79 protein-coding genes and 2 tRNA genes (2 of these 81 cut by a window edge) are annotated in these 115343 nt (G+C 44.1%); 27 read left to right on the top strand and 54 right to left on the bottom strand.

Features of this window, described 5'->3' with window-relative positions:
* From serA to ECHVI_RS13510, 6 genes are all read left to right on the top strand, one after another.
* Window positions 1-1561: the 3' portion of a phosphoglycerate dehydrogenase gene (serA, locus tag ECHVI_RS13545; protein ID WP_015266568.1), read on the top strand. Its footprint begins 332 nt before the window's first position; only the last 1561 of its 1893 coding nucleotides appear in the window; its start codon lies off the left edge, out of view; its stop codon occupies window positions 1559-1561.
* A 1885-nt stretch (window positions 1562-3446) separates the two neighbouring features.
* A complete protein-coding gene (locus tag ECHVI_RS13530) occupies window positions 3447-4373 on the top strand; it encodes a universal stress protein (RefSeq protein ID WP_015266566.1) in 927 nt (308 codons plus the stop codon).
* A gap of 198 nt (window positions 4374-4571) precedes the next feature.
* On the top strand, window positions 4572-5120 hold the full coding sequence (locus tag ECHVI_RS13525) for an RNA polymerase sigma factor (RefSeq protein WP_015266565.1): 549 nt from the start codon (window positions 4572-4574) through the stop codon (window positions 5118-5120).
* Between the two features lie 35 nt (window positions 5121-5155).
* Window positions 5156-5545, top strand: coding sequence for a hypothetical protein (locus ECHVI_RS13520; RefSeq protein WP_015266564.1), 390 nt, complete (start codon window positions 5156-5158; stop codon window positions 5543-5545).
* Window positions 5546-5583: 38 nt separating this feature from the next.
* Window positions 5584-6039: a Spy/CpxP family protein refolding chaperone gene (locus ECHVI_RS13515; protein ID WP_015266563.1), complete on the top strand. Its 456-nt coding sequence runs from the start codon at window positions 5584-5586 to the stop codon at window positions 6037-6039.
* Between the two features lie 678 nt (window positions 6040-6717).
* Window positions 6718-9201: a zinc-dependent metalloprotease gene (locus tag ECHVI_RS13510; protein ID WP_015266562.1), complete on the top strand. Its 2484-nt coding sequence runs from the start codon at window positions 6718-6720 to the stop codon at window positions 9199-9201.
* Between the two features lie 138 nt (window positions 9202-9339).
* On the opposite strand, the gene ECHVI_RS13505 is transcribed toward ECHVI_RS13510, so the two are convergent.
* From ECHVI_RS13505 to ECHVI_RS13460, 10 genes are all read right to left on the bottom strand, one after another.
* On the bottom strand, window positions 9340-11172 hold the full coding sequence (locus ECHVI_RS13505) for a glycoside hydrolase family 2 protein (protein ID WP_015266561.1): 1833 nt from the start codon (window positions 11170-11172) through the stop codon (window positions 9340-9342).
* 42 nt (window positions 11173-11214) lie between these two features.
* Entirely contained in the window at window positions 11215-13344 is a 2130-nt protein-coding gene (locus ECHVI_RS13500) for a beta-L-arabinofuranosidase domain-containing protein (protein WP_041738661.1), read from the bottom strand.
* Window positions 13345-13405: 61 nt separating this feature from the next.
* The gene (locus ECHVI_RS13495; protein WP_245553321.1) at window positions 13406-15142 is read right to left on the bottom strand and encodes a glutaminase domain-containing protein; all 1737 of its coding nucleotides are present in this window, start codon (window positions 15140-15142) and stop codon (window positions 13406-13408) included.
* A 14-nt stretch (window positions 15143-15156) separates the two neighbouring features.
* Entirely contained in the window at window positions 15157-16053 is an 897-nt protein-coding gene (locus ECHVI_RS13490; RefSeq protein WP_015264071.1) for an IS982 family transposase, read from the bottom strand.
* Window positions 16054-16272: 219 nt separating this feature from the next.
* Window positions 16273-17076, bottom strand: a complete 804-nt coding sequence (locus ECHVI_RS13485) for a DUF4964 domain-containing protein (protein WP_041738657.1) — start codon at window positions 17074-17076, stop codon at window positions 16273-16275.
* 189 nt (window positions 17077-17265) lie between these two features.
* Window positions 17266-19353 (bottom strand): CehA/McbA family metallohydrolase domain-containing protein, encoded by a 2088-nt coding sequence (locus tag ECHVI_RS13480; RefSeq protein ID WP_015266559.1) that lies wholly within the window; start codon window positions 19351-19353, stop codon window positions 17266-17268.
* Between the two features lie 28 nt (window positions 19354-19381).
* Window positions 19382-20404 carry a family 43 glycosylhydrolase gene (locus tag ECHVI_RS13475; protein ID WP_245553320.1) on the bottom strand — a complete coding sequence of 341 codons (1023 nt, stop codon included), beginning with the start codon at window positions 20402-20404 and terminating at the stop codon, window positions 19382-19384.
* 268 nt (window positions 20405-20672) lie between these two features.
* Window positions 20673-21377 carry a DUF3823 domain-containing protein gene (locus ECHVI_RS13470; protein ID WP_015266557.1) on the bottom strand — a complete coding sequence of 235 codons (705 nt, stop codon included), beginning with the start codon at window positions 21375-21377 and terminating at the stop codon, window positions 20673-20675.
* 17 nt (window positions 21378-21394) lie between these two features.
* Window positions 21395-23260, bottom strand: a complete 1866-nt coding sequence (locus ECHVI_RS13465) for a RagB/SusD family nutrient uptake outer membrane protein (protein ID WP_015266556.1) — start codon at window positions 23258-23260, stop codon at window positions 21395-21397.
* A gap of 13 nt (window positions 23261-23273) precedes the next feature.
* Complete coding sequence (locus ECHVI_RS13460; RefSeq protein WP_041739846.1) at window positions 23274-26399, bottom strand: SusC/RagA family TonB-linked outer membrane protein; 3126 nt, start codon at window positions 26397-26399, stop codon at window positions 23274-23276.
* A gap of 1039 nt (window positions 26400-27438) precedes the next feature.
* On the opposite strand from ECHVI_RS13460, the gene ECHVI_RS13455 reads away from it, so the two are divergent.
* Complete coding sequence (locus ECHVI_RS13455; protein ID WP_015266553.1) at window positions 27439-31494, top strand: hybrid sensor histidine kinase/response regulator transcription factor; 4056 nt, start codon at window positions 27439-27441, stop codon at window positions 31492-31494.
* A gap of 165 nt (window positions 31495-31659) precedes the next feature.
* Here the strand turns inward: ECHVI_RS13455 and ECHVI_RS13450 are convergent, their stop codons facing one another.
* Together ECHVI_RS13450 and ECHVI_RS23700 are read right to left on the bottom strand one after the other, a co-directional pair.
* Window positions 31660-32823: a glycoside hydrolase family 43 protein gene (locus tag ECHVI_RS13450; protein WP_015266552.1), complete on the bottom strand. Its 1164-nt coding sequence runs from the start codon at window positions 32821-32823 to the stop codon at window positions 31660-31662.
* An 815-nt stretch (window positions 32824-33638) separates the two neighbouring features.
* A tRNA-Asp gene (locus ECHVI_RS23700) sits at window positions 33639-33762 on the bottom strand.
* 583 nt (window positions 33763-34345) lie between these two features.
* Between ECHVI_RS23700 and ECHVI_RS23695 the strand changes: the two genes are divergently transcribed.
* The gene (locus ECHVI_RS23695; protein WP_015266551.1) at window positions 34346-34516 is read left to right on the top strand and encodes a hypothetical protein; all 171 of its coding nucleotides are present in this window, start codon (window positions 34346-34348) and stop codon (window positions 34514-34516) included.
* A 240-nt stretch (window positions 34517-34756) separates the two neighbouring features.
* Here the strand turns inward: ECHVI_RS23695 and ECHVI_RS23690 are convergent.
* The 15 genes from ECHVI_RS23690 to ECHVI_RS13375 all read right to left on the bottom strand — a co-directional run bounded on the left by ECHVI_RS23690 (window position 34757) and on the right by ECHVI_RS13375 (window position 55172).
* A tRNA-Asp gene (locus ECHVI_RS23690) sits at window positions 34757-34880 on the bottom strand.
* Window positions 34881-35124: 244 nt separating this feature from the next.
* A complete protein-coding gene (locus tag ECHVI_RS13440) occupies window positions 35125-36687 on the bottom strand; it encodes an N-acyl-D-amino-acid deacylase family protein (RefSeq protein WP_015266550.1) in 1563 nt (520 codons plus the stop codon).
* Complete coding sequence (locus ECHVI_RS13435; RefSeq protein ID WP_015266549.1) at window positions 36677-38209, bottom strand: glutamate racemase; 1533 nt, start codon at window positions 38207-38209, stop codon at window positions 36677-36679. Before ECHVI_RS13435 ends, ECHVI_RS13440 begins: the two co-directional genes overlap by 11 nt.
* 11 nt (window positions 38210-38220) lie before the next feature.
* Window positions 38221-39510 (bottom strand): serine hydrolase domain-containing protein, encoded by a 1290-nt coding sequence (locus ECHVI_RS13430; protein ID WP_015266548.1) that lies wholly within the window; start codon window positions 39508-39510, stop codon window positions 38221-38223.
* Window positions 39511-39584: 74 nt separating this feature from the next.
* Window positions 39585-40997, bottom strand: a complete 1413-nt coding sequence (locus ECHVI_RS13425; RefSeq protein ID WP_015266547.1) for a RagB/SusD family nutrient uptake outer membrane protein — start codon at window positions 40995-40997, stop codon at window positions 39585-39587.
* A 12-nt stretch (window positions 40998-41009) separates the two neighbouring features.
* Window positions 41010-44354: a SusC/RagA family TonB-linked outer membrane protein gene (locus ECHVI_RS13420; protein WP_015266546.1), complete on the bottom strand. Its 3345-nt coding sequence runs from the start codon at window positions 44352-44354 to the stop codon at window positions 41010-41012.
* Between the two features lie 19 nt (window positions 44355-44373).
* Window positions 44374-45363 carry a FecR family protein gene (locus tag ECHVI_RS13415; RefSeq protein ID WP_015266545.1) on the bottom strand — a complete coding sequence of 330 codons (990 nt, stop codon included), beginning with the start codon at window positions 45361-45363 and terminating at the stop codon, window positions 44374-44376.
* Window positions 45364-45582: 219 nt separating this feature from the next.
* Window positions 45583-46179, bottom strand: a complete 597-nt coding sequence (locus tag ECHVI_RS13410; RefSeq protein WP_015266544.1) for an RNA polymerase sigma factor — start codon at window positions 46177-46179, stop codon at window positions 45583-45585.
* Between the two features lie 365 nt (window positions 46180-46544).
* Complete coding sequence (locus ECHVI_RS13405; protein ID WP_015266543.1) at window positions 46545-47639, bottom strand: acyltransferase family protein; 1095 nt, start codon at window positions 47637-47639, stop codon at window positions 46545-46547.
* 45 nt (window positions 47640-47684) lie between these two features.
* Window positions 47685-48770 (bottom strand): sialidase family protein, encoded by a 1086-nt coding sequence (locus ECHVI_RS13400; protein WP_015266542.1) that lies wholly within the window; start codon window positions 48768-48770, stop codon window positions 47685-47687.
* Between the two features lie 40 nt (window positions 48771-48810).
* Window positions 48811-49977, bottom strand: coding sequence for a cellulase family glycosylhydrolase (locus ECHVI_RS13395; protein ID WP_041738653.1), 1167 nt, complete (start codon window positions 49975-49977; stop codon window positions 48811-48813).
* 159 nt (window positions 49978-50136) lie between these two features.
* The gene (locus tag ECHVI_RS13390) at window positions 50137-51150 is read right to left on the bottom strand and encodes a glycoside hydrolase family 43 protein (protein WP_015266540.1); all 1014 of its coding nucleotides are present in this window, start codon (window positions 51148-51150) and stop codon (window positions 50137-50139) included.
* 225 nt (window positions 51151-51375) lie between these two features.
* Window positions 51376-52956 (bottom strand): family 43 glycosylhydrolase, encoded by a 1581-nt coding sequence (locus ECHVI_RS13385; RefSeq protein ID WP_015266539.1) that lies wholly within the window; start codon window positions 52954-52956, stop codon window positions 51376-51378.
* A 19-nt stretch (window positions 52957-52975) separates the two neighbouring features.
* A complete protein-coding gene (locus ECHVI_RS13380; RefSeq protein WP_015266538.1) occupies window positions 52976-53962 on the bottom strand; it encodes a family 43 glycosylhydrolase in 987 nt (328 codons plus the stop codon).
* Window positions 53963-54098: 136 nt separating this feature from the next.
* Window positions 54099-55172, bottom strand: a complete 1074-nt coding sequence (locus ECHVI_RS13375) for a family 43 glycosylhydrolase (protein ID WP_015266537.1) — start codon at window positions 55170-55172, stop codon at window positions 54099-54101.
* 150 nt (window positions 55173-55322) lie between these two features.
* Here ECHVI_RS13375 and ECHVI_RS23685 point away from each other — a divergent pair, with 150 nt between their 5' ends.
* The 8 genes from ECHVI_RS23685 (at window position 55323) to ECHVI_RS13340 (ending at window position 63389) form a co-directional block, all read left to right on the top strand.
* A complete protein-coding gene (locus ECHVI_RS23685) occupies window positions 55323-55463 on the top strand; it encodes a hypothetical protein (protein WP_157501420.1) in 141 nt (46 codons plus the stop codon).
* 679 nt (window positions 55464-56142) lie between these two features.
* Window positions 56143-57114, top strand: coding sequence for a glycosyltransferase family 2 protein (locus ECHVI_RS13370; RefSeq protein ID WP_015266535.1), 972 nt, complete (start codon window positions 56143-56145; stop codon window positions 57112-57114).
* Between the two features lie 300 nt (window positions 57115-57414).
* A complete protein-coding gene (locus ECHVI_RS13365) occupies window positions 57415-57714 on the top strand; it encodes a GIY-YIG nuclease family protein (protein WP_015266534.1) in 300 nt (99 codons plus the stop codon).
* Between the two features lie 250 nt (window positions 57715-57964).
* Window positions 57965-59791 carry an ABC transporter ATP-binding protein gene (locus tag ECHVI_RS13360; RefSeq protein ID WP_015266533.1) on the top strand — a complete coding sequence of 609 codons (1827 nt, stop codon included), beginning with the start codon at window positions 57965-57967 and terminating at the stop codon, window positions 59789-59791.
* 11 nt (window positions 59792-59802) lie between these two features.
* The gene (locus ECHVI_RS13355) at window positions 59803-60714 is read left to right on the top strand and encodes a glycosyltransferase family 2 protein (protein ID WP_015266532.1); all 912 of its coding nucleotides are present in this window, start codon (window positions 59803-59805) and stop codon (window positions 60712-60714) included.
* Window positions 60715-60725: 11 nt separating this feature from the next.
* Window positions 60726-61682 carry a glycosyltransferase family 2 protein gene (locus tag ECHVI_RS13350; RefSeq protein WP_015266531.1) on the top strand — a complete coding sequence of 319 codons (957 nt, stop codon included), beginning with the start codon at window positions 60726-60728 and terminating at the stop codon, window positions 61680-61682.
* Complete coding sequence (locus ECHVI_RS13345; protein WP_015266530.1) at window positions 61679-62413, top strand: glycosyltransferase family 2 protein; 735 nt, start codon at window positions 61679-61681, stop codon at window positions 62411-62413. Before ECHVI_RS13350 ends, ECHVI_RS13345 begins: the two co-directional genes overlap by 4 nt.
* 25 nt (window positions 62414-62438) lie before the next feature.
* On the top strand, window positions 62439-63389 hold the full coding sequence (locus ECHVI_RS13340) for a glycosyltransferase (protein ID WP_015266529.1): 951 nt from the start codon (window positions 62439-62441) through the stop codon (window positions 63387-63389).
* A gap of 244 nt (window positions 63390-63633) precedes the next feature.
* Here ECHVI_RS13340 and ECHVI_RS13335 read toward each other — a convergent pair whose 3' ends face one another.
* The 3 genes from ECHVI_RS13335 to ECHVI_RS13325 are packed head-to-tail and all read right to left on the bottom strand — an operon-like array spanning window position 63634 to window position 64504.
* Window positions 63634-63930, bottom strand: coding sequence for a hypothetical protein (locus tag ECHVI_RS13335; protein ID WP_157501417.1), 297 nt, complete (start codon window positions 63928-63930; stop codon window positions 63634-63636).
* An 11-nt stretch (window positions 63931-63941) separates the two neighbouring features.
* Window positions 63942-64247, bottom strand: coding sequence for a hypothetical protein (locus ECHVI_RS13330; protein ID WP_015266527.1), 306 nt, complete (start codon window positions 64245-64247; stop codon window positions 63942-63944).
* Between the two features lie 14 nt (window positions 64248-64261).
* The gene (locus tag ECHVI_RS13325) at window positions 64262-64504 is read right to left on the bottom strand and encodes a hypothetical protein (protein ID WP_015266526.1); all 243 of its coding nucleotides are present in this window, start codon (window positions 64502-64504) and stop codon (window positions 64262-64264) included.
* 657 nt (window positions 64505-65161) lie between these two features.
* On the opposite strand from ECHVI_RS13325, the gene ECHVI_RS13320 reads away from it, so the two are divergent.
* The gene (locus ECHVI_RS13320) at window positions 65162-66247 is read left to right on the top strand and encodes a glycosyltransferase (protein ID WP_015266524.1); all 1086 of its coding nucleotides are present in this window, start codon (window positions 65162-65164) and stop codon (window positions 66245-66247) included.
* Window positions 66234-67016, top strand: coding sequence for a WecB/TagA/CpsF family glycosyltransferase (locus tag ECHVI_RS13315; protein ID WP_015266523.1), 783 nt, complete (start codon window positions 66234-66236; stop codon window positions 67014-67016). The genes ECHVI_RS13320 and ECHVI_RS13315 overlap by 14 nt, the downstream gene beginning before the upstream one ends.
* A gap of 516 nt (window positions 67017-67532) precedes the next feature.
* Here ECHVI_RS13315 and ECHVI_RS13310 read toward each other — a convergent pair.
* From ECHVI_RS13310 to ECHVI_RS13270, 9 genes are all read right to left on the bottom strand, one after another.
* Complete coding sequence (locus ECHVI_RS13310) at window positions 67533-68696, bottom strand: glycosyltransferase family 4 protein (RefSeq protein WP_015266522.1); 1164 nt, start codon at window positions 68694-68696, stop codon at window positions 67533-67535.
* A 244-nt stretch (window positions 68697-68940) separates the two neighbouring features.
* Window positions 68941-69621, bottom strand: a complete 681-nt coding sequence (locus tag ECHVI_RS13305; protein ID WP_015266521.1) for a basic secretory protein-like protein — start codon at window positions 69619-69621, stop codon at window positions 68941-68943.
* 137 nt (window positions 69622-69758) lie between these two features.
* Entirely contained in the window at window positions 69759-72224 is a 2466-nt protein-coding gene (locus ECHVI_RS13300; protein WP_015266520.1) for a glutaminase family protein, read from the bottom strand.
* A 161-nt stretch (window positions 72225-72385) separates the two neighbouring features.
* Window positions 72386-73864 (bottom strand): IPT/TIG domain-containing protein, encoded by a 1479-nt coding sequence (locus tag ECHVI_RS13295; RefSeq protein WP_015266519.1) that lies wholly within the window; start codon window positions 73862-73864, stop codon window positions 72386-72388.
* 74 nt (window positions 73865-73938) lie between these two features.
* Complete coding sequence (locus ECHVI_RS13290) at window positions 73939-74922, bottom strand: DUF4973 domain-containing protein (protein WP_015266518.1); 984 nt, start codon at window positions 74920-74922, stop codon at window positions 73939-73941.
* 16 nt (window positions 74923-74938) lie between these two features.
* On the bottom strand, window positions 74939-76996 hold the full coding sequence (locus ECHVI_RS13285) for a RagB/SusD family nutrient uptake outer membrane protein (RefSeq protein WP_015266517.1): 2058 nt from the start codon (window positions 76994-76996) through the stop codon (window positions 74939-74941).
* Between the two features lie 11 nt (window positions 76997-77007).
* Window positions 77008-80436, bottom strand: a complete 3429-nt coding sequence (locus tag ECHVI_RS13280) for a SusC/RagA family TonB-linked outer membrane protein (protein ID WP_217189896.1) — start codon at window positions 80434-80436, stop codon at window positions 77008-77010.
* A gap of 152 nt (window positions 80437-80588) precedes the next feature.
* Window positions 80589-81614, bottom strand: a complete 1026-nt coding sequence (locus ECHVI_RS23005; RefSeq protein WP_015266515.1) for a FecR family protein — start codon at window positions 81612-81614, stop codon at window positions 80589-80591.
* 184 nt (window positions 81615-81798) lie between these two features.
* Window positions 81799-84513: a DUF5695 domain-containing protein gene (locus ECHVI_RS13270; RefSeq protein WP_015266514.1), complete on the bottom strand. Its 2715-nt coding sequence runs from the start codon at window positions 84511-84513 to the stop codon at window positions 81799-81801.
* Window positions 84514-85390: 877 nt separating this feature from the next.
* Between ECHVI_RS13270 and ECHVI_RS13265 the strand changes: the two genes are divergently transcribed.
* Window positions 85391-87478 carry an amino acid carrier protein gene (locus ECHVI_RS13265; protein ID WP_015266512.1) on the top strand — a complete coding sequence of 696 codons (2088 nt, stop codon included), beginning with the start codon at window positions 85391-85393 and terminating at the stop codon, window positions 87476-87478.
* Between the two features lie 91 nt (window positions 87479-87569).
* On the opposite strand, the gene ECHVI_RS13260 is transcribed toward ECHVI_RS13265, so the two are convergent.
* The 14 genes from ECHVI_RS13260 to ECHVI_RS13190 form a co-directional block, all read right to left on the bottom strand.
* On the bottom strand, window positions 87570-89843 hold the full coding sequence (locus ECHVI_RS13260; protein WP_015266511.1) for a glycoside hydrolase family 2 protein: 2274 nt from the start codon (window positions 89841-89843) through the stop codon (window positions 87570-87572).
* Window positions 89844-90062: 219 nt separating this feature from the next.
* Complete coding sequence (locus tag ECHVI_RS13255; RefSeq protein WP_015266510.1) at window positions 90063-92183, bottom strand: beta-L-arabinofuranosidase domain-containing protein; 2121 nt, start codon at window positions 92181-92183, stop codon at window positions 90063-90065.
* A 601-nt stretch (window positions 92184-92784) separates the two neighbouring features.
* A complete protein-coding gene (locus tag ECHVI_RS13250; protein ID WP_015266509.1) occupies window positions 92785-93015 on the bottom strand; it encodes a hypothetical protein in 231 nt (76 codons plus the stop codon).
* A gap of 568 nt (window positions 93016-93583) precedes the next feature.
* On the bottom strand, window positions 93584-94000 hold the full coding sequence (locus ECHVI_RS13240; RefSeq protein WP_015266507.1) for a hypothetical protein: 417 nt from the start codon (window positions 93998-94000) through the stop codon (window positions 93584-93586).
* A complete protein-coding gene (locus tag ECHVI_RS13235) occupies window positions 93993-94244 on the bottom strand; it encodes a hypothetical protein (RefSeq protein WP_015266506.1) in 252 nt (83 codons plus the stop codon). Before ECHVI_RS13235 ends, ECHVI_RS13240 begins: the two co-directional genes overlap by 8 nt.
* Window positions 94245-94322: 78 nt before the next feature.
* Window positions 94323-94703 (bottom strand): hypothetical protein, encoded by a 381-nt coding sequence (locus ECHVI_RS13230; RefSeq protein WP_217189895.1) that lies wholly within the window; start codon window positions 94701-94703, stop codon window positions 94323-94325.
* A gap of 253 nt (window positions 94704-94956) precedes the next feature.
* A complete protein-coding gene (locus ECHVI_RS13225; protein WP_015266504.1) occupies window positions 94957-95355 on the bottom strand; it encodes a VOC family protein in 399 nt (132 codons plus the stop codon).
* A gap of 38 nt (window positions 95356-95393) precedes the next feature.
* Complete coding sequence (locus ECHVI_RS13220; protein WP_015266503.1) at window positions 95394-95789, bottom strand: SRPBCC family protein; 396 nt, start codon at window positions 95787-95789, stop codon at window positions 95394-95396.
* A gap of 10 nt (window positions 95790-95799) precedes the next feature.
* Entirely contained in the window at window positions 95800-96183 is a 384-nt protein-coding gene (locus ECHVI_RS13215) for a VOC family protein (protein WP_015266502.1), read from the bottom strand.
* A gap of 63 nt (window positions 96184-96246) precedes the next feature.
* Window positions 96247-96840: a Crp/Fnr family transcriptional regulator gene (locus ECHVI_RS13210; protein ID WP_015266501.1), complete on the bottom strand. Its 594-nt coding sequence runs from the start codon at window positions 96838-96840 to the stop codon at window positions 96247-96249.
* A 428-nt stretch (window positions 96841-97268) separates the two neighbouring features.
* Complete coding sequence (locus tag ECHVI_RS13205; protein WP_015266500.1) at window positions 97269-98744, bottom strand: sulfatase family protein; 1476 nt, start codon at window positions 98742-98744, stop codon at window positions 97269-97271.
* Between the two features lie 160 nt (window positions 98745-98904).
* Window positions 98905-99336 (bottom strand): DUF3299 domain-containing protein, encoded by a 432-nt coding sequence (locus ECHVI_RS13200; protein ID WP_157501414.1) that lies wholly within the window; start codon window positions 99334-99336, stop codon window positions 98905-98907.
* A complete protein-coding gene (locus tag ECHVI_RS13195; RefSeq protein ID WP_015266498.1) occupies window positions 99329-100615 on the bottom strand; it encodes an ABC transporter permease in 1287 nt (428 codons plus the stop codon). Before ECHVI_RS13195 ends, ECHVI_RS13200 begins: the two co-directional genes overlap by 8 nt.
* Entirely contained in the window at window positions 100612-101235 is a 624-nt protein-coding gene (locus ECHVI_RS13190) for an ABC transporter ATP-binding protein (RefSeq protein WP_041738645.1), read from the bottom strand. Before ECHVI_RS13190 ends, ECHVI_RS13195 begins: the two co-directional genes overlap by 4 nt.
* 124 nt (window positions 101236-101359) lie before the next feature.
* Here ECHVI_RS13190 and ECHVI_RS13185 point away from each other — a divergent pair, with 124 nt between their 5' ends.
* Entirely contained in the window at window positions 101360-101749 is a 390-nt protein-coding gene (locus tag ECHVI_RS13185) for a MerC domain-containing protein (protein WP_015266496.1), read from the top strand.
* 2 nt (window positions 101750-101751) lie between these two features.
* Complete coding sequence (locus ECHVI_RS13180) at window positions 101752-102948, top strand: GTP-binding protein (protein WP_015266495.1); 1197 nt, start codon at window positions 101752-101754, stop codon at window positions 102946-102948.
* Between the two features lie 211 nt (window positions 102949-103159).
* Here ECHVI_RS13180 and ECHVI_RS13175 read toward each other — a convergent pair whose 3' ends face one another.
* Window positions 103160-104689: a pectate lyase family protein gene (locus tag ECHVI_RS13175; RefSeq protein ID WP_015266494.1), complete on the bottom strand. Its 1530-nt coding sequence runs from the start codon at window positions 104687-104689 to the stop codon at window positions 103160-103162.
* Between the two features lie 282 nt (window positions 104690-104971).
* Here ECHVI_RS13175 and ECHVI_RS13170 point away from each other — a divergent pair, with 282 nt between their 5' ends.
* From ECHVI_RS13170 to ECHVI_RS13140, 6 genes are all read left to right on the top strand, one after another.
* Window positions 104972-105370: an acyl-CoA thioesterase gene (locus ECHVI_RS13170; RefSeq protein ID WP_015266493.1), complete on the top strand. Its 399-nt coding sequence runs from the start codon at window positions 104972-104974 to the stop codon at window positions 105368-105370.
* A 321-nt stretch (window positions 105371-105691) separates the two neighbouring features.
* Complete coding sequence (locus ECHVI_RS13165; RefSeq protein ID WP_015266492.1) at window positions 105692-107128, top strand: amidohydrolase family protein; 1437 nt, start codon at window positions 105692-105694, stop codon at window positions 107126-107128.
* 260 nt (window positions 107129-107388) lie between these two features.
* The gene (locus ECHVI_RS13155) at window positions 107389-110517 is read left to right on the top strand and encodes a PAS domain S-box protein (protein ID WP_015266491.1); all 3129 of its coding nucleotides are present in this window, start codon (window positions 107389-107391) and stop codon (window positions 110515-110517) included.
* A 377-nt stretch (window positions 110518-110894) separates the two neighbouring features.
* Entirely contained in the window at window positions 110895-111287 is a 393-nt protein-coding gene (locus tag ECHVI_RS23000) for a DUF7793 family protein (RefSeq protein WP_015266490.1), read from the top strand.
* Window positions 111274-112170: a sensor histidine kinase gene (locus ECHVI_RS13145; protein WP_015266489.1), complete on the top strand. Its 897-nt coding sequence runs from the start codon at window positions 111274-111276 to the stop codon at window positions 112168-112170. The genes ECHVI_RS23000 and ECHVI_RS13145 overlap by 14 nt, the downstream gene beginning before the upstream one ends.
* A gap of 642 nt (window positions 112171-112812) precedes the next feature.
* Window positions 112813-115343 carry the 5' portion of a DUF4982 domain-containing protein gene (locus tag ECHVI_RS13140; RefSeq protein ID WP_015266488.1) on the top strand. The gene runs 421 nt beyond the window's last position, so only the first 2531 of its 2952 coding nucleotides appear in the window; it begins with the start codon at window positions 112813-112815; its stop codon lies off the right edge, out of view.

Raw genomic sequence — 115343 nt, 5'->3', positions numbered from 1 at the left:
GGATTTTATCACCCCGGTGGTGGCTGCTTATGGCCTGAAGGAGGAAAATGTATTTGCCAATGATTTTATCTATGATGAAGCAGGCAATATCATTGACCTTAACAAGGAAAACCTCCTATCCAATAATAACGGCAAGCCCGCCACTATCAAAAGCTTAAAGCTAGAAGGTGACGTCTATGTCATTGGTGATGGTTATACAGATTATGAGATCAAGGCTTCTGGATTGGCCAATAAATTTTACGCATTTACCGAAAATATCAATAGACCTAAGGTTTCATCAAAAGCGGACCATATTGCTCCCAGTCTGGATGAAATTTTGTATGTTAATAAAATGAACAAAAAATTCAGCTATCCAAAAAGCAGAATAAACGTGCTTCTATTGGAAAATGTCCACCCTATCGGTGTGGAAATCATGAAGCAAGAAGGCTACAACGTGGAAGTGGTAAGTTCTGCTATGTCCGAAGAGGAATTGTGTGAGAAGATAAAGAATGTCTCTATTATAGGCATCCGTTCCAAAACACAGATCACCAAAAAGGTCCTTGAAAATGCCAACAGGCTGATGGCTGTCGGCGCCTTCTGCATCGGCACCAACCAAATCGACCTGGAAACCTGTCAGGAAAAGGGCATCGCGGTTTTCAACGCCCCTTTTAGCAATACTCGTTCTGTGGTGGAACTGGCCATATCGGAAATCATCTTCCTGATGCGAAACCTCCATGACAAAACCTTAAAAATGCACCAAGGGATCTGGAACAAGTCTGCTTCTGGAAGCTTTGAAGTGAGGGGCAAAAAGCTAGGTATCATTGGTTATGGAAACATTGGCGCCCAGCTTTCAGTGTTGGCTGAAAACATGGGTATGAATGTTTTCTATTACGACATCGTAGAACGTTTGGCCCTCGGAAATGCCACTAAAATAGACTCACTGGACGAGTTGCTGGAAACCTGTGATATCATCTCGCTCCATGTGGATGGCAGAACAGAAAATAAAAACATCTTGAACAAAGAAAAAATCTTCAAGATGAAAAAAGGTGCCATTCTGGTCAACCTTAGCCGCGGCCATGTAGTGGATGTTCCCGCCCTTAGGGATGCACTGGAAAGTGGCCATTTGGCAGGTGCTGCGGTGGACGTGTTCCCGACAGAACCCAAGAACAATGATGAGCCGTTTGAATCCGAATTGATCGGTTGCCCAAACACCATCCTAACGCCACATATCGGTGGCAGTACCTTGGAGGCCCAAGAAAACATTGCCCAGTTCGTACCAGGTAAAATCATCGAATATATCAATAGTGGGAATACGTTTAACAGCGTAAACTTCCCCAATATCCAGTTGCCATTCCTAAAGGACGCTCACCGCTTGATTCATATCCACCAAAACGCTCCTGGGGTATTGGCAAAAATCAATCAGGTACTCGCCAGCTATAAAATCAACATTGTCGGCCAATACCTGAAAACAAACGAAAAGATCGGATATGTCATTACGGACATTGACAAGCGTTATTCAAATGATGTCATCGATGCACTAAAAGAGATCGAAGGGACTATCCGTTTCAGAATTCTCTATTAAGCATTTCATAAACACAATTAACCACAACAATCCAAAAGGGGGAGTATGATTTTCATCCCCCCTTTTTATTTCTATAAACTGGTCAACTTTATCGTTTATTGTTTGCACGAGGCGGTCCGAAAGCTATTTAGGGAACTGGTGGTCACTATGCTCCTACTATATTTATCTTCGCCAACGTTGTAGCTTGATCCATAATGCCACGAATAACTAAAATTTCCACAAAGGACCACTGGCACCAAGTGCATAATGCACCCTTCACAGAAAAGAAATTATAAGTGCTTTGTTCGTTGAAGCCTTGAAGTGTATCATTGTTTCGATAAATGCAGAAATTTATCGCCCCCAGAAACATGGCATGAACCTGGATCAAGCCGAAAAGTAGGGGGCATTTTACAACATAATGAAAATTGGCAGTTCCTCTAGGGCAAACACTTTTAAACTATTAGTAAAGAGATGTCAGCCTGAACTAAAGAACTTCAAGAGGCTAAAAGTGATTTCCCTGATGGTTTGTCAAATGTGGCAAACGCATTTAATACTAATTTCGTGTAGATGAGCTATCATCCGTGCCGCTGGCACTCCTTCGGGAAGTTGAGGAGCGCTTAAGTTCCTGCGGATGAATCCGCAGGTTACATAATTTACCGTGCCGCGGGCACTTTGCCCCGATTTGTACATTGGAAACCGCAGTAGCCTATGGTGCCGAATGGCGGAATAGGCTGAAGAATGATTAGTTGATTTGGATCCTACAAGCCGTCGCGGCTATCTGCTCATGCATAATGGTTGGCTTGGCTGAGGTTAAACCCTGAATATGCGTTAAGCAACTGAACATCCTGCCTAATCCGCCTTTGGCGGAGGGGCATATAGAAGGTGCAGGTGACAACCTGCAACAAAAATGATTACACACAAAAGGGAAAGTTCCGTAGGAACGGCAAATATAAATGCAAATAGGAACATTTTTTTTAAAGGCGTTTGCCCTGTGGAGGAAGTCCATCGTTTTAACCGTATGAAATTCTATTTCATAAGACCATGTAAAAATTAGTCTCCCAGAAATATTACTTAATCCTGGATCCTTCATGTCCCAATGGCAGAAAAAAAATAAAGCCCGGACCTTGGAGTGTTACAAAACCTCTTTATAGACAAGATTTGAGCTGCCAAAATTTCGCAACCTTCCACTGTTATCCTGCTTCCGAAGAAACGAGGTCCGCCGTTGGCGGATGAGGCCTGGTTTTGAGAATAGGCTTCACTCGGCATTTTTGTTAATTGTGAAGTTTGAACATGTCTGCGGCCCGAGCCTCTGCAAATATACAAATTAGATCAGGGAATGATAAAAATAAACCGGAAATCTGGATTTTGTTCCCCTCTGTGCTGCCCATACCGACTTGGTCCTAACCGAGCAGGCCCTAGCAAATCCCTCCAGGATAAAAACCAACATACCAACGCACCAAGCACAAGGCACAAAGCCTATAAATTATTTTATAATATCAAAAATTTATACACAAAAACAATATTTAACTAAAACAAATAAAGATTTAACCATATATTTGCATGTATTTAACAAGATGAGAGAAGACAAAAACAAATTCAATCCCCATCGAAAGCCATGTGATTTTGTGAAAATGTTTTCATTGGGAACTAATGTCCACAATCCCAAGAGGATGCAATATCTTCTCCAAATTCAGGATCAATTTGGCCGAAGTTCCGAATTGTCAAGAAAATGTAGAAGATTAGTACTTGCAAGGCTAATCCTTGGTAAATTTTGAACATTAACCTTATATTCGGAGATAAGTTGGCAATTAACGGAAAAAGCCAACCATCACATTAAAAATAATTTTTAACTGCTTTTACCGTATAATCATTATATCGTATCGCATCAAATTTAGCTGCTTAGGAAATGTACCAAATTAAAAAACTCATCGTTTGCCTGGACCTATCTGAAATGGATGTCACGTTGGTTAAATTCGCATCGTTCATTGCTCAAATTAACCATACCAAAAAGATCTATTTCACCAATGTCATCCGTAATCTGCAAATGCCCAAAGACATTTTGCAGGAATTTCCCAACTTGGTGGAAAACATGGTGGACGAAAGAAAAGGGCAAATGAAGGCAGTGGTAGAGGAGCACTTTTCCAAGGACCTGGATACTGAACTCTCCTACGTGGTAAAAGAGGGCCAGCTTTCCAAAAAAATACTGAAACTTGCCCATGAAAAATCAGCAGACATGATTTTGGTCGGCCGGAAAACCACTTTGGCAGGTAGTGGAGTCGTTTCACAACGATTGGCTCGAAGGGCCTCTTGTTCCCTCACCATTATCCCGGAAACCATCACCAATCCCAAGGTAAACAAGCTTTTGGTGCCCATCGATTTTTCTGATTATAGCAAAGACGCGTTGGAAGAAGCCATCATGATAGCAGAACGTAATGGGGGGAATGTGGAGATCATTTGCCAAAATGTCTTCTCCGTGCCTTCAGGATATCACCTCACAGGCAAAAGTTATGAAGAGTTTGCGGATGTCATGAAGAAAAATGCGGAGGTTAATTATAAGAAATTCATTCGTAAAATCGACACCAAAGGGCTTGACATAAGACCGGTTTACACCGTCGACAATAACGATGATCCGGTGGAAGACATCATTTTAAAAGCAGAAGAACTCGATGTGGATGGAATCATCATCGGTGCCAAAGGAAGAACGGCGGCCACTGCCCTATTTATTGGCAGCATGGCCGAACGGCTTATCCAGCTGAATGAGAAATACCCCTTGGTCGTTACCAGACCGAAAGGTAAAAATGCTGGAATATTAGACTATATTTTGGAGATCTAATTCTCTTCTACCTTCATTATATCTAAAAGAGCCAAAGGCATGATAGCTTTTTGGCTCTTTTCATTTAAATTAATTCCTCTACGTCTCCATTTCCCAAATACATTTTAAACTACTCATAATCAGCACACTCCTTTCCTTTTCTAATCTAATCGTACCCTAACATTAAACTTATCCCAACCTAACGAGTCTAATTAGGAAATGAATCTATTGGACGACACCTCACTACTAAAGCTAATCAACAACCCCCAAACTAGGGAAAAAGGGTATCGAATGCTTGTAAATCATTATCAAAAACGGATCTATAGTATCATTCGTAAAATGGTTATTATTCATGAAGATGCCGATGACCTTGTCCAAAACACATTTGTCAAAGCCTTCAAAAACATTAATAACTTTAAAAGAGATTCAAGCCTATTTACCTGGCTGTACAGAATTGCTATTAATGAATGTCTCAATTTTCTTGAAAAAAAGAAAAAGCGAAATTTCTTCCGTCTAGAAGACCATGAACATAAAATGGCTGGATACTTAGATAGCACATTACATATTGAGGGGGATGAAATACAGTTATTGCTACAAAAGCTTCTTTTAAAATTACCCAAAAAGCAACGATTAGTATTCAATATGAAGTATTTTGAAAACTTGAGCTATGCGCAAATCAGTGAAATCACAAAAACTTCAGAAGGTGCTCTCAAAGCAAGTTATCATCATGCAGTAAAAAAGATTGAAAATGAAATCAATCCAGACTAAACCTTTTCTCTTATCCCCTGTCAAATGTATATATCATGAAAAATAACATTCCCAAAGGTAATATTTTCCGTGTCCCAGAAGGCTATTTCGAAAGTCTTCCTGATCAGATAATGGCCAAGAAGTTGCAAAATAAACAGCACACGACATGGATCAGCGGAGTGGCCGCAGCAATCACCGTTATATTGACCAGTTTACTTTTTTTTAAACTGTTAATAGAACCTACTGCTGAGCCTGCCCCACCCTCTACTTTAGCCGTTGATGAAGAAATTGAAATGTTGATCGATCGAGGCCACTGGAATGCTGAAGATGTTTTGTCGTTATCTGATGATCCCAATGTTATTTTGGATGAACTTCTATACGAACATTGGCGAAGCTACCCATTAAGTGAAAGTGAACTTGAAGAAGAATTATGGTATTATTATTAATCTTAAAAGTAAATAGGAACCAAAAATCAAGAAAAATCATGAAAAAAATAAGTTTATTCCTTTGTTTGGCACTAATTTCCTTTAGCCTTTTGGCGCAGCGGAAAGAAAATAAGCCTGGGTATGACCGCGAAAAGCTATCGGCAGCTAAAATAGCCTTCATAACTCAGAAACTTGACATTACACCTGATCAGGCGGAACAATTTTGGCCGCTTTATAATGCGTTTGAAGATAAAAGACGGAATCTATTACATCAGCTTCGAGTCATTTCGCATCTGGATCAAGAAAACCTAACGGAAGAGAAAGCGACTCAACTTATCCAAAACAAGATAGATCTTCAGCAGTCTCTATTGGACTTGGAAAAATCATCTTTGAATAAATTCACTGAAGTCCTTCGTCCCAAGCAAGTATATTTACTGCAGGAGGCTGACAGGGATTTCGTAAAACACCTCTATCGTGTGAACCGGAAAAGGAAAACAGAAAGACCAAAGAGGTAAAAGATTCACCTCATAAACCAAACTACAAATTTACTATCAACTAAAAGGCTATTTCTTTATAGTAAGCGCGACATAAGGAGATAGTCTTTTTGATTATATTCATCCATATCGATAGAAGCTTAACAGACAAACCAGAACATTTTATACCATGATGGATTTAGGATAACCCGGATAAAAGGAACCTTTTGAGGCAATAAAGAAAGTGTCCTTGGTAGCTGATAGATGGCATTAGGTAAATGATTGGTTCTACATACGCAAACCCTGCAAGGGGACTATAAAGTAACCATAAATGAACTCCATTTTTAAACATTAGGAATCGTTATAAGAGCTGAAACTAGAAGAAAATAAGGATGTCTGAAGATTGAATCATCCGCCGCAGCGAATGGTGAACCTGTCTGGCCACTAGGCAGAATCGAAAACTGAACCGAAGCGACTAACTTTGATGTAATGTTAAGTTGTAATACTTGTGCATCGTGGTGTAAAGGCTAATCCACTAGGGATAAATTTGATTACCAAGTGGTCAAGACCTAAGAAGGATATCAGGAAGCATCAAAACAGCTGAAAAGCCATTGGTGTATTTCACTTGGTATATTTCCCCATAATTGGTTAAACTTAATATTCCGCCCAAATAACGAATGAGAATCTTACATAATTTCCACTTTTAAGTCCTTACCCCTTATGAAAAAAACCTTACTGATTTTCGCGGTAACGCTGATCCTATTAACGATTTCCAGGCATGACGGATTTTCGCAATCCACCACTTATCCCACCATTGCTGAATTCACCAAAGGAATGGAAGAGAAGCCTGGTTTCTTTCCCCTTCAATGGGATGAAAACACCGGAAAAATATGGCTGGCCATCCCGAAAAACAACGAAGAAATCCTCTATTACCCCTCCCTGGCGTCCGGACTGGGTTCCAATGATATCGGACTGGACAGGGGACGGCTCTCTGGCGCCCACGTGGTTCATTTTCGGAAAGCAGGAAAAAAACTGTTGATGACCGAACGCAATTATGCCTATCGTGCCATTACCGACAATGCTATGGAGCAAAAAGCTGTCGAAGAATCTTTTGCTGAATCTGTTTTATGGGGATTTGAAATATCGGCCCAATCCGACACCCATTACTTGGTGGATGCAACGGATTTTGCTCTGCAAGACGCTGTGGATGCTGCTTCTGCCATTAGAAGGCGGAACCAAGGCAATTATCATGTCGACCCTAAGCGTTCCGCTATCTACCTACCACGAACCAAGAACTTTCCTGAAAACACCGAAATAGAAGCCACCATTACCCTTACCGGCAGTGGAGCAGGAGGTTATTTGCGCAGTGTCACTCCGACTGCAGAGGCGGTGACAGTACGGATGCACCACTCTTTCGTCAAACTTCCCGATGATGGGTATACTCCTCGCCTCTTTGACCCTCGGGCAGGGGTAAATGCTGTCAGCTTTTACGATTTCGCCACCCCCATTAACGAGCCCATTGTCAAAAGATATATCAGAAGGCACCGACTCATCAAAAAAAATCCTGGCCCCGCACCAAGTGAAGTCTTAACCCCGATCGTTTATTATATCGACCCGGGGACCCCTGAGCCTATTCGTTCGGCCCTCATGGAAGGTACGGAATGGTGGGCGGAAGCATTTGAGGCAGCTGGATTTATCAATGCTTTTCAGGTAAAACTCCTCCCCGAGGATGCAGACCCGATGGATGTACGCTATAACCTCGTCCAATGGGTACATCGGTCCACAAGAGGCTGGTCTTATGGGGGCGGCATTACCGATCCAAGGACAGGTGAGATCATCAAGGGAAAAGTAACGCTAGGCTCTCTTCGTGTCCGCCAAGATTTTCTCATTGCACAAGGGCTGATTGCAGATTATTTGGAAACAGGAGAAGTCAATGACGTGGAAATGCTCGACATGGCCTTGGCCAGAATGCGCCAACTCGCTGCGCATGAAGTCGGTCATACTCTTGGCCTACCGCATAATTACATTGCCAGTGCCCATGACAGGGCATCCGTGATGGATTACCCCCATCCCTTAGTGAAAATGAGCGATAACGGCCAAATAGATCTCTCAGATGCCTATGACTCCGGCATTGGCGAATGGGACAAGGCAGCGATCAATATGGCCTATGCGGATTTTCCGGAAGGAAGCGATGAGCAGCAAGAAATCGACAAGTTAGTAACTGCCTACCGTACCAAAGAACTGGACTTTCTTTCGGACCAAGATGCCCGGCCTGCGGGAAGTGCCCATCCTTCCACACACCTGTGGGACAATGGCGCCGATGCCGTCCAAGAACTTAACCGGGTTATGGAAATCAGACAACAAGTCATGAATGATTTTAGTGAAAAGAAAATCAAAATGGGCCAACCCATGGCGATCTTGGAAGAAGTATTTGTGCCGATGTACCTGTTTCACCGCTATCAGGTAGATGCTGCTTCCAAGGTGATTGCCGGGGTAAACTACCAATATACCCTTCGCGGTGACCAAAGCCCTTCACCATCTCCTGTGGATGCTACCGAACAGTTGAACGCGCTGGATGCCCTTTTGGCTACCGTGAGCCCTGAAAACCTCCAAGTACCGGCCAAAGTGCTGGCCCTCATTCCTCCACGGCCTTATGGGTATTATGCTAATGACAGGGAAACATTCCAAGGGAAGACTGGGTTGACTTTTGACCCGCTTACACCTCCCAAAGTGGCCGCAGAGATGACCCTTTCGTTCTTGTTTCATCCCCAGCGGGCAAGCAGGTTGGTGGCCCAGCATGCCATGGATGAATCATTACCGGGACTTTCCGAGGTGATGGCCAAAACCATCACAACCATCAACCGCTTCGATGCCCAAACCGCTTATCAAGAAGAAATTGTCCGCATCGTCCAAAAAACACTTCTAAATCAGCTTATCACGCTCTACCAAAATGGCCAAGCCTCAGCACAGGCAAGGGCCCTGGCCTTTTCTGGCATCAAATCGCTAAATGAAAGCCTTCCTGCCAGTGGCACGCCTGAACAGATGGCGCATCAAACCTATATCGAGAACGTTATCCAGGCATTGGAGCAAGAGCCGATCACCCCGTCGAAGATGCTTCCTACTGCCCCAACACCCGATGGTTCTCCCATTGGCTCGGAGAGCTACCAATGGCTTGCACCGGTTTGTGATTTCACCGTACATTAATGCTCAAACCATTCATTGCTTGCTAAAAAAAAGTGCCCAAGGCTAAATCACCTTGGGCGCTTTTATAATGTCTCGTAACTGCAAGAGAAAGACTTACATAGTATTATTCTTCATAAATCCCATCTCCAGGCCACCAAATTATCTTGCATCGTACAGCTGTTCGTGTACTTTTTTCAAGAACTCCGGAGTCAACTTAATCACCTTTCGGTCATAGGTCATCAATCCGTTGGTCTCCACTTCCACATCGGTAGTTTGGGTGTAAACTGCAGCTGAAAGTCCCCTCGGGATCAATTTAGCAAGTGAACTCATCATCTCGGCATAGCGATTTTCAAGGTCCTCCACAGACTTAAAGCTTTGATAGCCCCAGTTATCTTTTTCTTGCCAGGTATGGCCTTCGACAGGTAATCCCAGTCCACCAAATTCCCCAAGCGTAATGACCATGTCCTTGCCGAAAAATTTAGGATTAGGCATGGCTGGTTCTGGATAATTGTGCAAATCCATTATTTGACCGACAGGGAAGAAATTTCCACCACTGGCTCCATTTACCAAACGGCTAGGATCATAGTCCATGGTCCACTTTACGATCTCTTCGGTTTTAAATTGCCCCCAAGCTTCGTTAAATGGCACCCAAACAATGATGGAGGGAAAATTATGGAAATCATCCATGATCTCTTTCCATTCATTTCTGAAGATTTGTTCCGACTCAGGAGTTCTGTCCCTTTCTGTTCCTACTCCCACGATTCCCGGACGTGGATTCCACTGATTGCCCATGTCTCCACTAGGCATATCCTGCCACACCAACATGCCCAGCCTATCACAGTGGTAATACCATCGAGCAGGCTCCACTTTTACGTGCTTACGGATCATGTTAAAGCCCATCTCCTGTGTTTTGACAATATCAAACAACAAGGCCTCTTCATTAGGAGCCGTATAAAGCCCATCAGGCCACCATCCTTGATCCAGTGGGCCGTATTGGAAAATGAACTTATCATTTACCAACATGCGCTGAACGCCATTTTCATCGAGCTCCATGCTCACTTTTCTCATGGCAGCATAGCTCTCCGTGGCATCCACCACTCGATTACCTTTTACCAAACTCACCTCCAGGTCGTACAAGAAAGGATTTCCTGGCTCCCACAGTTGGGGATTGTCAATGTGCAGTACTGCAGGCTGCCCCGCTTCCACTTTTTCTTCAGCCACCACTTGCCCATCAGCAAAAGCCTTCACCTGAACCATCTGGCCTGATTCCGCATTTTCAATTTCCGTCTCCACGGTAAGGGTTCCGGCATCTACATCCGGTGTATTTTTAGTATTGGCGATATAACTGGTAGGCACATTTTCCGTCCAAACAGTCTGCCAAATCCCGGTTACCGGAGTATACCAAATGCCATGGGGATTCTTAATTTGCTTCCCCCTAGGCTGTGGGCCATCATTTGAGGGATCCCATACCCTTACCACCAGCTCATTGTCCTTTCTGCCTTCCAGTGCATCGGTGATGTCAAAAGAGAACGGGGCATAGCCACCTTTATGGATGCCCACAGACTGGCCATTCACAAACACTTCTGCTTCCCAGTCAACCGCTCCAAAATGAAGCAATACGCGTTCTCTACTGGATTTTTTCGCATCAAACGTGGTTTTGTACCACAATTCCTTTTCTGCTCCTACACGTTCGCCAACTCCGGAAAGGGCCGACTCCACAGCAAACGGCACCAAAATCTCCCCATCAAAGGAAGAAGGTGCTTCCTCCCCTTTTGCCTGGATTTTATACTGCCATAAGCCGTTTAAGTTTTGCCAATTATCCTCCCGGACCAATTGTGGCCGAGGATACTCTTGATGGACATTCGCTGGGTCCACTTCCTCCGCCCAGGAGGTCATGATCTTTCCTTCAGCTGGTTTCCAATTGCCATCTTGCGCCCACACAAATGACTGGGCCAAAAGCAATCCTGCACCAAGCAATAGTGACTTTTTCATGTTTTATAGGTTTTAAATAAGTATGATAGAAAATTAATTTTATTATTTAACATTGGGAAATGCCGTGATACGTAGCCGCGCTGCCCCCATTGGGATGAGCGTAACGTCAGTGACCGGCTGATCGGAACTGGCCGGTAAATCCTTCAATTCTCCCACCAATCCGTATTGGTCTAGTGTCCATTGTGGGATTTGCTTTCCTTTTGCCTTGATCAAAACAGGCACATTATCAGGCGTAAACGGAAAATCATTCTCAGGCCAAGGGCGCTCTTCTACTTCCAGTGAAGCGGCAGGATTATCCTTATCCAATACCAAAGTATAATTCCAATCGGTCGTCGGACGCACCTCCCAAGATGGCCATTTTTTGGTGTCCACCCCTTCTTGCCATTTGGAATCCCAAATGGCCGTTTCATCACTTTCTTTTCGGATATAATCCTCTCCGATCAAAAGTGAATAGGTCAATGGTCCATAACTTACACTAAAACTATTGCTGTTTTTCTCCCACGTCTTCACCTGAAGCTCCATGCCCAAGGTCAAGGTTACCTTATCACCTGATGTCCATTCACGATTCAGTTTAAGATATCCAGCTCCCGTAACATGTTCTTTCAGGGTCTCCCCATTAATACGTACTGTAGCACCAGTGGTCCACGCTGGAATACGCAAATAAAGCGGAAACTTCGTAGGCTTTGCCGTTCCGATCGTAAACTCCAATTGCCCACGAAAAGGGTATTGGGTCTTTTCCTGAATGGTCACTTCCTGCCCATCGCCAACTTTAGCCTTCACAGTACTGGGGCCATAGATCGCTGCAACGACTCCATTATCCGGGGTTGCCATCCAAAGGTTCTCTACTAGATAAGGCCACCCCTGTGCATGATTATGCTGGCAGCAGCGGGAACTGAAGGGGTTCATCATTAAAAAAGGGCCACTATTGGCAATGCCAGGCGCGTGGTTTTCAGCATCCAGCAAAACCATGTTTGGCGAGGTAATGTAGTGTAAGGACTTGAAATCAGGCATCACTGCAGCAGGGTAAGTATTGTAGGCGACCTCCTCGGCATGATCAGCCCAGAATGGATCTCCGGTAATACGCAGTAAATGCTCATTGGAATTCAGCTGCTCCACCATACCGCAAGTTTCGATTCCTTGACGAGGATCCGCATAGCCTGGACGGGCATTTTCATCACTACCAAACATCCCTCCTGGCACTTGGCCAAAATGCTCCCGGATAATATCAAAATTATCATATGTAGCCCTCAAATGCTTTGGTTCATGGCTGAGCAAATAGTATTGGGCAGGTTCCCTGAAAGCCTGTGCGTGATTCACATTGTGCCAATCGATCAGGTCACGGTACCAGTCAGGGACTTCTCCTCCATCACGTACTTCGTAGTAGTTATGAATAGCCTCTAGGTCATGGTCTCTTCCTACCCAATCGGAAGTGTTCCGGTGGATTTTTTCTGCCAACTCAAGTAAAAAGGGCGCTCCAGTCCTATTATACAGCCAAAAAACACTGTGTAGATTATCGCCACCACGAAGCTTTTGCCAATATCCGGTGAGAAAATGCTCATCGGGTACGGTAAGCTGAAACTTAAAATACTGGGTCATCAAATCAATCACACGATCGTCTTGGGAATATTCATAGTAAGACTGGAGACAGTAAAGCATGATCATATTGGCCCAAAAATCTTGGTTTTCACCTTCAAAATGCTTGGGGCCAAAATTACCATCTGCACGCTGACTGTTTATGGTGCCTTCTAACCAAATTTTGGCCTCGTCGATCATCTGCTGGTCCTCCAACAAATACCCAATGTTTGCATATCCCTTTAGCCAATATGGTACTTCTTCCCAGCCCCAATCGCCTTCACCGTCCTTACTAAGCCAAGCGTTGTCCTCTTTTTGTAGCCAAGCACTGATTTCCCCAAGATGCCCCGTCAGACCATTCTTTTGGCGCAGCAGGTATTCCTTCAGAAACCCTTCAGGCTTTACCGAGCCTACAGGCAATTTGATCAAGGCACTGGGCTTTAGCGGGGCCCGATTACTGATATAATGTGTGTTGGTAGCGGTAGTATCCATTCGCTGCACTACCGATACTTCAGTGGCCTGCTCTCCCTTTCCACACGAAAAGAGTAGAGCAAGCAGCACTGCACTGGTAAGTATTTTGGGTTTTAAGTATTGAGTCATTAGTAGTGAGATTTGAGGTGTGAGATGTGAAATGATAAAACCACTCATATCCGACAACCGCTTAGTTTTTCAATAATTGATCCTTTAGCACGGGCATCCAGTATCCTCCGACTACAGATCTGGCCCTAAAGCCCACTGATTCGGCATTGGTCGTTTCATGCCAATCACTTACCGGGATCCTGTTTGGCGTCTTATTGATATAGGTAAACATCGGCTTGATCAGGGTTTTTTCTGCCTCCTCATCGTCGGCCATCGCCGCTGTCCAAATCACCCAATCGGATTTGGTATACATCTTTCGGCTATCCAAAGGCAAACCGTAGGCTTCTTGCTTGGTGAGGTAATAGGCGATTTCTTTTTGGGCCACTTCCTCAGGGAAAATATCGAGCCCCAAGAGCTTGTTCCATACCAAATTGTATTTCTGGCTCCAAGTACCTTTTTTGTCAAAAGTCAAACTATAATGGTCTCCATCTGCTGTTTTATCCATCCACTTTTGAGCAAAATCCTTGGCCAATGCCGTGTACTTCTCAGCCTCCGCTGTCTTCCCTAATGTTTCCGCCATTTGGCCATAAGCAGCTATCGCCAAAATCGCCTTCACCGAAAGGTTTGCATTATGAGCCAAATGACCCGCAAAATCATCGGTACACAGCTGATTGGCAGGGTCAAAGCCTTCTTTGGCCAGGTATTCCACCCAAGTGGTCATGACATCCCAATGCTGCTGGGCATAATCCGCATTTCCTTCCACCTTGGCAATGGCAGCGGTCAGCAGCAGCATGTTCCCAGCTTCCTCTACCGGCATATCTTCCCCATAAGTTTGGCCATTGGCCAGCGGATAGGTTCCCACATCATGGGCTGGAAAAGGCTTGGCCCATTTCCCACTTTCACTGTAATAGAAGATCGGTTCGATCATTCCTTTCAACAAGTCTGGATTGTAAATCAAAAATAAAGGTGCCGATGGATACGTCACATCCACCGTCCCGATAGATCCGTTACTGAAATTCTCCTTGGAAAAGAAAAACAGTTCACCATTCGGCCCTTCGACAGTCTTGTGGGCCGCTACGGCCTGTCGGTACACCAAAGCACACATCTCCGCATATTCCTTTCCTGCGGCTGCATAAGCATCTTGGTAAATCTGCTGGTCAAACTGCTCACTCGCTGCTTTCAGTTTAGCATAATCGGTTTGTGCTGCCTGAAGCATTTCTTCGGTGCTCATACCATATTTTTTCCACCAAGCTTTGAGGTTTTTATTGAAAAACTGCACCGCGTACAAATCATCATAGGCCAAGGTCAAGAAATTTTCTTTTCGTTCCTCCCCTACTTTGCCAAAGTCAAATGCAAAAGCTGAAGTGATCATTTGATCATTTAAGGCCACTGGTTTATGATCGGCATCAGGCCCGCCTAATTGTCCATTTTCAACAAAAGTGGTTATGCTATTGGCGTTTACGTCAATTTTTGAAGTAATATTTTCTTGATCTGCAGCCGTTAAGTAAAGGTAGCCCCAATCAATGCGCACATTATCACCCTTTTTCTCCAGTATGGGCTGGGTGCTGGTCCCTATTTTCATGGTCTGTAAGCCTGAAATGTTTGGACGCTCCCAAGTCACTTGTTGGTTCATGGTGTTTACCGCCAAATTTCCCGCAGCGCTGAAGTAAACTTCCACATCATGTTCCTTACCATCCTCGGCCGCTACCTCAAAAGTAACATAATTGGCAGGTCTGGTCATGACTTCCAGATTATCGGGAAGCATCGGGGCGGTAAAGGTCACATTCAGGGAAACCGCTCCAGCATCAAAAGCATACAAACCTGAGTTCGATTTTAAAACAGGGCTATTTGGTTAGTTTGGACTGTTTGGTATTTGATTGCGGGCTTTTTAGGGAAAAATGAGTAGGCAATGAGTCCTGAAATCATGTTGGTGATGAAATTTCCAAAAGAGCGGTGCCTGGAATGTTCGATCTGACACATGTTTTTCAATTCATCATTTACCGTTTCAATAACAGATCGTTTTCTGAGCATGATTTTGTCCTTCATTTCCATAAGGACATTCTTCATATTATTCCTAATATTGGCAATTAGGTGAAGCCCGTCTGAAAACAACAATTCGGTCAAATCCTTTGAAACATAGCCTTTGTCCGCATATAATTTCCCCTTTAGGTTATTTACGAAACTTTTGTTCCTAAGCGGCTCCCTGTCATCAACATTGGCCTGGGTGACCACAAAGTTTAACAGCTCCCCTTTGTCATTGATGACCAGGTGGAGCTTGAAGCCGAAGAAATATCCCATGGTGGATTTGCCCACCTGGGCAATATCTTTGAAAACCTTGTTCCTTTTTATCCTTTTGTTTTTGCATACCCTGATCGGAGTTGAGTCGATAAACGCAATACCTGTCCCCTCTCCTAAACAACAGGTTTTCAGGAATATAGTCATCGGAAGGGTGGCGGATTGCATCAGTTCAACAAACCTGTTGTAGGAAACGGTCTGGGGGAAAAGGTGTTTTTTATGGACTTTGATAAAATAGAGATAAAAGTGTTTCATGTTTCGGAATCCCCCGGTATGGAACATCACCATAATGGTAATGACTTCGCTCAGGCTCATTCTGGGCCTTCTCTTGGGCCTGTTTCCAAGAATATGTTTTTCAGTGGATTTTTCAAATTGGATGCAGAATTCATCGATAAGATAGAAAATTTCGGTAATTTTGGAGTCAGTTAAGGTCATGTTTTAGTAGTTAATGTATTGAACTTCAACACTTTAATATAACGAAAAAACATGGCTTTTTCTATGTTTCTAATTATAGTTTTTAATTAAATACATAGAAAATATTATCTATATATGTGAATTTTTTTATAAAATAAATTTTAACATTAATTTTTGTGTTATTCTTGCTTGAACGTTTCTTGGCGGACAATTTATGGGGAATTATTAATCGAACTCAGGTTACAAGGTCTCCGTGGCATTGACTTTGGAAAAAGTCTGCTCAGCTTGGCCAATACGCACACTTGGCTGAAGCACTTCTACCAATCCTGCGTCCAAAAATGCCCCACCTGTAGTATTTTGACAGTGGATGGCCAATAGGTTTTCCCCTTCTCTGAGGGCTTTTTTGGCTGCCTCGGTAATCGCTACGGTCTCTGGCCTGCTGACCCATCCTTCTTTTTCATAGGCGAGGACCCCGTTCAGGTACACCTTGATATTATCGTCATGATGAATATTCAGCAACAGGTCATAAAAGTCAGCATTCTCTAGTTCAAAGCTCCTTCTAACCCATATATCTTCCGTGTCCCATTGGTTGGGAGCAGGACTATCATCACCATTGGTAAAAGCTCCTTTGGTGGTTTTCCAATGGCTATCTTCTTCAAAATCAAGTGATTTCCACCCAGAAGATGGCGCTTGAAAGGAATAGCTCCATGACGCTTCCAAGGCTGTAAGGGGAAGCACCGTTTTCGTTTCGGTCAATTCCTCGCCCAAGAAGTAGTAGGGCTCTCCATCCACTCGGATGATTCCTTGCAGATCATTGGCCACCCCCGTCCAGTGCCGGGTGGCATCACCAGAAAGCTCATCTCCCATGCTCCATACACTTAAGTACGGATCAACGGTAATCAGTGGAAAAGCTGGCGGACGGATGGCATGTTCCTCCAGTGATAGGTCATTTGATTGCTCTTGGGCAGCATTTTGACAGCTTATCAAAGTGGCCATTCCTCCCATCATCACAAGCTGAGCCCATTTTTTAACATTAAAAATCATTTTAATATGGTTTAATTTAGTTTGATATTTTTACGCTTACCTCTTCCTGAGAGCTTGCCAGCACCGAGTCAGAGAGCCGGCAAAACCTTTGACGTATAACTCCTCCTAACCTCCCCCCAGTCCCCTATATCAGTCTTTGCTCTTTTATCTTGTATCTTGATACTTACTACTTTCATCTTACTACTTCTCCTATTCTATCCACACTGGCTGTGTAAAGGCGCCGTTAACAGCAGCATCCCATATCTCCAATCGCACCCAAGAGCGCCCCGTCAAATCCAGCTCAAAAGTAAATGCTTCTGTTCCAAAGGCCTGGGTATCCTTCAAATCAATCGTCTCTCTATAGACCTGTTCTCCATCTCCGGAAACAATTTCTGCATATTGGAGGGGAAAAGTCCATTGGGCATTCACCTTAATGCTGGCTTTTCCATCTTTTTCCAATTGCAGCACCTCGCCACTTCCTTTGCCATTGACACTGAAAGTGGGTAAAAGCACTTCTCCTGTGGTCACAAAGAATTTTCCGGATTCCATCGCATCCAGCACCGGTTGCCATCCATCCTCGAACTTGGGTAATTTATCCAATTGGAGGTAATTGACATTCATATTGCCATAGATTTCATAATCCGGTTCCAATTTAAAGAGATCTGCTTCACCGATTACGTATTTTCGTTCGCCCCAATTGGCCATATCGTCCATCAGTTTCAGTACCCTTCTGCCCAAATTAGGATTCGAAAGATCTGCAGGAAGGGATTTCCAGGCCGCACCATTGAAGCGGTCCGAATGGAAGAAGGCTTCATCCTTGTAGGCATCCGGATAGCCTGTAGAGCCTTTGGTACGGGCATGGGCTGTCCAGGCCAAACCCTTTTCCTCTTCCAAAAGCCGCAACATTTCCTCCTTGTTTCCCACACGGTAAACTTTTCCGTATTCGGGATGATCCTCCACAAAAGGTTCTCCGTCCTGTCTCGACATGATCCAATAAACAGGATTCGGAAAAATATTCATCCAGTGACCACCGAAGTGGCAATTAGGTTCTTCCCCTGGAAGCATCAGAAAATCCGCCGTACTCAATCGTTCACATTCAGCAAACATCAAATCCAGCTCCGGCAATCTCCTTGGGCCGGGATCTCGCGGATTTCCGGCCAAATGATATTCTCCCAGATGCATGATATTCACCCCCATAGTGCGCAGAGCTTTTACATGCCCCGGAATATCCGGTACGGGTTTGTGGGTGAGGATATCGTCCATGTGTTCCGTATGAAAGTGGCTGGCCATGGTCCTATAGCCTGGCAGTGGTTTGTACTGATCATTTCTGGTAAATTTCTTTACGTCTTCCATGACCTGTCCATCTTTGGTAGCACTGAGGTAAACAAAGAAATTTAACCGCTGATCGGTCTTTGGGGGAGCATTGAACCATGGGACATGTCTATTATCCCCCATCAGGTCATGCCTGATACCGATCCCAAAACCATCTATTTTATTCCTATAATTTTCACCAGACCATACATATTTCAGGTTATAGGCATTGTCCAATGGGTAAAAAAATTGGTGTGGTGCCGGAAACACCGCCATACTCCCTTGCTCACTTTCGCCAATAATTGTCCTATACTTTACGGCTAGGTTTTCACTTTCATTAATATCCTGATTTGTGGCCTTCGACTGCAAATACCCTTCAGTATCAGACCAAAATATTTCATTCCAAACTTGATCCTGCGCCACCAAGCCAGCATCATAAAGGATCGCCTTGGCATCCTCTTCGGTGTGCATGACTGCGGCGATATTGACCAAGGGACTGCCGTGGTAAAGCGTCACTTCTAACCAGCCAGAAAAATTCCCTGCAGTCAGATCGCTTACTTTAATAACCGATCGCTGTCCATCACTCAATACCTCGACGTGGGATTTTTCCAACTGCACCAGGTGGGTTTCATGAGGTTTATAGGCGGTCCGGTCAAAAAAGATATTCCAACCACTTTCCTTGCTCAAATCACGCTCGCCAACCGTTAGTAAAAACATTGGGTCAATGTTTTTTGCAATCGTGACAGCTTCTCCCGCCTGCTCCAACTGGAATGATTCAAAAAGCGGCTGACCACTTTTGGTGTTAATAGTGAGTTTACCCAGTTGGTTATTTCCAGCAGGCCATGAAACGAGCAAACCATTAGTGGTACTTTCTACCGAAGCTTCCCCTTTCTTGTCAAAATCAGATAGAACAGGTGCTACTTGAGCATTGAGCAAAAAGGGCAATAAAAATAAAAAACCGGAAATCAAGTATTTTAAAAGATACATAGGCTTTATTGGGATCATTAATAATTGCTTAAAACACCGGTCCATCGTTAGCGGTAGTGCTTGGTTCTTGTCTGAAGAGCATCGGCCAACCGTCATTCCAGAGGATGGGATCGATCAGCAGTGTCCTTCTATTGGTACCATTATTCGTTCTGGGTTGGCTTTTTAGCATGCCATGGTAAATCAGCCAGTCAGTTCCTTCTATATCGGTAACGACTTCTGCATTGTGACCTGGGCCTGCAAAACCGCTATCGCCCAGATTTCCCTTGACCACCAATTCTCCATAATGGCCGTCCAGAAGCCTGTTTCCTGCTTTGTCCAGGTAGGGGCCTTCCAGTTTTTCTGATCTTCCCACCCATACCTGATAGCTGCTGTTGGCTCCTTCACAGCATGAGCCGTAGGAACCAAACAGGTAATAATAACCATTTTTCTTATGAATATAAGTGGCTTCCAGGTGATCGCCGGCTACTTGGACTTTCTCTCCTTCGGTAGCCTTTCCATCTTCTGTGAGCTTGATCATGTATAGTCCTCTAAAACTCCCCCAAAACAAGTATTTCTGACCATCCTCTTCATAATAAAAAGGGTCAATGGAGTTGTTTACACCGATACTTTGGGAGTCAAAAATTTTCCCATAGTCCTCAAAAGGCCCTTCGGGATTGTCCGCAATGGCCAAACCAATGCCTGGATTGGCATCGCCCCAAGTAGAAAAAGAATAGTACATAAAATATTGGTTGCCTACTTTGGTGACATCTGGCGCCCAAATGCCTCCTTCTGGCTTCCATGTGGGCTTGGAGGACAGTGCATCCCCTACCAATTCCCAATGGATTAAGTCTTTTGATTTGATCACGGGCACAAGGTGATAGCCTCCTTCATCGCCCCAATTGTCTTCGGTGCCATAGGCATAAAAAGTGTCTCCTGATTTCACCACGGTGGGATCAGCCAAAACGGGCTCCCAAACGGGATTAGTGTATTGGCCTTGTAGGTCTTCATCATCATCCACAGGTTCAGGAACAGGCTCCTGGGCATTGCTCGAACAAGCTGCTATGCTACACATGGCCGCTAGGTAAAAAAGCGTTGATAATAGTGGTTTCATCATATGGATTTTTAAGTCAATTGGTCATTATAATTCCAGCACAAGACATCATTGCGGGCGGTGTGAAGCCATCTCGTATTCATTAAGAAGAGAACGCTCCCTACCTCCTCGCTATGATGGACTGGTAAACGTCATTGCGAACGCAACGACAGTGAAGTGAAGCAATCTTTCCATTTGAAAAAAGGATTGCCATGTCGTAAGCTCCTCGCAATGACGTTATACTTCAAAATTAGAAATCTATCCGCTCAATTGGGGAGAACAACATGTCCTCCACCCCATTGATCCTGAGGCCTACCCGTGCAAAGATGTACCCTTGCGTAGGGGTCATGTCAGGAACTTCTGTGGTCAGTTGAATATCAGCCATATCGGCAATATCTCCTCCCCCTAATCTAGCGGAGCTCACACTGGTACGACCATCCACGAAGGTGGTTTTGCTCAGGTAAAGGACTACTTCGTTTACCCCTCTGGCATTGTCCCCAGTAATAATTTGTTCCAAGCCAAAATTGGCGGTCACCTCATTACTGTTGCCCGAAATATCTACGTTTCGGATCATATAATAAGGAAGCACCTCGATGTCCATGTTCATGCTGCCATTGATGTTCAATGGAATGGTATCGGAGCCGGATGCTTGGTTGGTCAAATTCATAAATGGCCCTTGATCTGCAGGGATGATCAACTTGTAATCTCCCGCAAACAACAGGGAACTGAACGAACCGTCCTGATCAATGGCCACGCCAATGTTTCCGAAAGTCTGCCATCCCTCTTCCCAAAGCTGCAAGTAAACGTCATTATAACTTACGCCAATGGGCTCACCGTTGTATACAATATTCCCATCGAATAGCAGCTTGGGCTCATCGTAGTTATCATATTCACAAGAACTCATGCCCAAAGCCATTAGGCAAAGTCCAGCAAGATATTTTATGTTCTTTTTCATGTGTTCTTCTTTTATCCTTAATGGTTAGGGTTTCTGATAATCTTAGGATTGCCGTTCAGTACATTGTCCCCTATTCGAGAATAATAATTACCCAAACGGAACCTGTGAGCATTAAATACCGGAGTCGGTAAAAACTCTTCAAACATCCATTTTTCATGGTTTGGAGTACCTGGGGCATAAACTTTATAGGGGTTCAGTCCAAATACACGGGTGCTGATCGCTTGCGCATTACCGGGGTTATTGGTAAGCGGCACGGCCTCACCATTCCATATCTGGTGGGCGATTCTCCAACGTTTGTAATCCCAAAGAATATGGTTTTCGAAACAAAGCTCCACCTTTCGCTCATGAATAATCCGGTCAAAGGTAATTTCAGAAGGTGCCAGATCAATTGGCATTCCTGCCCTCCTTCTCACCATGTTCATGTATTCGGCAGCTTTAGCATTATCTCCAAGTTCGAATGCCGCCTCAGCAGCGTTCAGCAAAACTTCAGCATAACGGAAACGAATCCACCAAACCGAACTCCTTGTACCACGTTGCCCTGAACCCACCTGGGTATCCACAAATTTTCTGATATAAAACCCATTTTGTGCTGACCACTCCAGGTTAGGTATTGGACCATCAAAGCCTACTAGCTGAGCACTTTCGCCGTTAGGAAGCTCGCCTCTTCCGCCTAGTTGATCGGAAGTAATCAAGCTTCCGTCCTCAGCTTTCCATCCCGCCCAAATATCTACTTCACTTCCTCTAAATGTAGTCCCTGGAAGGATCACAGTACCGGCTAATCGCGGATCTCTTCCTGCAAAAATATCCTCAGGATTATCGTAATAGATCGGATTTCCATTTTGGTCAGTCGTCGGCAATGGTGCAAAAGTATTGTCCAACAGCTCATAAGACTGTACTAAATTCAATGAAGGGTTTAGCTTCCCACCTAACGTATTCTCCTCCCTAAGTGACCTTGGGATCGTCTCAATGGTAAACCCGTGTGTTCTGGCCTGCACCAAATAATCCTTTGCGAAAATCACCTCGTTATTCGCTGATTTGTTCAGGAAAATATTGGTAAAGTTTTCGGAAGGATCAGGGTCATTATTGTACAGTTCGTAGGTTCCTAATCCCATGAGTTCTTCAGCAGCACTCAGAGCCGTCGTATAGTATCCATCTGCCATGCTGGCCGGAATACCCACCTCTTCACCGGGGAGGGACACATTAGGAGTGGTTTGTCCGTAGTTAGCTATAGAGGCAGCATACAAGGCCGCTCGGGCCTCCAATGCCAAGGCCGCTCCTACTGTTGCCCTGGATACAGTGCCACCATCTGGTAAGTCCCCTTTAATGGCTTCCATCTCCTCAATCACAAAATCATATATCTCATGCTCCTTTGCCCTGGGATATTGCAAATAAGTAGGATCTCCGCTATAATCATACTCCAAGGATTCCAAGATTAACGGCACACCGCCCATTCTTTTGACATGCTCAAAATAAGACATGGCACGGATAAATTTGGCCTCGGCAATAAACCTGTCCCTTACATTCGGGTCAAGCTGATCAGCCGCCTCGGCACTCTCTATGAAGAGGTTAAGGTCACGGATAAATCCGTAGTCCCACATGCCCCAATCACCATAACCATAATCCTGGTTTTGGTGTCTCCAGTAATCACCAGCATTGGAAGCAAATGCTTCATCAAAATTGGTATAATTCCACCAGTTCTCCAGCTGTTGATAATCGGGAATTCTATTATATAGGTCTGCCAAAACAGACAGCACCAAATCCTCACTTTCCCAAACCTGATCATCCAACAGGATATTCTGCGGCTCTCGACTCAGGAATTCCTCATCGTTACATGCGGTAAACAACGCTACGCATGCGCATATACTTAATATGATTTTTTTCATGGTCAGTCTCATTTTAGAAGGTCAAATTAAACCCTAGGTTCATGTTCACGTTTTGCGGATACTGCAAACCGTTTTCATCCCTCACTTCCGGATCGATACCAAACTGGTGGACATTGTCAATAGAGAACAGGTTATAAGTGGTGAAGTACACCCTTGCCCGCTCAATCTTCAGCTTACTCAGCACCTTGGGAGGCAGCGTATAGCCAATGGAAGCCGTCCTCATCCTGATGTATTTCACATTGGTCAGCCACCAAGTAGAATTCCTGTTGTAGTTACTGTGGCCACCTGCATTATACCTTAAGGGAGGATTTTCCCCGGGGATCCACTCACTGTCCAGGTTGTAGGGATCTTCACGGTGCCACCTGTCGTCATACATATAGGCCAGGAGGTTACCGCCATTTTGATAAGGCCACCTCATCTCCCAGTTTTGGTTATAAGAAGCCAAAGAACCTCCAGAAAAATCCATGGTCAAATCAAAGTTCCTATAGTTAAAGTACATGTTTAATCCATAGCTTATGCTAGGCGTACCATCTAAACTGTAACCAATGGGCCTTTCATCATAACCGTCGATTTTGCCATCTTGATTGACATCCTTATAGATCAAATCACCTGGCAGTAACGTTCCGTTTCCTTGGCCATCAATGTTTACAGGATAGGTATCGATTTCTTCTTGGGACTGGAACTGTCCAATGGTTTCATACCCCCAAAAAATACCATACCATCTGTTCTCACCAGAATTTCGGTAATGGTTCCAGCTACTGCTGAAAGCAGGATTATAAGAATTCAAAAACTTGCCACGGGCATATCCAAAAGTACCGCCGATCCTAAAGGTGAGGTCCTGAACCTTTCCGTTATAGTTTATTCCTACGTCCCCGCCAAGGGTAGCATCACTGCTGAGGTTCTCATCGGTCAGGCCATAGCCCAATTCAAGCGGAAGGAAAACGTCGTCTTTGATATCTCTCAAACCATCCCTTTTGCGATGGAAATAATCGATCGTACCGGTAATCTTTCCAGCACCAAAAGAGAAGTCCAAGCCCACGTCAAACATTTTACTCGTGTACCAAGAAAGGTTATCGATCGGTTGTCCCGTATTTCTAGACCCCTGGACATTTTCACCATCCAAAATAACCGTGGACACACCGTAATTATATCCTCTTATGTAATCAAAAGGTCCAATATCAATATCATCATCTCCTAATTCCCCGTAGGACACCCGTAGCTTTAACTCATCCAAATTGGTTTTCGCGGAAATATTATCCATAAACACCTCATCACTTAACCTCCAGCCAGCAGAAACGGACGGGAAAAATCCCCACCTCATATCTGGCGAGAATTTCCAAGAAGCATCATACCTTCCCGAAACTTCCAATAGGTACTTCCCTTTATATTCATAATTGATACGCCCTACATAACCAATCCTGGCTTCCTCATAGTCATAATCGTCGTATTGGTCCATGTCTGCAAATTGCACCAAAGAAAGGTAATTATTAGTAGGTACAGAATGGATGAAGTTTCTATAGTCTCTTCTTTGGATACGCTCATATAAGGCGAGAATACCCACCTTATGATTTTCGGCAAATACCCTATCATAATTCAGTTGGAATTGCGTAACTGTCTCCTCTATTTTCCGCTGGTTTCTGTCTCGATAAGGGTTGTCGTTACCACCTGTCCTGACATATTCATCATCCTCAGGGATATAGTCAAATACATCATAAGTATATTCAAAGGTGTTCACATAGTTATCAGCAAAATAATAGGAATATAGCCCTTTTGCCTTCAACCCTTCTATGGGAAGATCATACTCTGCCGTAAAGTTGGTCTGTAGGTTTTTCCAATAATTGGTAAAGAATCCTGTCCGGTCATAATTTAGCAAGGCCCAGTTGGTTTCGATATTATTGATATTTGCCGGATAATCCGGATTATCATTGGCATATGGCCGCTCAGTAGGGCGGTTTCTGAACAAGGCAAATCTTGGCTGCCAATAATCATCCCCACCCGGTACGCCAGGATTTTCACGGTTTTCCAACCTTCCATTCAACTGTAAGCCGATCGTTAATCGATCAGTTACGTCTGTAGTAATATTGGACTGAAGGTTTGTCCTGTTAAACTCAAATTCATCACTAAACACTGATTTCTGATCAAATCGCGTAATGGCCAAGTAATAATTTGTTTTCTCAGATCCCCCGGATACACTTGCACTGATATTGCTCTGTGGGGCATTACCTTGGATTATAAAGTCCCGCCAGTCAAAAGACCGATAGCCATATTCAGTACCTGCTTGCCATTTGTCAAGCTCCTCACGAGTGATATTGGTACTTCCAAACTGGTTCATGTCTGCATCGGCACGTCCCAGCATCCACTCGTAACCATTTACGCCTTCTGGAAACCGTGACCAGTTCTGAATGCCGTAGTAGCCATTGATGCTGATCTGGGGTGCTTCCCCGCGGCTACCTCTTTTGGTGGTTACCACCACCACGCCGTTGGCAGCACGGGATCCGTAAACCGCCGCAGAAGCATCTTTCAAGATCGTGATACTTTCGATATCCCCAGGAGCCAGGTTATTGAATTGTCCTTCGTCTTTTTGGATACCGTCTATTACGTAAAGTGGATTGCCCAAATTCCGGATACGCAACTGAGCCCCTGCCCCGGGACGACCATCAGGCTGGCGAAAAGAGAGGCCCGGCAGTTTACCTGCCAAAGCGCCACCCACTGTGGCGGTCGGCACTTGTTCGATGTCGCGACTCGTGACATTGGCCACAGATCCGGTAATCGATTCCTTCTTCTGCTGGCCATAGCCGACGACCACCACTTCTTCCAGGTCGCCAAGCTCACTTTCCAAGTGCAAGTCAAAGTCACTCTTGTTTCCTACTTCTGTCTCCAGTGTCTTATAACCGATAAAGCTCACACGTAGAACTGGATTATCGCCGGTAACTTCCAGTCTAAATTCACCGTCAATACCAGTGACGGTTCCATTGGTAGTGCCCTTTTCCAGAATGCTGACCCCGGGTATGGGCTGCCCGGAATCCTTTTCTTTTACGGTGCCTTCCACTACCTGACGCGATTGCGCAGCAGCAGAAAACACCAAACCGCATAGCAGGATAACAATCAAACTGCTATTTCTTAGTAATTTTTCTTTCATGTAATTAATAGATTTTGGGTTAAGGTTAATACTCCATTTTCCAAACAGGTGCATGATTACTGCCTGTTACCACGGTGATACAAGGTGGAATATCCACACATGGCCTTGTACACCAGCACGAGATATAATAGCATTAGCCTTTGGGGAGGGGCCAATACTTATGCATTAGGGTGATTGATTCTTATTACTTGATTTTCGGACTGAACAGCGACCGTTCAGCAAACTCCTAACATGTCAGCTAGTTGGCAAAAAAGCTATTATTGGCTGCGGACAGGTGAAGACCATCCTGTCCGGATATAGGGAAATGCCAAGCATGTCGATTGACTTTTTTAACGTGGCAAATAACCGAACCTCCCTGATTTTGATGATCCATAAAGAAGGGAAAGAGGGGAAATTTAGATAGGGTGAATGTATCATTATTTTGGGATCTTAAAGGTTACAGTTTTTCAGTACCTTTTAGCACTGTCATTGACTAACTATTGTTTAACCAAACACTTAATGGTTTTAGCAACAATTTCAACATTGCTAAGCTACAGAACCTATCACCAAGACTTTATCACAAATCCACCATTAAATGCAACTTTTCCTGCTTTTGCGTGCTTCTCCTATCAATACCCACTTTTCAGGAAGTATTCCTTCAAAAAAAGTGGATAAAATTGCGCTTATCCCGCTTAACGAATCAAATTTGGCAGGAATAAAAAAAATGAACCATCATAAGAATACCTAAACTAAGGCATAACTCCCCCATTGAACTAAAAACACGCCCGAATATCCCTTGTGCACCTAACAATAAGTCTACTCTAATGAGCGATGCCCGGAGAATGGCGATCATTTTCTTATCAGGCTCTTCCATAACTGTTTCGGTAAAGGAAAGGAGCCAAGCATGTCCCAAATAGTCCCTTGAATAAAAAATATCCGTCAGGACTTAAAACAAATCCTTCAAAACATCCCGATAAAAAGCAATTTTTAACTGCGCTTAACTTTTGGTCAATCGCTTTTTAGTACATTTAACACACGAATAAACCCAGAAAACACATTTATGCGCACATTTATCAAAACTGTTCCTTTACTTCTATTCTTCTGTACAGGGTTATTCTTACGCAGTGCTGCCCAAGGACAAGATTACTATTTTGAGCACATCACCATGGATGATGGGCTGTCAGGTAGCACCGTCCTTTCCATTTTACAGGACCGCCAAGGTTTTATGTGGTTTGGCACCAAAAATGGCCTAAACCGATATGACGGTCATAACTTTAAGGTGTTCAACCCTGAAACCAGTAAGAAATCGGGACTGGCAGATAGTTTCATCTATGGATTGCACGAGGACAGCAATGGAATTATATGGGTTGGGACGGCCCATGGAATGTACACCTACAATTCCTCCACCGAAAGCTTCACCCATTTCGATAAAGTCTCCAACTTGGGAAATCAAATTGACGGATCGGTAGGTGAAATCACAGAAGATTTACAAGGAAATATTTACTTTGCTGTCAATAACCGAGGACTCTTCCAATATCAAGTGGCCGAAGATTCCCTTTTCCAATACCAGGCAATCAGCAAAACCAACGTCAATCTTCATGACAACAACACTACTAATGTATTGGTAGATGAAAAAGGAGAATTATGGGTGTCCAATTCGAGGCTTGGTGTCCATAAATTTTTGCCTAAAACCAAAAAGTTCAAGCAATACCTCACGCACTCAGAAGTCATCAAAGCTGCCGTGCTGCAAATGGAAGATCATGGCAACAACCTACTCTTAGGGACCAAGGACTTGGGCGTATGGGTAATGGACAAAAACAACGGCCATGTCAAACCTCTGCTGACCAAAGCCCCCAACGGAAAAAACCTTTTCATACGAGACCTTCAAAAGATTTCAGAAAACGAACTTTGGATAGCTACCGAATCGGGACTATTTATTTATGATCTTGAAAAACACAAATTCAAACATTTCAAAGAAAACCTTAACGACCCCTACTCCATCTCAGACAATGCCATCTATTGCATCAGCCGAGACATTGAAGGGGGAATGTGGATCGGTACCTATTTTGGCGGTGTAAACTTTCTTCCCAACCACCCCACCAAATTCAAAAAGCATTACCCTATTCCAAATTCCAACACAATCAGCGGACAGCGGGTCCGTGAATTTGAGGAAGGGAAAGACGGCACCATCTGGATCGGTACAGAAGATGCAGGATTGAACCAGTACGACCCTGAGAGTGAAACCTACTTGCACTATTTGCCCAATAATTCTTCCAATAGCCTTTCATACCACAATGTTCACGGCCTGGCCAAAAGGGAAAATGAACTTTGGATTGGCACGGTCACCTTTGCCACAGGGCTTAACCGCATGAACCTCAACACTAACAAAATAGAAACCATTCCTTTTCACAGCAATCTAGACACCCCCGATGACAACGAGATCCATAGTATTCTCGTGGATAAAAACAAACAAGTGTGGCTCGGTACAGTGGTAGGCCTATTGAAACTAGACGAGGAAAACAACACCGTAAACTCTATCGATAAGATCGGCAATCGCTTTATCTATGATATGATAGAAGACCATAAAGGAAATTTATGGTTGGGCACCTATTCCAATGGCCTCGTCAAGTACAATCCCAACACACAAGAAATGCGGACATACTTACCTGACCCCAAAAACCCGAATGCTTTACCACACTATTCTGTGATCAACATTTTTCAGGACAGCCAAAAAAGAATATGGATAGCGACAGAAGGAGGGGGATTCTGCATATATAATGAAAAAAGTGATGATTTTACCGTTTTCAATACAGACAATGGTTTTCCTTCGAACATCATCTATAAAATTTTGGAGGATATTTCAGGTCATTTGTGGATCACCTGCAGTCGTGGATTGCTGGAATTTAACCCCCAAACCACCGAATACCGCCTTTTCACCAAGGACAATGGCCTGATGCCATACCCATTCAATTACAAAAGTGGCTTTAGGGCAAAAGACGGCACCTTATACTTCGGGTGCCTGAATGGCTTTATTTCCTTCGATCCCCGGGAATTCGAACCTTACGAATATGATCCGCCGGTAGTCTTTACGGGCATCCAAATTTTCAATACGCCCGTACCGATTGGAGGAGAGAACTCCATTCTAAATGCATCCATTACCAATACCTCAGAAATCACGCTGAAACATGACCAATCATCTTTGAGTTTTGATTTTGCAGCCCTGAGCTATACGGCCTCAGACGCCCTTCCATACGCTTATAAAATGGAGGGCTTCGATAAGACGTGGACTTACCTTCCCCAAAACCAACGCATCAACTACTCCTATCTCCCTCCTGGAGATTATACCCTTAAAATCAAAACGGCCGATATTTTTGGCGAATGGAGCGATCGGGAGGCAATGCTCCATATCACCATTCTCCCTCCATTTTGGAAGACCAATTGGGCCTATACGGCTTATACCCTGCTCTTCGCAATCATGCTGTACGGGATATTGAAATTCTATAAGGATCGTATCCATCGCCGTCAAGCGGCTGCCTTTAAGCGTCTGGAAGATGAAAAACAGCGCGAAATCTACCAATCCAAAATCGAGTTCTTTACCAATATAACCCATGAAATCAGGACCCCACTTACCCTGATCAAGGGGCCCTTGGAGAGCATCCTCAATAAAGAAAATGCTATCAATCCGGAGATCAAGGAAAGCCTTTGGATCATGAACAAAAACACCAACAGGCTGATCGAGCTCAGTAATGAGTTGTTGGATTTCAGAAAAACAGAAAACAAAGGATTCACCTTAAATTTTACCCGAAACGAAATAGGGAAACTGCTGGAAGATATTTTTATTCGCTTTAAGGGCAGTGCAGAACAGCAACAAGTCAATTTTCATTTTACGGGAAGCGATGCGCCCTTCTTTGCCGATGTTGACAGAGAGGCCTTTACCAAGGTCATCAGCAATCTCCTTTCCAATGCCATCAAAAATGCAGAAAGCACTGCACAGTTGGAAATGGCCATCTCTCCTGCTGAAGCCCATTTTAAGGTAATCGTCAGCAATGATGGCCACCTTATAAGCCCAGAAAACCGGGAAAAAATCTTTGAACCCTTTTTCCAAGAGGGCAATGAATTCAATAAGCCCAACACCACCGGCACGGGGTTGGGCCTTCCTTTGGCCAGATCCCTGGCCGAAATGCATGGAGGCAGCCTTCATGTAGATCCCGATTATCCCCAAAACAGAAACACCTTTGTCCTGGACTTACCGATCAAGCAGAAAAACACCATTAAAATCACAGAAATCCCTGCTGAGCAACCTGCCCCGGACCGCCCAACCAAAACCACCAAATCACCGAAGCCTGCTGCCTCAAAAGGAGCGATCCTAGTGGTAGAGGACAACAAGGAATTGCAAAAGTTCCTCTATGATCAACTAAAAGAAGAATATCATGTCTATCGCGCTGAAAATGGGCAGGATGGTATCCAACAGCTCAAGGATAAGCCCATTGATTTGGTCATCACAGACGTAATGATGCCTGTCATGGACGGATTCACCTTCTGTGACACCATTAAATCCGATGTCAACTTTAGCCATATCCCCGTGATCATGCTCACGGCCAAAAACACCCTGCAATCAAAAATTGAAGGCATGGAAATGGGAGCTGATGTCTACCTGGAAAAGCCGTTTAGCATTGACCATCTTGGCTTACAGGTCAAAAACCTACTTCATTATAGGGACCAAGTGCGCCAGGCTTTTGCCAATCAACCCATGGTGAACGTGGAAACCATCGCGCATACCCGTGCAGACGAGGAATTCCTTTCCCAAGCCAATGAAGCGATCCTGGAAAATCTGAGCAATGAACGCTTTGGGGTCAATGAAATGGCAGACATCCTCTGCATGAGCCAATCCAGCCTACTGCGCAAAATCAAAGGTGTCTCTAAAATGACGCCCAATGGATATATCCGCCTGGTACGGCTTAAAAAAGCCGCAGAGATGCTCCAAAGCGGGCAATACACGGTAACGGAGATCAGTGAGAAAGTAGGCTTTAACTCCCCTTCTTACTTTTCCAAATGCTTCCAAAAACAGTTTGGAGAACTGCCCAAGGATTTTACCAAAAGCTCCGAAATACGCTGATTCCAAGTTCTGACACAAAACCTTCTGTGGGGAGCATTGGAAAGCAAACCGCCAATATTGAAAAGCTATCTCGGATGGAGCGACATGATGAACCCTGCTTAGCCACAAAACTACGGTGTGGACCTTTGTCATTCGCGTTAACCTATTCTTGGCCCTCCCGTATGGCTATTTGATAGGCATCGGCTGGGCACTGGTTGTGGGGCCTTGCACTACCAACGTCCCATCGTCCTTGATCTCCATTTTGTCCAAAAAGACCACCCGATCTTGGCCTGATGCTTTGGTGCGGCCATGATAGACACAATACATTTCTCCATTATCCAAGAAAACAATATTGTTGTGTCCCGTCCCCGTGACCTCCCCGCCTTTGTGCGTGTTAAGCTCCAGCACGGGATTATTGCTGGCTTTGGTAAATGGTCCCAATGGATGTTTGCCAGTAGCATAGCCTACTGCATAATTTTGGCCCGCGTAGTAATTGCTGGAATACATGATGTAATAAGTACCTTCATGTTTAAAAATCACCGACCCTTCTGTCCACCGCCGATTGATCTCCTGCTTCGTCACTGATCGGCTCTCCCATTCAGCTTGCGCATCATCCATCTTTAATGGAGGCCTTAGGCATAGCACAGGCTCGCCGATTATCCCAGAAAAATCAGGCTTAAGCTCCACACCATACACCCAACTTTCCTCTATTTCATCATACCAGCCCTTTTCCTTTGCCCATTTAGCTACTTCACTCTCCACTGGATGCTTGTAGCATGCCCGAGAGTAATAAAGGTAATATCGTCCATCCTCCTCATATACATTGGCATCAATAATGGGATATCCCGGATCAAAGATCGGACGATCATGCATTTCGGTAAAAGGACCTGTAGGGCTATCCGATACCGCCACTCCAATCATGAAGTTTTCTTCTTCATTGGTGGGATTTACTTTCCACTGAGCACTGAAAAACATGTAATACTTTCCGTCAATTTTATATACTTCAGGTGCCCAAAAGAACTTTGACGCCCAGGAATCTTCGGTATTCCCGCGGTACACCTGCCCTTCAAATTTCCAATCCACAAGGTTATCTGATGAATATGCGGCGAAACCGTCCTCTGCACCACCACCTGTGCCATACATAAAATAGTTTCCGTCACCATCATTTAGGATATACGGATCTCCAAAAGCTACATCCAATGGATTAGCGTACATGCTGGCCATGTCGGTCTCATCACCTTCCGTTCCTTCCTCATCTGAATGCTCCTTGGGGTTACATGAAAATAAAACCAGAAAGGCGAAACCAAGGATTGAAGGTATTACGTGATAATTAATTGGGGAATATTTCATGGAAAACTTTTTTATAATGATGGTTAAAACTAAGGCTTTTCCTTGTGCCCGACACCAAAAATTTCATCAACAAATAGCACTTATCAGGAAAAAAGGTCCTCAAAGATACGATGCCCATCTGAGGTTATGGTCTGGTAAAGCCCACCAATTATTAATCTTCCTTTGGCAAAGGTTAATTTTGAAGGTTTAGTTAATCACCTGTGCCCTTGCTGGATAAAGCACTATTAATGGAGAAGATAACTTTCTCAATCTATCGAAACAATGATACGCCACCAAAGCTCCATAAGATAAAACCCTTATAAATCTCTTTCGGTGCAGGTTACAGCATGCGCTTGGTGCCTTTGGGGTTTGGTGGCATTTTTAATTATTCATGGCTTACCATTAAGCAAACCGGCAGTCCATCACTTTTACGCTTGGTCTTATATTTCTGGGGGCAGTTTCCTTAAAAGAAGAACTCTTCAACCAAAGATTGGATGAAAGCAAACATGATGATTTCATGGAGCATTTAAAAAATGTCTTTCGTAGATAGGATGGGGCACTGATGGCCTGATCAACAAGCAGCACACCCAAACTTTGGCAGGGAACTCTCTTCATGGTCAAAGGCAAACCTTAAAGTTATTTGAAGTCAAGAAGAAAAGGGATGTTCACAGTTTTGCAATGCTTTAAGTATCCTATCGGTGTCTCTCCGTGTTCATCCGTGGCTGAATAGATTTTCATATCCCAGGAGAAATAACTGTCGATTTTTGACATAAAAAAAAAGCTATGAAAACAATCCCATAGCTTTAGTCAATTAACAATAAACCCAAAATAACCTGCTGTAGGGGAAGGACTCGAACCTCCACGGGGCAGTTAGGCAAAACACGAGCTCCATGTTTGCTTTATCCAAGGCTCCCCACCCCCGAGACAGGGGGGCATGTCTGCCAATTTCATCACCCTACAGTATCTTAAAGACCTTTTGTCTTTTCCTTATGATGTAAAGGTAACAACACCTGTTTTATTTTACAAATAATTCAACAAATTAATTTCAAAATTTTCTATTTCACATCTTTAAACGAGATTTATTGTCTAATTCATAAAAAAGAATCTATCATAAAAGACAGCAATGCTAATCCAGCACGAAACTCGGGAGGAGTACTAAAGTAGAGCTATTAAGTAAACATAATTAATAGCATTGCAGGCGCTTCCAGATAATATTTGTCCCCAAACCAATGCTGGAACCGAAGGCTGAAAGCCTAGGATCATCCTAGCCCAAGGCCAGGATTTGGGGTGTAGACGGCATAATTTCTTCCTTTCAGGCTGAAAGTCTAGCTTAACACTTCGGTTCCTCCCCCGTCTTGATGATGAATGGGATCAAGCCACTTTACCAACGGATGACCGTTGAACAATTTTTTTAGGAAAGAATACTTCACACCGTTAAGTGATGGGTTCCTCTAGGGGCACTGAACGGGTTTTAGCGGAAATTTATGGGAAATAGGGAGGACAATACGGCTAAAACGGAAAACGTTGGATGTGCTAATTTACCATGGGCTTTACCCATGGCTATGGATGTGTCGCCCCTACGGGGCCAGTCATCGGATGTGCTACCTACCAGATTCCTAGTGATCATGGTAGTTTCCTGAACAGGGGATTTGTATTCCCCATGAAGATGAATCCTGGTTCCCAGCAATTTAACTTGACCCAGTGGATGCTGTAACCTGAACTGAAAGGAATGTAAAATTGCTTTGAGCCTTGACGGCATATGATAATTCCGATAAAAAAGATGAACACAGATTTGCAAAGCCTTATGCATCCTATCGGTGTTTAACCGTGTTCATCCGCGACTGGATAGATCTTCATATCCCAACCGAAATAACTGTCGATTTTTGACATAAAAAAAAGCTATGAAAACAATCCCATAGCTTTAGTCAATTAACAATAAACCCAAAATAACCTGCTGTAGGGGAAGGACTCGAACCTCCACGGGGCAGTTAGGCAAAACACGAGCTCCATGTCTGCTTTATCCAAGGCTCCCCACCCCCGAGACAGGGGGGCATGTCTGCCAATTTCATCACCCTACAGTTTCTGAAAGACCTTTTGTCTCTTCCTTATAATGTAAAGGTAATAACACCTTTTTTATTTTACAAATAATTCAACAAATTAATTTAATGTTTTCCATTTTATCACTAAAAACACTCTTCTGTTGATTAATTGGAAAAGCAAAAACATGAGAACCACCCGTAAAAGTGGACCCGATTACACAAATTGCTATCCTTTCATATTATCCTTCACCTTACCTGCCCGCGGTTACATTTTTCCCCACAGTCACTTCCTCAAAGCCTTTCCTGCCAATTTCCCAGTATAGTTTCCTTGATTGATGATCAGCTCCCCATTGACCCACACGTAATCCATCCCTTGTGCTTCCTCATATGGACGCTCAAATGTGGCTATATCTTTCACTTTTTCCGGATCAAATACAATCAAATCCGCATAATACCCTTCCTTAACAAACCCTCTCTCTTTTACACCAAAGGTTTCGGCAGTAAGCCCTGAAGAGCTATGGACCATAAAAGGCAGGTCAATAACTTTTTCAACCTCCACATATTGGTGCATTTTCCGAGGGAAAGTACCAAACTGACGCGGATGACCTGCCCCGCCATCAGACCCTGTCATTACCCAAGGTTGTTGCATAAAACGCTCCAGGTCACTTTCCTTCATGTTAAAAGAAATCACCTTGATTCCACCATCCTGTCGAAGTACCTGCATGGTGGTTTCCGGCAAATCCATTTCCCACTTTTTAGCGATATCTCCCAAGCTCTTTCCGTTCATCGTTTCATCCACTGCATCCGAAAATATCAGTGATTCTGGCCCACCTCTTTTTCGAAGATTTTCTGTAATACCCGCCACCAATGTATCCCTTAACCCGGGGTCATCAAACCGCTCCACCATTTTTTCATAACCACCATCCTCTGCCCATCTGGGTACCAAAGCAGCTTTGAGAGACGTCCTGGATGCCAAATAAGGATATTGGTTTGCGGTGACATGAACACCACGTTTCTTGGCATCCTCAACCAGTTTGATGACTTCAGGGCTTTTATCCCAAACATCAGTCCCAAGGCATTTGATATGTGAAATATGAACCTTAACTCCTGCCTTCTCTCCAATAGCGATGGTTTCCTTGACGGCATTCATCAATCCAATATTATAGGACCCTTCATCCCGCATATGTGTGTCATAAATTCCATCGTGGGCTGAAACGACCTTGGACAAGGCAATCACTTCTTCCATCGTAGCAAAACTTCCAGGAGCATAAAAAAGCCCAGTAGAAATTCCAAATGCTCCCTCTTCCATGGATTTATGCACCAACTTCTCCATTTCCTTCAGAGCTTGCGCATCGGCTTCCTTTGCTTCCATGCCCATGACCACTCTCCTAACAGATCCATGCCCCACCAGCAAAGCCGCATTGGTACCGATACCGTTTCTATCCCATTCATCCAGCTTCCGTTTCACAGGCATGGGACTGCTCCCGTCATTGCCTGCAAATACCGTAGTCACCCCTTGTCTAAGGTAGCGAAGATTGCTTTTTTGTTTGGGATCCGAAAGTTCACGCTCCACATGGGTATGCGGATCGATAAAACCTGGGGCCAAATACAATCCATCGATATCAACGACAGCCTTACCGATCACTTTTCGCTCTCCGGGAACCCCTACATAACTGATTCTTTCACCTGTCACTCCTACGTCCAAGCGTCTTGCTGGCGAATGGCTGCCGTCCAACACCCATCCACCAGTGATCAGTACATCTACTTCCACTGGTGGCGTACATGCCGCCATGAGCATAATGGCCCATAGCAATAGCCAAGGCTGCCCAATTATGTTACTTTTCATGCTCACTAAGTGCTTTATGTTGTGCGCTAAATCCCGGAATCAACTGAAATGTGGCCGGAATGGAACCCGAAAGTCGCTCCACTGTCTCATTAGGAATATTGGAAGGTGCGAAGGGTACCACCTTAACATATTCTTGGATCTCGCCTGCCTTCCTACCGTACTTATAATCATAGGGGAAGCGTCCATTTTGGTCTGTTGTCACTTGGGGATTATCCGTGTTGGGAACGCTGATATAGAATTGGCTTTTGGCCATGTCCCCTGAAGGATTAAAAAGATCATGGGCGTTCAAATAAACATACAGCTCTTCAGCAACCTTTACCGAGGGATCAATAATAGACACATTTTCATCCATCAACTCCCGGTAAATATATCTCCCTTCCTTCCGATAATCATATAGTTCATCCAATACCATCTTAATGTCTGAGGTCAGGTATGGATAATGGGTACACCCCAGCACGATGGCCTTCAGCGGAAGTGCCTCTGGATCTTTCCTGATCTTTTCCATAAGCGAAACCAAATGATAGCGCACATAGTTTTCCGTGTCGTTTAGTTGTAACACCGTACAATCATCAGTATCCTTCGCATCACAAAGCATCTTGGAATGATCAAAATCAAAGTTATAGATATCCAACAAGGTCTTGTCAATCTTAAACTCCTCATGATCCAACGATGGTCCTCGGTAATTTACCCTTGGCTTTTGTGCATCATGATGGATAAAATCTGGCTCCTCATCTACTGCCTCGGCGATGCCGTGTCCACCTTGATTATAAATTCGGATCTTTCCGGTATACCCTTGCTCCTCTTTGATTCTCAAGATAGTATTTTCATAGCCTTTGGAAGCTACCGTACCCACCGTGGCCATGACCCCAATGGCCCCATTTCCCTTTGGACCAAAAACTTGCAGCACACCCCTGGCTCCCGCATCGATCACCCCAATGACGTGCACATTGATCCCGGCCTTTTCGATAAACTCATCAATCAATTCCTTTCCATAGGCCGTAGCCGTATTACAAGCAATAACAAGCGTTTTGATGGGCGATTTATCTTGGCTAGGGCTCAGAGCATTCGCATTCTTGTAATATTTGTTGGACAGTAAAAATTGGGCATCTTTGACAATATGCTCCACCAATAGATCCGTCTTATCTTCACTCGAATAATTTCCATAAGGCATATTGGCCTGATCGGCCAAATAAATAAATGTTTCCTTATCAAAATCGGGAGTTCCATCGGCTCCAGTTGATTTGTCTGTATTATCGTAACCATCATACCGCACGATCGCATCTAAGACCGTAAGTCCACCTGTCCCGGAATCAAAGACACCAATGGGCAGCTGCTTGTCCATTTCAGGATAGTGTTCAAAATCCACATAAAAAAAACTCTTTGGTTGCTCTAAAATGGCGCTTTCAATGGGAAGTTTATCGGAAGCTGTTTCGGAGACCTTTTCCTTGGTGCTGCTTTGATCACAGCTGATCATCCATACGGAAACGGCTATTAAACAACTCCAGATTTTTAGGTTTGACATGTTATTAGTAGTTAATCGTGAATAGTATCTTTTATAGCGGCCAATTCCTCTTCAGTAAAGCTATACTCGGCCAAATCAACCTCCTCCAGCCACTGCTTAGCATCAAATCCGTCCTGGCAAGACCCCATCGTAAACCGCTCTTTTAGGGATGGATAAATAGGCTCCACTGTCCGATCAGTAAGCATGGCATCCACTGCATTTCTAATGGCTTTCATGTAGGGACTGTTGGTATTGTTTAGCAGGATTATAGTACTTTGCACATCCCTAAATCGCTTGATATAGCTCAGGTTTCCAGCCCAGCTTCCGGTATGATAACTCACTGCACCGACTTTATCATCAATATAATTATGCCAGCCAAAACCATAATCGGTTTCCACTCCTTTATAGTTGACCGGTGTAAACATGGCGGCTTTGCTCTCGCTGGAAAGAAAATCATCACGATAAAGCAAGCGATCCCACTGCAACAGGTCCTCCACACTTAATGACAGCCTCCCCGGCCCCAATCGATCACTTAGAAAATAGTAATAAGCCTTACCTGGCAAATGCTCAGGCCGAACATATCGGCACGAATCCTTGGACCACCGGAATGAAGGAGCGTAGTGGGGCATATTATAGATTTCTGAACGTCGATAAAACCCCGCATGCTGGAACGCATAAGGTGTAAACAATTGCTTCTCAAGATAGGCATCCAGCTTGAGCCCAGAGGCACTTTCGACAATTTCTGCCAAAAGCACATAGCCCGTATTGCTGTAATCATAATCCGTACCCGGCAGAAACTTTATTTCAGGCTGATGTTCTATAAAATAGGTAACGATATCCATATTATTGGCCAATTGATCCTCAGGCCAATGCGCTTTAAAATATTCGGTATAATCAGGCATTCCAGAAGTATGACTGAGAAGATGCTTGATGGTGATGCCTTCATAGGGAAACCCTTCAGGAAGATAGGCGCGGATATCATCTGAAATGGATAACTTTCTATCTTGAGCCAGGTCCATGATGGCAGCAGCGGTAAACTGTTTGGAAACAGAGGCCACTTCCATCGCGGTTTGGCTTTCAAAGACACTACTGTCTTCCAGATTGGCCACCCCATAGGCTTTTCTAAAGATCAATGTTCCATGATCCACCACGGCCACAGCACCATTAAACATTCCTTCCGCATATAAATAGCCAAACAAACTGTCCAGCTGGGCGGTTTTGGGATGGCTGGCATGGAGCACTGCATTTTTGGATTGGCATGCGGCGGCAACCATTGGTAAAATTGCCCAAAAATAAAACGGAATAACACGGATTACTCTCATAAATAGAAGGTTAACTTTACTCAATATATAACAAAAAGGGGGAAATTAGCACTTCCCCCTTTGCCACTACCCTATCAATACCCTGGGTTTTGGGGTGCTATATTTGGATTTGCATTCAATTCTGCCAATGGAATCGGAAGGATAAACCGCTCATTAGGGTAAGAAGCCGTCAACACTTCTTCGCCTTGATCAATGTTTACTCCCATTTTATTACGATTAAGGTCAAATAATCGGTGACCTTCAAAAGCCAACTCCTTCCTGCGCTCTGTCAAGATCAGTTCAACCAACGTCTCTCCAGTGGCATTGACCGGAGTAGCCTGAGGATCACGGGTTTGACGGATGGTATTGAGATCTTCCAGTGCCATGGCCTCCTGGTTGGTTTTGGCATATGCCTCAGCCCTGATCAGGTACAGTTCAGCCAATCTCAAGATTTTTACATTATCATCCTGCAATGCTCCTCTGGGAAACTTCATCACAAATAGCGCGTCATCCTCAGCGCCGACCTTCGGCTTTCTGACGATGGCGGTCTTACGCGCATCAGATGCCGTATAGAGCCCAAACAGTTCCTCTGTGGCCAGGGCATCTGCATATCCTTCCGCTGCAAAGAAATGCCCCAAACCATTGGTTCCCGCGTTATCAGCTAAGGTGTTGACGATCTCAAAAATGATTTCCGAATTAAAATCCGGTGCCCAAACGGTGCTATAGTTTTCTGCTGATATCAGTTCATAGTCCCCACTTTCAATGACCTCTGAGGCCATCTCTGCAGCAAGTTCATATTGCGCCGCATATAGATAAACCCTGGCCAATAAGGCTTTGGCAGCATTTATTGAAAATGTACCTTGAGCGCTGTTACTGCCCATCAGACTTATTGCCTGGTTTAAATCAGCAATGATCAAGTCAAAATTCTCTTTTACGGTATTTCTTGCCGGAGAAATGGGATCATCCCCTATACTGGCAATGGCTGGAACACCCAAATGTCCTGCATCCGCCGTAAAATTATAGGGCTGTGCAAAAAACCGGGTAAGGTCAAAATGGGCCAAAGCCCGCAAGGCATATGCCTCCCCCATCAATTGATTTACCGCTACCTGCTGATCTCCAGCGACCTCCAGGGATTCCCCTCCTTGAATGGCACGGGTGGCATTGATCACTACCTCATAGGAGGTATTCCAGAGATCTTCAGCATAGGAATCTTGTTCTCGGACGATAAAATTGTGGTAATCCAAATATCGACCTGTATTTCGAAGGCTTAGATATAGGTTATCGGCCATCAATTCGGGAATAATGTATACTGACCGGCCATAGTATCCATCATCCTGAAGTTTGCTATACACACCATTCAGCGCGGTCTGTAGCGTATTTACATCGGTTACCACCTTATTGGTGGAGACGCTTTGCTCTGGATCAATCTCTAGGAAGTTTTCACTACAAGAGGACATACTCCCGGTCAAGAATGCTCCTGTGATTATATATAAATGTAATTTTTTCATGGTTTCAGTGGTCTAGAATGAGAAGTCAATGCCCAACAAATACTGTCTGGATGTAGGGATTCTCAAGTCAGTCATCCCCGCAATCCCTACTTCTGGATCAGACTCAAGATTTTTGTCTTTCACCCAGGTCCAGATATTATTGCCTCGAAGGTAGACCCTTGCATTGTTGATTTTCAACTTGCTCAGCAGTGAATTAGGAAGGTTATAGGAAAGGGTCACATCCCTCAAACGAATATAGGTACCATCATACAGAAAGCGCGTAGAATGTTGGCTGGAGCTTCCCGACTGGGTATTTCCCCATACCACTTTGGGCACGTCTGTAACGTCCCCAGGCTCTTGCCACCTTCGTTCATAAATCTTCCTACTCATATTGCCGCGATCGTTCAGCTGGGCACTACCATCACTGGCCACATATCGTCCCCAGTAGTCATACACCTTATTGCCATAATTCAGGTAAAACAGAAAGGACAAGCCAAATCCTTTGTAATTAAAGGTGTTGTTCAACCCCGCAAAAAACTTGGGAGAAGCATTGCCTTGCTCATAAGGATCTGCGTTACCATAATCGTTTGTGGTCTCGGTTTCCGAACCGTCGGTATACCAAAGGGCATCGCCATTGGCAGGATCCACCCCTGCATAACCCGGCATGTAAAAAGTATAGAAATCAGCTCCTTCACGTCGGATATATTGTCCATCGACGATATCTTCCCCATCTTTGAGTTTTACCACCTCATTTTTATTGGTGGTCAAGTTAAGATCCGTGGTCCACTGTAACCCGTCCGGTTGCTGGATATTCACAGCACTGAGGCTAAACTCCCATCCCCTGTTCTGCATTTCACCGATATTGGCCATATAACTGGTAATGCCATTGGTTCCGGAAATAGGAACATTCAGCAATAAGTCAGAGGTCATTCTGTTATAATATTCGACCGTACCGCTAAGCCGCTCCAAAACCCTAAAGTCCAGCCCTATATTCAAAGGCTTGTTTTTCTCCCAGGTGAGGTAAGGATTTGATTGCTGGGAATATGCATACCCCGGCATTCCGTTATAATCATTTCCTGTATTGTACAGCCCGCGAGACTCGAAATCGCCAATACCTTGATTACCGTTCACCCCGTAACTTCCTCTCAGTTTCAATTCGTCCACAAAACCTACCTGGAAAAACTCCTCCTTATGGATATTCCATCCCAATCCCAAGGATCCAAAGTTCGCATACCGAACAGATGAGCCAAAGCGCGAGGACCCGTCTCTTCTGCCGGTGATGTTAAAGTAATATCTATCTGAGAAGGAATAATTGGCACTCAAGAAAAAGGACGTAATGGAAGAAGCGGTCTTTTCAGAAGAGGCGTTTCTATACACTGAAGCATTGGCCAGTGTGGTAAGCCCAGGAGCGCCATAATTGCTGGCATATGCATACACCGAATTCGCCGCAATTTTCTGGGCTTCCTGCCCCAAAGTAAATGCTATACTATGGTTATCGTCAATAAGCCATCGGTATTTCAGCAGGTTCGTGACATTCCAATTGATCACGATATTATTATATGCCCTACCACGACCACCATCATTCCGGCCTTCACCGAAATACGGGTTGTCATATTGAAACTCATCAGCGAGGTTAAAGTCCAAGTTTGCTTTGGTCTCAAAGGAAAAGTTGTCCATGATGTCATACTTCAGACCAACATTTCCCAGTGCACTATAGAGCCGTGTTTCACGGATGTTTTCATTCACCAAGCCTACGGGATTATACGTTAGTAGAATGTCTGTATTATAACTTCCATCCTCGTTATAAACGGGCTCCCAAGGCACCTCCCTAAACATGCTTCGAATAGGGTTATTGGCACTACCGGCTTCGCTATTGGTGTGAAGCAACTGGGTATTGGCCGCCAAGCCCAGGTCCAAGGTTAACTTTTCTGTGGCAGCATGTCTAACATTTACCTTTGCATTCAACTTTTCATAATCGATACCGATAATGGGTGCTTCCTGGTCATAATACCCTATGGATGAATAAAAATTGGTCTTTTCATTTCCACCAGAAGCACTGATGTAATATTGCTGATAGGTCCCATCCCGCGTAATGACATCAAACCAATTGGTATTGATGCTTTCATCGATTCGACTGTAAATATAATCTTCAGCCTCCTGAGGAGTATCGCCATTATTTACCCTGGATTCGATCAACAGCTCTGCCAATTCCGGAGTGGCCAATGGCCTGTTTCGGTCGTCCAGCAACACTTGGCTAGTTCCCCGCTGCATGCTTACATCAAACTTGGTCTTGCCCGACTTCCCTTGCTTAGTAGTAATCAAAATCACACCATTCGCTCCTCTTGATCCATAAATCGAGGTAGCTGAGGCATCTTTTAAAACCGTCATGGAAGCAATATCATTGGGATTAAGGCCTGCTATCGTATTTGAACTTGTCGCTATTTGGGAGATATTTCCGGAAACTACAGGAATTCCATCGATCACGTATAATGGATCCGAACTGGCATTAATGGAGCCTACCCCTCTTATTCTGATATTTGGTGCATAACCGGGCTGACCAGAAGATGCAGCTGACTGGACGCCCGCTATATTGCCTTGCAGACTCTCTTGAAAGGATGCACGGGGAGCTCCTTGCACTTTTTCCATTTCTACATCCACCGCAGATCCTGTAAAGGAAGCCTTCGTCTGCTCTCCATACGCTACCACTACGACTTCATCAAGGGACTGTACGTCATTGTCCATGACCACCTCTACTGTGGTTTCTCCAGCCGGAACAACTACCTCTTTCTTTTTGTACCCTACAAAAGAAACCACCAAGGTCACCTGACCATCTGGTGTGCTCAAGGTAAAACCTCCATCCAAATCGGTTACGGTTCCTTTGGTGGTGCCTTTGATCATAATACTAACACCTGGAAGGGTTTCCCCGTCAGCGGTCTTTACCGTGCCGGAAATATTACGAGCCACAGCCTTGGAAGACTGTTTAGCAGGCACTTCCATGCCTTGCTCCGTGCTAGCCGGTAGCGAAGTGGTACTTTTTTTAAGTTTTACGGTATAAAAATCTGCTTTTATTCGATGAAATTCCAATTCAGGGTTTTGGCTGTTGATCATCTTCAGTGCTTCCCCAAAGGACAACCCCTCTATCAATGCAGCGTCCCCAAGGATAACTTCTTGACTGATTTCATCTTTGTACAGAAAGGAAACCTCGTACTTTTTCTCGATCACCTTTAAGATACTGGTCAGGCTGACCGTTTTCATAGTGCTCGAGCGCGTATTTTCGATTTGGTAATGATAGGAAAGTGCTTCCTGCTGAAGCGAATTTGCCCATGCTAAATTACCAATCAAAAGGCACCCCATAATAGGTAAAAACTTTACTTTCATAAGTTTATGGGTTAAATGGTTAGTGAATCAATTTTATGATATTTTTGTCCCGGATGATTTTAACATCCAGCAGGCTTCGCAATCCCTCCAGCAAGGTCTCTACATCCTTGGAAGGCACTACGCCCGTAAATTTTTCTTGAAGGATTTCAGAATCATTGACCACCACGGTAAAGCCGTAATCATCTTTAAGTATTCTGGCAATTTCCTTGAGTGGCGTCTTATCGAAGACCAATTCGTCATTCTTTCTGCTTGTATAGATTTCTGGTCTTACTTCCTTTTTGATCAATAAATCATGATCTTGGTCCATCTCCACCAAATCCCCTGGCTCCATCATGATGTGATCCTCACCGCTCTTGCTTTCCACCTTTAGTGCGATGGCGCCTGTCTCTAGCACCACCCTCGAAGCTGATTCGCGGGCGGTCACTGTGAAAGTGGTCCCCAATACCTGTACGTCAAAATTCCTCGCGGTCTTAACGGTAAATTTGCGCGGGCTTCCCATCTTGACGACATCAAAATACCCTTCTCCTTCAAACCATATTTCCCGGGGAGCACCATCTTCCCAATCCTTGGCAAACTTCAAACTACTGTTCCCACTCATGTGCACCGTCGATCCGTCCGGTAAGCGAATGTCTGCTGATTCTGCAAATGCGGTCTGATATTCTTCATACGTAGCCCTTCCCAACACCATATAGAGCAATCCTCCCAACAGGGCCATAACCAAGGCAACCGATGCGGCTATGCGCCATCCCGTTGACCTGGTGTGCTGCCTGACCATGGCAGGTTGCTTTTGCTGGGAATCTGCCATTCTAAGGATATCTTCCGCGGAGACTTGTGGCGTTAACAAGGGCTTTTGTCCACTGTCCAATGCCCCAAAATCTGCTTCTAACCCTTGATCCAAATAAGCTTGCCCTTCGGGTGTGGCAAACCACTCAAGGACCTTCTTGGCTTCCCGTGGATTCAGGTGATTGTTAAAATAACGTGATAACTGCTCTTCAGTAGGTCGGTTCATTTATATGGGTGTTTGGAAGGTATACACCCGAGTCAGCCGGAAGTATTACGGCAGTATTAAAAAAACTTTAAAAATTAGTAATAAGGTTTAAAAGGTTGGCAAGTTTAGAGGTTGGAAAATTGGCCAGACTACAAAGGATAACGTATCAATGGCAAATTCAATCGTACTCATTGGCGTGTCCATCTCTGCCAAAACAGCATAAACGGTTAACTCCCCAAGCTATAACTTTCCACCTGCTGCCACAGCAATGGCCAATATGGCGTAATACTTCGACACAAATTCCCGAATGGCCTGAAGCGCTTTGGTATACTGGGATTTAACGGTATTGATGGACAAACCAAGCTCCTCTGCGGTTTCCTCATTGCTTTTTCCTTGAACTGACTTCAGTAAAAACACTTCTCTCCTACGTTCTGGAAGTGCCATCACTGCAGCTTGGTAAACCTGATGGGTCTCATTGTAAATGACCTGTTCTTCCGTTTTATTGGAGAAGCTATTGGAGTTTTCAAAAATCTCCAAGTGTTTTAGGATTTTTCGCTTTTCATCCCTAATGTTATTGAGAATTATCCGTTTTGCAAAAGTCACAATTAACGGTTTGATCGGTTTGGAAGGATCAATATGCGCCCTGTAATTCCATAACTTCAAAAAAGTGTCCTGCACCACATCATTAGCCAAATCTACTGACTTCAAGTACTTAAGCCCGATATAATATACCTGTGAAGAATAGGCTTCGAACAACTCGGAAAAAGCATGTTCACTCCCCTCAATGAGCTGGTCAACAGTACTGCTTTCACTTTGATTAAATTGTGTAAAGGACATAAATGCGGTAGGGTGAGGATAATATTCTCCCTAAAGGTGAGCAAAAAATTGGTTATTCGCAAAAACAGCCATTTATCCACTAAGTAAACCCCAACAAAATTGTCCCAGTCAATGTGGCCCCTTGCTATGGAACTTGACTTCAATATGTAACGGGATATAGGACGGGAGTTGGCTACTTCAACCTCGGCATAAACCTTCACCAAGAGGGGATTTCGGCCATATGACATGATTATTGTTACCTTTCTTTGAAAGATCAAATTGCGTCCAATCTAGCCCAGTATATTACCAACCCAATATTTAGTAATATGAAGTATTTGTCGCTAATTCTATGCAATTTAGAAGTCCTCTTCTGGTATTACCTTTTATCACCTCTCCTTTCTTCTTAGGGTAGCTTTCAGCCGTTTTCTGACCGGAATGTCCAGATACATCGTGATCACATAAGCAAATGCAATTAATAAGGGGGTTCCCACACACATGATCCATACCTGTTCCCGAAATGAGGGAGAAAACCGTTCCCAGTAGCTATAAAACAACCAAATAAAGGGATAATGTACCATATATAGGGGATAGGAAATTTCTCCAGAACGGACACAAACATTCCTTTCGGAACGGGCTGGCTGCGTCCCTGCACCCAATGCTACCAAAAAGGGAAGATAGAATAAAACAATAAGGGGTTCCAAGATGACATTCATGGTTTCTGAAAATGGCATCAAAAACGCCAGCATTAGCAAAGCGGACATCCCTTTAAAACCTAGCTTAGATTTAATTATCCATCCAGACCTGAACACCAGCATTCCTGCCAAAAAGGAATACAATATCCTGGCACCACCACCCCAGAAATTACCCCCACTCCAACCAATGCTAAGGTTACCATAGATCGTTACGGTATAAACCAACAAAATAGCAGCAAGGCCTGTAAGCACCCAAAGCACTTTTTGACGAACCTTAAAAAGTATTCCCGCATAAATAATATTGGCCACATACTCCCATAAAAGCGACCATGTAGGCGGATTTAAGTGGAAAATATTGTAATAACGCTCTGAAACTATCGGGTAAGGAACCATTAAACATGCGGACAAAAACATACCGATATTTTGGCTTAAGCTATAGTTATCAACCAGTGATACAAAAGGATCAAAGACGAATACTACCAAACCAATTACAGCTCCTAATACCACTAGCGGATGTAGTCTGATCAATCTTAATTTTATAAAAGTGATAAATCCTATTTTACTGATCCTATTATCATAGGCATAGGCGATCACAAAACCTGACAAGCAAAAGAAAAAGTCCACGGCTAAGTATCCGTGAGCAAGAACGTTAATGGTAAAGTCAGGAATGATAATTTCCATAAAATGAAAAATGACGACAATCACTGCAGCTAAACCTCGCAACCCATCTAGTACATCAAAATGCTGTTTGGTCTTTAAAAGTTGTTTTTTTTCGATAGTATTATTCATATTTTCCTTGGGGATAACCTACCTCTCATCTGTAGGATATTTGCTTTATTTTTTAACTAAATTCCCTGTTATCATCCATACCTCCGTCCGGCCGTCTTGGCCATATCCATTGGTACTGGTCAAAGCAATGATCTTTCCACTCTCTAAAACGGTAAGGCTGTTCCAATGGCCTATTTTGTCCTTTGATAAAACAAAGGGCCATGTCACACTGGTAAAGTGCTGGGCACTTCCATCACCTAGGGCTACTGCCATCTGTGCATGCTCAAGCTTGTCGCCCCACTGGAATGAAAGCAGGGTCAGGCCATTAGGCGCTATGGCAAGATATGGGGCTCCTGCATAGTCTTGGGCTGGCAGGCTGTCCTCCATCGCATACTCTCTAAATGGAGAATTACCCGATAGTGTTTCTTGCCAAAACGGGCCTTCATTGAATAACAGATAAGGTTTAAAAGGACCATGGCCATTATCCTCTATCGCAACGACAATCATCCCTGGTTCTTCCAACCAAACAGGTACTGGCATGCCGTCACGAGCTCCCTTGCGAAAACTCACCGTTTGGGGTGTTTCACTCCATGTCTTCCCTCCATTGGAGGAACTTACCATTGCTATCCTTTGCTCGTTAGATTGGGTAAAGAGGCTTTCATCGGCAAAATACAAATGGATATCCCCATTGGGCAACTGCAAAAATACCGGTTCCCAACAGCCGTCACCAAAACTGGTTCCTGCTTCATAAACCAATTGATCATTTCCCCATGTGGCACCGTTATCGGTGCTTCTTACCGTCCGAATGCCAAAGTGTTTGTCTTTGGCATTTCGTTTAGGGCGTGGATTATAGCCCAATAGTAACGTGCCGTTTTCCAACACGGTAAAGTCAGGGACTGCCATCCCCACATCGGCCGTTGCTGAAGCTACTAGCACAGGAGCTTCCCATTTCTGTTCTGATCGTACCCTAAAAAAAATATTACCATCGGCCTCATACACAAACCCCAAACTGCCATCTGCCAATTCGCGACATCGAGCATAGCCTGAGTAGCGATAATCATCTCCCGTAACGCGCTGTAAAGTAGATTGATCCCAACGAATAGTATAGTCTTGGGGATCCGGGGGACTTCCTGCCGCTAAGCAGGAAGTCATGCACATTATTAAAACTAAAACCCACATGCTCGCCCCAATATCATCTTCCTGTCAATGATTTGATCAAATCAGTTTCGGATTTCTTATACGGCGAACCATCCGTATGAAACACCTCGTGAAACCACAGCGCTGGTTCGTCGGTGTAAGTTTTTTCCCAACTGTCCCATGGATATTTGGTCTGGGTCTTTCCATCTACCAATCCCCAATTGAACATCGCTATATTTTCCGCTTTGGCAATCGGCAGGAACCCTTCAAAGGTACTTCCGTTTGGCCGCGCCATGTATTCCGTACATAGCATTGGACGATCATATCTTTTGAGCCAATTGATACGCTTTTGGAATTCCTCCGGAGAATCATAGTTGTGAAAGGAAATAATATCCGAAAGATGAAGCTGGGCAAGTTGTAAGTGGCTCATGACATCTTCAGACGACCAATCACCAAGCCAAACCCCAGAAGTAAGTGGCTGGGAAGGGTTTTGGGACCTTGCCCAAGCAAAGGCATCCTTCATTAAAGGCAATACATAGGCTGCTTTGTTGGGATGCTCCTTATCCCTGTACGAAACCCCTGTATCATTGTCGGGTTCATTCCAAATATCCCAACCCAATATACGTTCATCATCAGCAAATCTTCCTACCACTGCCTTGACATATTTTTCCAGCCTGGGATATTGTGTACTGTCTTCAAGGGCGTAATATCCTGGGCTTTGGACCCAGCCGGAATTATGAACATGCGGTTTTGGTGGTCGCTGTTCACCTGCCTCAGGAAATGGATCCCAGCAAGAATCAAAAATGACAAACAGTGGCTTCATCTGGTGTTTTTCCATCAAGACCAGCATTTGATCCATCCGGTCCAAAAACCCATCAGGGTCTTGCTGATAGGCCAAATCATGTAAATATACCCGCATGGTATTCATGCCGATTTCCTCGGCCCATCCCAATTCCTTATCGATCAGTGCTGGGGAAAACGTCTCTTCCTGCCACATTTCCAACTGATTGATGGAATTGCTGGGATTGAAATTTGCGCCCACCAGCCAGTCCTGATCGGCATACCACGCCTGCGCTTTTTCTTTGCTCCATCGTTCCCCGGAAAAGGATTGAGCAGACGAAGAAGTGGCCACCTCCTTCTCTTGTGTTTGGTTTTCGCCTCCACAGCTCAGCAACACCACTCCTAAGCCCAAAGAGGCGATCAAATTTATAGTTTTATTCATAATATCTAATTTTGAATTGGTAATTAGGCTGCTGCACAGGACAATCATTAAACACACAACCTATGGTCAACACATTGTATATCAACCCATTGAAAACACATCAGTAGAGAAGCAAAGCCTATCTACCGGTCAGGAAATCCCTCTTAAAGAAAACCAAACCTAGTCCAGCGGATCAGCGGTGACTCCTTCAAAAGTGATTTTAACCGGTTTGATTTTGCCGTTTTCGTCAAACTCCATCTTGTCGATACAGGTTACCCGGTGATTATGGTGGGTTTCCGTGAGGGGCCTTCTATGGTAAACGATATAATAATCTTCGTCTCCATCTGCATGCAAAACAGAATGATGTCCCGCACCGGTAGCCACTTCCGGATCCTGCTGAAGGATCTTTCCTTCTCGCTCAAACGGTCCAAAAGGGCTATCCGCAATGGCATAGGCCACCGAGTAATCAGGACCACCCCAGCCCCCTTCAGACCACATGAAATAATATTTACCATCCCTAATAAACATAAAGGGGCCTTCTACATAACTCTCCGGTGTCACTTCTTTATACAGCTCGCCATCTTCAAATGGCACGATTCCCGTAAAATCTTCGTTTAGCTTCACCACATTACAGTGGCCCCACCCACCGTAGTACATGTAAAAGGTGCCGTCTTTGTCTTTAAAAATATACTGATCGATCGGCTGTGCACCATTGACAATTTCATTGATAAGCGGCTCACCGAGCAAATCCTTAAACGGTCCTTGAGGCTGATCAGCCACGGCCACGCCAATGCCGCCGACTTCTCCTTCATGTACATCATTGGCGGCAAAGAACAAATAATACTTGTCGTCCTTGCTGATCACTCCCGGTGCCCACATGGCTTTTTCAGCCCATTTCACCTCTGTAGTGTCGATGATACGCTCGTGCTTGGTCCAGTTTACCAAATCCTTGGAAGAGAAAGCATCCATAAAGACTTGCTTCTCATATTCATCCGAATATGTCGGGTAAACCCAATAGGTATCCCCATAGATAATCCCTTCCGGATCTGCATACCAACCTTCCACGATAGGGTTTCCGGCTCGTTTGGCTTCATTGGCACTTGCTGAAGCGTCGGTTTCATCATTGGTGGTCTTGGACTGACAGGCCACTGTGCCGACCATTGCCAGTGCTGCTAATACTAAAGTAGTTCTCATTATTAAATGGGTTTTACTGATATGTCTTTGATAATATAATTTTCTTATTCACCGTCATTGCGAACGAAGAGCAACGGAGTGAAGCAATCTCATATCCTGAAAACGAGATTGCTGTGCCCTTTTCTACCTGCTTGTAGCAGACAGGCCCGGTACCCGCCCCTAAAAGGGCTACCGATGACGTAATACAAAACCATTTTTCCACTATTCCCTATTTTTATGCACTTACTACTGTGCGGTAATTTCCACTCCTTTGAAATTCACCTTTTGATTTTCATTGCCTTTGGCAAAAATCCCCCATCGGTAGCCCATACCCCAAGGGACCAAGTGAGCCGCATCAAACTGCTCTCCTACAGCCGTCCAAGTGGTTCCTTCCTGACTAAAGCTAAAGGTCAATAGATGTCCTTCGGTCACTTCCATTTTCAATTTCACCAAGGCCTCTCCTTCCAATTCAGCGGTTGCCTTCACTTCTGCTTTTTTATCCTTGTTTTCCACCACTTGCACTTCATCGCCCGAAACAGTCAAGCCCATCGCTGCCACGGGGGCGCCAAACCCATTATGGGCTCCACCAACTAACAATATCCCACCCTTGGCATCGCTATTCGCCGGATCAATGGTCACTTCAATGGCATAATCAGGAGAAGTGGATTTCTGCACCAATAACGTTCCCAACTGTTCATTTTCTTCTGACGCTGACAACACAAGTCCTTCATCACCCGTGGCATAACGGATGTCCTGTGTCACGCGCCATTGCCAAATGGGGTTGAGGTCTCCGTTAAAATCATCGACAAAAGATAAGGCAGACTTTTCAAGGTCATAGGTCGCCTCATTTTCAAAAACAGGCCAGCCATCTGCGGTCCACGTCATTTTTTCAAGCACTCCTTCTCTGCCTACATAAACGCTCCCAACGGCACTGTAAGCATGATAAAGCAAATAATGCTCTCCATCTTTCTCCACCACGGTACCGTGCCCTGCGCACTTCCAGTCGTCATTGTCCATCAGCACCGGGTTCTTTTCATACTTTTCCCATGGCCCCAATAGGTTTTTTGTCCTCGCTACCCCTGCTCTATAGTTACAGGCGACATCGCAGCAAGCTCCCGCTGAATAGGTGGCATAGAAATAATCATTTTTCCGGAAAATGCTGACTCCTTCGATCAAGTGCATCTCCCAATCCTGATCATTCCTGAATAATTCTTTTGGCTCACCTAAGAGCTTGGTCCGTGTCTCGTTGATTTCTTGGGCCCAAATGGGCGTGGGAAGTCCACGACTGTTGCCATCCTCTTTCCATGTCAAATAGAGCTTTCCGTTTTCATCCCTCACTTCGAATGCATCAATAGAACCTACTTCCTGCGCTACTAGCGGGCCATGGTCGGTGAAATTTCCTTCCGGTGTGTCTGCACTGGCCACGGCTACGCTGAGTCGGTTGCTCTCTTTATCCCTGGCCGTATAATAGGCATAAAACTTCTCTTGCTCTTCGTCATACACCAATTCCGGTGCCCAGAAATTATTCTTGGCCCAAGCCGGAGCTCCTTCCGGAAAGACATAGTTTACGATTTCCCAATTGACCAAATCCGCAGATTTAAAGATTGGGAATAGCGGTGCCCATTCATTTGACGTGGCTGAAGCATAATAATATGCGCCTACTTTTACGACTGTGGGATCGGGGTGATCACCTGGCAAGACCGGATTAATTACACTGACCGATTCATTGGGGACTTCTTGTCGGCTTTCTTTTTTTGTTGGTTGACAAGCCGAAGTCATCATCAATACCAACACCCCTATCCTCCACAAGGATTTCATTTTAATCATTTCTATTTAATTTCGCGTACTATTCTTTCAGGTAAGGCTTTCCCTTTTTCCATCCTACTTCCACATTGGAAAGCCACCATGTTTGGCCATGGTCATCATTTCCTTGGTAAAAGAGGTAGGACTTCCCTGTTTTTTTATCATCAAAAATATGGGGATGGCCAGATTCACTGCTGTTCCACTCTCCAGGTACTCCGTTCGGCAAAAACGGCTGGTCAACTACACGTTTCCAATGAACACCATCTTTACTGGTGGCTACTCCCACCTGCTGCGGCGCATTATTATAGCTGCCTGCATAAAACATGTACAATCTCCCTTTTCGCTCGATGATGGAAGCACCTTCGACACACTTTCCTTCCCACTCCAATTCCGGCTTGAGGATCGAAGCATCCTTTGCCATGGTCCAGTCATCGCGACTAAAATCCGTAGTTGCATCAGCTTTAGCCACACCCTGCATCTGAATTTCCCCTTTGGGATCTCGGGTGGCAAAATACAAAAAATAGTGGTCCTTGAAGGGAAAAACCTCCGCATCTATCGCCCGTCCGTTGCTCCAGTCATTGGCTGGAGGGGCAAAAATCGGGTTCGTTGTATTCCTAGTAAAATGGATCCCGTCGGTAGAATAGGCATGGCAAATGGCATCCTTGGCGCCATTACCGTAAGTTTGGTAGAAAAGGTGCACCTTACCATCCTTTACCAAAGCCCCTGGTGCACAAAAGCCATTTTTTTCGTACCTCTCTGTGGCTTCAATTTCGCCTACATACTCCCAATGGATCAAATCATCACTTTCCGCTATGGCTATTCCCCATCCACCTGCTTGGTCAGGAATGGGAGGAACGGAAAAGTACATCAAGTATCGACCTCCAAAGTCGACCACATGTGGGTCCTTGGAAAAAGGCCTGCCCAACCTGCTAGAATCGGCAAACATCATTTGCTGCGCCCATAATAACCCTATAGATGAACTGTATAGCAGGCAGGCAAGGCCAATTTTTACAATATTTTTAATGTTCATGATCTGAGAAGTTTTTTTGTCCCGCTCTACAAACCACCGTAATAGGTGGTTTATGGAGCAAGGACACAACAGGTTTATAGGTTTATGTTTAAATATTTTAGATTCAACGGGTTTCAAGGTTATAGGTCTTCCAAACTCATTTACCATCCGGCAGGTAAAAGTCAAAGGGCTCAACACGCTCGTCCTTTAAGGTTTCCCCGTCAAAAAACAGCGCTGCTACTTGGATAGTGGTCCGATGATTTTCGTGGAAGCTATTGTTAGGCTTTATCAACGAATGACTGGTTCTCCCTGGGTGAGTGAAGTAAAAAGCATAAGCCCGGTCACCGAATACCAATACATCACCATGCGCACCACTCGGTGTATCATCTTCTCTATCTGAAGGCTTATCCAACACCAAGCCTTGTTTGATCCAATGCATGAGGTCATCTGATCGATACACCCGCATCCCGTGCCATTCATCTGTCAGCATCCAGTAATAACCGTGATACTGAAAGACCTTAGGTCCTTCATGGGCATCTCCTCCTATGGCCGGCACATCCTTGGTTTGCCAATTTTTGAGGTCATCCGATTCGGAAACCATCGTAATGCCTCCGCGACTATCATCCTTATACCACATCCGGAATCTACCATTCTCCATGCGAAAGATGGTCGCATCGATGATCTGGTCGGAAGAAAGGCTAAGTGGCCCATGATGGCTCCAATCCCAGAGATTTCTACTGGTATAATAATGGATATGGCTCGTCCCTCCCCAATGGTTTCGGGCTCCTTGTATATAGGAGACAAACATATGGTACTTCCCATCATGGTAAATTATCTCCGGGGCCCAAAAGGTATTCCACCCCCGCTCAAACTCCAAATCCAAATATCCCCTGAACACCCAAGTCTGGCCATGGTCTTTGGTAGCCGCAATCCCAATTTTGGTTCCGTAATACGCCGATACATCTTGGGTAGGGAGATTTGCTCGTCGAGTAGTGTAAAGCATCCACCAAGACTTCTCCTGTCTGTTCCAAATCATCACCGGATCCGCTGCTCCATCATAAATAGGATCACGATACATGGGAGCAGGAGCTTCACGGAATTGTCTAACTTCCTCTTGCGCCACGATTTCTTGGCCAAAGACCATTAGGCCAATCATTAAAAAAAGATAGGCAAAAATATTTTTATATAGCCATCGCTTTTGGATAGATGCTGCAAAACAACTGATCAACATTAGAATTATTTTGGGCCAATGAATTTAACCTGGGAAATCATCGACTGATTTCTTTGATCAAAACTAGTCCAATCCATTGGAATAAATTAGTATAAAAACGTCAGTAATTGATAAATATCCTTCTTAGAGGTTATAGGAAGGATATAAAACATGAATTCCATAAATCTCAGAATGGGCCTTACGGCACTTCGACAAGCTTGGTACAGGCAAGTTCATAAGGTTTCTCCTTCATCTTCCTCCAGGGAAATCGCTTTTAAAAGTGATGTCAGCCTGAGCGGAGTCGAAGGCTAGACATTGGACCTCGAATCCCTGCCGGTCAGGCAAGTGCTCGGTCTGACACATATTGTTTGAATTATATAACGCCTTTAGTTAAAAGCGATTTTCGTGTAGGCATAGCCATCAACCGTGCCGATGTCACTCCTTCGGGAGGTTGAGGAAAGCTTAAGTTCCTGCGGATGAATCCGCAGGTTACAAAATTTATCGTGCCTCAGGCACTTTGCTCCGATTTGTACATTGGAAACCGCAGTAGCCTATCTTGCCGAATGGCGGAATTGGCTGAAAGAATGATTAGTTGATTTGGATCGAACTAGCCATCGCACCTATCTGCTCAGGTATAGCGGTTGGCTTGGTTGACGTTAAACCCTCAATATATGCATTAGCAACTGAGCATCCTGCCTAATCCGCCTTTGGCGGAGGGGCATATAGAAGGTGCAGGTTATCGACTGCACCAAAAGTGATTACACACAAATGGTTAAATTCCGTAGGAAAACGGCAGATATAAATGCAAATAGAAACATTTTTTTTATATGCATTTGCCCTGTCTTTTCCCTTTACGCTGACCATTCTTCCTCTAATTAATATTAACTTTGGCTTTTTGTGAATAAAGGTTGTAAAAAAACGAGAAGGGATGTCTCATTTTGTCTGACCTTTACGTACTGTTACCACTAGCGGCTTATTTAAGCAGAAAACAATGCCAGAAAAAAGGAGCGTTTCGATCATTGTCCCCAATTACAACGGAAAGCACTTATTGGAAAAGTACCTTCCCTCTGCGGTGGTTGCTGCAAAAAAAGCCGACATCCCTTTTGAGGTGATCGTTGTGGACGATGCTTCTTCCGATGGATCGGTGGATTTTCTCGATTCCCATTTTCCTGAAGTCAAGGTACTGATCAACCCCTCCAACAGTGGTTTTTCGTACACCTGTAACCAAGGGATCAAGGCTGCCCAAAATGACTTGGTCATGTTGCTCAATTCAGATGTGGCACTAGAGGAAGATTATTTTGACCGATTATGGAGATACTTTGATCGGCCAGATACTTTTGGCGTGATGGGACAGATCATCAACTCCAAAGGGAAAACAGAAGATACCGCCAGGATGATGGCTTTCCAAGGCCTGAAATTCAAGGCCACTCACTTCTATTACTCCGCTAATCCTGAGCAGTGGACACCTACGGCCTACCTCTCTGGAGCCAATGCCTTGATAGACCGTGAAAAGCTTCTTACTCTCGGTGGTTTTGATGAAATCTTCTCCCCGTTCTATGTGGAAGACGTGGACCTGAGCTTTCGCGCTTGGCGTTTGGGCTGGAAGTGCTATTACGACCATCGGGCCATCTGTCACCATGAAGTTTCTTCCACTACTAAAAAACACCATACCAAAAAGAAGCTCTATCCCGTTCTTTATAGAAACAAGTTTATGCTACAGGCCATCCACTTAGACGGCCAAGACCTTTGGAAATGGCGTTTACAATTGATGTTTATGGAAATAATACCCCGCGTGCTGATCGGCAAATGGTGGATCCTCAAGGCCTATTCGGCCTACCGGAATAAACAGGCTGAAATAGCGCGGTCCAAAAACAATTTAAAAACACTCATGAAAAAGCATAAGGGACACAAGAGTCTGTTTGACATCAAAAAAGAAGTTTTTGATACTGTGAAAGGTTATTAGGTTGGGAGGTTGAAAGTTGGAAGGTTGGAAGGTTGGAAGGTTGGAAGGTTGGAAGGTTGCTAATCGGAACACTAAACCGAATCGAGAGGGAAAAAGGCTTCGGTAGATGAGATTGCCACGTCGTCCCTCCTCGCCATGACGAAATAGGAAAACGTCATTGCGAACGGAGAGCAGCGGAGTGAAGCAATCTCGTATAAGGGACACCACCCCTTCGAAAAGGGTGGACTTTGGGACAGGAGACTGCCTCATCCTCCTTCCTCGGATTCGCAGTAACGGGAAACATAACGATAGGAAAGAAAAATGAAAAAAGGAGGATGCGTTTATATTTTGACCAACAAAAACAACACTACACTCTATGTAGGTGTCACCTCAAACCTTTTGAAAAGAATTTACGAACACAAATCAGCTGAAAACACTAAATCCTTTTCATACAAATATAATTTAAACAAACTGGTCTATTATGAAGCCTTTCATTCAATTGAAGAAGCAATCATAAGGGAAAAGCAAATAAAAAGTGGAAATAGAAAAAAGAAAGAGGACCTAATAAACTCATTAAATCCAAATTGGAAAGATTTGTGGGATGATATTCAGAAATGGTAAAATTTACCACGAGCATATCACTTACCCGTCATTGCGAACGCAGCGACAGCGGAGTGGAGCCTGCCTACCGCAGGCAATCTCGTCTTCGCAACAAGAGACTGCCGCGTCGTTTCTCCTCGCAGTGACGGAAAGACTCGGGGTTGCTTAATCATACTCACTACCAATGACTAGTCTAGAATTATGTACCTTTGCAGAGAAAATAAGCTGTATGAATCCGGCGTGAAGCCGAAAAAACGTAGAAAAAGCACACGTGAAAACCTATTTTAGATTATTGGCATTTGCCAAGCCGATTGAAAAATTTGCCATTCCTTACCTGATTTTTACCTTGTTGGGAGTGATTTTCAATACGCTGAACCTGGCGCTGTTAGCACCATTGCTGAGCACCCTTTTCAACACAAACGGGAGAGAAGAAGTGGTCAAGCCAGAAAGCTGGACAGACGTCTTTGGCTACCTGAATTTCTATGCCAACGAAGTGAAAATGGAATACGGGGCCCTAGGGGCGCTGCAAATGGTCTGTGCGGTGATCATCGCATCCGTGATATTGGGCAACCTGTTTCGGTATTTCAGCCAGCTGGTGATGGAAAACCTCCGGATCCACACCTTGCTCAACCTCCGCAAAAAGGTCTTTGACAATGTCATGAACCTGCATGTGGGCTATTTCAGCAACCAACGCAAGGGAGACATCATTTCGAAAATTTCCTCTGATGTACAAGTGGTTCAGTTTTCGGTGACGGGCACCTTACAGGTGATCTTTAAAGAACCGCTCCAGCTGCTGGCGTATATTTTTATGCTTTTTGCCATATCCTACAAGCTGACCATTTTCTCCTTGTTGGTGATTCCTGTTTCGGCGTTTGTCATTGCAAAGATCGTCAAGCGCCTTAAAGCCCAGGCCAGCCAGGCGCAGCACTTGTACGGTGTCATGATCAGTTATTTGGACGAGGCCCTTTCCGGTATCAAGATCATCAAGGCCTTTAACGCCACTGAAATGATCAAGGACAAGTTCCACGACGAAAACATTAAATACTCTTCCCTAGGCAAAAAGATGGCCAAAAGGCAGCAACTTAGTTCGCCAGTCTCCGAAACCCTCGGCGTGGCCATGGTTTCCGGGATCGTGCTTTATGGTGGCTCATTGATCATCAACAACCAATCAGAACTCAGTGCCTCGGACTTTATCGCATACATCGCTTTATTCAGCCAAGTAATGCGCCCTGCCAAAGCCCTGACCAATGCCTTCAGCTCCATCCATTCCGGCCTGGCAGCTGGAGAAAGGGTGCTGGACCTGATCGATGAAAAGCCGGCCATTTCGGACCAAAAGGATGCAATCGAAATAACTGCTTTCAACGATAAAATTGACATCCAAGACTTATCCTTTTCCTATCCGGGACGTCCGGTGCTGAAGGATATCAACCTTACCATTCCAAAAGGGAAGATGGTGGCTTTGGTAGGCCCTTCTGGAGGCGGGAAATCCACCATGATGGACCTTATTCCCCGATTTATCGAACCGGACAGTGGTCAGGTGCTGATCGATGGCACGGACATCGCCCATGTCACCATGGATTCGCTGCGCAACATGATGGGCATGGTCAACCAAGAGTCCATCCTCTTTAACGACACCATCTTTAACAATATCGCCTTTGGAACACCGAATGCCACCGCTGAAGAAGTAGAAGCCGCTGCCAAAATCGCCAATGCACATGAATTTATCGTGCAAAGTGAAAACGGCTACCAATCCAATATGGGAGACCGGGGACTGAAGCTTTCTGGCGGTCAAAAGCAGCGGATATGCATCGCCCGGGCAGTGCTAAAAAACCCACCGATCATGCTACTGGACGAGGCTACCTCTGCCCTGGACACCGAATCGGAAAAGTTAGTCCAAGATGCCCTGAACAAGCTGATGAAAAACCGCACTTCCTTGGTGATCGCCCACCGGCTGAGCACCATCCAGAATGCCGACATTATCGTAGTACTCGAAGAAGGCCGCATCATCGAACAGGGAAACCACCAAGAGCTGATGACCCAAGAAGGCCTCTACAGCAAGCTGGTGAATATGCAGCAGTTTAGTGAAATAGAAGAGTAAAAGTAAAGACAATGAATTCACAACCCTTGGTATCAATAGCTTTATGCACTTATAATGGTAAAAAATACTTACCTGAGCAATTAGACAGTATTCTCAACCAAAGCTACCAAAATCTTGAAATTGTCGTTGTAGATGATAAATCTACAGACGGCACCATTGATCTATTAGAATCCTATAAGAATAAATATCCACATAAGATCTCTTTATTTCAAAACAGTATAAATCTAGGTTTCAATAGCAATTTTGAAAAAGCAATTTCATTATGCAAAGGAGATCTAATAGCCATTTCAGACCAAGATGATCTTTGGATTAAAGATAAAATTTCTCTTCAAGTTAATTACATTAAAGAAAACTTATTGATTTATCACGATAGCTTGATGGTAGATAAAAATGGTCAGTCATTAAACATTAAAATCAGTGATATGAGGAACATGTATAGTGGCGATAATCCTAATGTATTTATTTTTAACAATTGCGTATCTGGTCACTCTATTTTAATGAAAAAAGAGTTACTCCAATATATTTTCCCTTTCCCTAAAATGGTGTATTATGATTGGTGGATAGCATATCAAGCTACTCAATTCGGCTCCATAGAATATTTGAACCAATGCTTAGTTCATTACAAACAACATGAAGATACTATTACTGGATCAAACTTAACAACTAAATCCAATGATACTGTCGCTTCAAAAGTGGAAAAAGTTGTGAAAGCTCTAGCAAATACAGAGAACAGGAAAAATAGAGAGTTAATAATAAAACTCGATCGCCTATTTGATGAAAGAAATAAAAAACTATTAAACTTGAAGTTATTCTATCTCTTTTATAAAAATAGAAAGGAATTTCTCTTCATCAGTAACAAGAGCTATTTAAGTAAACTCAATAGAGTACTCAAAAATCTCTGGAGTAAAAACGTCCATGCTTAACCAAAAAGCAAATGACCAATTCGTCCCCTCTTGTTTCCATAATAATACCAGTTTTCAACTATCAAAACTTTATTTTTGAAACTCTTGAAAACCTTCTAAACCAAACTTATAAAAATTGGGAGGCAATTCTAATTGATGATGGTTCTACAGACAAAACAGCTAAAATCATTAAAACTTATTGTTTTAAGGATTCGAGGTTCAAACTTATCCAGCAAAATAATAAGGGAGTCTCTGTCGCCAGAAACTTAGGATTAGAAATTGCTACCGGAGAATTTATTCAATTTTTAGATGGTGATGATCTATTAAGTCAATCAAAAATTGAAATACAGGCACAACACTTAATAGAAAATCATACAGTTGACATAAGCTATGTAGACAGCTACTATTTCGCTCACGGGAATCCATCTCAATTATATCCTGACAAAGAGATGAATGGAGTTGAATGGATGCTTAAGATAAATGGAAGAGGATTTGATATTATTAAAAGTTTAGTAGATCGGAATTTTGCTGTTATCAGTAGTCCTCTCATTCGATCTTCTATCCTTTCTAAATCTGATATATTTCCAGTTGGAATCAAAAAATCTGAGGATTGGGAGTTTTGGCTAAATGTGGCACTTAATGAAGTGTCCTTCCAATATTTACCCAATAAACATGCGTATACGCTTATACGCATTCATTCCAGCAGCGCCAGTTTTAATCTCAGGGATATGCAGATAAGTAATTTAATATTCAGAAATAAAATAAAAAATTATATTAATAACTCCTCGTTAAGCACACAAGAAAAAAGTAAAATTGCGATAATCAATGAAACGCAAAAAAAGGGTTTACTAAAGGAACTTCTTTATAAAACCCCCTTTTGGAAATTCAAAAATCATCTAGAAATAATAAAGTTAACTCAACTTCCTGTTTTTTTAAAATTTTATTTAAAATCAATCAATTATCAAAGAAAACAGTGGTTTAAATCATGAGGGAAATAACGGAAATCGACATCATAATATTAAGCTATGCAAAAGATCCTGCACTTAAGGAAATAACAGAAAATGCCCTAAAATCACTTAATGAATCTGAGAACAACCAGTCCATTAAGTTCAATACCATAGTGATTGAATCAGAAAAAAAGCTTAGACCATACCAATATCCAAAAACCAAAACCATTTATCCGAAACAAAATTTTGGATACCATAAATACATGAACATTGGGATCAAAATGACCCAAAGTGAATTTGTTTGTATATGCAATAATGATTTGGTTTTCCATAAAGGCTGGGCATCAGAAATTCTACAAGCATTTGAAAAAGATCCTAATTTAAGTAGCGCATCACCTGCTTGTTCTATTCACCATCCAGATCATGGAATAGCGATTAATAGTGGCATTCACATTGGCTATGAAGTTAGGAAAGAATTGGTTGGTTGGTGTTTATTTTTCAAAAGAGACATGTTAAAAGTCACAGGAAAGCTTGATCCTAAGTTTAAATTTTGGTTTGCGGATAATGACTACAGCATGACACTTCAAGAACATGGGCTAAAGCATGCATTGGTTGCATCATCCATTGTTGACCATTTGGAAAGTAAGACGCTTAATACTAAAAGCGATAAAGAAAAATGGAAACTGACTGTTAGGGAACGATTTTACTATGAATATAAGTGGGAAGGACGAAGTTTTCTCTCCTATATGAACAGACTAAGAAAATTCAAATGAAACAGTTCAAGAAAGGAGAAAAGATATGATTCAAAACAACCTAGTATCTATAATTATTCCGTCTTATAATTATGGGCAGTTTATCAATAAAACCATTTCAAATTTGAAAGCGCAATCATATTCCAATTGGGAGGCGATTATCATAGATGATGGATCAACTGACGACACAGAAGAAGTAATAACAAACGCCATCGGAAAAGATAAACGTTTCACATATCTGAAAATAAAAAATAAAGGAAATGCCGCAGCTAGGAACGTAGGCTTGGATCTTGCAACCGGAGACTATATCCAGTTTTTAGATGCCGATGATTTATTGAGTGAGCAAAAACTTGAAATTCAAGTGGAAGCGTTACATGCTAAGGATGAGAATGTGATTTCCTATACAAACAATGTCTATTTTAAGCATGAAAACCCCAAGAAATATTTTCCGGACTTTAACATGCAAGGTATCGAATGGATGCCAAAAATTTCCAGTAGTGACTTTGAAGCGTTATCTACCTTAGTAATTAACAATTTTGCTGTGATCAGTAGCCCGCTGATTAATCATAAGTTTTTAAAAAAGAACAACATTAAATTTCCTGAACATTTAAATAGTAAGGTAGATTGGATATTTTGGATTGACTGTCTTCTAGCAGGTGCATCCTTGGAATATTTAGATGAACCTCTAGCCACTACCTTAATCAGAAGACATTCATCAAGTATTACTGTTCAAGACGAGGTTTTAAAATTTGGAGAGATACACGCAAGAGACCTTATCCACAAAAGGCTAGTTAAAGCAAATTTAAGTACAGAGGAAAGACTAAAATTAATCAGCGAAAACAATCAAAGGAAAGCTGCATTGATTAGAAATCATTTCTATCACAGTTCCCTTTTAAACATAAAAACTCTTAATTTACTTTATAAAAACACAAACCCCATTACATTTGTCAAGTACTTTTTTAAAAGCTTAAATTATAAGAGGAAACAACTAATATAAATCTAAGAACCTACTTAAAAGGATAGGAACCCTCGATGGGGCCCAAATTACCTCACCTATATTACTTCTCACCATAGGTGATTTATGACCTACAATTCTTAAAATGATTAACAGAAACATCTATCAACATCCCCTCGTTTTCAACGATTGGCTCCTCAAACGAGGCATATGTCTACGCGGACTTTCTGGAGGGCATGGAAGTACAAAGTAATAAGCACGTTGCACTCCATAACCCCAACTCAGGTCAGCTTAAAAACAACCTCATACTAATCACCACCTTCGGCACCTCGTACTCCGCCGAAAAAGTCACCTCAGCAAGTTCGTTGGTGTCGATATGACGCAGTTCGTAACCGATAATAGCACCGTATTTTCCCTCTCCATAAAGAGGGTCTTCTGATCCCGACCCCAACATGGATACAACATCTTCGAAATCATTAACTCCATCCATGGATTTGGGAATCTCAAGCCCACTCCAACCCCTAGAAATACTGACGATAAAGGTGGTTGCTTCCAAAAGTTGCTGCTCATCCTTAGTAATCACTTCACCATTCATCATTTTCGCCAAGCCAGCTTCCACTTCTTCATAAGAGCTGTCTGACTCAAAAAAACCACGACCATTCTTCCCATATTAATCTTAGACACATAAACCGGTGTAATGCCTTCATATGTTTCACTATCGGAAGACTCTTCAATAAGCCGTGAACCCATTGGAACTTCCAAGTCATACGCATAATTGACGGTTTCCATAAAGGCTACCCCCCTACTTTTTCCATCTTTTCCCCCATACTTGATTTTATTGGCCACGCTTTCATTTAAAATAAAGGCATTTCCACCCAACTCCATATACAAATGATCCATGGAATAGATCGGTTTTACCCATTGCTTATGAGAAAAGTATCTCTATTAGCTTTGGAAGGAGTAGTGGTATTCAGGTATATCGATTGGTTTTCGAATTCAACAAAATCACCATAACTTGATATCATGGATTGCGTAGCCGGAATAGCTCCTTCCAGGGATGAATAAACCTCCACTTCATTGTACGTGTAGTGGAATACATAAGTGTGCTTTTCATCAGCAACACTCTGCAGTGTGATCAATGCCCCCGGATACTGCATATTCGCATCCCTTTTCAATAAAGGAAAAGAATGGTGAGTGACTTCATCACTTTTGGCTTCTCAAATAATTTCTTTTTCCTCTTCTACTACTGGATCTAAATCTTCATCTACTTGGCAAGAAAATGCACTTACCCAAAAAAAATGATCATCAAAAATTTACGCATAAATCAATAAAATAATTTTGTAACTAAAATTGCAAACCACAATGATAGGTTATTATCATGGGCTGTGAAAGACCGCTCGTGTATAATCGTAAGGGACATGAGTATGATTTACCAAATAAGAATTCTCGTATGGAACCCCTCTAACTATGCTATACAAAATGGCTCTGTGGGATTGACAATCCTCTCTTAGCCTGATTATCGGAAGGAATTTGCATGGTCATGTACGCAAGCGGCATAGCTGACTTACCCTGAATAGCCAAGTGTAATCACCCTATAAAACCCATACTCCATTGATAATCAAAAAGCTAAAACTATATCAGTTTAATTATGGAGGAAAAGTCATAGTAGTTATTTCATTAAATTAATAATAAATAAATACGTTTTTTATGATACAAAATTCATTTTTTACTATATTTACAACAAGTCAATTAAGACACCCTCCCAAAAAGAACCTTTTGCTAGTAAGTGAACTAACCACAAAAATTTTTGAGTAATGAAAATTGTTGTTATCGCAGGCCTTAAGCCTAGTCAAGTGATTTATAAGCTTAAACCCTTGTCTATGGTCGACATGGTCGATGAAATATTTTTGATAAGAAAGGAGAATGGACCCCAATTTGATAAGTTAAAGTACATTATCCTACCCAAACTACTGAGGTTCAGACCATTTTACCTCTTGCTTTCGCCTTTTTTTATGCTGTCCAAAATCAGAAAGATCAAGCCCGACCTTATCCTAAGCTATAATTTTAAGCCTCATGGATTTTTTTCCTATATCCTGTCAAAAGTCACCTCCACTCCCTTTATTTTCAGTGAGATCGACAACCTTACACAGGATTATATGAAAATCTGGCCTGTGGGCAAAGTCATCTCCAGTGCCATGCACGATGCCAAGCACCTCAATGTGCCTGGCAACAACACCAAAAAATATTGGCTGGAACAAGGTATTCCTGCAGAAAAAATATCCATTTTACATAGTACCATCAATACCACAAAAGACTTCCTACCTGCTCCCAAAACACCGAAGGAATTTGACTTTATTTATATCGGGGTACTTGAAGAGCGAAAGAATGTCAACCTGATCATTGAGGCACTTGGGATGTTGAAGCAGAAAGGATTAAAACCTCGCTTCCTCGTGGTGGGTAAAGGTCCTATGATGGAGCCGCTCCGAGCCCAGGTCAAACAGTTGGACTTGGAAGACCAAGTACACTTTGCAGGACACAGTCCCCATGTGGTGAAATTTATCCATCAGTCAAGGTTTTTCATTCTTACCTCAAAGGTAGAAGGCATCCCTTGTGCCATGATGGAATCCATGGCCTGTGGACTTCCTGCACTCGGCACGGATGTTGCAGATATTGCTGATATCGTTAATCACGAAACAGGTTTCTTAATTGATAAGCCTGAATCTACCCTAATCAGTGAGGCCATTGAAAAAGCGATGACCCTAACTGATGATGAATACCAACGACTCTCCCAAGCAGCTAGGGAGCTCATCGTGAACTACCACTCTCATGAATACGCTACTCTCTCCTGGAACAATTTGTTGAAATCTTCCATCAAAGAGCCTATTTATGAAAACGTTTAACAAAGTAGACATTCTTGGAGTCAAAGTAGCCAATGTTTCCTTTGAGGATACCATTGACTACATTGTGGATGCCGTGAAAAACAAGAAGAAAACTTCGATTTTCACCCCCAATATCAATCTATTGATTGCCGCACACAAAGACCAACAGTACAAAGATGTCCTCAACACATCAGGGCTTCTTGTACCAGATGGAAAGCCCCTTGTGTGGACTTCCAAGTGGCTGAAGCAGCCCCTCACCGAAAAGGTCAGTGGGTCTTCCCTGTTCTTTCGGCTCTGTGAGGTTTCTGCACAGGAAAACATGCGGGTGTTTCTCCTTGGGGCGGCACCCGGTGTAGGGGATATAGCCAAACAAAAACTGGAAAAAAAATACCCTGGATTGACCATTAGCGGCACCTACAGTCCACCCTTTGGATTTGAAAATGACCCTGCCGAATTAGATAAAATCGTAAAATTGCTAAAAGAAAGCCGTTCAGATGTACTTGTCGTAGGCCTCGGGGCACCAAAACAAGAGCGCTTTATCAGCAAATACTTAAAGGCCTATAACATCCCTGTAAGCCTAGGCTTGGGATCGTCCATTGATTACGCCGCGGGTGTTCAAAAAATGGCGCCTGAATGGATCAAGAAAACAGGATTAGGATGGCTCTACCGTACACTGGACCAACCCGCACGATTGGGTAAAAGGTATCTTTCGGAGGGGCCACTTTATTTTATGCTCGTCATGAAGCAAATTGCCGGAAACAAAAAAGGTAAAGAAATCAGAATGAATTAAAAAGTAATCGCACAACAGCCACTTAATTTTCATAGCTAATGCAAGTATGGTTACATTTATAAAAAACGAACCATTCACTATAGCTCATTTCACTTTCCATACAAACAGGCCAAAAAACGCAACAGCGGGCCGTTTGTATGGTTTTTTACTTAAATAATAGTGCATTGATAACTGGTATTGATAAATCAAGCAATATTTCAGGGACACTACGTTTCTTTGTTTATCGGAACAATGATACGCCATCAAGGCGTTAAGGCACAAAGCCATTATAAATTCCTTTCAGCCAGGTACAGCATCCACTTGGTGCCTTTGAGTGGTTGTGGTATTTTTATTTATCCATGACTTTGCCATTAAGCAAACTATCAGTCCCCAACTTTTCCGCTTGATCCCACAACTGGGACTTTCCTATTAAGATCTATTTTAATATTGTTTTAGCGCGGTGGAGATGAATAAAGGGTAAACCCAATTTCATGACCACACAGAAATAAGCCTTGATCCACCATCTGTCAAATGCCCTCAAGTTGCCAAAACAGGCTTGGCAGAAAAAGACTCCAACACTTCTTCATATATATTCATCAGGTCGTTGGAAATGATAGATTCATCAAACCGCTTGATATTTTGGAAGCCCTTTGAGACCAAATCAGCCCTTGTAGCTTCCTGATCCATCTGTTCAATATGAGCTATCAATGCCGCTGGATCATCCGGATCACCATACAATGCAGCATTGCCACCAGCCTCCTTAAAACAGGACCCGGTAGAAGTAATCACTGGAGTACCCATACTCTGGGCCTCAATGATCGGAATGCCAAAACCTTCAAAATATGATGGATAAATAAAGACGTGCGCCATTTTATACATCGCGGGGAGATCATTGAAGGCCACATCATGAAGAAAATGCACCCTTCCCTGCAGTCCATATTCCTGGACCATTGCTTTTAATTCATTGAGGTAGGATGTCGCTCTGCCTACGACCACCAAAGGGATACTCCAATCTCTGCGAGCCTTCATGGCTTTCAAAATCAACTGCACATTTTTTCGCTTTTCAATCGTACTCACGAAAAACAAAAACCGATCGGGTAATTGATATTTTGCCTTCACACGTTGGGTTTCCTCGAGTGATACTTCTTTCTTGTAGTTTTCGTGATACCCTTGGTAAACCACCCTGATTTTATGTTCCACTATGCCTAAAAATTCAATAAGATCCTGTTTGGTCTGTTGACTGATCGCGATCACCTGATCTGCTTCTTTACATGACCGCTGCATTTTTATTTTATAAATCTGTACATCAATGGGATTAAAAAGTTCTGGATATCGACAAAACAACAAATCGTGGACGGTCACCACATATTTGGTGGATTTATTTTTAATATATGGGATTTCATTACTTAGGCCATGGAAAATCTCCAGCTCACTGTCAAAATGCTTAACCCCCTGATAAAGACTCCGCCAAGCGCTGGACATCACAGGAAGTTTCCACATGTCAGTTGGAAGTACGATTTTCTGATTATCGTTTTCGCAGGCAATAGACACTTCAGTGCTCTTACGACCACGAACAGGGGTAAAAAGATAGTAATTGTTGGCAGGAAAATTATCACTGAGGGATTTCAGGATAAACCGGCTATAGTTTCCCAATCCAGTAAAATTCTTAAAAGCCCTCTTCGCATCAAACCCAATTCTCATACAGCAAGTAGTTTAGTTCGTTGGTCCAGTATTTTGTCTCTTAATTAGTATAACGACTAGACGTAGTAAAAAATGATTATGCTACAAAAGTTATTAAAATATTTATAAAAAAATATTCATCCGGCTATTTTCTTTTGGAATTGCTGATTGCTCTTGCTTTTAACCTGCCCCCAATGAAAAGAGGAGGGCTCTTAAATCAGTCCCTCCTTTAATAAGGATATAATGGCCAATCCTGTTCCTGAAACTAAATCTTCACCTTAGGATTTTTGGCATATGTTTCCCAAAGCTCATCCAAAGCCAACCCCGTATATGCTTTCCAAAGGCCATCGGAATACGTTTTATTGCGTAGGTGTTGATCCATCTTTTTTACAAACCGCTTATCATAATGCTGGGTAATCCACAGTAAAAAGCGTGCAGTAATCCGGTAACTGTTCTCGTAAGAATGTTCCGGATCAAATGCCGGAAGTGCCCATCCAGCCCCTTCGTTGTCCACTCCAAAATCATAGCGCACATAATCGGCTATTCCTTCTGTCAACCAACCTGGGCCTGCTCCACCTGGATAGGCCTGCACTAAGTGCATTCCTTCATGGGTAATCACATCCAGATCACCGGGCTTTTTCTCCAACCACTGGGAAGCAATCGTAATCTTACCATCGTGGGCATATGCCACACCATTATAGGCCGTATCTATGGTGACGGTCACCTTTTTAGTAGCATTTTTGTTAAATGCCTTGGACATCTTTGGATATACTTTAAAAAATGTTTTGATCAATCCATCTTTTACCGCTTTATCCAGATCTGGGTCTTGATTGATAAAGGTCAGGGTATATTTTCCCTTCGTAATGGTTTCTTTTTCGGTTCTAGCCTGTACAGTGATCAAGGAAGCTAGCACCAACATACATGTTAACGTGAAATGCTTAATCATTGGTAATGTGAAGGTTTTAAAGGTTTGGGATTTGCCATCTTGGGCAGTCAATGGGTTCTTTGACCCTTGCTAATGTACTACCAAGATGGCAACCCCCATAAAATTCAGGTTTCGAATACAGGTTCTCAAAACCATAATCAAAACAGCAGTTTGATAAAATATCCGCCGACCACAGACCGGGCACGGAAGTTCATCACATGAGCATCCTTGGTTTCGTGCCAATCACTGACAGGAACCCTATTAGCTGTTTCATTGGCATATTTCCACATTGGCCCGATCAGGGCTTCAAATTCCGCTTGGCTGTCTGCCAATGAAGCGGTCCAAAACACCCAATCTGATTTGGTATACGTCTTTCTACTGTCCAGTGGCAGCCCATACTTTTCTTGCTTGGTCAGGTAATAAGCAATTTCACTATCCGCCACCTCTTCAGGAAAAACTTTCAGGTCCAGTATCTCGTCCCAAACCAAGTTGTATTTTTGGCTCCATGTACCGGGGCGTTCAAATGCCAATGTATAATGATCTCTATCTCCAGCCAAGTTCATCCATTGTTTGGCCATTCCCCTTGCTTCGGCACGATAATCCCCTTCTACGGATTTCATCCCCAACATACCGGCCATCTTCCCATAAGCGGCCAAAGCCAAAATAGCTTTGACGGAGAGATTGGCATTTCTGGCCAAGTGCCCTGCAAAATCATCCGTAGAAAGCTGATTGGCCGGATCAAAACCACTTTTTCGGAGGTATTCTGCCCAAACCGTCAGAATTTCCCAGTGTTCCCTGGCATAGGCAGGATCATTTTCCTGATGGACAATGGCCGCGGTAAGCAGTAGCATGTTCCCAGCCTCTTCCACCGGCATGTCCTCTCCATACGTCTGGCCATTGGCGATGGGATAAGTACCCAGGTCGTGCGCTGGAAATGGTTTTTTCCAGCGTCCACTCTCTGAATAGTAGAAAATACCATTGAGCATCCCTTTCATTAAGTCAGGATTATAGTATAAAAACAGTGGTGCAGATGGATAGGTCACGTCGACGGTATTGATTGAACCATTGCTATTGTTTTCCTTGGACAAAAATAGCAATTCACCTTCTGGCCCCTCCACTAGGGTATGGGCTGCAATGGCCTGGCGATATGCCAAAATGCACATATCAGCATATTTCCTCCCTCCAGCAGCCAAAACCTCCTGATGAAGTTTTTGATCAAAGTCCTCACATCGATGCATCACGTTAGCATAATCCTCATAAGCGTTCACCAGTTGTTGTTCGAATTTACCACCTGAAGTCGTTTTCCACCATGGTAAAAGATCCTCTCCAAAAAACTGTATAGCTGTTTCCTCATCATAGCCTACCAAAAACACCTGCTCTTGCCTTTGTTTTCCTACCTCCCCAAGATCCACCAAATTGTTCAGCACCAAACGCTTCCCCACGAGCGCTTTCTCCCGACCCTGCTCTTCTGTCAGAGTAGCCAGCGCTTTTTGCGAAGTACTGATCCATTGCTTGGTCTTTTCCCCTGCTCTGACTGCCACGTATGCATGCCCCCAATCAATGCGGACATCGTCTCCTTTCCTTCCCAAGACAGCCTGCTCAGTAGTGCCCACTTTCATCATCTCAAGTCCATCAAAAGCATATTGGTCCGCTGCTACTTCTTGAAAGGGCTGGTGAACAGCCAAATCACTGGACACGCCAAGGTAAATTTCCACTTGATGAGGCCTTCCATCGGCGGATGTTGCTGAGGTGGTGATATAAGAAACCGGGCGTGCCAGCAAATCCAAATCATCCAATATCAAAGGAGACGTAAACGTTACATCCAAGTTCACTCCTCCACAAGCAAAGACGTATTTCGTCTGGGTGGCAGACAGGTTCACTTCTTTCTGTTCTTCTACTTGAATGGTACTGAGCACAGGTAAGACTACTTCCTCTGCCAATCCCACATCCAACCAACGGCCGCCGGCTGTATTTTTGATATGTATCGCCAACACATTCCCTTCCTCCTGAAGTCCCTGCTGAACGGACGTGGGAATTTCCACATACGTAAATCGGTGTACCCATCCTTCCAATGTATACACCTGCTCTCCATTGAGATACACTTCGATATTATCATCATGCCGGATTTTTAAATTGAGCTTGTTTAGATCGGCCAAATCTGCCAAATCAAACTCCCTTCTTAGCCATAGCTCATCTGTGTTCCATAAAGTCCCCGCTTCTTCCCGTTGATCGGTGAAGGGAGCCTTGCCCTTTTTCCAGTCATCATCGTTAAACCCTGGTAAAAACCACCCATTTTCCGGGCGATTTTCAGTATAATACAATTGGTAACTTGCCTCATCACTGGTGGGCAAAACATGGGCATACTGCTTACTCTCCTTTCCCAAAAATCGATAGGTCGTTCCGTCCACTTTAATAAGCCCTAGCATACCGTGATCGGCAGTAGTCCAGTGCTTTGGAGTAGTGTTATTGAGCTGGTCACCCATGGACCAGATGCTGAAATTCGGGTTATGGGTAATCAGCGGGTAGGCAGGAGCCCTGAGCGCTTGCTGCGCCAGGGCATCTTGACCTGTGAATAATCCAAAACCCAAAGTAATGATTGCAATTATTTTCTTAATACGCTTCATTGTGTTTTTTTGTAGGAATGCTTTCTCCTTATTGGTAACTATCAATAAACGGTTTCCTGTATAAAAACCGTCACTTCAACATGGCATGACATGTCCCGATAGTAATCGGTCATGACATTTCACGGTCTTTTTTAACGTGCTTTTTTTAAAATCAATTGGCGCTATTCGTCTCCATCTTCCTCCTCAGGCTCCTCGGTATCCTCAGTATCCAGCTCTTCAAGGGCAATTTTACGGATTCGGTGATTCATTTGGTCGCCAATGTAGAATGCCCCATCACTATACGCGATACCGGAAGGTCTGTCAAAACGCGCCTCTTCCCTTAGGTCCCCATCCACATAGCCATATGGGTCTGGGTTGATACTTGAACTTCCTCTTCCTGCAAAGGTCGTCACGCTTCCTTCTGGACTCAGCTTCCGAATAGCATGATTATATTGATCCGTGAAATAGAAATCGTATTCATCTGGCTTACCTTCCGCAGCATAATCCTCGTTTTTCACGAAAACCCCTTGGTAGGGATTGCGCATCCGAACTTCAGATCCCACACCATCCTGATATCCTGGACTTCTAAGCTGACCGCACACTAAATAAGGCTGGTTAAACTGTTCCTTTTCCCAATTATAATCGACACGTAGAATATAATGCTGATTGATCACTAGAATGTACGCGTAATTGCCGGAAGGATGAATAAATACTTTGTATTCCCATTCAGGATCATGGACTACAAACAAGGTTTCATAATCCTTATCACCTAATCCTTCGGAGAAGTATTTGTTTAGGTCAAAGCGGAAAAACTGGCCTTTTTCATAACTGTTAAAATATAACTCACCATTTACAGGATGCACCGATGCCCCGTTGCATTGCCGATACCGGGTGAGAATTTCCCGGTCTTGCCAGTCCTTATCCCTTGACAAACGATAGGTGGCCCTATCATTTTCACCACCGCGGTCTTCAGCAATAATCATATATTGACCGTCATTGGTGAAATCTATACTCCTGGGCCTATCAAAATCCGAGCGCTTCTTGGTGACGGTACTGTCCTCCAAATCGATCAGGTATAATCCATTATTAAAATCAAAAGTCACCCATAGGTGCTTAGGATTAAGCGGATCAAATTTCATAAAGGAAGGTTCCCAAAAACCACTGGCCATTTCACTTTCATCATCGGCCTTGAATTTACCATCTTTCCAAGGCTCATCACCTCGGTCATTTTTATACCCGATCAGGGTCGACACCACCATCTTACGCTGATAGTCAAAATACACGTCAGCATCTGAAATCACTTCCCTGCCTGCTTCGCCCACGCGCACCTCCACATCCCCGGCAAATGCCTGCTTCGGCACCAAACAGTAAAGTGACTCTCCCTTCACATTGATTACCGTGGCCTCTTTTCCTCCAATAAAAACCGACACCATTTCTGGATCAGTGCCGAAATTTTCTCCATAAATCACCAACCGCTGCCCTGCTCCTCCCGAACTCGGCGTAAAGCCAGACACCACGACCGGCTTGTTAGGATCAAATGGAGCGAAAGACTCTTCTTCCTGATTGTCCATCTGACAACCTCCAAAAATCCCACCAATCAGCACCATTAGTAGACAGAGGGCCATTAGCCGCTCCTTGTTATTTTTTATATGTAAACGCATAGTTTTTTAGATTTTAATTTCACAATACCTACTGTATTCCTTCCCAATATGGTCTGTAGCGAAATGTTCTGGCCCTACCATTCGATTGCTTGATCCTCATCAGGAATCTGAGTATTCAGTTGTCGCTCAAGAATCAGCGAACCCGAAACCTTGTAATTGATATCCACATTGGGCACCATGGTATAATCTGAAAATTGATAATCGATATTGTTTATGGTCAAATACCTGTGCAGGAGATAGGGGCGTATATCATCCATTTGCTCATTAATGGTATAGCTAGCGTCCTTGTTTACTTGGAATTTCATATCCGGATTGTCCGCATAAAAGGTGACAGCACCATTCTGATCAAAGTCGGCATAAATCTTATAATTCCTTCGATCTTGACGGTCCTCATCAATATTCCCCGCATAGAAAAACACCGTATTTTCATCCACAACATACGCTCGAATTTCCTCCTTGACGATCGGAGTCTCATCTTCATAGCCTTCCATGGTGGTCTTCAGGGCAGTTCCACTATAGGTACCGGAATAGTCGTTAAAAGGATGGATCCGCAGAAGCGCTTTACGGTAGTGCTTTCTTGGGTTGGCTACATAATTATAAGAAGGATCATCCTTGATCGTCAAGGGCAGCACCCACTTATCCACCATATCGATATCCTTTAGGGAAAAGTCGATGGTCATGAGAGCGGTATTTTCGCCTGCCTTGATGTCCACCGTACTGGGGATTTCATAATATTTACTGTCCAATTCCCGGTAGTAAAAATCTTCCCTGTTTTGAAAATGTTCGTAATTCAGCACCTCCAAGGTATCTGAATCTACTTCTACATGCACTGTCCTGTCTACTACATTGGTCCGGGACCCGCTGACGATCAGCGGTTGTTGGAAGGTGGTTTTCTCATCTTCGCGGTATCGAATGTAGATGTCACTAACACCTTCACTGGACACAGGTGCTTTGAAAGAAACGAAATTATCAAACTGCTCTTCTGTCCATTCATCATTGCAGGCACCGAAGAGCATAAGCAGTGAAATCAGGCAAAAGGATATATTGGATTTATTCATGATAGTGCTATTTAGGTTAATCATTATAGGTCCATCCAGGGTTTTGGGTGAGACGGTTGTTTCTTTTCAGTTCGGTATGGCTGATCGGCCAAAACCACATCTTATCTGCAAAGGTGGTTTCCAGCGCCCAAACCGCCACTGGCTGATGGAATAGGTCACGCTCGGCTTCATTCATCAGCACATTACAACCATATATAGGCAGGGACTCTTCCACAGGAGCATCCATCCATCGGCGAAGGTCATAGTAGCGCTGCCCTTCCGCTAAAAGCTCAATGAAACGCTCCCGCTTCAATCTTTTTCGCAAGGCTTCCTTATCACCATAAACGCTGGCTGGGTAATCCGGTACCCCGGCACGAATCCGCACGGGATGGATGCCCCTTTGCATTTCGGTGATGTCCCGTGAAATATTGTAACTTCCTCCATCCCAAGCGGAGATGGTGTATGATCCATCCAGCTCGTTCAATGCCTCTGCATACATCAACAAGATATCAGCATAGCGGATAGCCGGTTCAGGCTTGTACACGATATTATCGATATCGCCACCCTCATAGGTGTCATTGGGGTGGACATATTTTTTGACGCCAAAACCTGTCCTGAGCCAATACGCATTGGAGGAATTGAAACCATTTCCACGTGGATTGTCCCTGTAATAGAAAACTTGTTGGTTACGATTACGCTCTTGTGATTCATTTAACAACGACCAGAAACTACCATTATAAGCCACTGAAGCATAAAAACGCGGTTCACGATGGGCATACTGCAGCGATACGCCCGGCATGAGTGGACGATACCTTCCCTCCTCATAATCCTCTTGGCTTACATAGCCGCTCACTCGATCCGAACCGTCGCCGCGGCCAATTTCCTTGTCCTTCCCAGGGGCATCGGTACCATCATTCATATAATAAGCGTCCACTACTTTTTGGGTCAGGCCATGGGTATTCCACCCGGTAGCAGATCGGGGCAGCTGATGGGCCACCATCGCACGGATACTTTCCCCATCCTGGTTATTGCCCCGGGTAAAGATCAATTCCGGATTGCCTGAGGGCGGTAAGGTCCCATCAAACACCTGGGCATATGATTTTTCAGGATCGATATCTGCCCAACCAGCCGGCCAATTCTTATTGGAAAAATTACCGTCATCTGGAGGAATGACAGTGGCATTATCCCCTGTTTCCACCAAAGGAACGGTGTAAAGTTCATACAGTCCCAGCTCGATCACATCTCTGGCAGCGGCAGCAGCCTTTGCCCACTTTTCTTCTTGATAATCGGCAGAAAGGAGTCGGTTTCCTTCATCATCTACCAGCCTAGCCGCATAATTTGACGTATTACCGTTTGCCAGTGGGCTGGCAGCATATAGTAAGGCTTTTGCACGCGCTGCCAAAGCGGCTCCAGGCGTGGCCCTGGCCGAACTCTCCTGTCCACGGGTCATGCCATGGGCCGCCATTTCTTGGGCAGCAAGCAGCATCTCATCACCGATAAATTCCGCACAGGCTTCATAGCTGAACCGTGGAACCGCCAGTTCATCATAGCTTTTGGTATAATCCAATCCTTCATCGGGCAGTAGTGGAATCGGACCGTATTTCCGCAATAACAACCAATAGAGGTATGCCCTGGCGAATCGAGCCTGTCCCCTATAATCTTCAATTTCCTCTTCCGTCATCTCAGTATTCATATAAATATTATGAATGAAGGTAGAAGCATTGCGAATACCCCTGTAACACCGGGTCCAAGTTCCCTGCTTAGCGTTTTCAGTATATTCGCCCATCTTGAACATATTATAGGAAAGTTCATTTTTAGACGGGTCATAATCACTGTCCCGGTCACCATAATACATCCCATCGGCGAAATTATGGGGAGTGACACCCTTACTGGCCACATCTGCATTGATGCCTCTTAGTTCCTCAAAAACATTGGCCAGCCATTCTTCGGAATAGACTTTACTTTGAAATACTTTTTCCTCTGTCAGGCGATCCTTGAAGTACTGACTGGAATCGAGGTAATCGTCGTTACAGGAAGAAAGTAAGCCTGTGCCACATACAAATAATAGTACCGTATATATTAATTTCTTATTCATCACTTTTCAGTTTACAGGTTAACACTTATTCCCAGTGTAATGGATTTGGCTGGCGGATAGTCCTCGCCACGTGGAGTGGCCAATTCCGGATCCCATAGTTTGAACTTCGACCAAGTAAACAAATTGGTTCCGACCACATATAGCCGAATATTGTCTGCCCGCACCAGTCTGGAGATTTTTTTGGGAAGGCTGTAGCCAATATCCACGGTCTTCAGTCGGAGATAACGGCCATCTCTTAGCCAGAAAGTGGATTCCCGGAAATTGTTGGGATTGGGACCGTAGCTCAAGCGCGGATAAGAGGCATTGGGATTTTCGGTGGACGGGTCTTCGGAAATATCTGCCGAAATCCAGCGATCATCGCCCATTACTCCTTTCATCACCTGTCCCCATTCCCCTTCGCTGAAAGCGTGGACGGTTTTGCCATAAGTGGAAAAAGTGGATTTACCGGCTCCTTGAAAATGCACACCAATGTTGAAGCCTTTCCAGTTTGCCGAAGCCCCAATACCGTAAATCAAGTTAGGACGCCGGGTCGCACCAATCGCCACCCGATCACCATCATTGATGACCCCATCACCGTTGACATCTTTGTATTTGATATCGCCAGGCTGGTAGACACCAAACGTTTGGGTAGGACTGTTCCGAATATCATCATAGTCCTCAAACAGTCCCAAGGCCACCAAACCTCTGGACTGCCCTACGCGAAAACCCTCTTCATTTTGATAAGGATAGACATTGTTTTCTTCATCTTTTTCGACGATTTCGTTTTTACTGTAGGTGATATTACTTCTGGCCGTAAGGGTTACTTGGCCCACTTGCTGGATGTATTTAAACCGTCCATCCAATCCACGGGACTTTACGATGCCCACATTGGCGCGCGGGGTACTTTCCAAGCCCACCATCGCAGGCAAGTACTCTCGTGGCATGTAGATTCCTGTACGTTCTTCGTCAAAAAAATCAATATTCGCCGTAATGTGATTGGTTTCGATATCAAATCCCAAGTTTTGCTTTGTCGCGACCTCCCACGTCACATAAGGCGAGGCCACTTGGGAGTACATCATTCCTCCGAAATACCGATCAGAACCATAATCGGCCCACTGATAGCCTCCAACAGGCTCTCCATCATCATTGGTGATTTCCGAAATTGTATAAAGGTAAGGGAAACGTTCACCTCCCATCAATTGGTCATTTCCAGCTTTACCATAGGAATAGCGGACCTTGAACAAGTTTAACCAACCAATATTGTTTTTGACAAAATTCTCATCGGCAATATTCCAGGCAAAGGAAACTGCTGGAAAAAAGCCATACTGCTCTCCCGGGGCAAAATTTTCCGAACCGGTATAACCAAAATTGAAATTCACAAAATAACGGTAAAGCCAGTTATAAGTAAGCCTTCCGGCAATGGCTTGGTTTTTTCTGGCAATACCATTCTTGATATCACCTCCCAAATTGACCGTCTGTACATAGGCATCCCGCGTGAAGCGCGTGGCACCCCCCACATGGTGATCGCCAATGTCCCGGTTATAATTGATCATAAGATCATAAAACTCGAGCCTGTTACCACTGGAGGTGCTCGATTGCTGCATTTCACTGGGGTTTGAAATGTGTGTAAACACCAAGTCCCCATTCACGTCACGCGCTCTAGCGGCCTGCCATTGTTCAGGCCACTTTCTACGCTGAATATTATTAGTATTTAGGATATCATATCCCACGATACCGCGAACACGCAACCCCTCAGTAACAAATCCCAAATCTTGCTCGACTGTAATATTGGTCTGCACCTTGTTTACCCAGTTCTCGTTAAAACCGGTCTGCGTAGCCATCACCCAAGGGTTGGTCTGGTTACCGGTTCCCACGGCAGGCACGTAGCCATTAGAATACAGTACGGGGGTCCTGATGGGCGAATACCCAAATAAGGCTCCCCAAAAATCAACATCCCCCAATCCAGGGCTATTTCGCTTACTGAGTGATCCCGCCACACCAATCTTCACCTCGGTGGTTTCTGTAAGGTTAAAATCTGCATTTAGCCGATAATTCCAACGCTTGTAGTTCGCATTGGTGTTATAATCGTCCTTTAGACTTTGGTCGATTTCATACATTCCTCCTTCATTGATATAACTGCCAGAGGCATAATATCGGGAGGTAGGACCTCCGCCGCTCATGTTCAAATTGGCCCGATAGGTCATGGCCCCATCTCTTAGGAGCAGGTTTTTCCAGTCTACATTGGGATACAAATCCGGATCAAGGCCCAATCGTAAAATCTCCAGTTCCTCCGGCTGGTATATCGGCCCTTCATTCCGCGTAATCCTTGATTCATTTAAAAGGCTGGCATAAGTCACCCCATCTTCAAACTCCGGCGTAATGGTCCGCGTATTGTAAATGAATTCATCCTTGAAATTCACGTCTATCTTGCCCGCACTACCTCTCTTGGTGGTAATCAGAATCACCCCATTGGCTCCTCTAGAGCCATACATGGCGGTTTCTGCGGCATCCTTCAGTACAGTGATGGATTGGATATCTTCAATGTTAAGCTCATTTAAGTCACGCTCGATATTGTCTACCAACACCAAGGGATTGGTTCCTCCACCAAAAGTGGAAATTCCACGGATCCAAAATTCAGAAATATTTTTCCCTGGTTGACCAGACTGCATCATGCCCATCACCCCTGGCACATTTCCAGCCAAGGCATTTGACAGGCTTGAAGTAGGATTGGACTTCATATCGTCCACATTTACGGTAGAAACCGCCCCTGTGAGTGATATCTTCTTCTGCTCACCAAAGCCTACCACGACCACTTCCTCCAAGGATTCTGCGTTTACCAATAACACAACATCTATTTTGGACTGTGTCCCGACTTCTACTTTATAGGATTCAAAACCTATATAACTGAATATCAGGGTCGTTCCTTCCACCACATCAATGGAATAAGTCCCGTCAATATCTGTGACGGTGCCCCTGTTCGGCTGTCCTTCTATCAGGACCGATGCTCCGGGAAGTGGTTCCCCCTCTTCGTCGGTTACGACTCCTGTTATTTCTTTAAACACTTCCTTCTCAGGAATGGCAAGTACCACGCCCTTGTCCTTCGTTTTTTTAACACTGATGCTATTGTTGACCTGTCTGAATTCCAGCCCGAGGCTTAATGCCATCTCTTCAAGATGTGCTGCTACGGTGGCCTTTTTATTGGAAATGTTCACCAACTGGTCCTTGTCGAGATTTCTGTCCGTATAAAAGAAATTAAAAGCAGTATTTTTCTCGATCTCATCCAATGCCTGTCCCAATGCTCTTTGGCCACTGGGCAGCTGAATGAAGACTTCATCGATGCCCTTTACTTGGGCGGAAGAATGCTTTGCCAGTAGGGAGCTCATGGTCATGGTCAGGATCATAAAACAATAGCCTGCATATTTTGAGACCATAATTATTTTCTGGGTTAAATTTTGTTTCATATTTTGGGTATATCAATTGAACATAAGTTTCGTGGCAGTTGGAGTTCCAGTCCATATACTGCCATAATCATGATGAGATTGATGGTTGTCCGGGAATGTATGGCCGTACATTTCCGGACTTTATTGTCCACGTTATATTTCCATAGGCAAGGTTAGTTTGGGTGAAAGGTTAGGATGACTTGTTTCTTGTTTATCTCATAATCAAACCCGATCGAATGCCCCAAAATATTGAGGACATTATCGAGGTATTCGTTCTTGTCAAATGTACCCGAGCATTGGAAGCCTTTGCCCGTGGCACCATTTACCTGAATCGACACATTATACCAGCGTTCCAAGGTGCGCACCACCTCCTCGAAAGGCATACCATCGAAATGCAGGATGCCCTCTTTCCAGAAAAGTACCTCCTGGATGTTTACATTTTTCTTCTGAAGCTCACCACTTTGTTCATTGGCGATGACTGCTTGGCCGGGCCTCAGTTCCAGCTGCCCGGAGTTGTCCAGGGCCTCTACGCGAACTTTTCCATGGGCCAAGGCCACTTCTGTATCTTTCATATCGGGAAAAGCTTTGATATTAAAGGCTGTTCCCAAGGCTACGGTCCTTACCCCGTTGCTCTCCACAGAAAAAGGATGTGCTTCATCAGGGAAAACTTCAAAAAATGCCTCCCCAAGCAATTTCACATGACGATTCGTAGCAAAATCGGCAGGATAGGTTAGCGTGCTGGCAGCATTGAGGTATATAATCGTGCCATCAGGTAATTTCAATTTGGATTTTTGACCTGCCGGGTTAGATTTAACATGCATAGCCACCACTTCGGTGGGCAGCGAGCCAGCATTTTTTCCCCAGAAGTACTCATAGCCCAAAAGACTTAACGATAAAAATATGGCCAGTCCTGCAGCAATTTTAAATCCCATGCCCCTTTGGTCAATGCGCTTGTTGACTTCTGGTTTCATGGCCGCAGGACGCTTTCCTTGCTGCTCCAAAATTTTCCTAAAAGTAGCTTCCTGATCAAAAGTGTCCGCTTTGCTCTTTGCGGAAACAGCTTCCTGCCAGTGTTCTTCCAAGCTCCTCTCTAGAAAAGCTTCCCCTTCCTTGGAATGGTACCATTGCAGAAATTCCTCTACTTCCTCTTGCGGCAATGTCCCTTTATAGAATGCTTTCAGTTGTTTTTCTCTATCCATTTGTTCGGCGTTACAAATAGATATACCATTAACTCAAATGAAATACTCATGGGGAAATAAAAAAAGGAGAGATTTTTTCCCTCCTCTTTTAAGCACTAAATAAACCCCTATTAATTTCTTTGTATTTTCGAAACGTTGAAGGGCGATAACGAATACCGCAAAAACTTCAAATCCGATTCGATTTTTACTCGTTATGCACTAATGTAAACGCCTGTGTCGACTGCTCATCAAAAGGCAAAGAAATTTCGCCATTTGGCGTTAACTGTCCCTTCTCCAGCTGATAACCGGCCGATTCGATTTTCACTTTTGCTGCAGGTGTAAATTGGTCCCCAGTAAGCTTGACCGTAATCGCCTTGCTCTTCTTATCGTATTCTACACGGCTGATCTTTCCAGCCCGGCTGGTAATCCATACCTCAGCTGGAGCAACAAACACTGCATTCTTGGCGCCAGTGGTCAAATTTAACGTTACTTTACTGGCTCCTTCTTCGACATTGCCTCCAAATCCAAGCCAACCAAACCTGTCGTCTTCATAAAGATAGGCGCCGTTATTGACCACATAGCCGTAAAATCCGCTTCCATAATCCCCGGAAAGGGGATCTATGTCAAGGGTACTTGGAAAGGAATGGAAAGCTGCCGGACCAAAGCCATCAGCAGTAATATTGGCCATGGCTCCCATCATGCCGGCATGGCCCACGCGGAGGAGATACAGATCATCCGGATGATCGCGGTATGCCTTGAGGACAGGGATGGCATTCAGCGCTGAACCATAATGGTGCAGCTGGCGTTCGATTCTGCTGATCTTTCCTCCATAAAGGAAATCCCAATACCTACGGGCCGAGCCATTATATCCCCAGTGAGGAACTGTCGGCATGTAAGCCAAAATAGCGTTAAGGGTCACGCGAGCTTTATTATCAAAGCCAAAATAGTCTGACCACATATACACTTCTTCCTGACCGGTGGAATCCCAAGGCATTTCACTTCCAAATGGAAAAGCCAATGACTCCCAAATATCCGCTCTGTTACGCATCACAGCTTCCAGCTTTGCCGCTTTTGTGGACCATCCTTCCCCTTGCAAATCCTTCAAAAGGTAAACAAAAACACTGCCCTCCATTTGTCCATATTGGGCATAATGCGGGGCCTGCTCGACCATCGCAAGGGCCGTCTCGTAAGCTTGGTCCAGATACCAGTCCCATTGCTCTGCCTCGACCAACCCATTATAATCTCTTGCCAAGCGGTACATCACCCAATATGCTGCGGTGACATGGGGATAGTTATAGGACCTTCCGGTGGTGCCTGCATCCTTTTTACTCCAGGCCGCCCAAGTATCATAATTGATATCATCACGATACGTTCCTGCTGGCATGCTGTCTGGCTCATAGTAAAACACACTCTTTTTTACACCAAATTTTCGATCTCCTTCGGCATACTGAATACCTCCCCACATCGTCTCATGTACGAACCGCTCTAACTTGGCAATCTCTTCGGGATTTGGCGCGACCAATTGTTTCATCATAGCCGCTAGCCATGAACCGGCACCGCCTTCATCACTGAGCCCTGCTATCCACGCCCTGCTATCCTGCAGTACCTTTTCCTGCTCTTCGTAGTCGTAGGAAATCACCGAAGGGCTCCGGCCAAAAAGGTCATCATCATCCTCATACCATTGCTCTTGGGTCAAAAAGCTGCCCATATCGGCGAGTATCGCTGTTTCCGGTTTTACCACCTTATACTGGATGGTCTGGACGGTACCGTCTTCATAGGTGACCGTTAAACGCACGCGGCCCCACTGGTTTCCAGTGATTTCATAGGCTGTCCAATCCTCATCCTTGGCTTTTACTTTTTCTATAGAAACCGAATTGGCTGGAAAAACTTCCATAGATGTGATGTTCTCCGGATAGCGCAAAAACAACTTTCCTTTGACGTCTTTAGGCAGCACAAAGCCGGGAATACCCACGCCCACTGGCCGGTTTTCAGCGACCAGTTTTTCTTCAATGCTCTTCACACTTTCTGTCAAAACAAACCTCAACCCTACTTCCAACGCTTCTCCCGGAAGAATTTCTTTGGATTGTGGAGCATTCCACGGGCTCACTCCCTCCCACTCCTCTTCAGCATACCCTTTCGTAAAGACCTGCCATTCATGAAAGCCCTCAAAGGTGACGCTCTTTGGCGTCGGATCGTCCAATAGCGGCCGATAAGCTTCAAAAGGGGTTTTCCCATGGGGCACGACCAATAACACCGGCCCATTGCCATCCAACCTGTTTACTTGTAGGTAACCTGCATCCATGCCAATATAGGGATCGTAAAACACCTTCTGATGGTGAGCTTCTTCAAGGCTCTTGTGATGCAAAATATTATCAAAGATCATCGGAAGCCCCAATCCGCCGATTTCCACGGTTTGGGAAGAGGAATTGACGAGCTTAAAGCGAAGGACCAAATCTCCAGCTACCTCTTCCCAGTATCGAAAGACTTTTAGGGGCATATCCTCTGGAAAAGTCGCGGCCAAATCTGCCGCCGCCAACACCCCTTGGCCAGCTGATATGGGCGTCACAGGTTGGCGGTGACCAGCACTGGAAAAATCCTGCCATTCGTCCTTCCCTGATTCTCGGAGCCTTATATTGATGTCTCCTAATTGATAAAGGCCATCTCCTCCTCTTTTATCCAAATGCTCAAAAGGAACATAATCAAACGTTTGGTCTGATCTGGGGATTAAGCTGGCCATGGTCTGCGAATCCTTCACCAATTTCAGCTCAAACGCCCCTGTTTCATAGACCGAATAGCCATTTTGAATTCCTAACGTCTGAGGAGTATCCGAAATACGGTCCCATATGTCTTGCCCAACGGCTGCCGAGGCTGCCATGAGTCCCCCGAAGAGGACCAAGCCAAAAGTTACATGCTTTATCATCAATCTATCGCTTAATATGTAATGGTGTCAATTCTACGTACTCAAAGTTATTTAATTGCTCAAAAAATCTATACCACACAATTAGCCCATGGTAATACTATTTCCTCCGAAGTGGCCATCATGATTGCGATTTATGCTGAATCACTCATCTTTTTGTAGGCCTCGGGTACTCTCTCAGGGGGTATCTTATCGATTAATTATTATTGCTGGGCCAAATGTAAAACCACCACCAAATAAACTATGCTTTACCCTTTGATCGTTAAAGGCTACTTCACTCCTTCATTAATTTAGCCGTAACTACTTTTCCTGTAACATGCTTCGAGGATAAGGACATTTTGTGATCGAGTATAAAATTTCGTCAAATGAATTTATTTCAGTTGTCCCTTCAAAACACCCTCTAATCAGTATAAAATTTTGGGAAACAAGGAATTATTTTACTAAAAACCGTACTTATCGAAAGACAATGCACCCAAACTTGAGCCATTTCTCCGAAGAATCCTTATCTTTGCAAGGAAAAGTAGATGAATATAGTTCTGGTCGGTTGCACTTGTATTCGGCAAGGGCATCGACCAAGCTACAAAATAGGAACATACAGTAAAATGAATTACTATCAATGTTTCCTTTCGGAGGCACTTACTTCATTTGTTTTCTAAGGCCCTCACCCGCTATTCAACTAGGGGGTACTGTTCCATCTTTATCTCACCGACCGGTCAATCTCCGGTTACTTCCATGAGAGAAATCCAAGTACGCTGCTTCTAGCAGCACATTTATGATATTGGACTTTGTCCCGTCATAAACAATACGATCATAAACATGTTAGTTTAAGCAGTAAGCCATTGACTTGCTGTCATTTCAAACCTTAAACGTTATTCTATTCATGTGTAAATATTTATTTACCATCATTCTCACCTTAAATTTAATCAACCTCCAAGCCCAGGACCTGGAAATCATCACCACGCCTGGAAACCCAACCAAACTCATCAATGACGGGTACATCGAAGCCGAAGTAAAAGGGGGAACGCCACCTTATACCTATCAGTGGAGCAACCCTTCCACACCAATGGATGCCAATAGGGCTGAAGGACTGGTAGAAGGCATTCACTATACCCTCACCGTGACGGACAGCGAGGGGAAAACCGCATCCACCAAAGCCAAGGTAAAATCTCAATCGGTAACCGAAACATTTAACGGAGCTTTTACTCCATTAGTAGAAGGCTTGACCGACTTTCTCTTTTGGGATCCCTTTGCGGCGATAGGCATTTATGATCCCGTGGTGTATAACAAAAGTAAAAATGTCGAAATCCCGGGATGGAAAGCGGGGGTAAAAGACCAATTCACCCTTCAGGAATGGAAAATCGGAAACCAGCAACATGTCAATAAAGGCGATACGATTGCCACAGTTTTGTCACAAAACGACGGAGCTATAGCAGTGGTGGCCCCAGAAAATGGCACCATCAAACACTCCATCAAAGAAGGTGCGGTCATTTACGATGCACAGAACACCGAAGACCTTATTGAGACAAATGCCCATGTGTTTGGCAAAATCAAATACGATGAGCCCGTTATCTTAACTCACCCTAACGGTGATCCTCAAACCCACCCGATTCCTTTTATTGTGATTTGGCTGGTAGTGGGTGCTGCCTTCTTTACCTTTAAGATGGGCTTTATCAATATCCGCGGATTCCGTCATGCCATTGGCTTGGCCACGGGAAAATACGACGAACCTGATGCTCCGGGAAAGATTTCCCACTTTCAAGCGTTTGCCACCGCCACTTCCGCGACAGTGGGATTGGGAAATATCGCAGGTGTGGCCATTGCCATTTCACTTGGTGGTCCAGGGGCGACCTTTTGGATCATCATCGCAGGATTTCTCGGCATGTCATCCAAGTTTACCGAATGTACCCTAGGACTGAAATACCGACACATCGCCAAAGACGGTAAAATTTTCGGAGGCCCCATGAACTACCTCAAGCATGGCTTGGAAAGAAGAAATATGAAAAACCTGGGCAAAGTGCTCGCAGCTGTTTTTGCAATTTTCTGTGTGGCATTCTCCTTTGGGGGCGGCAATATGTTCCAAGCCAACCAATCCTATAAAATCCTCGCCACGCAGTTTCCTGTACTGGAAGGTTTTGGCTTTTGGGTAGGCGTGATCCTGGCCATTTTGGTAGGAGTAGTAATTATCGGCGGTATCGAAAGCATCGCTAAGGTGACCGAAAAAATCGTCCCCTTCATGGCTGGGCTATACATTTTTGGAGCGCTGGTCGTGATTTTTGTAAACATCGGAAACATTGGTCAGGCCTTTAACGCCATCTGGGACGGGGCCTTCAACGCCACCGCCATGAAAGGTGGTTTTATCGGTGTCCTTGTCGTGGGATTCCAGCGGGGAGTATTCTCCAATGAAGCCGGCACAGGCTCAGCCGCCATTGCACACAGTGCCGTAAAGACCAACAATCCACCTTCTGAAGGATTTGTTGGGTTATTGGAACCATTTGTGGATACCATCGTGGTGTGTACCTTGACGGCACTTGTCATCATCTTTACCGGCAAGCATGAAGCGCAGGGAATGGGCGGTGTAGAACTTACTTCACAGGCCTTCGCCAGTGTGATTTCTTGGTTCCCTTACTTACTGGCCATTGCCGTATTGCTTTTTGCCTTTTCTTCCATGGTTTCATGGTCCTATTATGGACTGAGATCTTGGACCTACTTGTTTGGAAAAAGCAAGCGTTCTGAACTGGCCTATAAATTGGTCTTCGTGGTCTTTGTGGTCATTGGTGCTTCCATCAGCCTTGGTGCTGTACTGGACTTCTCTGACATGATGATCCTTTCCATGTCCTTCCCGAATATCATCGGGCTCTACATCATGAGTGGGGAAGTCAGAAATGACATGAACAGCTACCTTAAGAAACTTAAAAATGGAGAACTCTTCAAAAAAGATAAGGCCAATAAGGAAGAAGCGCTTCCTTAAGCGATAAAAATTCCGTTTGGCATAATCATTTAGAGCCGCCTTCCTTTTGTGACATTGCTTAAGGAAGGCGGCTTTATTAATGGGATATTATTTATTCTTTGACCACACTATCCAGTGTTTTGGCCGAAAGTGCTTTGTTGCCAGTGGCAATGGACAGTCCTGCATCAATGTATTGTCCACCTTGATCCTGCTGACAATAGATGGCCATGGTATTGGCGCCACTCCGCAGGGCCTTTTTGGCTGCATCAGAAATGGCAGCATTGGTATAGCTTGAGGTCCACCCGTTCAATTCAGCTGCTTTCACCCCGTTGATATACACGACACACGCATCATCATGGTGAATCCTCAACCGGAGGTTATCCTTGTCAATTTTATTGATATCCCCCAGTTCGAAAGTTCTACGCAACCATATCTCATCACCTTCCCAAGTGGTGCCATTGATGGCTCCTGGAGTTCCCTGAGAGCCAAAACCTCCCCGGCCTTCATGCCATCCCTCAGCATCATAATCCGACTCCTTCCACTGGTCAGAAGGCTTGGAAAAAGTATACTGCCAGTCTATGTTTTGCTCCTTGGCCGTAGGGACAAGTGGATAAACGTAACTTTTATCGGCAATGATCTTTTCATTGATCCGAGCAATTTTCTGGGGATCCACCTTCATCACCCGGTCGTAGGTCATGATACCGTTCAATTCGATTTCCACATCGGTAATTTCCGTATAGACGGCGGCACTCATGCCTTGGTTGGTCTTGAACTCCACCAGCATATCGGCAAATTCATCGTACATGGCCACATATTCTTCCTCACTGTTGATCGTTACATATTGCATCAAATCATCGGGATTCCAGATATGGTCGTCCAACTGGTAACCGATACCTCCATACTCTCCACACACGGTGGCCTGATAAGGGCTTTGGGCATAGGCTGGTGGCGGATAACTGTGGGCATCGGCCACGTCGGCGGCACCGTGATTGGTTCCTCCACTGGCTTCATTGACCACCCTGGAAGGATCCATTCCTTTTACCAAGGCTGCATAGCGCTCGGTATCATGTTGCGCTTGAGACTCGTTAAAGATCACCCACATCACGATGCTCGGAGCATTTTTATGCGTTTCCACCATGCGCATCAATTCTCGTGTAAAAGCCTCTTTATCCGGCTCTGGAGTGGCAAAAGTGTAACTGTTCGGAGAAGGCATATCTTGCCAAACCAAAAGGCCAAGCTTATCGGCCCAGTAGTACCACCGCTGTGGCTCTACCTTGATGTGCTTTCGAGTCATGTTAAAGCCCAGCTCCTTGGTTTTTTCCAAGTCGTACCGCAAGGCCTCATCCGTAGGAGCGGTGTACAGTCCATCGGGCCAATAACCTTGGTCCAGCGGTCCCATCTGAAACACAAACGCATTGTTCAGGTAAAGGCGCTGGAATTCCCCTTCCTGCTCCACTGAAATCTTACGCATGCCGAAGTAGGTATCCACCACATCGACCACTTCATCGCCATCCTTTAAGGTGATGGTCATGTCATAAAGGAAAGGATTATCGGGAGACCATAGTTTTTGGTTTTCGATGGCTATAGCCGTGGGCTTCATGGGATCACTTTCCACGGTGGCCACTACCCTGTCTCCATCCTTGACGGTTGCCGTATAAGTAAGAAACCTTCCTCCGGTAGCTTCCACGGACAAGTTAAGTTCAGCCTGATCGATATCTGGAACCATCTCGAAGTCCACGATGCGCTTTTCCGGAACGGGCTCTAGCCAAACTGTTTGCCAAATTCCCGTAACGGAAGTGTACATGATGCCCTCTTGGTTGAGTGCCTGTTTCCCCCTTGGGAAGCCTTCCCGGGTGGTAGGGTCCCATACTTTTACAGTAACGGTCTGGGTTTTACCACTCGTAAGATGATCCGTAATATCAAACGTAAACGGATCGTATCCACCTTCATGCTTTCCTACGGGGCGATCATTGATATACACGGTCGCCTCATAGTCTACAGCACCAAAGTGAAGAAGGATCCGCTGGCCTTTCCAGTCTGCAGGTAGGCTAAATTCACGTCTATACCAAATACGCTCATGGACTTCCTGAACACCCGACAAGGCCGATTCCACCGCAAAAGGCACCAAGATATTTCTGGCCAGCTTTCCTTTTGGGTAAGGTTCATTTTGCCAGGTACCCGGCTGAAACTGCCAGAGGCCATTGAGGTTTTTCCATTTTTCACGAACCATCTGTGGTCGAGGATATTCGGGCAGTACATGCTCAGGATCCACATCTTTCGCAAATTTGGTCATGAGCGGAGCTTGTTTGGGTGTCCATTGCTGGGCATTGGCATTCACCACCAGCCAAAACATCGCTACAACTCCTAAAAGTGTTTTTTTAAGCATTTTGTTAATATTATTGAGGTTAGATAGTATTGGGCTTTATTGCCACATGTGGAGCACCAAGCAGGGTAAAATCCACTTGATCCTCCATCTCAAAGGTAAAAAGTCAGGGGGCGGACTGGTTATTACTTATCCTTCAAAATAGTGAAAGAAATCCTTCTTTTGGGCTAAAACCACCTTTAAAAAGCCTGCTATCCTTCACAAACTACCTTTGGGAGGCCATTATTGTGGGGTATTATAAACCGGAAATTCTGTGATTCTCAAGGTGGTGCATCCATAAGGCACCAAGGTGATCTCTTCTACCAATGATCGGTCTTGAATGGTTTTGCTCCAAAACCCGGGCATTACGGGCACATCATTTTGAAGCTTCCAATCCATCACTTTGACACCTGACATCTTCAGCTGTACAGGCGCATTTTCCAAGTTCCAAGGATAAGCACCATCCCAATCTACGGTTACCACTTCCACATGTTTTTGCAGGTTATCCAATTCATGCTGCAACAGGCCGTAATTCCAATCCGATGCAGGATGTACCTCAAAAAACTCCCCGTAACCATCGTTTCGGTTTTTAGCCACCTTTTTGTCCAGCACCTTAAGGGAATAAACCAGTGGCCCTCGCTCAATAGCGGTAGCAAATTGGTACCATCGGGAAGTTGTAATGTCCATGGGTAACTGTAAGGCAATGTGGTCACTGCTCTTCCATTCCCGTTCGATGATGGCCACTTGATCGCTGACGCCCCCTTCCCAGCGCTCACCATTAATGTGAATTTTAGCATCACTTGCCCAACTTGGAATTCTCAAGTGAAAAGGAAAAGTCGTTGGCTCGCTGAGTGAAATGGAGAAATTTATCGTCTCGCGAAAAGGATAGCCGGTTTCTTCCTTCACCTTTAGGGTCGTCCCATCGGCTACTTTCAGTTCTACTTCACTGGGTGCATACATCAACGCCGCCACACCTCCATCTGCAGTGGCATACCAAAGGTTTTGCACAAATTTTGGCCAAGACTGGTGCATATTGGAAGTACAGCAAGGATATCCAGCCAGTACGCCAAACACAAAATCTGTCCCTTGGTGATGATTGGTTTCAAAGGAAGTCTGAATCTTATCGGTCAACTTCACTTGATTGGCCGCTTGAAAATACTGCCTGGTCATGAAATCATCGGATGCTTGGGTGGGCAATGCGTTATAGGTGATCCTCTCCAGCTGATCAGCATAGGACATATCTCCGGTAATTTTCAAGATGGTCTCCAATGAAAACATGCCTTCGGAAATGGAGCAAAATTCCACCCCCTGAACGGGATCATTCCCATGCAATGGCTCATCCCCACCGTACATGCCCTGCGGCTGTCCGTGATATTTTTTTATATCTGCCAACGCTTCCTTGGTGGCTTGTAAATGCTGTTTATCCTTATCATAAAGGTACCGCACAGCAGGCATTTTCAGCCCTTGGGCGAGATTTACGGTATGGATCCCTCCGATCTTTGACACCGTCAAGTGGTCTATTTCTGCTTGATCAAAGGGATACCGCTTCATCTGATAAAAATACCAAGGTGACTGGGGATCCACATTATTTTCCTTGTTTAGGAACACATTTGTCCAAGGGAAGGTCTGTTCCGCGATAAGCTCTCCCAGTTCCAATAAAAACTCATCCCCTGTAATATTATACAACCAATAGACCACTTGCAGGTTATCCCCACCCCGACGGTTGGCCCAAAAAGTCCATTGGTCCAAAGGAGTATCGGGCAGCTCTTTTAATTGGAACCTAAAATAATTGGTGAGCACCTCGATCACCCTATGGTCACCAGTAGCGTCATAGTATTGCTTGAGCACCTTCAGCATGACCATTTTTGGCCACCAATCTTTTCTCATTCCCTTTTGTAGTCCCGCTTCATAGGCAGGCTGTTCGTCAAAAGGCACTGGCCCAATATAGCCGCTATCTGCCTGATTTTGGAGTGTCCACTCCACCCAAGGCTGCACTTTTGCGATCAGCTGTTCATCTTTCAGGATATAAGCCAACGGCAAAAGTCCATCAATCCAGTAGGGCCCCCTCTCCCATCCATCCCCATCGCCACCTAGCCAGCCATTCCGCTCCCCCATGACAGCAGGATAAATAGTATCCAAATTCCCCGTGAGACCATTTTTCATGCGTACCAACTGCTCTTCTATCCACCCCTTCGGAGATATGCTCCCCAAAGGAAGCTCCAGGTAAGGTGATGGCGCAAGAGGTGCCCTATTCTGAAGGTAAAGTGGCTTGCTGGCTGAATGTCCTTGTGCATACAATTGACTTTTGGTATTTCCTACCAGAAAGGCACAAATAAAAATCAGTAACACTTTTCGATTGTTCATGGGGAATTGGGTTGATTGTTACTTGAATGCCCCAATTTACATATCAAATTCTCAACATCAAGCTATACCCCGAAAAAATATCAGAAGCTAATTTGATTTAGCAACCATATTAAAATGGATTAACCCCACAGTGACGGAAAAAAAATCTTTAATAGTTTTCTGCTTATATTTGAAAAAAGGGGCAGGCTAACCTAAACCTGTCCCATTAATTGAAATTTTAGTTTACACCCTTTTTGGGATAGTGTCGTATTTTACTCAATTCAGTCACAAAGTTTTTAGAATCCATTAACCTATTGATTTAAATATTGATATGCTTCCTCTAAACTATTAACTCTTCTTGCTGTGTAGGTCCTCTTCTCTCCTACACCTACTTATTTTCCTGCATTTCTATCGTAGACATAATCACTATATACCTCATATATGACCTCTTTCCCTATAACCTCTCCATCATCACCCTTTAAATCCTTTCTTTCGGTTATTTTAAATACTGTTCGCTATCGGTATCGAAATAAAGGGTGTTCTCTTTGGCGCTAGCTGAGTAGTAGGTTGCTTTCCCTGTCTTTGTTTTCACTACCAATGCATCACATTTGTAACCTAATTTTTAAAACTCGCTCTTCTGTATTTCATAATTCACAGCTTCATCAGGATTATTATTAATATCTGTATTTATATCCATAAATAAACCTAAACGTCCATTATTTTCCTTTGCATCCGTTTGACCTAGAACATTCTTGTCAATCTCGATGCTGTACTCAGGGATGCCACGACCAGAAAAAACATATACATGAAAAAAGCCCAACCATTGCTGATCGGGCTTCTCTTTCGTCCGCAATTAAAAGACAAAACTTAGCGGCCAAGGCTTTTTATTTTTCATGGTAAGCTTAAAGTATTACTTAATTTTCACCAATATAGAGCAAAGAATCATTGTTACTATAAAACCCACAACTTTATTGGATAAACCATTAGAAAGAATATCAAATATCTCACCAGTATTTTCATCTATTTCCGGATGCAATATCCTATCGAAAGACGGTGATGACTTTTTATAAAATAAATTGACCACCCATAGAAATAGCCATTTGTAAAATGCTCCTAGATATTCAAATAAAAACATATCAATCTTTTTCTGAGGTCTTTGAATAGGTATCCTTTTTCCCTTTAGCATCCATAAACGGAACCACATCTTATGTAAACTTATTACAATATTTAACAAGTTTGTTATTATTACTCACTACTCCTTTTTTAAAAGAGGTTATTCCCGTTCCCTTATGAGCTTTATTAGGGCATCGGTGTTGGTCCCTACACCAGACTGTACTGTCCCGAAAGTCTAGGTGATATACCATTGTGAGGAAGTATGGGACAGGCTGGCAATTGAGAAATTTTTAACCTATAATACTCCATTAATCGCCGAACAAAAGATCATAAAACCCAAAAATTTCCATTCGTTTTCTTCGGTATTGTTTTAATTCTTTCGGGACTTCAGCCCATCCCTCCCAGGGGACTTTGATTTCTACCGTGTCCGGAACCGGATAATAAAGCAATGCCTCCGACAGGTCCAGTTTCTCTTTGCTGAATTCAATGACATACCTGTCCCCGACCCTGACAGAGTAATCCCCCATACCGGTTCCACCTTCAATTTTTCTTCCTTGGTAATAAAACTCGAATTTTATGACGGTGCCTGATTTCAATCCAGTCGCCTTTCTTACTACTTCCCCTATAGTATAGCTTTTCTCGTAGGAGGTATAGTATATTTTCCAGATAATAAAGCCAACAAAACATATAATTAAAACCAAGAACAATTCCTTTTTATCACTCATCTGTAAAACCTTTTTTCGCCCCTGTACCTACGGTATTTCTTAGGTTTCCGTTAAAACCATTAAAGAACTCAACAACTCCCTTTTCGACTCCGGCCACCCCCATCTTATCGGTGTACCATTTGCTGAAGCCCCCGATCAGTAAATCTGTACCAAACTGAGCATAGTTTTTTCCAAAACCAACTATATTGCGTTTTCCCTTCGGCGTAAAATCAAACATGACCATTGCCACAAACCCGATTCCCAAAAAACACCGACAAATCCAATATCGGCTATAAATATCTGAGAGAGGCCAAATAGAGACAGAAAATAAATCTTGTCATTACTACTTACCTCTTTTTATAAACTCTGGAATTTTCTCCCAGCCTTCCCAAGGAAAGTCCACTGGACCGCTTATAGGGAGATCTAACAATATTTGTGATTTCTTAACATCCTTAATTGGAACTTCAACAATATAAAACTCACCAGCTTTGGGATGATATATACTTCGAGGTGAAAATTCTCTGTGATTTTCCCCGTAGATTGTAAAACTAAATTCTACTTTTGGATCTTGTCCCCATGCTGGCACAATTCGCTGAACCTCACCAACTACGTACTTTTTTTCCAATGAATCGTAATTCTGTTTCCAAATCATATGTACTATAACCACCGTTACAATCACTAATATTATTCTTCCAATTATCCTTTTAGCTTTTGAATTCATCATTCCTTGGTTTTGATAACTCTCCTATTCCTTTTCTTGCCCCACTAAAAATGTTGTTAAGTTGAAGACTTCCATTAACTTAAAGGGAAGACTCCGGCTGGACAATCAATACTGAAACCTAATTATTCAGGGAACGGACAGAGTTGAGCTAACATTCCCTTAATAGTTTTCTGCTTATATTTGAAAAAAGGGGCAGGCTAAACTAAACCTGACCCATTAATTGAAATTTTAGTTTACACCCTTTTTGGGATAGTGTCTATTCCAAATTCAGTTGCCAAGACACCCCAAACTTATCCTCTACAAAAGTAAATTGTTGGCTAAATCCGTAGTTATCTATAGGCATCTTAACATCACCATTTTCCATGAGGGCATTATAAAGGCCATTAAACTCTTCTTCAGTTTCACATTCCACCCAATTAGATACTGCTGGTGTGAAATTCCAATCGTGTTGAATAAAACTGTCGCTACACATAAACCGCGTTCCGTTCAATTCAAAAATAGCGCTTATAATCGTTCCTTCCTTCCCAGGACCATCTGTACCGTATCGTTGTACATCTATCACCTTAGAATTGTCGAATAGGTCAACATAAAAATACATAGCCTCTTCGGCTTTATGGTCCTGGAACGTTAAAAAAGTGCATATTGATGTTTTCATAATCTATAATTAAAAATTAATGATTAAACTTATCAGTTTCAATTTTCGCAATAATGCTTTAATCTATACAAAAACATTCCCCAATTATAATTGCACCAACGGTAGAAGTTTGTTCGCGCTCTCCAATCGAAGTGCTTAAGAATAACCGTTGTGACGTTTTCTTTATCAGTAAGTTCAAAGGAAACCTTAGTTCCTATCCATTCTTCATCAGATGCAACACACTCCCAAACAATTTTATCGTTTTCCTCCAGCTCTACTGTTTTAAACTTGGTAATATATCCTTCATCAAAATCAAACTCATTAACAAAACCAATTTCAGGTTTCACTTTGAGTTTCTTTGTCCAAACGTTTCCTAATCCTTCTTCTGAAGTAAGCACTTGATAAACCTTTTCTGCAGGTGCTTTTATATAATTGATGTGTTCTATACTTTCCATAAAATGGGACTTATTTCAGTGAATGAAAACCTACGGAGTTTCCTTCGGTATCTTTAATAATGGAAACAAAACCGTGCTCCCCAATAGCCATTTTGGGCTGGATTACCTCACCTCCACTTTCAGCAGTTCTATCTTCTAAGACTTTACAATCCTCACAACCAAAATAAACTAGACTTCCATTGGCAGAAGGCTTTGCCCCTTCCATTTTTACCAAAGCACCGGAAGCCCCATAATTTTCCATATCGCTGGGAAAACCTTTCATTTGTACAGATCCATCTGTTGGGTCGGTCATGTTTTCCAATGTGACTTGAAGCACTTTTTCGTAAAATGTGGCAGCTCGATCCATGTCGATTACATTTATTTCAAACCACACCACAGGGTTAAATTTTTTCATCTTTTGGATTTTTTAAATGTTGATTCTACAAAAGTGAAAAAAGGATATGAAAAAAAACTTGCCCTATGGCAAGTTCTCGGTTTGAGACAGTACTTCTTTGCGTATCCTACTTAGGGAAGTATCGGTAATTCCCAAATAAGTAGCAATGTATTTTAATGGCACCTCTTTTAAAATTTGAGGTTTTTCTTGTAACAAACTTAAATACCGTTGTGAAGCACTTTGTGTGTGCATACACACAGCTCGGTGTTTTGCGATAAATAGTTGGTGGGACATCCAGTTACGACCCCATTCTGTAAAGCCCTCAATAGTACTGTACAACTTTTGAAAATCGTTGAAGCCAATTTTATAAACTTCACAATCCGTTAAGGCTTGAATAGTTTCTTTTGAAGGGCTACGAAGAAATAATGAAGCTACTTCAATGAGAATGTCATTGGGACCAAAAAAGTCAGTAGTAATTTCATTTCCTTTATAATCGATGACATACGAACGAAACAGACCTCTTCTAATTAAATAGTAGGCATTGCTTATTTTACCTTCCTTAAGAATGGTTTCATTCTTTAAAATACTTACTTCCGAATGAGCGTCAATAATTGTCTTGTAATCATCGCTTTTAATATTGGGATGATTATAAATTTGCTTGAAAAAGGGAAGTTCCAATTTTTTTTAATTTTTTGTGGAAAATTATAACAGCGAATCGTAATAATGAATTAAGCAATTTTTGTTTTAACCTAACCAAATAATGCATAGAAGCAGTTTAGCTTACGAAATTATCCCAGCTCCATTTGGTAAGATAATCGCAAAATCAAAATCTCTTCAAAGCTTAATCTGGATTTCAATTTCTTTTATGGTTTTGATCATCTCATGTTCAAAACCAACTATATCGGATAAATATATTCTTTTTCTATTAAAACAAGTTGAAAAATTTAGGTTGACTATTTCCCGTTTGTACTATCCTTACACAGGATAAATGTAAAACTACCATTAAGCTAACCTTCATTGGACTTGCTGAATAACCTATGATCCATTTTCCCCAGATCACTCATATACATCCTCGCACCAAAAGACACCTTCCTTTCACCAACGGATCAAGGCTTCTTTCCGCCGCCGCCACCTAAGTATGGGTGATGGTCAAATCCATCATAATCAGGGTCCTTTGCACGGGGATCGTTGAGTTTGAGGAGCTTTTGCTGTAACTTCTCCCGCATGCTTTCCAGTGTCTCCGCGTAGTCCGCTTGGGCGGCCACATTGACCAATTGATCTGGATCATTTCTCAGATCATAAAGTTCCTCTGCTGGCCTTTTTGCAAAACAAAGTTGGTAAGCAAATATATGCTCCAAGTCCTTTTCCTTATGGTCCACGATATAATCCTTCGTAGGTCCGCCGTCACAGTCAGCATACCATTGGTTAGGGTAATTGGTAGCCCCCAATTGGCCGGTTCCAGCAGGCCAAAGACTGGGCTGATAATTTCGAATGTATAAAAATTCATCATTTCGGTATCCCCGGGAAGGGTAACCGCCCATGTTAGGTTTCTCTTGCGCTGGGACATGTCTTTCTCTGCCAAACACTACCTCGGAACGGTTCTCAGGATCCACCAAGCCTGACTTCTCAGCATTCAGTACATTCAAAAAGCTCTTACCGGTCATCTCTTCAGGCACTTTCACACCCGCCGCTTCCAGTACCGTGGGCGCTATATCCGCGAAAGAAACAAAGTCTTCTACGTGACGACCCGATTGGATATGGCTCCCCCAGTATACCACAAAAGGCACCCTTACTCCTGAATCATAAAGGTTGCCTTTGCCACGGGGAAAGGGCATTCCATGATCTCCGGTTACGATAATAATGGTATTATCCAGCAGATCCTGAGCTTCCAGTTCGTCGATAACCGATCCTACCAACTGGTCCCAACGCTGCACCTCCCAATAGTAATCTGCCACATCACTTCGAACGGTCGTCACATCAGGATAATGCTTGAACATATGGACTTTTGACACGTCTATTCCGCTCTTCTGTCCTATTCCTTCTTCGTATGGCCGGTGGGGATCAGCAGAACCCAACCAAAAGAAGAAGGGGTTTTCCTTTGCCGCGGTCTTATCGAGAAATTCCCCAAACGTCTGATAGGCTGCATTTCCGGGATGTGCTCCATGTTCGGCCGTCCACTCATCAAGATTCCCCGGCCCCCAGGTTTTTGCCTCTGTTCGCCCCGTCACATATCCTTCGTCAGCCAAAAGATGGATAAAACTCTGATGTTCCACAGGAAGGGTACTCCAAAGGTTTGCCCCTGAACCAAGCTCCCAATGATACTTGCCAGTGATAAATGCATTTCTACTCGGCGTACAGGAAGGACTTGAGACATAAGCCTGATGAAAAAGCACACCTTCTTTGGCCAGACGATCGAAGCTTGGGGTCTTGATACCGGGGGCACCATACGCGCCTGCATGCGGCCAGCCCCAGTCATCGGCCAGGCAAAAAACGATATTGGGGCGACTATCTTCACTGGCCTGTCCGAAGGCTAGGGTAATCGCTGTCATTAAAAAAAACAGGAAAAGGACATGGGTTTTCATAGGTACACTAAGGTTATTTGAGGGATAACGATTTGATTCCACTGCTTGAAGACCTTAAATTATCATCTTCTAGAGCAAGGTAATATTTTTCCCCCTCAAACACACGCTATACTCTTCCAATCCAGGATAAAATCCCTACCTCCAATCACCCCGTATCGCCTTACTTGACTTCCACCACATTTTCAAGGATATAGCAGCACCGGTAAATATCATCCTGATTCAGTCGGAGCTTTCCCTTCACCGTTACGTAATCGTCATTTTTAAACCTACCATGCCCTGCTTCACCCCATTCCAGTTCGATGATGGATTCCGGTCCTCCGCTGCCACAGAAAAAGCAAGACGAAAATGGATTTTCTGAAAGCACATAAAAATCTTCCTCTGGAGCGATGGGCAGCATAAAACCGGAAATCTCCACTACCTCCCCGTCAAGATCCTTCACCGACTGCCCAAATCGTGGAAAATAATAATAGGCATTTACCTCTCGACTATAGCGATCGGTAAAGGTCACATCCTTTAGCGATTCCCAAGTGATGGATTGCTGCTCGCTCCCAACTAGCGGCACCAACAAAATGATCATTAACCATTTAAGCATGAGCCAATGTTTTTGAAATGTTTAATCGGAACGCTTGCCAGGCAGGAATAATTGCCGCCATGATTCCGAGTGCTAAAACACCTAAGATGATCTTTACATCATTCCAGCTTACGTCAAAGGCGTTGATTCCGTAATGGTAACTCTCCTCCAAGGCATTCCCCATTACCATCATTCCGGCCCGCGCCAACACTATTCCTATTACTCCCCCGACAAAAGACAAGGTCGCCGCTTCCCCAATGACCAAAAAGGCCAATTGCCCGCGGGAAGCACCATAAGCCCGCATAAATGCCAATTCATATTTCCGCTCTTGCATGGTCGCCAGCAAGGTGATGAAAATACTCGCTCCCCCGATTAGCATAATGACGGCACTGACCACTTCCAAGGTATCCACCCCCACTCCCAGCAGGGTCATCAGTCGATTCATTTCGATGGCGGGAACTGCTGCTTGCAAATGATCTATTGCATTGACCTGACGCGGCAGCTGAATGACTCCCATAGGATTTCTGAACGTCACCAAGATGGAGGTAATTTCGTGCTCCTCCTCGTGGTGTTCTTCCTCATGATGGTCTTCCTCGTGATGTTCTCCCCCATGGTCCTTTTCATGGTGATGGTCCTCCTGATCATCATGATCATGCTCATCCGCAGCTGCTGATGATGGTGTCTCATGCGCATGGATGTTCCATACACTTTCTTGAGCGGTTAAGATTAAATTATCGGCTACTGTTTCGCTGTTTTCCAAAATCCCTACCACTTTGTAAGCATGGTCATCGTGGGCATGACCTCCTTCCTGTAAGCCATGGGATCCGGTAAATTCATCTCCTAGGCCAAGCCCCGTGCTACGGGCCACTGCCGCTCCCAAGACCACATCCATGGCCGCTTCCCACTGTTTTCCGTCTTGTAATGTCAACCCGTAAAAGGTCATAAATTCCTGTTCGGTGCCGACAATCCTGTTTCCTCGGTAGTTGTCACCAAAAGACAACGGAATCGCCTTATCCACTAGCCTGTTTTTCCGTAGCTTCTCCAGGGAAGAAAAAGGGATATTGCCTGTAGGAGCATCTATATGGAGCACCGAAGAAAGGATAAGCTGTATGGGACTGCCTTTGGCGCCTACCACCATGTCGATGCCTGTCGTATGCTGTGTAACCTTCTTACTGACCTGGTCTTCCACGTGGCCCATAAAATCAATCATTCCCACCCCCAGAATGAGGAGCAGAAGGCTAAGGCCTGACCACCACGGACGGGACAACAGGTTCTTTATACTTAATTTAAAGAGATTCATAGGGTAATCGCTTCTGAAATTTCGCCTTTTAGACGCTGGTCGTGTGTAATGATGATTAAATCAGCCTGATGGGCCAAGGCTTGGTCCTTGAGCAGTTTCACCACCGCATGACAGTTTTCATCATCCAAACTTGAGGTAGGTTCATCTGCCAGAATCAAGGAGGGCTTGTTGATCAATGCCATGGCGATAGCTGCTCGCTGTTGCTCGCCTTGGCTCATGGCATAAGGATTCCGTGTCAGGTGTTCACCTAATCCCAACTGTCCCAGCAAGGCCTTAATGGCTTGCGGTGAGGGTGATTTACCTGCCAAATACTGTATCAACTGAAGGTTTCCCATAAGGTCAAGTGACCGGATAAAATGATGCTGCTGAAAAACCATGCCTATATGCCGTCCTCTAAAACGATCCATTTGGGACGGCTTAAGTTGGCTCACCTCTCTTTCCCCGATACGTATGGATCCTTCTTGGGGCGATAAAAACCCGGCAATCAAATGTAGTAAGGTCGTTTTACCCACACCAGAGGGCCCCAAAATGAGTAAAGGAGCTTGGTCAATGGTAAAATTTGGAAATCGAAAGGTCTTTTGTTTGGAATAGGAAAACGCTACTCCCGATAAACTCACCATATATAATACTTTAGTTATAGCTGAGATTACAAACCTAATGGATAATATATTTTTATGCAACATTGTTGCATTAATATTTTTTACACTATATTTGCAAGATGCTTGCAATAAAAATCAACAAACCATGAAATCAATTTTAAAAGATAGCCCCTGGGATTTTTTAGGTATTTCTGCTTCGCTTTTATGTGGCATCCACTGTGCAGCGCTCCCATTTATTCTGGTAGTGACACCATTGGCCGGGCTCAAATTTCTAACTGACCCCTGGATAGAATATAGCGTTCTTATCGTCAGCCTGTTGCTTGCGCTGGGAGCATTGAGCCATGGATATAGAAAGCATCACCGCCGTCCCTTGCCCCTGGTAATAGCAGCATCAGGCTTTCTTGTGATCGGCATAGGTCACCTCATTCATGACCACCATGTGCATGAAATCAGCCATATAATCGTCAGTGTGGGAGCTTGTGGTGTCGCAGTTTCCCATTTCATCAACTGGAAATTTATTTACGGTCAATCATAATTATGAAAACAATACGTCGCAAACTCCCAGTCACTGTCCTCAGTGGCTTTTTGGGAGCGGGTAAAACCACCATTCTCAATCATGTCCTCCACAACCGGGAGGGGCTGAAAGTAGCCGTCATCGTGAACGACATGAGTGAAATCAATGTAGATGCCCAAGTAGTGGACAATCAAATCAAACTATCACGGACAGAAGAGAAACTCGTAGAAATGAGTAACGGTTGCATTTGTTGCACCCTCCGGGAAGACCTGATCGAAGAAGTGCAAAAATTGGCTATCCAAGGGAAGTTTGATTACCTCCTCATTGAAAGTACGGGCATTTCAGAACCGATCCCAGTGGCCCAAACCTTCACCTTTGAGACCGGAGAACCTTTATTGGACTTGGACAAGCTAACGCAGCTGGATACCATGGTCACCGTGGTGGATGCCTTGAACTTCTTAGAAGATTATACTTCTGCGGATAAGCTCGCTGATCGACAGCTGGAGGAAGGCCAAGAAGATGATCGCTCCATCGTCCACTTGTTGACAGATCAAGTGGAATTTGCAGATGTCATCATCCTGAACAAAATCGATTTGGTCACTCCATCCCAATTGGAATTGGTCAAAGCCCTGATCAAGAAACTTAATCCTGTGGCCAAGCTCATCGAAGCAACGCGTGGGAATATTTCGCCCAAGGAAATCATCAATACCGGCCTTTTTGATTTTGAAAAAGCTTCCCAATCTGCCGGCTGGATCCAAGAACTGAACAATCAACATACACCTGAAACCGAAGAATATGGCATTGGTTCGTTTGTCTTCAGAGAGAACAGGCCTTTCCATCCCCAGCGGTTTTGGGATTTTGTCACCCAAAACTGGCCATCAGAAGTGTTAAGGAGCAAAGGATTGTTTTGGATTGCCTCCAGACCAGATCAAGCTTTGCTCTGGAACCAAGCTGGAAAATCGGTACAAGCCGAACCCTATGGCAAATGGTGGGCTTCCATGCCCCAGGACGAGTGGCAAAACAATCCCTATTACTTAGAAATCAAGGAATCCCTGGACAAAAACTGGCATCCTGACTTTGGAGACCGGACAAATGAGTTGGTGATGATCGGTACAGCACTGGAACAAAACCGTATTCAACAGGCCCTTGAAAGCTGCCTATGTACCTATGATGAAGCCCTGACCTTATCCTCCGATTCCTTTAAGGATCCTTTTCCATAAGCCTGGGTGATTCTTTAAAAAAGTCATCACCGATCATGTCCACCTAGCCTAAGGTTGGTTAAACGGACTGATTGGGTTCCAAAAAAGAGGCTGTCTGAAATGTTCACGTCATGACATCGGAGACAGCCTCTTTTGACATTTCTGGGGTGATGAATCTGGCATTCAAAAAAAGCTAAATCCACGCTTTACCCGACACCCTAAAAACAGCCTATCAACTGATGGTATCGATATTGTTGCCCAAATTCCTATAATTGATGTGCTCATTCGGATCGGTACCATTGAGGTATTCTTCTACATTGGTATAGCCGTCTCCATCACTATCCAAAGCACCATCTTCACCGTTTTGGGGATCCAAGCCATGTTGCGTTTCCCATGCATCCGGCATACCATCCCCATCGCTGTCCACCGGAACTTCATGCTCCTCAAACGTAAGCGACGGATAACCTCCTACTTCTGAAATGTCTTTAATGATACCTGTTTCGGTCATGGTCTTGCCCGTGCGCACCATTTGGGTTACCCGTTTGTCTACGGCATCACGTTTTGGCAATGTCGCTCCCGCTTTCTCCAATACCGTTTCAAAGGCCTCATTGGCCGTCTGATGGGGAGCTACTGGCCATCCCACAAAAGGGGTATTGACCTTAGCAAGTGCTTCTGGCCCTCGCATTCCTTTCCAGTTGTCCTGACTTATGGCGGCATTTCCATCCATGACATTTCCCGCAACATACCATTTACCTGGCCTGTCGTCTGCTTGGGGATACCAGTCTCCCGCTGCCCAAGCGCTTCCCGGAGAATACATATGGCGGGACTCGACACGAGCAAAAACAGCCATCATATCCTCATTGGTAGCAGGTCCCGGCTTATAATAATTGTTGATGACATTGATTTGGGTAGTCTCGTCTCCCCCGTCCATGGTGCGGTGCTGCCAATTGAAGATTACGTTATTGCGGAAATCGAAATCCCCTGACATCCCAATGGAGGGATTTCTGGCCGTATTGCAGGCAAAGAGGTTGTGGTGAAAAGTAGATGGATTTCCACCCCAGGTACCGCCAAAAGCATGGCCTCGGGCATCCAAGGCTTCACTGCTGATGGTCCATTGGATGGTAATGTGTTTTGCAGGATCCTTTATCCTGGTTTCTCCGTCAAGCGAAGCCCTCATGTGCCGATAAAGACTAATGTTTTCATCCATGCCCCAGCTGGTCGAGCAGTGGTCGATGATAATATGATGCTCGGGATTCCCGCCGATATTATCGTCTCCTTGTCCACCCACAGGTACTCCCCTACGAACCCTCAGGTGTCGAACGATCACATTGTGGGTATTGATGTTAAGGGTTCCCTTCAAGCAGACCCCATCTCCGGGAGCAGACTGTCCTGCTATGGTAATATCGGGATGATCAATGTTAATGTCATCCGAAATTTCAATGGTTCCCGCTACGTTGAAAACCACTATCCGGGGCCCTTCTGCCTCAAGTGCTGCCCTCAAACTACCGGGTCCACGGTCTTGCAAATTGGTTACGGCCATGACTTTTCCACCCCGACCTCCGGTGGTAAACATTCCTCCTCCCCAGGCACCGGGAAAAGCAGGAATTACTCCCTCGGGCAAACGCGGAGGATGCGGCGGAATCTGTCCACCGGATGCTGACGGGACTGAAGACTTCCCTTCTTGTGCCCAGCCATTTAAAGAGGTACTAAAAAGTGCAATAATTAGTATGATGGCTAATTGGGTCAACTTATTCATGTTCATGGTACGTTGCAGTAAGTTATTTTTTCTTTTCACTAATTTTATTTCAGCTCAATAAAAGTAAAATACACCAATTCTACCGAAATGGACTGCTACTTTCCATCGGTGAACGATCTTATAATCGGCTTAAGAAGTGCTGCCACATTAAGAGCCTCCGCCCAATATTCATCCCACTCGTATTTTCCATTGTTTTTAGGAGCGTAAAGCCGCTTATTTAGGTATTGACTATCCTGAGATTCGAATTATTTTCGTATTATCAATGTTTTACATCAAAAGATAAAAGCTATGCGATTTCACACCAGAAAATGGATCAAACCAGAAGACCTAAATGCCAACAACTCATTGTTTGGAGGGCGGCTGCTGGCCTGGATTGATGAAGAGGCGGCACTTTATGCCATCATCCAACTTGAAAACCAACACGTGGTCACCAAATACATGTCCTCCATCAATTTTATGGCCTCTGCCCGTGTAAATGACATCATCGAAATTGGCATTGAGCCTGTCAAATTTGGCAAAACCTCCCTGACCTTGAAGTGCGAGGTCCGAAATAAAATGACCCGTGAAACCATCATCACCATTGATGAAATCATCATGGTAAACTTAGGAGAAGACGGCCAGCCTGTACCACATGGCAAACATCAAATTGAGTATGTTAAAGATAGGTTAAAAGAAAATCCTTCCTAAAAAACCAGGCTTGGCCTGACACCTTATGGCGTAAATTATACCTAGGCTAAAAACGTCTTTCCAGCATTGTTTCCCAAATAATGTTAGGGGCGAATTTGCGTAAAATGGCAATTAGCAATCAAAAGCCCCGCTACTTTCCCCTTTAGAACTACTGGAACAACTTCCTTGGCATAATTTTTACAGCTTTGGTTTTATCCTGTTCCACACCTGAACCAAAAGAACTGATTTTCTTGCCACTCCAGTCTTTCTTGCGCAATATTGGAACGGGCTATCAGAATTGGAAGCACCCCAATCGACTAAACATATTCAACCTTTAACCTTATGACCAAACACATCTTACGAACCTCTTTGGTACTCATAGGCCTACTTTTTTCTTTTAGCTGCAAATCCCAGCAAAAAGACCAAGGGGGTTTTGACCAGCAGGGATCCCAACTTGCCGACAGCCTCTATGCCTATGTAAAATACAAAGCGGGAACATATGCATTTACCAATGTCAGGATCATCGACGGCACAGGAGAACCTGTTAGAGAAGGGCAAACCCTGCTCATCGATAACGGCATAATCAAAGGTGTAGGAAACCATTCGGAAGTGGAAATTCCGATCGGTACGCAGACCATTGACCTAAGTGGAAAAACGATCATTCCCGGGTTGGTAGGCATGCACAATCACCTGCATATCCCCCAGTTTCCTTATGTGGGGGACATCGCAGCCAAGCTGTACCTGGCCTCGGGTGTGACGACCATCCAGACTTGCGGTGCTGCTTCTCCCGCACGTGAGCTGGAACTTTCCAGACAAATCGATCAAGGCCTAAAGATCGGTCCTTCGACCATAGCGAGTGGTCCCTTCATCACAGGGCCTGGCGGCAACCCCAACATGGTCATTCCAAAGAACGAAAAACATCTTCGCGACACGCTCCAATATTGGTTGGATCAAGGTGTCAAATGGTTCAAGGTTTACCGACATATCCGTCCCAAAGACCTGGAAACTACCATCGATATGGCCCATATCCACCAAGCCTACGTAAGGGGGCACTTGTGCTCTGTCACCTTTGGCGAGGCCGCCAAAATGGGGATTGATGGAATCGAGCATGGCCTGAACAGTGCCAGTGACTTTCGTACCGACAAGGATCCTGGGACATGTAATGGCGGAAGAGAATACATGGACAGCTTGGCCATCGATCATGAAGAAGTCAAAAACCTTCAACAACTGATGATCGATAACCGTGTATTCCTAACTTCCACACTCGCCATCTATGAAGCCAGTGTCCCGTCCAGGGCATTTGCTGATGAGCGAACTCAAAAAGCCATGTCACCCTATCTGCTTGACCGCTACCTTCAAGCCAGAGAACGATTTGACCAATCACCGCCCGATGCCACACGCTATAAAAGGCTCCAACGTATCATGGCTTTTGAATACCAATATACCAAAATGGGAGGCTTGCTGTGCAGCGGTGTAGATGCTGGACGCCATGTCCTTCCCGGTTTTGGTGACCAGCGCAACTTTTTACTCTTGCTAGAAGCTGGATTCTCTCCCGAAGAGGTCATTCAAATCATGACTGGAAATGGTACCAAAGCGCTTGGAAGGGATGATATTGGTACGATTCAAGTACACACGAGGGCTGATTTTGTGATATTGGATGGAAACCTTGTGGCCGATCCATCCATTATCCGAGAAGTAGAAACCGTCTTCAAAGCGGGAATCGGGTTTGATCCGCGTAAAATACTGGAAGGGACAGCCGGTAAATTCGGCATAGAATAACCCTCACCCCCACCCCAGATGATCACAGGGTCGAAGAACACAGACGACAAGGAGAATCCCAAAACCATAGCATTCACTGCCTCCACCTCAATTTATAAACCGGCCATATCCTTTCGGATTTGATCATATTGGTGCTATTTGTTTGTTTAAAGTAAAATCTAGTTATTATTGGTAGAATAATTGCTTTATAAGCATTAAGAATACGACCCAACAACCCGATTAATATAAGGATCATGTCTACTTCCACCACTAAACCCAGTATGCCAGAAAATATTATTTTTGACCAATCTCCTTTTCCCATGTGGATTTATGACCTGGAGACCTATCAATTTCTGGCTGTAAACAATGAGGCGGTGGTTCATTATGGTTATTCCAAGAGCGAGTTTTTGGACATGACCATTCGGGAGATAAGGCCCAAGGAAGACATAGCCCTGTTGGAACGTGCAGTTGCTGCTGTCCGTGAAGGAAACAAATTGTTTAAGGACAATCTCTTCCGGCACAAACTCAAAAATGGAACAATCATCCAAGTTAAGATCAAGAGCAACCCCATAGAATATCATGGTAGACGTGCTGAAATCGTCACGGCCATAGACTTGACGGAAAGCCACCTTCAGCAAAAGCACATTGAACGGCAAAAAAACCACCTATCGGCCATTCGGGACATCCAAGAAATACTGCTTAAATCAAAGCAATGGCCAAGCGCCCTAAAAACATGTTTGGAAAAAGTTGGGAAACTATTAAAGGCTGACCGTTTATTTTTCTCCAAATGGGATGAAAAAACTCTGCCCTCCGTCCCCTTTATCAGTTGGACCTCCCAGAGTAGCGACGAGCCCCCAGTAGACTCGGTTTCGTCTCTGCTTTTCCACTTTCCTCCATGTAGGGCGCATTTGGAAACGGGCAAATCATTTAAATTCAACACTACACATCTTTGCGACCCCGATCTTCGGTCGACACTAGTCGGCCTGAAGATCAAATCGATGGTTTTGGTTCCCATCATGATGCGCCAAAAACCTGTCGGAGTAATAGCAATGGAGGACCATGCCCACGAAAAAAATTGGGAAGAAATGGAAATCCAACTCTTGGAGAGGCTTTCCGGTAATCTTTCCTACGCCATCAAAGAAGCCATTTCTTACCAAAAATTGAAGGAAAGTGAGGTCAGGTTCCGATCATTGGTACAAAACGGCACCGACCTGATCGCCCTTCTTGATGATCATGGAAATTATAAATACGTCGCTCCCACCAGCACCCGTGTGTTAGGGATCCCTCCTGAATCATTCCTTGGCAAAAACGCCTTTGAATTTATCCATCCGGATGATACCCCAAAGGTTATGAAAAAGTTGAAGGAAATAAGTCAAAAAAGTCATGTTACCGTGCCTCCTTATCGGTTTACGGATGTAAAAGGCAACTACGTCTGGCTACACACAGAATTGTCCAACCACCTAAATGATCCCTCCATTCACGGTGTCATTGCGAACACACAGGTCGTGACTGATGAAATGGAAAAGCGCAAAACAAGTGATTTGGCAGCTGCTATGGCAAATGCCTTAGGACAATCCAGCACACTTTCCAAAGGAATGTCGCGTGCAATAGCAAAAATCAACCAGCTCACGGGGACCGACTGTGGGGAATTTTGGTTGGTATCCAAAGACGGTCTTCAACTTAACCTCATGGCAAAACACCATTCAGCTGCCCCATTTGCCAAGCTTTATAAAAAAGGAGATATGGACACCCTTGCGAAGGGGCAAGGACTACCGGGCAAATGCTGGTCGAGCAATTCTATTGAGATTTGGGAAGAGCTTGCCCATGAACCGTTGTTTATCCGAAAGAAAAGATTTTCACAAACATCTCTTAAGTCTGCATTCGCCATACCTGTTAGGCACAATGACCATTTTCTTGGGGTGTTTCTTGGTTTTTCAACCGAAGATATATTGGTGCTAAACAGTGATATAAGAATAGTGAAAGCAGTTTTTGACCCTACAGGGGCTATCGTTAGACAAAAATTAATAGAAGAAGAATTCAGAAATTTTTTCGACCTATCGCCCGGACCATTATGTATTATTGGGTATGATGGGTACATTAAAAAACACAACCGGGCACTCGAAAAACTGTTGGGATACCATAAAAAGGAACTACTCCATTATCCCCTCCTCGATCTAATCTACACCAAGGACGGGGGACTATCCCTTAAGCGTATGAATGCCTTTTTAGAGGGAAAAACCCAGCTCCCACAGGAAACCAAATTCCTTACAAAAACGGGGAAAGTCAAATCCCTTATTTGGAAGGGAAGGCAACTTCCCGAATCAAAGATCATTATTGCCGTTGCAAAGGATATTACCGATCAAAAGCAAGCTCAAAATAACTTAAAGGAAGCCTACACCAAGTTAAAAACCGCCCAAAAGATAGGAAAAATGGGCTATTGGAGCAGAGATATCAATTCGGACATATCCGAATGGAGTGAAGAAACATATAAAATCTACGGATATAGCCAGAAGGAGTTTGTGCCGACCATGGATAACCTTCTCAAGACATTTCATCCTGATGACCAGTATCTGCTCGAGCATGATCCCATTAAAAGTCTAAAGCCCGGTAAAGTAAACCGTTTCCAGCACCGTATTATCAATGGAAAAGGTAAAACCAAATGGGTACAGCAGGAAATCAAGTTGGTAACAAACAAAGAAGGCACTCCTACCCGACTGGAAGGAACCATTCGAGACATTACGGATCAAAAAGAACACGAACAAAAGCTATCCATCAGTAACAACCGATTTAAACTGGCCATGAAGGTCAGTAATGAAATGATTTGGGAACTGGACTTTTCTACTGGAACCATCACCCGGGGGACGAGGATGGGAAAAGAAGTAGGCTACAAGGGCTCAGAGTCCTTTACAAAAGGTAATTCCTGGTTTCAGAAAATCCATCCAGAGGACGCAGAAAGCGTCTGGAAGTCCTTGCAGCAATCACTAAGCAATAAGACCGCAAAATCATGGAAAAAGGAATATAGGTTGCTATTATCGGACAATCGGATTTCCTATGTGGTGGACAGGTGTCTTATTTTGAGAAACGACACCGGCAAGCCGGTACGTGCCGTGGGCTCCGTACTGGATGTTACCTCCTCAAGAAAGCACTTAAAAAAGATCACCCAACAAAACAATCACTTAAAGGAAATAGCATGGTTGCAATCCCACCAGATCAGGGCCCCACTTTCCAGAATCATGGGACTGGTATCCATGTACAGGGAGGTTGATGACGATGATATTCCTTTAGCCCAAATTTTGGATTGGATTGAAAATTCCTGTAAGGAACTTGATAAGGTAGTTCACGAAATTACTGCTAGAACCATTGATGAAGGCATCCCAATAGTTCCTGATGATCCCAATAGAACGATTTAACAAAATCTTTTTAAATGGATACTGATCCTTATGAGGTTTAATAATACGTATTATAAATTCAACACTCATTATCACTTATATCCATACCAACAGTTAATTCCTTAACCATCAATACCCCCATGTTATTTAGTCTAAAATGGCATAGGCTTCTTATCCCTGAATTTCACCACCTTAAAATTATTATTACTTTAAGATGCACTTTACTGTGTCCAAAAACCGCATTTAAACGTTCACAACAATTATTTTGGCTCGGTTTTAGAGGACTATATCAATTTAGTATAAAAATTGGTAAATTATTACCAATTAATTGCCATCTAGTACCTCTTATCCCCCAATATAATTGGTACCTAAATTAAAGGATTCATTAACCATTGACCATGCAATACATCACCACCAACACCCAAGAATTCCAGCTATTGGACAATGGGATAATCTTTTCCAGGGTCTTGCCCAATAAATACCTTGAACTGGAGGATGGCAGAGAAAATCTAAAGGCGGTGGCTACATTGGCTCCAGGAAAGCGCGTAGCAATTGTCGTGGATATTAGTCAGGCCAAAGGGATTTCAAAAGAGTGCAGGGCACTATATGGCACTAAGCAGTGTGCGGAAATCCAATATGCCGCAGGTATTGTGGCCAAATCCAAGTTTTCGAAACTCTTAGGAAAATTCTTTTTGGGATTTAACAAGCCTTTGTTTCCCATACGTTTGTTTTCCGATAGCACCATGGCTATGGAATGGTTAAAAACGATGAAAGACGATGAAAAAAAGTAAACTATTCAATAGTAATAGCCTTGATGAAACATTACATGATAACAAAATCAGTCAACTCATCAAACTAGTAGAACAAATCGCCAGCTATGACTTTCCCTGTAAGGTCGAAACAGACGCTTCAAATTCGCCAGTAGACATTCTAGCAAATGGGCTTAACATGCTCGGGGAAGAAATCGAGAATAAAATACAGGAATTATCCGAGATGAGAGAAACCATTCATAACCTTGAAAATTTCTCCTATACCTTGGCGCATGATATCAAATCTCCGATCAACAACACCATCGGCATTCTAGAACTCATGGAGATGGAAGTGGAAGAAGGCAACTACTCCAGAATACCTGAATATATAAACCTCTTGAAATCATCGAACCAAAAGAGTTTGGATATGGCCAATGGAATTTTGGAATATGCCCAAATGACCTCCAAAACACGGAAAACCGAGCCGATTAACGTTGTCGAAATGTGTTCGCAAATCACAAAGGAACTTTCCTATGTCCATCCTATCAGCGTGACCTACCATGTAGACACCCCACATGTCTATTACAATCCTAATGCCCTACGTCAGATACTTTCAAACCTCATCAACAATGCCTTAAAATTCAACAACAAAGATGAATGCAAGTTGATTGTCAGTTGCATCAGTAGGGCTAATGACATCCTGATTTCCGTGCAGGACAACGGTCCGGGAATTCCCGAAAAATTCAAGGACAATATTTACAACCTTTTCTTCCGCCTGAACGGCGAAAACCAACCCACTGGTACGGGGTTGGGATTGGCCATCATAAAAAAAATTGTTTTGGAGAACAATGGTAAGATCTGGACAGAATCTCCCGTTGGAGAGGGCACGGTGTTCTGCTTTACCATTCCCAAGGAAAAAATCTAACGAGGTTATCTCATTTAAACAGGAGAAAATAACACTTGAGACAGCCTACTCTCTGCCAAACCACTATTTTTGGCTCTTCCAAAACATGCTAAAATAAAAAAAGGATTGGATTTGGGGCTTTACCAGTACAACACCATACAATTTTATCAGCGTTCATTTGTACTTTTTGAAATTAAGGCGCTAAACTCGGAATATGCAGTAGCCTATATAACACCACATCGAACAAGTATGTTGGCTCAATACTGCTTCAGAATCCGTTCGAACGTTGGTATTTCCCATGGCACCTCATCGCAGACAGGTTTGCCATAGGTCAAGAGAGATGGCCAAACCATCCATTAACCTGCTTATATAGTAGTTTCAGGACTCTTAACGGTTCCTAATCCATATACCGAGAAAAGCGAAACGATGCTCAACAACTTGCTCATCTTGACATGAGTGAGCACATACAGGGAAATAGCTTTCAAAAGTGATGTCAGCCTGAGCGGAGTCGAAGGCTGGACATTGGACCTCGACTGCCTGCCGGTCAGGCAAGCGTTCGGTCTGACACTATATTGCTTGAATTATACAACACCTTTGGTTAAAAGCGATTTCCATGTGAGCACCGCATATCATTTGTAATGCAATAATACCCTAAAAAAAACCATGAAAATCAAGTATCTTCTTCTACTCGGAACGTTCCTTCTATTTCACTCCACCAAAGCCCAACGGACCACCTACAATTTCAATTCAGGCTGGAAAGTAAAAACCGGTGATCCATCATTAGCCGAAAAACCTTCATACGACGACTCCCGCTGGAAGGCGGTCACCCTTCCCTACGCTTGGAACGAAGATGAGGCCTATAAAGTGGATATCCACAGCCTCACTACCGGAATAGCGTGGTATCGAAAAACGTTTGTACTGCCAGAAGGCCAGGAAGACCAAAAAGTATTCTTGGAATTTGAAGGGGTGCGCCAGGGAGGCGAGTTCTATGTCAACGGAACGCATATCGGGCGCCATGAAAATGGGGCAATGGCAGTAGGATTTGACATTTCTGACCTGCTCAATCCGTTCCCTGAAAGTAATGTCGTAGCCGTCCGTACCGACAACGACTGGGACTATCGGGAAAAGGCCACCCAAACCAAATACCAGTGGAGCGATCGCAATTTCAATGTCAATTATGGGGGTATTCCCAAAAATGTTTACCTGCACATCACGGATAAATTGTACCAGACCTTGCCTTTGTATTCTAACCTGGGAACGGAAGGCACCTATGTGTACGCCCAGGATATAGACGTGGACAATGGCACGGCAAGGGTAACTGCAGAAAGTCAGGTACGAAATGAACAGAAACGCGCCTTAGAGGTGCAATACCAAGTCACCATTAAAGAACAAGATGGTACCTTGGTAAAAAAAATAGAAGGTTCCAAAAAGACCATATCGCCAGGGCAGACCACGATGCTTTCCGCTACGGCCGAATTAGACCACCTGCATTTTTGGAGCTGGGGATATGGGTACCTGTATGACGTCTTCACCACGTTGCTCGTGGACGGAAAGGAAATCGATGAAGTAAAAACCACGACAGGCTTCAGGAAAACGGCCTTCAAAGACGGAATGGTCTACCTGAACGATCGCGTTCTCCAAGTGAAGGGATATGCCCAACGAACAAGCAATGAATGGCCCGGAGTGGGCATGTCCGTTCCCGCTTGGATCAGTGATTACAGCAATAGGATGATGGTAGAGGGCAACGCCAACCTGGTTCGGTGGATGCACATTACCCCTTGGAAACAGGATGTGGAGTCATGTGACCGGGTCGGGCTGATACAGGCCATGCCTGCCGGTGATGCAGAAAGTGATGTTCAGGGCTTCAGATGGGAGCAACGTAAAAACCTCATGCGAGATGCCATTATCTACAACCGGAACAACCCGAGTATTCTATTCTATGAATGTGGCAATGACAATATCAGCGAGGAACACATGGCAGAAATGAAGCAGATCAGGGACCAACATGATCCCCATGGTGGCCGTGCTATAGGAAGCCGTGAAATGCTTGGCAGTAAAGAGGCCGAATACGGGGGAGAAATGCTCTACATCAACAAAAGTGCCGACCAACCCATGTGGGCTACTGAATATTCCAGGGACGAAGGACTTCGAAAATATTGGGACGAATACACTCCTCCCTACCATAAAGATGGTGATGGGCCGCCCTATAAGGGAAAGGATGCCAGTGAGTATAACCGCAATCAGGATTCCCATGCCATTGAGGACATCGTCCGCTGGTACGATTATTATCGGGAACGCCCGGGCACTGGGAAGCGTGTAAGCTCCGGCGGGGTCAACATTATCTTTTCGGACACCCAGACGCATTTTCGAGGGGCCGAAAACTACCGCCGAAGTGGCGAAGTGGATCCCATGCGTGTGCCCAAGGATGGCTATTTCGCCCACCAAGTCATGTGGGATGGCTGGGTAGACCCGGAGCAGCCACGGACCCATATCATGGGACACTGGAACTATGAGGCAGGAATTAAAAAACCGATCTACGTGGTTTCCAATGCCGCAGAGGTGGAGCTATTCGTCAATGGAAAATCCCTGGGAAAAGGGGAGCAATCCTACCGCTTCCTTTTCACCTTCCCGGAGGTGACCTGGGAACCTGGTGCCATCAAGGCAGTAAGCTATAACGAACTAGGGGAAGCGGTCAGTGAAGATGAAATCGTCACGAGCGGTAAACCGGCAGCTTTAAAGTTGAGCTTGAAGCAAGCTCCGGGAGGGATGGTCGCTGACGGCCATGACCTCGGCTTGATACAAGTGGAAGTAGTGGACAGTGAGGGTGACAGGTGTCCCACGGCCCTGGACATGGTGCACTTTGAACTGAAAGGTGCAGCAGAGTGGCGAGGAGGAATCGCCCAAGGGCCGGAAGACAACTTTGTGCTGTCCAAAAAACTCCCAGTAGAAGGAGGCGTAAACCGGGTTTTTGTCCGGGCCACTGATGCCCCCGGCAAAATAACCATAACCGCCAAGGCAGAAGGCTTAAAACCTGCCACCTTGAGCTGGAGCACTCAGCCATTTGAAGTAACCGGTGGTTTAAGCACAGCACTTCCTGGGGAGAACTTGGAATCCTTTTTGGGCCGCGGCCCTACCCCAAAAGGCCCGTCTTATCGGGTTACCAGAACACCTGTTGGTATCCAGTCGGCCAAGGC

It is taken from the genome of Echinicola vietnamensis DSM 17526 (assembly GCF_000325705.1).
GTDB classification, from domain to species: domain Bacteria; phylum Bacteroidota; class Bacteroidia; order Cytophagales; family Cyclobacteriaceae; genus Echinicola; species Echinicola vietnamensis.
The sequence above is the reverse complement of the archived record's forward strand: the minus strand, read 5'-3'. Positions and strand labels throughout refer to the sequence as shown.

What these genes read in the sequence shown, in the direction of transcription:
- ECHVI_RS13215 (WP_015266502.1), bottom strand. Translation starts at nt 96,183, where the DNA reads ATGAAAAAATTTAACCCTGTGGTGTGGTTTGAAATAAATGTAATCGAC.
- ECHVI_RS13475 (WP_245553320.1), bottom strand. Translation starts at nt 20,404, where the DNA reads ATGTGTAGCATAGCAGCTTGTTCGAGCAATGCCCAGGAGCCTGTTCCT.
- ECHVI_RS13525 (WP_015266565.1), top strand. Translation starts at nt 4,572, where the DNA reads ATGAATCTATTGGACGACACCTCACTACTAAAGCTAATCAACAACCCC.
- ECHVI_RS13310 (WP_015266522.1), bottom strand. Translation starts at nt 68,696, where the DNA reads ATGAGAATTGGGTTTGATGCGAAGAGGGCTTTTAAGAATTTTACTGGA.
- ECHVI_RS13325 (WP_015266526.1), bottom strand. Translation starts at nt 64,504, where the DNA reads ATGCAGTATCCGGGGGCATTGATCACACTGCAGAGTGTTGCTGATGAA.
- ECHVI_RS13420 (WP_015266546.1), bottom strand. Translation starts at nt 44,354, where the DNA reads ATGAAAGTAAAGTTTTTACCTATTATGGGGTGCCTTTTGATTGGTAAT.
- ECHVI_RS13430 (WP_015266548.1), bottom strand. Translation starts at nt 39,510, where the DNA reads ATGAGAGTAATCCGTGTTATTCCGTTTTATTTTTGGGCAATTTTACCA.
- ECHVI_RS13375 (WP_015266537.1), bottom strand. Translation starts at nt 55,172, where the DNA reads ATGTTGATCAGTTGTTTTGCAGCATCTATCCAAAAGCGATGGCTATAT.
- ECHVI_RS13190 (WP_041738645.1), bottom strand. Translation starts at nt 101,235, where the DNA reads ATGGTGAGTTTATCGGGAGTAGCGTTTTCCTATTCCAAACAAAAGACC.
- ECHVI_RS13260 (WP_015266511.1), bottom strand. Translation starts at nt 89,843, where the DNA reads ATGCTTAAAAAAACACTTTTAGGAGTTGTAGCGATGTTTTGGCTGGTG.
- ECHVI_RS13520 (WP_015266564.1), top strand. Translation starts at nt 5,156, where the DNA reads ATGAAAAATAACATTCCCAAAGGTAATATTTTCCGTGTCCCAGAAGGC.
- ECHVI_RS23005 (WP_015266515.1), bottom strand. Translation starts at nt 81,614, where the DNA reads ATGGATAGAGAAAAACAACTGAAAGCATTCTATAAAGGGACATTGCCG.
- ECHVI_RS13165 (WP_015266492.1), top strand. Translation starts at nt 105,692, where the DNA reads ATGACCAAACACATCTTACGAACCTCTTTGGTACTCATAGGCCTACTT.
- ECHVI_RS13205 (WP_015266500.1), bottom strand. Translation starts at nt 98,744, where the DNA reads ATGAAAACCCATGTCCTTTTCCTGTTTTTTTTAATGACAGCGATTACC.
- ECHVI_RS13340 (WP_015266529.1), top strand. Translation starts at nt 62,439, where the DNA reads ATGATTCAAAACAACCTAGTATCTATAATTATTCCGTCTTATAATTAT.
- ECHVI_RS13180 (WP_015266495.1), top strand. Translation starts at nt 101,752, where the DNA reads ATGAAAACAATACGTCGCAAACTCCCAGTCACTGTCCTCAGTGGCTTT.
- ECHVI_RS13225 (WP_015266504.1), bottom strand. Translation starts at nt 95,355, where the DNA reads ATGAAAACATCAATATGCACTTTTTTAACGTTCCAGGACCATAAAGCC.
- ECHVI_RS13490 (WP_015264071.1), bottom strand. Translation starts at nt 16,053, where the DNA reads ATGACCTTAACTGACTCCAAAATTACCGAAATTTTCTATCTTATCGAT.
- ECHVI_RS13145 (WP_015266489.1), top strand. Translation starts at nt 111,274, where the DNA reads ATGAAAAAAAGTAAACTATTCAATAGTAATAGCCTTGATGAAACATTA.
- ECHVI_RS13175 (WP_015266494.1), bottom strand. Translation starts at nt 104,689, where the DNA reads ATGAACATGAATAAGTTGACCCAATTAGCCATCATACTAATTATTGCA.
- ECHVI_RS23000 (WP_015266490.1), top strand. Translation starts at nt 110,895, where the DNA reads ATGCAATACATCACCACCAACACCCAAGAATTCCAGCTATTGGACAAT.
- ECHVI_RS13400 (WP_015266542.1), bottom strand. Translation starts at nt 48,770, where the DNA reads ATGACTTCCTGCTTAGCGGCAGGAAGTCCCCCGGATCCCCAAGACTAT.
- ECHVI_RS13345 (WP_015266530.1), top strand. Translation starts at nt 61,679, where the DNA reads ATGAGGGAAATAACGGAAATCGACATCATAATATTAAGCTATGCAAAA.
- ECHVI_RS13500 (WP_041738661.1), bottom strand. Translation starts at nt 13,344, where the DNA reads ATGACTCAATACTTAAAACCCAAAATACTTACCAGTGCAGTGCTGCTT.
- ECHVI_RS13295 (WP_015266519.1), bottom strand. Translation starts at nt 73,864, where the DNA reads ATGCGTTTACATATAAAAAATAACAAGGAGCGGCTAATGGCCCTCTGT.
- ECHVI_RS13185 (WP_015266496.1), top strand. Translation starts at nt 101,360, where the DNA reads ATGAAATCAATTTTAAAAGATAGCCCCTGGGATTTTTTAGGTATTTCT.
- ECHVI_RS13355 (WP_015266532.1), top strand. Translation starts at nt 59,803, where the DNA reads ATGAATTCACAACCCTTGGTATCAATAGCTTTATGCACTTATAATGGT.
- ECHVI_RS13470 (WP_015266557.1), bottom strand. Translation starts at nt 21,377, where the DNA reads ATGAAAAAGAACATAAAATATCTTGCTGGACTTTGCCTAATGGCTTTG.
- ECHVI_RS13365 (WP_015266534.1), top strand. Translation starts at nt 57,415, where the DNA reads ATGAAAAAAGGAGGATGCGTTTATATTTTGACCAACAAAAACAACACT.
- ECHVI_RS13485 (WP_041738657.1), bottom strand. Translation starts at nt 17,076, where the DNA reads ATGATTTTTAATGTTAAAAAATGGGCTCAGCTTGTGATGATGGGAGGA.
- ECHVI_RS13395 (WP_041738653.1), bottom strand. Translation starts at nt 49,977, where the DNA reads ATGAATAAAACTATAAATTTGATCGCCTCTTTGGGCTTAGGAGTGGTG.
- ECHVI_RS13270 (WP_015266514.1), bottom strand. Translation starts at nt 84,513, where the DNA reads ATGATAAAGCATGTAACTTTTGGCTTGGTCCTCTTCGGGGGACTCATG.
- ECHVI_RS13505 (WP_015266561.1), bottom strand. Translation starts at nt 11,172, where the DNA reads ATGAAAAAGTCACTATTGCTTGGTGCAGGATTGCTTTTGGCCCAGTCA.
- ECHVI_RS13460 (WP_041739846.1), bottom strand. Translation starts at nt 26,399, where the DNA reads ATGAAAGAAAAATTACTAAGAAATAGCAGTTTGATTGTTATCCTGCTA.
- ECHVI_RS13370 (WP_015266535.1), top strand. Translation starts at nt 56,143, where the DNA reads ATGCCAGAAAAAAGGAGCGTTTCGATCATTGTCCCCAATTACAACGGA.
- ECHVI_RS13220 (WP_015266503.1), bottom strand. Translation starts at nt 95,789, where the DNA reads ATGGAAAGTATAGAACACATCAATTATATAAAAGCACCTGCAGAAAAG.
- ECHVI_RS13195 (WP_015266498.1), bottom strand. Translation starts at nt 100,615, where the DNA reads ATGAATCTCTTTAAATTAAGTATAAAGAACCTGTTGTCCCGTCCGTGG.
- ECHVI_RS13305 (WP_015266521.1), bottom strand. Translation starts at nt 69,621, where the DNA reads ATGATTAAGCATTTCACGTTAACATGTATGTTGGTGCTAGCTTCCTTG.
- ECHVI_RS13530 (WP_015266566.1), top strand. Translation starts at nt 3,447, where the DNA reads ATGTACCAAATTAAAAAACTCATCGTTTGCCTGGACCTATCTGAAATG.
- ECHVI_RS13510 (WP_015266562.1), top strand. Translation starts at nt 6,718, where the DNA reads ATGAAAAAAACCTTACTGATTTTCGCGGTAACGCTGATCCTATTAACG.
- ECHVI_RS23695 (WP_015266551.1), top strand. Translation starts at nt 34,346, where the DNA reads ATGGGCTTTACCCATGGCTATGGATGTGTCGCCCCTACGGGGCCAGTC.
- ECHVI_RS13265 (WP_015266512.1), top strand. Translation starts at nt 85,391, where the DNA reads ATGTGTAAATATTTATTTACCATCATTCTCACCTTAAATTTAATCAAC.
- ECHVI_RS13410 (WP_015266544.1), bottom strand. Translation starts at nt 46,179, where the DNA reads ATGTCCTTTACACAATTTAATCAAAGTGAAAGCAGTACTGTTGACCAG.
- ECHVI_RS13515 (WP_015266563.1), top strand. Translation starts at nt 5,584, where the DNA reads ATGAAAAAAATAAGTTTATTCCTTTGTTTGGCACTAATTTCCTTTAGC.
- ECHVI_RS13285 (WP_015266517.1), bottom strand. Translation starts at nt 76,996, where the DNA reads ATGAATAAGAAATTAATATATACGGTACTATTATTTGTATGTGGCACA.
- ECHVI_RS13155 (WP_015266491.1), top strand. Translation starts at nt 107,389, where the DNA reads ATGCCAGAAAATATTATTTTTGACCAATCTCCTTTTCCCATGTGGATT.
- ECHVI_RS13405 (WP_015266543.1), bottom strand. Translation starts at nt 47,639, where the DNA reads ATGAATAATACTATCGAAAAAAAACAACTTTTAAAGACCAAACAGCAT.
- ECHVI_RS13280 (WP_217189896.1), bottom strand. Translation starts at nt 80,436, where the DNA reads ATGAAACAAAATTTAACCCAGAAAATAATTATGGTCTCAAAATATGCA.
- ECHVI_RS13330 (WP_015266527.1), bottom strand. Translation starts at nt 64,247, where the DNA reads ATGGATCATTTGTATATGGAGTTGGGTGGAAATGCCTTTATTTTAAAT.
- ECHVI_RS13315 (WP_015266523.1), top strand. Translation starts at nt 66,234, where the DNA reads ATGAAAACGTTTAACAAAGTAGACATTCTTGGAGTCAAAGTAGCCAAT.
- ECHVI_RS13440 (WP_015266550.1), bottom strand. Translation starts at nt 36,687, where the DNA reads ATGAAAAGTAACATAATTGGGCAGCCTTGGCTATTGCTATGGGCCATT.
- ECHVI_RS13385 (WP_015266539.1), bottom strand. Translation starts at nt 52,956, where the DNA reads ATGATTAAAATGAAATCCTTGTGGAGGATAGGGGTGTTGGTATTGATG.
- ECHVI_RS13255 (WP_015266510.1), bottom strand. Translation starts at nt 92,183, where the DNA reads ATGAACAATCGAAAAGTGTTACTGATTTTTATTTGTGCCTTTCTGGTA.
- ECHVI_RS13350 (WP_015266531.1), top strand. Translation starts at nt 60,726, where the DNA reads ATGACCAATTCGTCCCCTCTTGTTTCCATAATAATACCAGTTTTCAAC.
- ECHVI_RS13390 (WP_015266540.1), bottom strand. Translation starts at nt 51,150, where the DNA reads ATGAGAACTACTTTAGTATTAGCAGCACTGGCAATGGTCGGCACAGTG.
- ECHVI_RS13290 (WP_015266518.1), bottom strand. Translation starts at nt 74,922, where the DNA reads ATGAATAAATCCAATATATCCTTTTGCCTGATTTCACTGCTTATGCTC.
- ECHVI_RS13320 (WP_015266524.1), top strand. Translation starts at nt 65,162, where the DNA reads ATGAAAATTGTTGTTATCGCAGGCCTTAAGCCTAGTCAAGTGATTTAT.
- ECHVI_RS13425 (WP_015266547.1), bottom strand. Translation starts at nt 40,997, where the DNA reads ATGAAAAAATTACATTTATATATAATCACAGGAGCATTCTTGACCGGG.
- ECHVI_RS13455 (WP_015266553.1), top strand. Translation starts at nt 27,439, where the DNA reads ATGCGCACATTTATCAAAACTGTTCCTTTACTTCTATTCTTCTGTACA.
- ECHVI_RS13300 (WP_015266520.1), bottom strand. Translation starts at nt 72,224, where the DNA reads ATGAAGCGTATTAAGAAAATAATTGCAATCATTACTTTGGGTTTTGGA.
- ECHVI_RS13240 (WP_015266507.1), bottom strand. Translation starts at nt 94,000, where the DNA reads ATGAGTGATAAAAAGGAATTGTTCTTGGTTTTAATTATATGTTTTGTT.
- ECHVI_RS13415 (WP_015266545.1), bottom strand. Translation starts at nt 45,363, where the DNA reads ATGAACCGACCTACTGAAGAGCAGTTATCACGTTATTTTAACAATCAC.
- ECHVI_RS13200 (WP_157501414.1), bottom strand. Translation starts at nt 99,336, where the DNA reads ATGCTTAAATGGTTAATGATCATTTTGTTGGTGCCGCTAGTTGGGAGC.
- ECHVI_RS13435 (WP_015266549.1), bottom strand. Translation starts at nt 38,209, where the DNA reads ATGTCAAACCTAAAAATCTGGAGTTGTTTAATAGCCGTTTCCGTATGG.
- ECHVI_RS13450 (WP_015266552.1), bottom strand. Translation starts at nt 32,823, where the DNA reads ATGAAATATTCCCCAATTAATTATCACGTAATACCTTCAATCCTTGGT.
- ECHVI_RS13170 (WP_015266493.1), top strand. Translation starts at nt 104,972, where the DNA reads ATGCGATTTCACACCAGAAAATGGATCAAACCAGAAGACCTAAATGCC.
- ECHVI_RS13230 (WP_217189895.1), bottom strand. Translation starts at nt 94,703, where the DNA reads ATGATGAATTCAAAAGCTAAAAGGATAATTGGAAGAATAATATTAGTG.
- ECHVI_RS23685 (WP_157501420.1), top strand. Translation starts at nt 55,323, where the DNA reads ATGAATTCCATAAATCTCAGAATGGGCCTTACGGCACTTCGACAAGCT.
- ECHVI_RS13465 (WP_015266556.1), bottom strand. Translation starts at nt 23,260, where the DNA reads ATGAAAAAAATCATATTAAGTATATGCGCATGCGTAGCGTTGTTTACC.
- ECHVI_RS13480 (WP_015266559.1), bottom strand. Translation starts at nt 19,353, where the DNA reads ATGTATCTTTTAAAATACTTGATTTCCGGTTTTTTATTTTTATTGCCC.
- ECHVI_RS13380 (WP_015266538.1), bottom strand. Translation starts at nt 53,962, where the DNA reads ATGAACATTAAAAATATTGTAAAAATTGGCCTTGCCTGCCTGCTATAC.